The sequence below is a fragment of the Ruegeria sp. CF8 genome, from assembly GCF_056537285.1.
This window is the reverse complement of the sequence record NZ_JBQFRG010000003.1, coordinates 1-109221: the sequence shown is the minus strand read 5'-3', so window position 1 is coordinate 109221 and position 109221 is coordinate 1. Positions and strand designations below refer to the sequence as shown.

Genomic DNA, 109221 nt, shown 5'->3' with positions numbered 1-109221 from the left:
GCCCGGCGGGTTCGATTTTCGCCGTCACGCCTGGTTCCAAAGCTTGGGTGCTGTGGGGTACACCCGCGTTCCTGTTCTGACCATCGCACCTGCCTCGGACGGGATTGAAGGCGTTCGGATAACCGCCATCCGCATGGCCATTTCAGAGCGCGTGAAAGAGATACTTCCCGGCGAAATCGGTGGCTTTGCTGCCGCCGTGACGACAGGTGATCGTAGTGGAATGGGGCAAGACACGCTGTCGTCGCTACGGGCATCCAATCTAGCACACTTGCTTGCCATATCGGGGCTGCATATGGGGCTGCTGACGGGCTTTGTATTTGTGGCCTGTCGGGTTGGTTTGTCTCTGTTTCCGCCGCTTGCACTGCGGTTGCCAGTTCGAAAAGTGGCTGCGGTATGTGCATTGGTTGCGGCGACTATCTATCTGATGCTCTCTGGCGGTAACGTTGCAACCGAGCGCGCGTTTGTCATGGTTACGGTCATGTTAGGCGCTGTACTGATCGACCGCCGGGCGATCTCGCTGCGCGCTGTGGCGGTTGCGGCGGTGATCGTTCTGCTCCTCAGGCCGGAATCGCTCCTGAGCCCAGGGTTCCAGATGTCATTTGCGGCCACGACTGCTTTGGTCGCGGTGTTCGGGGCGCTGCGCGAAGTCGGCCCTATGCCCGGACCAAAATGGCTTAAACCGTTGGTTGGCGTGCTCATGTCATCGGCTATCGCCGGGCTTGCGACGGCTCCGATTGGTGCAGCGCATTTCAATACCATGTCGCACTATGGCCTTTTGGCGAATCTGCTTTCTGTTCCGGTCATGGGTTTGTTTGTCGTCCCAGCGGCTGTGGTTGCCGCGCTATTGGCGCCTCTGGGGCTTGAGGCGATACCCCTGACGGTGATGGGGTGGGCGTTGCAGTGGATTTTGACAGTATCGCATTGGGTTTCGCAGATGGATGGCGCACAAGGCTTTGTGGTCAGCCCGCCGTGGTACGTCCTGCCTCTCATTGCCTTGGGTGCCTTGTGGATTGCCTTGTGGCAGGGACACGCGCGGTGGGTCGGGATGGGCCCGCTTGCGGCTGCCTTTTTGCTTTGGACTGCGGGACAGCGTCCCGACGCCCTGATTGCTGAAACCGGAGGGTTGGTGGGCGTGATGACCGAACAAGGCCGCGCGCTTAGCAAAAGCAAAGGCAGCGGGTTTGTTGCAACCGTTTGGCTTGAGAATGACGGGGATGGTGTCGATCAGTCACAGGCTGCGCTCAGGTGGCCCGAGGCGGACACGATCCAGCGCTACCTGTTGAAAGATCAGGAGATTATCCACCTGACTGGTAAAAGGGCTGCAAACGGGTTTGACGAATGCAAGGCAAACCAGATCATCGTCTCTGCCGTGGCTCTGGATTTGCAGGGGCCGTGCGGGGTCTTTGACCCGGATCGTTTGTATAAAACCGGAAGCCTGTCAGTTCAGGATGGAAAGCTGGTAACAAGTGCCGAGCTAACGGGGCACAGGCTGTGGTCCCCGAACGCACCCGGGGACCTTCATTTCAAACGAGATCAGTAAGTCCGGATCAAGCCCACAAGGCGGCCTTGTACCTTGACCTTTTCCTCGGGCAGGACACGCGTTTCGTAGACCGGGTTGGCTGCTTCGAGCGCGATGGCATTGCCCCGGCGGAAATAACGCTTCAACGTGGCTTCCTGATCCTCGACCAAGGCAACCACGATGTCACCGTTGTCGGCGGTCGACGTTTCCCGGATCACCACCACGTCACCGTCGTTGATGCCCGCGTCGATCATCGAATCCCCACGAACCTCCAATGCGTAATGCTCGCCCTTGCCAGAAACCATGGGGCCGGGGACGGCAACATGGTGTGAGACATGGCTGATGGCCTCAATGGGAACACCGGCTGCAATCCGACCCATGACCGGCAGTTCCAGCGCGTCGACTGACACCGGCTCAACATTCGCAGGGCGGCGGCCTTCCGGTTTGTCACCTTCGATAACCCGCGGCGTAAACCCGGCTGTGGGTTCGCCACCAAGGCTTTCGGGAAGTTTCACAATCTCAATAGCGCGCGCGCGATGGGCAAGGCGGCGGATAAACCCGCGTTCTTCCAGCGCGGTGATCAATCTGTGGATGCCGGACTTCGACCGCAGGTCGAGTGCGGCCTTCATTTCGTCGAAACTGGGCGGAACACCGTCCGCCTGCACGCGTTTGTGGATGAATTCCAGCAAATCCAATTGCTTCTTGGTCAGCATCGCTCACACCTCGTCGCTCATGCGTTTTCTTTTGTTCTACGCATGTTCACGTTTTGTGTCAACGGATTTGAGAACATCTCAGATCGGCAGGTACTGAACCGTTTCCCCGATTTCACGGGCTGGATCGTGCGGTTGTCGGACCAAAAGCGCATTTGCTTGGGCCAGAACGCTGAGAAGCGAACTGTCCTGATCGACGCAGGCCGCAATGCCCTTATCGCTTAGAATCGCGCGCATGTAATGCTCTCGCGGCCCGTTTTCCAACAAGGGTTCCGTAAGTTGCGCGGTAAGGAAAGGCGGCACCACGTAGTCCAGGCCCAGCATCCGGCGCACCATTGGTGCCAGAAACAGATAACCGCACACCATGGAGCTGACTGGGTTACCGGGTAAGCCAACCATAGCCGTTTCGCCGATACGTCCGGCCATCAGTGGTTTTCCGGGGCGCATTCGGATCTTGTAGAATGACCGTTCCATGCCCAATCCCTGCGAGACATTCGAGACAAGGTCATAATCACCAACCGAAGCGCCACCGATTGTGACGATAAGATCGGCGCCATGTGCCAGGCCAAATGCAGTTTCAAGCGAGGAAACGGTGTCGCGCGCAATAGGCAGAACGCGCACCTTTGCTCCCAATCCCTCAAGCAGAGCCTGCAAGCCGAATGTGTTCGAGGCGATGATCTGATCCGGGCCCGGCTTTTCCCCGGGCATCACCAGTTCGTCGCCAGTGGAGATCAGGGCAATCACCGGTTTGCGCGCAACCGTGACGCGCGGGGTGTTCATTGCGGCCATCAGGGCCACATCTTCGGGCCGGATCAAACGCGGCGCTGAAATGGATGTGCCGATTTCAAAATCAACGCCAGCAGGGCGGATATTGGTTTTAGGACCGGGTTCGTCGGTAATTGTGATCAGGTCGCCACGTCGGTCGGTGTCTTCCTGAATGACCACAAAATCAGCGCCCTCGGGCACTGGCGCACCGGTGAAAATGCGCACCGCCTGACCGGGACCAACCTGGCCGTCAAACCGATGGCCGGCCGCGGATTCGCCAACCACCTTGAACATGGCGTGCAGCTCAACTTCGGCGGCCTTGACCGCATATCCATCCATCGACGATGCCGCGAAGGGCGGTTGGTTCCGCCCTGCCACAACATCCTGCGCGAGAACACGCCCGGCGGACTGTGCCAGAGGAACCTCTTCCGGAGGTAAAACCCCCACCAGATCGAACAGCAGGGCGCGCGCCTCTTCGACCGTGATCATTTCGCCTCGTAACGCCCTGATTTACCGCCATCTTTCAGAAGAACACGGATGCCGCCAATTTCCATCGCCTTATCGACGGCCTTTGTCATGTCATAGACTGTCAAAGCCGCGGTTGAGACTGCGGTCAGGGCTTCCATCTCAACGCCGGTCTGTCCCGAGGTCTTGACCGTGGCCTCGATCTGAACGCCGGGCAGATCAGGATCAAGCGTCAGTTCAACCGCCACTTTGGTGACTGGAAGAGGGTGACACAACGGGATCAGACCAGGTGTCTTCTTTGCACCCATGATGCCCGCCAGACGGGCGATGCCCAGCACGTCACCTTTTTTTGCGCGGCCTTCTGAAATGATTTCAAAGGTTTCTGCTGCCATCTTGATATGACCGGCAGCGACAGCGACACGGTCGGTCACGTCCTTGTCCGACACATCAACCATATGTGCCTGACCTTGTGCGTCAAAATGGGTCAGCGGCATCACATCACTCCGGGAATTAGCGGGCTGGACAGAATATGACGCGTGGCGGCCTCAACATCGTCCTGACGCATCAGGCTTTCGCCGATCAGGAAGCAACGGGCACCGTAGCGGGCGATCTCCCTTAGGTCGTCGGGTGTTCCCAAGCCACTTTCACAAACGATGGTGCGATCTGCGGGCACCAGCTTGGACAGGCGTCGCGTGGTGTCCAAAGTGGTCTCGAAGGTCTTGAGATTGCGGTTGTTGATACCGATCAACGGGCTTTTCAGCTGTGCCGCGCGCTCCAGCTCCGCTTCGTCATGCACTTCGATCAGAACATCCATACCCCAATCGAAAGCGGTTTGTTCCAGTTCCGCCGCCTGATCGTCGCTGACGGAAGCCATGATGATCAAAATGCAATCTGCGCCAAGGGCTCGGGCTTCGACCACCTGATAGGGGTCATACATGAAATCCTTGCGCAACGCGGGCAGGGATGTCGCCTCGCGCGCCTGCGTCAGGTATTCCTTTGCGCCCTGAAAGCTAGGGGTGTCAGTCAGCACGGACAAACATGCTGCGCCCCCGTCTTCGTACGCCTTGGCCAGTACAGGCGGGTCGAAATCCGGGCGGATCAGACCCTTGGACGGGCTAGCTTTCTTAACCTCGGCAATCAGGCCATAACCTTGCCGCGACGCGGATCGCAAAGCGTCAGCAAAGCCACGGGTTTCCGATGCGGCCCGAGCTTCACTTTCCAGTGTTTCCAAAGACTTCTGCGCTTTGTCGGCCGCGACCTCTTCCAGTTTGTAGGCTTTGATTTTGTCCAGTACGGTCTCGGTCATTCGGCTTCCTGTGTCTTGCGTGCCAGAGCGGCGATTTTTTCTTTGGCTTTGCCACTGTCGATGCTCTCGGCGGCCATGGCGACACCTTCGCGCAGGTCGCTTGCCGCTTCGGCGACAACCAAAGCGGCAGCCGAATTCAACAGCACCGCATCGCGATAAGCCGACGGAGCACCATCCAGCAGAGCGCGGAAGGCCACTGCGTTTTCTTCGGGCGTGCCACCGATGATGTCTTCGAATGGATGCACGGGCAGACCCGCATCTTCGGGGTGCAGCTCGACCTCTTTGATCGTGTCATCTTCCAAAGCGGCGACCCAGCTGATGCCGGTGATCGTGAGTTCGTCTGTCCCGTCCGAGCCATGCACCAGCCACGCGCGGTCTGATCCAAGCAAGCCAAGAGTTTCGGCCATTGGCCGGATCAGGTCACGACTGAACGCGCCGGTCAATTGCCGTTTGACACCAGCAGGGTTCGTCAGAGGGCCAAGAATGTTAAAGATTGTGCGTGTGCCCAACTCCTGGCGCGATGGCATGACATGGGCAATGGCTGGATGATGCATCGGAGCCATCATGAAGCCGATACCAACGTTTTCCAGAGCTGCTTCAACGACTTGCGGGCCAACCATGACGTTGATTCCCATCTGACCCAACGCGTCCGCCGCACCCGATTTCGAACTGAGGTTCCGGTTGCCATGTTTGGCAACGGTGACACCGGCACCGGCAACCACAAAAGCTGTCGCGGTCGAAATGTTCAGCGTGCCTTTGCCGTCGCCGCCCGTGCCCACAATGTCCATCGCCCCGTCCGGAGCTTTAACGGCGTTGCACTTTGCACGCATCACAGCAGCAGCGGCGGCGTATTCATCGACTGTTTCACCGCGTGTGCGCATGGCCATCAAAAGACCACCGATCTGACTGGGCGTGGCTTCCCCGTCAAACAGAATGGCAAAGGCTTTTTCAGCTTCATCGCGTGTTAATGGGCGATCGGCCGCGGCTCCGATCAGCGGTTTCAGCGCGTCGCTCATGCGGGGACTTTCAGTTCTTGCAGGAAGTTCTTGAGCAGGGCGTGGCCATGCTCGGATGCGATGGATTCAGGATGGAATTGCACGCCATGGATCGGCAGTTCCTTGTGTTGCAAACCCATGATGGTGCCGTCTTCCAATTCAGCCGTAACCTCAAGGCAATCGGGCAGGGTTTCGCGTTCCACGATCAATGAATGGTACCGCGTTGCTTCAAAAGGCGATGGCAGCCCGGCAAACAGACCCTTGCCTGTGTGATTCATTGTTCCCATTTTACCATGAACAATCTCGTGGCATCGGATGACCTTACCGCCAAAAACCTGACCGATGGTCTGGTGTCCAAGGCAAACCCCTAGCAAAGGTGTTTTGGTTTCTGCGGCGGCTTCGGTCAACGCAAGGCAAATACCAGCCTGATCCGGGTCGCAGGGGCCGGGGCTCAGCAGGATACCAGCGGGGTTCATGGCCATCGCTTCCTGAACATCCAGCGCGTCATTTCGGCGAATGACCATTTCGGCACCAAGTTCGCCTAAATAATGTACCAAGTTGTAGGTAAACGAGTCGTAGTTGTCGATCAGCAGCAGCATATGGGCACTTATCTTCGCTTGGGCATTTCAGGCTGGCGATGCAGCCCCGGGCCACGGTATAATGTCCGCACATACATGCTCAGGCTTGAGCGGCAGCGTCAAGAGGACATACCGTTTCTGACGCGTCCAATTGGCCGAGCGCCACATCAGATGGCGCAGAGCTGGACGAGGCAGAGAAAAGAGGCGAAAGGCAGGAAAAATGGGCGGATTTTTCGGAGGAATGGTCGCCGGGGCGATCGTTGTTTTGATCTTGGGCGTGTTTGTGTCGCTCAAGACACCGATGGTCAATACGCCGGTTGTTGTAACCGAAGCGCCGGCTCCGGTGATTTCTGAAACACCCGAAGCACCGACTGAGGTAGCCGAAGCCGTATCTGATGCCGATGTCGTGGAGTTGGCTCCGCATGGGCTGGAAGCCGCCGATGACTCAACCGAGGATCTGGCTGACTTGTCCGGGCTTGAATCATCCTCGGACACGCAACCAGAGGTGGGCGCAGCAGCTGAGGCGGTGGACCAACCCGAGGCCGCTGTTGCGACCGAAGTTTCAGTTGTGACCGAAGCGCCTGCAGCGCCGCCAGAACCCAGCCTGGCGCCTTCGGCTCCGCAGGACGAGGCGGGGCCAGCCGTGATCGACGATACGCCGACCCCTCCTGTAGAACCCGAGACGACCGAGGTTGCTCTTCTTCAGCCGGAAGAAGATCCGTTGCCGCAAACTGAGGACACAGACGAGGAAAACCCGTTTGAAAGCAGCCCAATCGCCGTGGAAGGGGATGAGGACGTTCTGCCGCGCAAGCTGCCGCGTATCGCTGCGCTGCCGCAGATTGGCGGTGACCAGGAAGCAAGCGCAAGTTCAACGATCGGTAAACGTATCATTCCACTAACCGAACGCGATGATGAACCTGTGGCCGATGAAGCCTCGGCGGAAGAGCCAAAACCGGCGGGCAAGCCGATCGAACGCTATGCGGCCAAATTCGAAAACCCTGAAGCCAAACCGCTGATGTCCATCATCCTGATCGATGACGAGGGCGCATTTGGGGCTGAGGCGCTTCAGGATTTTCCCTATCCGATCAGTTTTGCCGTGAACCCGTCTGATCCAGATGCTGCAGAAAAGATGGCGCGGCACCGCGCGGCCGGGTTCGAAGTCATGGCTCTGGCTGATTTGCCCGAAGCTGCAACTGCGCAAGACGCTGAGGTTTCGCTGTCCGTCTGGCTTGACACTCTGCCCGAAACCGTTGGCATTCTGGAAGGGGTGGACAGCGGCATTCATGGCAATCGGAAACTGGCCGATCAGGTTGCTGAAATTGCTGCCGGAACAGGTCGTGGCCTGATCACGCAGGACAATGGGTTGAACACTGTGCAGAAGCTGGCAGCCCGCAATGGCACGCCGTCGGGTGTTGTGTTCCGCGACATCGACGGTGCACGTCAGGACCCTAAAGTCATGCGGCGTTTCCTGGATCAGGCTGCGTTCCGCGCCGGGCAGGAAGGTGCTGTGGTCATGCTGGGTCGGGTACGCCCGGAAACGATTTCAGCCCTGCTGCTTTGGGGCTTGGAAGACCGGGGTAGCCGCGTTGCCATGGCTCCGATTTCGGCGGTCATGATGAGACAGGTTCAGTAATCTGCGAAAACGAGTGTTAAAAAAGGGCGGCGATCTTATAATCTGCCGCCCTTTTTCGTTTAGCTGTTTCCGCTTCCGGTGAAACGTGCAGCATCTGCCGCAGCGCGCCGGATTGCATTGGATTTATGAACGGTTTCCATGAACTCGGCCTCGGGGTCGCTGTCGTAAACAACACCGCCACCGGCTTGAATATACAGCTTTTGATCTTTCACGATGGCAGTGCGCAGCGCGATACACATATCCATGTCGCCCCCCGCGCTGAAATAGCCTACGCCGCCGCCATAGACGCCGCGTTTTTCCGGCTCCAACTCGTCGATGATCTCCATCGCGCGCACTTTGGGCGCGCCCGAGACGGTGCCCGCAGGCATTCCGGCAAAAAACGCATCCAGCGCGTCTTTGTCTTCGGCCAGTTCACCCACCACGTTAGATACAATATGCATGACGTGGCTGTAGCGTTCGATGATGAACTCTTCGGTCGGGCGCACAGTTCCGATCTTGGAAACGCGTCCCGTATCGTTGCGGCCCAGATCCAGAAGCATCAGGTGCTCGGCCAGCTCTTTCTTGTCGGCCAGTAGGTCAAGTTCGTTTGCCTTGTCTTCTTCCGGCGTCGCGCCACGGGGGCGGGTGCCAGCAATGGGGCGAATGGTGACTTCATTGCCGAACACACGCACCAGAATTTCAGGGCTTGCACCCACGACCTGAAAGCTGCCGAAGTTGAAATAGAACATGAAAGGCGACGGGTTGGTGCGCCGCAACGATCGATAAAGGGCAAAGGGCGGCAGCGGGAAATCCTGCGCCCAACGCTGTGCGGGGACAACCTGGAAAATATCGCCAGCGCGAATGTATTCCTTGGCCTTTTCAACCGCCTCCATATAGCCGGACTTGGTAAAGTTCGACACTGGCGGTGCGATTTCACGTGCATCGCCCAGATCCCGCGTTTCGGCAGGCATGGCACGTTCCAGATCGCGGACCGCATCCATAACGCGTTCAGCAGCTTGCGCATAGGCCGCTTTGGCGGACTGACCCTCACTGGCCCAGGCCGGTGACACAACGGTCACTTCGCCTTTGACACCATCCAGCACAGCGATAACGGAAGGACGCAACATGATCGCATCGGGCAGGTCCAGAGGGTCAGGATTCACGTCCGGCAGGTATTCCACCAGCCGCACCATGTCATAGCCCAAGTACCCGAACAGCCCCGCTGCTGCCTGAGGCAGATCGTCCGGCAAGTCGATGCGGCTTTCGGCCAGCAAAGCGCGCAGGTTGTCCATGGGGTTGCCGTCCTGGGCCGAGAAGGCCTCGGAATCGAACCGTGCAGAGCGGTTGAGTTCGGACGTTTCACCGCGACACCGCCAGATCAGGTCGGGTTTCATACCGATGATCGAGTAACGACCACGAACTTCGCCGCCCGTCACGGATTCCAGCATGAACGCATCTTTTTGTGCGCCCGTCAGCTTGAGCATCAGCGACACAGGGGTGTCCAGATCAGCGGCAAGCCGTGTGTAAACCACCTGATTTTCGCCCGCTTCATAAGCGCGCGCGAAGGTGTCGAATTCGGGTGTCAGGGCCATATCGGTCTCGTTTAAAAGCTCGATTGCACGGCATTCAGCGCCTGTTGGTCTACGACCGGACGCGCGCGTGTCTGTGCATCGCGCACATAGGCGTTGAAAATATTCTGTGACAGGGCCTGATTCATCTGCGCGGACAGGGCTTCACGCAGTTGGCGAAGTTCGTCTGTGTCTGCAGGCGGAAGAACTTCATCCAAGCGCACCAGCAGTGCTGCGCCGTTTCCACCGATGACACGCAGTTCGCCGGGTTCCATCTGGAACACCTCGTTCATGAAATCTGCGGGAACGTCATCCAGAAACGCCGTGCGAGTCAGGGCATTTTCTACGCGGAAGGGCAAGCCTGTAGCTGTAAAATCGCCATCTGTCGCCAGCTGTGAAAGAACTGCATTCGCCCTGTCTTCCAAAGCCTTGTTGGTTTCGGCCTGAAGCCATGCGGCGGCCACGCGATCACGTGCGCTGTCCAGCGGCTCGGGGCGGCGCGGCAGAACCTCATTCAGGCGCAAGGCAAAGATCGACCCATCTTCGAGGAATGCGATTTCGGGGAAGTCACCTTCCTGCACCGCTTCGGCGGCGACGCGGAACCCGTCATAGGCGGCGATTTCGTCCGAACTCTCGCGGGTCCAGTCGATCTGACCCAGCTCCATTTCGGTCTCATCCGCCAGTTCTTCCAGCGTGGCTCCGCCAGCCAGCATGTCGTTGATATCTTCTGACTGCGCCTCGATCAGGCGGCGGGCGCGCTCGGCTGCAAGCTCTTCGCGCAAGGCCGGTTCGGCTTCTTCGAAAGGCACATTGTTGGCTGCCAGAGAGCCGTTAATCCGAAACAAGGCCGGGCCAAAAACCGAAGGCAGGGGGCCGACAACAGTATCAAGATCGGCTGCGAATACAGCGTCCGCAGCCTCGCCCAGATCGTCGCGGGTCACGTCGCCGAGATCGATGTCGCTGAGCTCAAGATCGCGTTCACGAACCAGTTGCTCGAACGTAGTACCGCCAACCTCAAGTTGCGCTTTTGCGTCACTTGCGGCTTGCTCATCCGGGAAGTTCAAACGCTCGACCAGACGGCGTTCCGGTTGATTGTACTCGTCTGAACGGTCTTCATAGAGTTTCCGCAGGGCGTCTTGATCCACCTCAACGCTATCGATCAGCATCGCAGGGGACAGGATCGCGTATGTCAGTTGTTTAGTGCGGGGCAGGGTGAACTGGTCGCCATTCTCATCATAATAAGTCTGGATCTGCGCGTCGGTTGGTTCGGCAATTGGGGTCTCCAATGCCTCGGTCCCGACGGTGGCCACAGTAAAGCTGCGTCGCGCGCCAATGTAATTCGTCATCGTGTCTGTCAGGGTCGCTGGCATCTCGACCCCGCCCATGATCGCGCCTTGCACGATTGTGCGTGCAGATTCCTTGCGCAGATCCGTTTCAAACTCAGAATCGGTCATGCCGATCTGTTCAAGCTGAAAGCGATAGGCTTCCCGGTCGAAACTGCCGTCGACGCCTTGAAACGCCGGGATCGCTACGATCTCTTGTTGCAGGATTTCGTCGCCAATGGAAATTCCAAGTTGCCCGACTTCGTTGTCCAGAGCCGCCAACGCGGTCAGGCGGGCAAGCGCGTTTTGATCCAGGCCCAGATCTCGCGCCTGCGACATTTGCAGCGGTTGGCCGGACTGCGCTTCGACAGCGCGGATTTCGCGCTGCAATTCGCGCACATACTCATCGACCGAGACGCTTTCATCGCCCACTTGTGCGACTGTTCGAACCGTTCCGCTGAGGTTGGTGGCACCGAAGCCTGCAAGGCCCAGCATCAGCAGGCCCATCAGAATCCAGACAAAGGTTTTCGAAAGACTTTTAGCGCCTGCGGCCATGATGCCCTCTTGTTATTGCGGCAGCGTTCTGCCCTGTCGGTTGCGGCCCTGAATACGACGCACACAGCCGAGGGGCAAGCTTAGAAGGACAGGCCCTGTAACCGGTCGAACAATTGACCCAATCCCGCACGGTCGAGATTGGCAAAAGCCACGCGCACTTGCCGTTTTCCGGCAGGGTCATGATCGGGCATGAACATCGTACCCGGCAACAGCAGCACGCCTGCCTCTGCCACCAGACGGCGGGCCAGTTCATCCGAAGCAATATCGAATGGATGTTCCAGATAAGCAAAATAGGCGCCAAGCCCCAAAAGACGCCATCCTTGCGCTTCAAGTGCTGGCATTCCGTCCTTGATTGCGGCCCTGCGGTCCAGAATCTCGTCCCGTTCACCTGCCAGCCACTGTGACAGGTTCTGCATCCCCCAAAGGGCCGCGAACTGGCCAATCTGACCAGGGCAAATGGCAACGGTGTCGAGGAATTTCTCGACTTCTGCCAAAAGGGTGCGGCTTGTGGCAATGGCTCCAACCCGATGGCCTGTTAGGCGGTAGGCTTTAGAAAAGGAATAGAGATGCACCAAGGTCTTGTCCCACGCTGGCTGCTGGAACAAGTCGTGTGGTGGACCGCTGCGGCTATCAAAATCGCGATACGTCTCGTCGACGATCAGGCGTAATCCGGTGTCACGCGCCAGTTCATAGAAAGCTCGGACCAGATCGGCCGGGTATTCAACACCGCCGGGATTGTTAGGCGTGACCAGAGCGATAGCGCGCGTTTTTTCGGTGAGCAGTGCGCGCGCCTGTTCTGGGTCCGGCAGCAGGTCATCACTGGTTGGGAGGTCCACAGCCTTTACCCCAGCCATGTCCAACCACATTTTATGATTGAAATACCACGGCGTTGGTAGAATCACCTCATCTGCCTCATCGGTGATCGCCGAGATCACCGCAGAAAAGGCCTGATTGCAGCCCGAAGTGATCGCGGTCTGAGCCGGATCAACCTGTGCTGCGTAGTGCCCGCTGATCTGAGCCGCCAATTCGGCGCGCAGGTCGTCGTTCCCCAAGACCGGCCCATATAAATGCGCGCTGTCTTCCTGCACGGCAAAATCGGCCATGGCCTGACGCAAAGCAAGCGGAGGTGGGTCGACAGGTGCCGCCTGACTGACATTGATCAGTGGGCGGTCAACTGGGAAGGTGACACCTTCAATCCAACGTCGCGCCTCCATCACCGGAGGAGGGAAAGTGGCGCTGGTGCGGGTCTGGGTCATGGCGTACCGGTTTCTATGCGAGGCTCTGCCTCGCGCTCCGAGGTATTTTTTTTAACAGAAGAAGGGATCAGTCGGTGCCGCGATATGGCTCGACATATTGAAGTGCCATATCCCACGGAAAGAAGATCCACGTGTCCTGGCTGACCTCGGTGATAAAGGTGTCCACCATCGGACGGCCCTTGGGTTTGGCATAGACGGTCGCAAAATGTGCATTGGGGTACATTTTGCGGACCAACTCCAGCGTTTTGCCGCTGTCTACCAGGTCATCGATGATCAGAACGCCGGTGCCATCGCCCATCAGATCTGCGTCGGGGGCTTTCAGAACTTCGGCTTCGCCTTGTTCCTGATGGTGGTACGACCGCACGCTGATCGTGTCGACCGTGCGGATGTCCAGCTCTCGGCTCACAATCATCGCAGGGGCCATGCCGCCGCGCGTAATGGCTACAACGGCGCGCCAGGCACCATCGTCTGGACCTTGTCCATCAAGACGCCAGGCCAACGCGCGCGAATCGCGATGGATTTGATCCCAACTGATGTGAAAGCCTTTTTCGTGGGGCAGGCGGTCTTTGGCGCTCATGATCTTAGCCCTTTTCCACGTCGGGTGCGTCAACCGCTTTCATGCCGACGATATGATAGCCCGCGTCCACATGCATGTTTTCACCAGTCACGCCGCTGGACAAATCCGACAGGAGGTAAAGCGCAGATTTGCCAACGTCGTCGATGGTCACGTTGCGGCGCAGGGGCGAGTTATATTCGTTCCACTTCATGATATAGCGGAAATCGCCGATGCCGCTGGCAGCCAGAGTCTTGATTGGACCGGCAGAGATCGAGTTGACGCGGATGCCGTCCTTGCCCAGATCCTCGGCCAGATATTTGACCGACGCCTCAAGCGCGGCTTTGGCCACGCCCATTACATTATAGTGGGGCATGACTTGTTCAGCGCCGTAATAGGTTAGGGTGATAGCACTGCCGCCTTCGCCCATCATCTTTTCGGCGCGCTGCATAACAGCGGTGAACGAATAAACCGACACATCCATTGTCAGTTTGAAATTCGCCCGGCTGGTATCGACATAGCGGCCGCGCAGTTCGTTCTTGTCGGAAAAGCCGATGGCATGAACGATGAAGTCCAGTTTACCCCATTTTTCTTCCAGCGCAGTGAACAGCGCATCTATGGATGCCTCGTCGCTCACGTCACAAGGCAGGACAATTTCGCTTCCCAATTGTGCTGCAAGCGGGTCAACCCGCTTTTTCAAAGCATCGCCCTGGTAGCTAAAGGCAAGCTCGGCCCCGGCGTTGGACAAGGCGCGGGCGATTCCCCATGCGATTGATTTGTCATTGGCCAGTCCCATGATGAGGCCGCGTTTGCCGGCCATCAACTGATTTGACATGTGTGGTTCTCCGCCTGTCTTCGCGATGTGTTGAGTTGGTTTATGCCATTGGTAGCGCTGCATCAAGGCCGTGCGCTCTTGCCCGCAGCGGGTTCTCGCCTTAGGTTCGTCGTTAACACTTTCCAGGGGATGGAAATGACCGAGCGTGATGGCATCTTTGCTGGCTCCGATCCGTTTGAAATCGCGGGTCGGTGGTTAAGCGAGGCTGAAAAGACAGAATTGAATGATCCAAATGCGATTGCGCTGGCAACCGTCGACTCAGATGGAATGCCGAACGCGCGCATGGTGCTGCTGAAGGAGATCGAAGCAGATTCGTTTGTGTTCTATACGAACTACGAAAGTGCAAAAGCGGCCGAACTGGATGCAGTCGGAAAAGCCGCGTTTGTCATGCATTGGAAATCTTTGAGGCGACAGTTGCGTGTTCGTGGTACAATCACCCGCGAAAACGGACCTCAGGCGGACGAATATTACGCATCGAGGTCGCTGAAGAGCCGTTTGGGGGCCTGGGCGTCGAAGCAATCTCAACCCCTTTCAAGCCGTGCAGCCTTGATGGCTGAGGTGGCCAAGGTGACTGCTAAGCTGGGGCCGAATCCGCCGCGTCCACCGTTTTGGGGCGGTTATAGATTGACGCCAACTGAAATTGAATTTTGGGCCGATGGGGCGTTCCGCCTACATGATAGGTTCAGATGGAAACGCAATGAGCCGGGAATGACATGGCATGTGGAAAGGTTGAATCCATGACGTTCACGTGTCGTGAAATGCAACAGGCAGAAAATAAACGATTTTTTCAGCTTGAATTTGTCTGCCATTCCCATAAACAACAAACCCTTAACGAACGGCTAAAACTCGCGATGGGAATACCGTGCCAGAAGATCTGAACAACATGTACCGCGTTCGTGGACACGTGAAATGGTTCGACCCTGCTAAGGGGTACGGATTTGTTGTGTCTGACGATGGCGGCCCGGATATCCTGTTGCACGTGAACGTCTTGCGTAACTTTGGGCAGAGCTCTGTCGCAGATGGCGCAGGGATCGAAATCATGACGCACCGCACGGATCGGGGCGTTCAGGCGGTCGAAGTGGTCGCGATTGATCCTCCGGCGCGGACCGACTCGATGATGCTGGCCGATTTCGCCGAGTTAGATCCTGTGACGATCGCCGAGGCACCGTTGGAAGCCGCACGTGTGAAGTGGTTCGACAAGGGCAAGGGTTTTGGTTTTGCCAACGTCTTTGGCCGTGGCGAAGATGTTTTTCTTCATATCGAAGTGCTGCGCCGATCCGGTCTTGCTGATCTGCAACCGGGCGAAGCGCTGGCCATGCGTGTGATCGACGGAAAACGGGGCCGGATGGCGGCTCAGGTGCTGGCCTGGGAAGCCGCACTGGACGGCTGACTTTTTCATGAAACGGATTCTGACGCTTCTGCCCCTGTTCCTTATGCTTTGGACAGGTGGGGCGTTTGCTGCGTGCAGCGCTGACCGTGTCACTTTGCGAAATGACAAGTCTACGGTGCGATTTGATGTTGAACTTGCCATAACACCTCAGGAACGCTCCCAAGGGTTGATGTTTCGCGAAACGCTCCCGAATCGATCCGGCATGTTGTTTGTGTTTGACCCACCTCAACGCGTCGCGTTCTGGATGAAGAACACCTTGATTCCGCTGGACATGATTTTTCTGGATCGCACCGGTTTGGTGACGCGCGTGCATGAGGGGGCGATTCCCGGCGATCTGACCCCGATCGAAGGCGGAGATTCCGTTTTTGCAGTGCTTGAAATCAATGCCGGATTGTCGGCGCGCTATTCGATTACGCCGGGCACACAGATGCGGCACGAAATTTTTTCGTCAGGTCCTGCAATTTGGCCCTGTTAGGGCTTTTCAAATCAGATTGGCATCGTTAGGAAGGCGCACGGTCCGGGGCGTGGCGCAGTCTGGTAGCGCACCTGTTTTGGGTACAGGGGGTCGTAGGTTCGAATCCTGCCGCCCCGACCACTTCCATCAGTTTATGAGGGCGAACCGCCCATTGCTTGGAAAAGCCGGCTGATCGACTGATCCAGCTCGGCGCTGTCCAATGGCACTTCGACCACGGATCCGGTTTTCTGCGGGACTTTGAAGAACACGTTCGCATCTACCCGGTATCCGCTGGTGTTCTTGCTTGATGTCAGGCGCATCACGCTTTGCGGCAGGTCTTGTGGATTTCCGTCATAGTTCAGAATCAGAAAGGCGGATGCCTCTGGGGGCAGGATTTCGCGACATTCAAATGTCTGGCCGCCGGTTTTTTCAAAAGATTCTCCCGGGCCGGAGCAACTGGTTTCAAAACTATCAAACAGTCTTTGCGGATAGGTTTCGAACTGCGCGCTGCGTGACGCATCGGGCACATCTTGTGGTGCGCAGGCCACGATACAGGCCAATATCGGGATAAAGGTGAGCAGCTTCATAGCTTTGTACCTTTTCACATTTAAACGAACGGGCCGCGATCAAACTCGAACGCCTCAGAACAGATGCAGATGATTCCCAATCAGCCTAGTCGGTGTCGCATCGGTTGATCAAACGCAGATAACTATGCTGGTAAAAACGGGAAATCGATTTGAGATTCCAAACCATCAGCGGAAATTTGCCGTGGATGATCCTGTGGGGGAATCGGACATTGTTGGTTGCCCATGTTCAAAGGGCGGCAGGTCAACAAAAAAGATTTCAAAAAAGGCTGAAAAAGGGCGTTGACCTTCTATGGCAACATACGCCAGATTGTATGAGCCGAAGGGATTGCCACAATATCTGGTGTTTAAGCCGGAAGGGGCAGCAGGCGAGGGTCGGAAAGCACATCTAATTAAAGTGCGCCGTTTTTGCGGTTTTCCGCTGTCTTTGACAGTGAAGGATACCTTTGTCCTGAGTTCTCTGGGCGTTGCGGGCGGCACCCTGCAACACAAGATTTGGTGCCGGAACTGAACATTGGGCGGAATTTAACCAGGGCTGCGGACATGAAGATTGAAAGAAAATTCACCAAACCAGATCAGGATGCCTACTCGGACCTGGATTTTGTTTCCGCGACGTCTGAAATCCGCAATCCCGACGGCACGATTGTCTTCCGTCTTGACGATATCGAAGTACCTGCAAGCTGGTCGCAGGTGGCAAGCGATGTGATCGCACAGAAGTATTTTCGCAAAGCCGGTGTCCCAAGCAAACTGAAGAAGGTCAAGGAAAAGGGTGTCCCTGAGTTCCTGTGGCGCTCTGTCCCCGCAGAAGGCGCTGAGTTCGATGGGGAAACGTCATCCAAGCAAGTCTTTGACCGTCTGGCGGGCGCGTGGGCCTATTGGGGCTGGAAAGGTGGGTACTTCTCGGATGAAGAAGATGCGCGCGCCTATTTTGATGAGATGCGTTACATGCTGGCGACTCAGCGCGCCGCGCCGAACTCTCCGCAGTGGTTCAACACAGGGCTGCACTGGGCCTATGGAATCGACGGTCCGGCGCAGGGTCACCACTATGTCGATTACAAGACCGGCAAGCTGACCAAATCGAAATCTGCGTACGAGCATCCGCAGCCGCACGCGTGCTTCATTCAGTCTGTCGATGATGATCTGGTGAACGAAGGCGGCATCATGGATCTGTGGGTGCGCGAGGCGCGCCTGTTCAAATACGGCTCAGGTACCGGGACCAATTTCAGCCACCTGCGTGCCGAAGGCGAAGCGCTGTCCGGTGGTGGCAAGTCCTCGGGCTTGATGGGCTTTCTCAAGATTGGCGACCGCGCGGCTGGCGCGATCAAATCAGGCGGGACAACCCGTCGAGCAGCGAAGATGGTGATCGTCGATGCGGATCACCCGGATATCGAACAGTTCATCGAATGGAAGGTGATCGAAGAGCAGAAAGTGGCCTCGATCGTTGCCGGATCGAAAATGCACGAAAAGATGCTGAACGGCATTTTCGAAGCGATCCGGTCGTGGGACGGCACCGCCGATGACGCTTATGATCCAAACGCGAACGATGCGCTAAAAAAGGCGGTTCGCGAAGCGAAAAAGGTCGCGATTCCCGAGACTTACATCAAACGTGTTTTGGATTACGCCAAGCAGGGTCACGACAGCATCGAATTCCCCACCTATGATACGGACTGGGATTCGGAAGCCTACAGCTCGGTCTCGGGTCAGAACTCGAACAATTCAATCCGCGTGACGAATGCATTCCTGACCGCCGTTGAGAAAGACGCCGATTGGGAACTGATCAACCGCACCGATGGCAAGGTGGCCCGCACTGTCAAGGCGCGCGATCTGTGGGAAAAAGTTGGCCACGCCGCATGGGCTTGTGCTGATCCGGGTATCCAGTTTCACGATACCGTCAACGAGTGGCACACATGCCCCAATGATGGTGAGATTCGCGGCTCGAACCCGTGCTCGGAATACATGTTCCTCGACGACACCGCGTGCAACCTGGCGTCGATGAACCTGCTGACCTTCTTGAAAGACGGTGAGTTTCAGGCGGCAGACTATATGCATGCCTCGCGCCTGTGGACTCTGACGCTGGAAATCTCAGTGACCATGGCGCAGTTCCCGTCGAAGGAAATCGCGCAACTGTCCTATGACTTCCGCACTTTGGGTCTGGGTTATGCCAATATCGGCGGTCTGCTGATGAACATGGGCTACAGCTATGACTCGGATGAGGGCCGGGCCATCTGTGGCGCGCTGACCGCGATTATGACCGGCGTGGCCTATGCGACTTCGGCTGAGATCGCCGGAGAACTGGGCGCCTTCAAAGGTTACGAGCGCAACGCTGATCACATGCTGCGCGTTATCCGCAACCACCGCCGCGCGTCGCAGGGTGTGACCGACGGGTATGAGAAACTGGCCGTGAAACCGGTGCCTCTGGACCACGGCAACTGCCCGGACAAGCGTCTGATCGATCTGGCCATGTCCGCTTGGGACGAGGCGTTGAGCCTGGGTGAAAAGAACGGCTATCGCAACGCGCAGGCCACTGTGATCGCACCAACCGGCACCATCGGTCTGGTGATGGACTGTGACACCACCGGGATCGAGCCGGACTTTGCTCTGGTCAAGTTCAAGAAGCTTGCTGGTGGCGGGTACTTCAAGATTATCAACCGCTCGGTGCCGTCGGCGCTGGAGAAGCTGGGCTATTCCTCGTCTCAGATCGAAGAAATCGTCAGCTACGCGGTTGGTCACGGCACCATCGGCAACGCGCCGGGGATCAATCACACCTCGCTGACCGGTCACGGCTTTGGCCCCAATGAACTAGCGAAAGTGGATGCTGCACTGGAAAGCGCCTTTGATATCCGGTTCGTTTTCAACCAGTGGACACTGGGCGAGGATTTCTGCACCGGCGTTCTGGGCATCCCTGCGACCAAGCTGAATGACCCGACTTTTGATCTGCTGCGCCATCTGGGCTTTACCCGCGCGGATATCGACGCAGCGAACGACCACGTCTGCGGGACGATGACACTGGAGGGCGCGCCGCATCTGAAGGAAGAGCACTATTCGATCTTCGACTGCGCCAACCCCTGCGGCAAGAAAGGCAAGCGTTTCCTTGGGGTTGATAGTCACATCACGATGATGGCGGCGGCGCAAAGCTTCATCTCGGGCGCGATCTCGAAGACGATCAACATGCCGAATGATGCAACCATTGAGGATTGCCAGAAGGCATACGAGCTCAGCTGGTCTCTGGGTGTGAAAGCCAACGCACTCTATCGTGACGGCTCGAAACTGTCGCAGCCTCTCGCCGCGGCGCTGGTCGAGGATGACGACGAGGCGGCTGAAGTGCTGGAAAGCGGTTCGACGCAGGAAAAAGCTGTCGTTCTGGCCGAGAAAGTGATCGAGAAGGTCGTGGTCAAGGAAATGATCCGCAGCCACCGCGAGAAGCTGCCGCATCGCCGCAAGGGCTATACCCAAAAGGCGATCGTGGGCGGCCATAAGGTTTACTTGCGCACCGGTGAGTTCGAAGACGGCAAGTTGGGTGAGATCTTCATCGACATGCACAAGGAAGGCGCTGGCTTCCGTGCGATGATGAATAACTTCGCCATTGCCGTGTCGGTCGGTCTGCAATACGGCGTGCCGCTGGAAGAGTTTGTCGATGCCTTCACCTTCACCAAGTTCGAACCGGCAGGGATGGTGCAGGGCAACGATTCGATCAAGAACGCAACGTCGATCCTGGATTACATCTTCCGCGAATTGGCCGTGTCCTACCTGGACCGCACCGATCTGGCGCATGTGAAACCCGAAGGCGCGACCTTTGACGATCTGGGTCGAGGCGAAGAAGAAGGTGTGTCCAACATCTCTGAGATCAGTGAAAGTGCTGCGTCCAAGTCATTGGAAGTGCTGAAACAAATCAGCTCGACCGGCTATCTGCGCAAGCGTCTGCCTCAGGACCTGGCTGTGTTCAATGCAGGTCAGGCTGAGCTGAACGGGATGGCTGAAACAGCAGCTGCATTCGAAGCCCCTGTGGCAGAAACCGCAGTGGCAACCGGCATGGACGCCCGCACCAAAGCAAAGATGCAGGGCTATGAGGGCGACCCGTGCGGTGAATGCGGAAACTACACGCTGGTCCGCAACGGCACTTGCATGAAGTGCAACACCTGCGGCGCGACAAGCGGGTGTAGCTGAGGAGTTGGAGGTCAACAAGATGAGGACTCTGCGAGAGCTTTTTGAGCGACTACCTGCAAATGGAGACGTGAGGGACGCGCTTCGAAAATTCAATTTGGCACCCAAGGTGAATGGCAAGGCGAAGTCGGTTAAAGAACTTGCGGAGAAACTTGGGTTTGCAGTGGAGCGAAGAAAACTGCCGGCTGGAATGGCTGGGCGTCTGGTGCAGGACCCGTTTTCAGACAACGGATATTGCATTGAAGTGAACGAAGGACACTCCGTAGAAAGCCAACGCTGGTCGGTGCTCCATGAGATGGGCCACTTCTTTCTTCACGCCAATCATCACGATCCCCTTGCGGATCCATTGTATTTGGACCGTTCCGGATACGCGTTTTATGTAGATACATACCAAGAGGTTGAAGCGAACGAATTTGCTGCTGTTTTGCTCTTCGGTGATGGCGCATTGATGGCGGCTATGGGTTTGTATGGAAAAGATCTAAAGAAACTGTCGAAGCACTTTGGTGTTTCGGAAAAAACAATCCGAATTGCCATGAAACAGTTCTGAGTTTAACGCCCCGGCACCCCGGGGCGTAGGGGTCGGACGCTGCCCTTGGTTACCGACCCCGACGAATACGGAGAAAGGCACCGAGACTTACCAAGTTTGCCTTTTTCCACTCGGCCGACATGCCCGTGTTGGCCGGGAACAGGGTGGGGCGGAATATTTGCTCCCTCCCACTCTTTCACGGGGCGGGTGCGCTCGCCCCATGCGCAGTCCAGGCCGCAGGCAAAAAAACACCGGGCGGTCAACGACATGAGCCTGGAAGGCGAAACTGACAGGGGGCTTCGGCCCCCTTTCTTTTTTGCATCGCACGGGTCGCATAGGCGCGGTTTTGCCGGATTTGTTGGGATCCGTCGGGCGAGACCTGCCGAAACGGGTCCGGCGAAGTTTTGCCCGGCGGCGCGTTGCGCGCCCGACTCGGCCAAACACGCAAGGATTGGCGCGAATCTCTGGTTTTCGCGCAATACGGGTGACGCATTGGGGTGTCTCGGTGTTTCTGGGGCCTGTCCGGACGAAAGATAATCAACCTATCAGGAGGCACCAAAATGAAACCGCAGTATTTGATTGGGATTTCCATCGCTGCTTTGACCTTGCCGGGGCTCGTATCGGCGCAATCGACGGCAGACGCCAATGGTGATGGCGTTCTGACGATTGAGGAAGTGCAGGTGGTTGCACCCAGCGTGGATGCTGACACCTTCTCGGCCATGGATGCAAACGGTGACGGCGCGTTGGACGCAGATGAAGTAGCCGTTGCACAGGAAGCCGGATTGCTTCCGCCAAGTGACGGATAAACGTATGGGCGGCCCGATCATCCCCGGGCCGCCTGTTTTCCTGCTATGCGGGCAGGTGGATCTTGAACTTTTCGCGCAATTCCATGTCCAGCATGGGATCGAATTTGGCCTCGGATGGCGTGGATAGAATCTCTTCTTTTCGGGCTACGGCTTTATCGATCAGATCCGGTTTGCCCAGCTCGACCCATTCTTTTGGCGAAGACCGGTCGCCGAAAACCGGATAAACATAGTCAGCTTGCATCCGGCTAAGCGTAGCTTCCGTTCCCAGATAGTGACCGGGACCACCCATGCAGACCTCGGCCATCTGGTCCAGAGCGAGAGTATCATCTGTCACCTCGATCCCGCGTACACAGCGTTGGGCCTGACCGATCAGGTCATCGCTGAGGATCAGGCTTTCAAAACAGAAGCCCAACAATGAGGCGTGCATGCCGGCTGCTTCGTACACCATATTCAGACCGGACAGACCTGCCATCACGTTGGAACACATCTGTTCCCACCCGGCCTGCATGTCGGGAAGCTTCGAATCCGATGCCCCCGCAGCTGCACCGCCGGGCAGGTTATAGAACCGGTGCATTTGCGCGCACCCAGCCGTCAGCAGGGCCTGTTCACCCGAGCCGATGGACATCGCGCCTGTCCGAAGGTCCAGGCCAAAAGGCCAAGTGCCAAAAACGGCGGGTGCTCCTGGGCTTACGGCGTTTACGTAAACTAAACCGGCAAGGCATTCGGCGGTTGCCTGCGTGATTGCTCCGGCTATGGTCGATGGCGCTGTGGCACCGGCCATCCCAGCCGAGAGCAGCAGGACAGGCATTCCGGCCTTGATACATTCTTCCATCACTTCGCAGCTTTCCGTTGCGAATTTCATTGGCGGAACCACGAAGCAGTTCGAATTCGATATAAAAGGCCGCTCGCGGTATTTATCTTCACCGCCCGCGATCATGTAGATCATTTCCATCGCGGGCGCGACATGGCTGGGTTCAGTGAACGAGGTTCCGATGTGTTTGAAAGTGCCGGAACAGCTGGCGTAGATTGTGTTCAGGTCCATTTCCAGATTGTCCGCGATGTCGCGGCAAACCATTGGTCGTTGAACAAAGTGAATGTTATCAAGTTGTTGGCAGATACGCGAAGCATCATGCAGGTCTTGCACAGTGGAATCGCGGTATTCGCGCCCGTGCACGTCGACCATAGATACGGCAGCACCCGCAGTACCGTAATGAACCTTGGTGCCGGTCAGCTCGAGATCGGTTTTCCCGTCGCGACTGTAGAGTGTGACCGAGCGGTTCGCTTTGGCGATTGTGTCTTCGACCAGCGCGCGCGGAAATCGGATGCGTCCGTCATCGCCAAGGGTACAGCCGGCGCCCACAAGGTAGTCGATGCCACTTTGCGGGGCATCCGCCAGCCCAATGGTTTCAAGCGCGGTCAGGGCGGCCTCATGAATACGTTCAATCTGCGCCTGTGTCAGAACATTCAGAACGCCGCCCTCCATTCCTGGGCGTACAGGGCGCAGATGGTCAGGCAGGGCTGAGGCTCGGGCGGCACGGCGCGCAGCGCGGCCACCGCTGCGTGAGGTGTTGCGGGATTGGTCGTTCATTTCATAATCCGGTCGTTGTGTGATGCCTTGGGGTGAGGATAGTCCCCCTTACGGTCGCCCCCGTGCGGCACGGCCACGATCCGCACCAATGGTACGGCTGATCAGGCTGATCTTCCAATCGTGATCCGTCATGTGGCCTCTCAACAACTTCACCGAGCTTTCCAAAATGCTGCGACACAATCTGTCCTATTTGCGACCTTTGTTGGAATTAGCTGTCGACAATGCCAGTAATCCGCCGGTTGAAACAGGATTGGTTAGATTTTCTCCCGTTTGGGAAGAATTCTGTTATACTGCATTCACTTACTCTTGAGCGTTACGACCCAGGAATTGAATTTTGGCGGAGCGGATCACAGATTAGAATTAGTTTGCGTCTTTAGGATCGAAACAAGAGCGACATAGCTTTGAACCCGTGTGCAAAACCTCTTTCTGTCCTGTTTGCTGCGACCCTCATCGCAAGCGCAAGCCCTGTATCGGCCGAGGACTGGACAGGTGGGTATGTTGGTCTCAGCTTCGGATATGCAGATGCAGACGGGTCCGGGGGCGCCAGCGGTGATGACACCGTTTTTGGGGCGCATGTCGGTTATGATCAGGACTTTGGTAACTTCGTGCTGGGGGGCGAGCTGGAATACAACCGCCTTTCTTTGGACTTGGGGTCAACTCAGGGTAGCCTGGACAGCATGACCCGTCTGAAGCTGCGTGGTGGATACGATTTCGGCAGCGCCCTTGGGTATGTGGTCTTTGGCGCGGCACGAGCCGAAACCTCGGTCGACAACGACACAGCAGCTGTTTACGGTATTGGCGTTGCCTATCCGATTGGTGAGAATTTTGTCATCAGCGGCGAGGCGCTGCGGCAAAACTTCGACGATGTCACTCGTTCCAACGGCAGTCTGGATTCCAACGTTTTCAACCTGCGCACTACATTCCGCTTTTGAAGATTATTCTGCGGCGTGACGCTTTGCGAGTTGTTCGGCGTAGGAACATAGCGTTCTTAAGGCATTTGCAAAACGATCATCATCGACCGTCATGGCCACCCGAATGTGCCCAGCGGCAGCCGACCCAAAGCTCTCGCCCGGCATGACGGCAATGGCGTGAGTGTCGAGTAGAGCGTTGGCAAACTCGTTCCCGGACATGCCGGTCTTGCGCACGTCAAGCATTAGATACATCGCACCCTGTGCTGGCACCAGTCCAACTGTATCCTGCCTTTGAAGTATCTTCATCGCCATTGACCGCCGTCGGCGAAACGGGGCGGCGATCTTCTCCTCCAGCTCTGGCCCTGCGGTCAGCGCAAAACTGGACGCATCCTGAATAAAGCCCGGCACACCATAAGTCGTGTGGGTAGCCAGATTGATCAAATGAGCGATGACCTCTTCGGGGCCGACGATCCAGCCACAACGCGATCCTGTCATGGCATGAGATTTGGACATAGACCCGACAACCAGCGTCCTTTCTTCCATACCGTGCAGCGAACGTGGCGAAAGGTGCTCACCTTCCCAGACTTGCGTGTCATACACCTCATCCGAGATCAGCCACAGGTCGCGCCTCTTGCAAACCTCTGCGACCGCTTCAAGTGACTGGCGGGAATAGACAACTCCGGTCGGATTGTTGGGTGTATTGATCAAAAGCGAAACGGCACCGTTAGCGGCAGAATCAATCTGTTCGACGCAGGGTTGAAAAGCGTCTTCCGCCGCGGTCTGTATTGCGCGGGCAACCGCTCCGACCCCACGAATCGTGCCGGGGTAAGTGGCATAGTAGGGATCGATGAACAGGCCCACATCGCCCGGATCACACACAGCCATATGGGCCGCAAACAAGGCTGATTGCCCACCGGGTGTGATCAAAACATTGTTTCGCGTTGTGGGCACGCCCGTATGCGTTTGCACACGTGCGGCGACCGTATCCCGCAAAAGATCCGTGCCGGGAACCATGGCATAGCCGGTGTGTCCTTCACGGGCAGACAGATCCATCGCATGCAGGATCGATGGATCGGTCCGAATGTCATGTTCACCAATCGTCAACTCGGTGACGGCATGACCTTCGCTCAGCATCCTTCGCGCGCGGTAAAACACGTCCCAGCCGTCGCTGCCACCGCCGGTGATCTGCGTGATGCGTTTTGACAGATTCATTAAACCGCTCCCGGATTTCCTTTCGCTGAATGGGGCAGAGCGGCACGCCTTTGTCAATCAGCTTCGCGGCGGCAAGGTCGCCTGAAGCTTTTTCGTCAGGGATGCGCGGACGATGTCATACGAAACGGTCAGGCGATGCCGTAGTTCATCGGTCTCAGCATCAAACGGAAGGCGGACCCAACTGCGGTGGAAGTATGGGGCTTTTACGCCGACACCCGCGTCAATGACCATCTGAGCCGTTTCCACGTCCGGAGTTTTGACGGACACCCCGTCATTCGCGGTGCCAATGCAGGCGAACATCTTGCCACCGACTTTCCATGCATCATGGCCGCCGCCCCATGGGTCAGAAAGCTCGGCCCCCGGGAACTCTTGGCAAATGGAGTTGATGTAGTCGCGGTCCATATCGGGGACTGTGCCCGAGGGGGTGCACAAACTCAATGCTTGGCTTGGACTTGATCCCGTGGTAACCGGTAGGCATGAACCCGGTGACCTGCATCATTATCTGCTGCATTACCTGCTGATTTATCAAGCGGGCCGGTTTCTTTCGTTTTCATCCCTGAGACAAGTTGCTAAGCCCGCGCCAACGCGCAAGCACATGCTGTTTCTGAGGAGCACGACCGATGACGACGATCAAGCTGCACAACACACGGACGCGGACGAAGGAAGACTTCGCTCCGATCGACCCTGAAAATGTGCGGATGTATGTCTGTGGTCCGACGGTCTATGACCGCGCCCATCTGGGTAACGCCCGCCCGGTGGTGGTGTTTGACGTGCTCTATCGTCTGCTGCGCCACGTTTATGGCACGGATCACGTGACCTATGTGCGCAACTTCACCGACGTCGATGACAAGATCAACGCCACCGCACTGAAGCGTAAAAAGGCGGGCGCGGAAGGCACGTTAGAGCAGTTGGTGCAAGAACGATCTGACGAAACCATCGGCTGGTATCTGCACGACATGGGCGCGTTGGGAACTCTTGAACCCAACGAGATGCCGCGGGCGACTCAATACATCGACCAGATGATTGCAATGATCGAGGATCTGATCGCTAAGGGCCATGCCTATGCCGCTGAAGGTCACGCCTTGTTTGCTGTCGACAGTTGGAAAGAGGGCTATGGCAAGCTGTCGGGTCGTTCGGTCGATGATATGATCGCAGGCGCGCGGGTCGAGGTGGCGCCCTACAAGAAGAACCCGATGGATTTCGTGTTGTGGAAACCGTCAACCGACGAACTGCCGGGCTGGGACAGCCCGTGGGGGCGGGGGCGTCCGGGCTGGCATATCGAATGCTCGGCCATGGCTTACGAATTGCTGGGCGAGAGCTTTGACATTCACGGGGGCGGCAACGACCTGATGTTCCCGCACCACGAAAACGAGATCGCCCAAAGCTGCTGCGCGCACCCGGAAGGTGAGTTCGCGCGGTATTGGCTGCACAACGAGATGTTGCAGGTCGAAGGTAAAAAAATGTCCAAATCGTTGGGCAATTTCTTCACCGTGCATGATCTGTTGGAGCAAGGCGTGCCGGGCGAGGTGATCCGGTTTGTGTTCCTGCAAACCCATTACCGCAAGCCGATGGACTGGACCGAGAAAAAGGCGCGTGAGGCCGAGGCGACGCTGCGCAAATGGCGGGCGCTGACAGCGGGCGTTGAGCCCGCCGCCAGCGCGGCACCTGAGGTGGTCGCTGCGCTGAGCGATGATCTGAACACAGCAGGTGCCATGACCGAGCTGTACCGGCTTGCCTCGGAAGGCGACGCAGCGGGTCTGTTGGCCGGCGCGCAATTGCTGGGGCTGTTGCTGCCAGAGATGGGTGCATGGGCGGATACAGCATCTGTTGACCTGACTGCACATGCAGACCGTTTGGCGAATGCACGGGCGTCTGCAATGCAGACCAAGGATTTCTCGGAAGTTGACCGCCTCAAGGCCGCCTATGTTTCCGCGGGGCTTGAAGTGCGTATGAGCAAGGAAGGGGTGGAGCTGGTGCCCGGTGCCGGGTTCGATGCCTCCAAACTGGAGGAGGTTTGATGACCAAAGAACGCCTCTATCTCTACGACACCACCCTGCGCGATGGGCAGCAAACGCAAGGGGTGCAGTTTTCGACCGCTGAGAAAGTGCAGATCGCGCAGGCGTTGGATGCACTGGGTGTGGATTACATCGAAGGCGGCTGGCCCGGTGCGAACCCCACCGACAGCGCGTTTTTCGAGGCTGCGCCAAAGACCTCGGCCCGTCTGACGGCGTTTGGCATGACCAAGCGGGCAGGACGCTCGGCCGAGAATGACGATGTGCTTGCGGCCGTGATGAATGCGGGTACGCCAGCCGTCTGTCTGGTGGGCAAGTCACACGATTATCACGTGACCCATGCGCTGGGAATCTCGCTTGAGGACAATGTCGAGAACGTCCGCGCCTCGGTCGCACATATCGTGGCGCAGGGGCGCGAAGCGCTGTTTGATGCCGAGCATTTCTTTGATGGCTACAAGGACAATCCTGATTATGCGGTCGCGGTCTGCCGCGCCGCGCTGGACGCGGGCGCGCGTTGGGTGGTGCTGTGCGACACCAATGGTGGTGCTTTGCCGTCCGAAGTCGGACGGATTGTGTCAGAAGTGATCTCGGCAGGGCTGCCCGGTGATCGGTTGGGTATTCACACCCATAACGACACCGAGAACGCAGTGGCTTGTTCCCTTGCTGCGGTCGAGGCAGGGGCGCGACAGATTCAGGGTACTCTGAACGGTTTGGGAGAGCGTTGTGGCAATGCCAACCTGACGGCTTTGATTCCGACGCTGCTGCTGAAGGAACCCTATGCTTCTCAGTTTGAAACCGGAGTTAGTCTGGATGCATTGGCGGGGTTGACCCGCATCAGCCGGATGTTGGATGACGTTCTGAACCGGGTTCCCAGCAAGCAGGCGGCCTATGTGGGGGCCTCGGCATTCGCGCATAAGGCGGGGCTACATGCGAGTGCGATCCTCAAGGACCCATCAACCTATGAGCATGTTGAGCCTGCAAGTGTCGGCAATACACGCATCATTCCGATGTCGAACCAGGCCGGGCAGTCAAACCTGCGCAAACGTCTGACCGAAGCCGGGCTGAGTGTTGAGGCGGGTGATCCCGCGCTCGGTCGGATCCTTGAACGGATCAAAACGCGCGAGGCGGATGGGTACTCCTATGACACCGCACAAGCCAGTTTCGAACTGTTGGCGCGAGACGAGCTGGGACAACTTCCCGAGTTCTTTGAAGTCAAGCGCTACAAGGTCACAGTTGAACGACGGAAGAACAAGTACAACAAGATGGTCAGTCTGTCCGAGGCCGTTGTTGTTGTAAAAGTGGATGGTGAAAAGAAACTGTCCGTCAGTGAATCCATGGATGATTCTGGCAGCGACCGGGGACCGGTGAACGCTCTGTCCAAAGCCTTGGCCAAGGATTTGGGGCGGTATTCGCAAGTCCTGTCAGATATGCGGTTGGTCGACTTCAAGGTGCGGATCACACAAGGCGGGACCGAAGCGGTTACGCGCGTCATCATCGACAGCGAAGACGGGCAGGGTCGGCGCTGGTCCACTGTGGGCGTCAGCGCAAACATAGTCGACGCATCGTTCGAAGCTTTGCTGGATGCGATCCAGTGGAAACTAGTGCGTGATTGCGACCCGCAGAAGGCAGCGGCTGAGTGAGCGTGGTCTTTGACGACGACGTCAAAGCCTGTGCCGCGCTGGTACAACGGGCTGATCCTGGCCGATTCCGTGCCGCAATGGCGGCCCCGGTGGCAGTGCGCGCTGTTCTGTTCCCGATTTATGCGATGAATGTCGAAGTGGCGCGCGCGCCCTGGGTCACACAGGAACCGATGATAGCCGAGATGCGGCTGCAATGGTGGCGCGATGCCCTACAGGAAATTGCCGAAGGTGGCATCGTGCGGCATCATGAAGTGGTAACACCTTTGTCTCGTGTGCTGTCGCCGCATCTGGCTGGCGTCTTGGATGAATACGTCGCCGTAAGGCGTTGGGATATTTATCGGGATCCGTTTGAGGATCAGGAACACTTTGATACCTATATCAACCAAAGTTCAGGTTCTTTGTTTGTGGCTTCCGCTCAGGCGCTAGGAATGGCGGATGAGGATGTTTTGCGCGACTATGGGTATGCGGTCGGTGTTGCAAACTGGCTTCGCGCGATCCCCGAGTTGGAACACAGGGGGCGAATACCGTTGTTGGATGGCACGCCGGATGGAGTGCGTGCCCTTGCGAAATCTGCGCTGGAGCGTTTGAACAAGGCCAGAGCAAACCGGGCTGCGATTTCTGCCGAAGCTCGTCCTGCGCTTTCTGCCGGGTGGCTGGCGGACTGGGTGTTGAAACAGGCCGTTGCGCAGCCTGAGCGTGTTGCTTCTGGTGCATTGACCCCAGGCGAAATGCGGCAACGCCTGTCGCTGATGTGGAAGGTCAGCAGCGGGCGCTGGTGATCAGGCCCGTTCCGGGTCGGCAGGACGCAGGACCAGCCACAACAACGCGCCGCCCGCCAGCGTGAGAAGTGGTACCATGGCCAGATTCACGGCCGTCCAGCCTTCGATCGCAGAGCCGCCCGAGCAGTTCATCAAACCGCCTGAGGCCATCGACGCCAATGTGACACCGCCGAACACCAGCAGGTCGTTCAGGCCCTGCATCCGTCCACGCTCTTGCGGGTCATGCGAGTCAGCCAGCATCGTCGTTGCGCCTATGAAGCCAAAGTTCCACCCAATACCCAGCAGAACAAGCGCGAGGAAGAAGTTCCCAAGTTCAACCCCTTGCAAGGCAACAACCCCGGCGCTTGCCAAAATGGCAAGGCCCAGCGCCACGATCTTCTCAACCCCGAAACGGGCGATCAGGTGACCGGTAAAGAAACTAGGGATGTACATGGCCAACACGTGGCTTGTGACGATATCCGCTGCGTCGTTGGCCGAGAATCCACACCCAACGACGGCCAGCGGGGTCGAGGTCATCACAAGGTTCATCAGGGCGTAAGAGACCATCGCACAGATGATCGCCACGGCGATACGCGGCGTTTTCAGTAACTCAAGCCGTGAACGTCCTGTGGGTTCGTTTTCTGTGGGTTTCGGCGGTGTTGGGATGTCGAGAAAGAAGAACAGGGCAGAGCCCAGAACGTTGATGCCAATCACAGCCAGATAGGTACCCAAAAACGGGATGACATAGGCTTCGGATGTGAATTTCACAATCTGAGGGCCGATGATCGCCGCAGCCAATCCGCCCGCCATGACATATGAAATAGCCTTGGGGCGATAGGCGTCCGACGCTGTGTCCGCAGCGGCGAAGCGATAGAACCCGTGCGCGCTCATGTAGATGCCAGTCAGCAGACTGCCGACAAGAAAGACGGGGAAAGACCCCAGGAACAGGCCATATGCCCCAACAAGCCCGCCCAAGGCGCCCGCAGTTGCCCCCACAAGGAACCCCACGCGCCGGCCCCAGCGCTGCATGATCGCAGAGATTGGCGTTGCCGCCAGCATCGACCCCAGAACAATCAGGGAAATGGGCAATGTCGCGAGGCACGGGTTCGAGGCCAGCGACTGGCCTGCCAGCCCGCCGACAATGAACATCATGGGCATTTGTGCACCTAGAACGGCCTGCGCAGCCACCAAAACGGCCACGTTGCGCTTGGCCTGACGGTCATCTGGAAGGGTCGAGGTCATTGTCATGGGCGAATGGTTATCGGCTAAGCCTTTGCTGCACAAGCGGCTTGCATCTGCGGCACATGCGCCTAACGTGCCCATGAGCGCCGAGCAAGGAGGTCGCATGTCCGTAGGTCGCATTATCGAAACCAACGATTGCGTGGCCGAAGGGGCCGAATGGTTGGCCCAAGCCTGCCCGCGTATGGCTTTTGCAATCGAACAGACCGGTCCTTTGCCCCTGCGTCGCCGCCCAGATGGTTTTGCGCAATTGCTGAGCGCAATTGTCAGCCAGCAGGTCAGCGTGGCTTCGGCGCGTGCGATCTGGAAACGGTTGCAGGACGCGAAACTGACTGGTCCGCGCAAGATCATTTGGGCCACGGATGAGGATTTGCGCGCTGTGGGCTTGAGCCGCCAAAAGATCCGCTATGCACGGGCGTTGGCTGAGGCGCGAATAGATTACAAGGCGTTGCGGGATGCTTCGGACGCTGAAATTGTTGAGACGCTGACGCAAGTGTCCGGCATCGGCGTCTGGACGGCCGAGATCTATGCGATGTTTTCCCTGGGCCGCGCCGACGTGATCGCACCCGGCGATCTGGCGCTGCAAGAGGCCGCGCGTGTCCTCTATGACCTGCCCAAACGTCCGACAGACAAAGAACTGCGCAAAATGGCCGAGGCCTGGTCGCCCTGGCGGTCGGTTGCAGCGCGGGTTCTGTGGGCCTATTACCGGGTTGATAAACAAAGAGAAGGGATCAGATGACACGGGTTTTGAATGCGCTGAGGAAAGAGCCTGTTTCGGGCGACACGCGATCAGTCGTGGTGTTCGTGCACGGCTATGGCGCAAATGGCGCTGACCTTTTGGGGTTGGCCGATCCGCTGGGCGAGCATCTGCCTGATACGCTGTTTGTGGCCCCCGATGCACCCGAGCAAGTTCCAGGTATGCCAAATGGGTTTCAGTGGTTCCCAATCCCGTGGATTGACGGCTCGTCCGAAGAAGAGGCGCGCCGTGGTATGGAAATGGCGGTCGAAGACTTCAACGCCTTTCTGGATGCCCTGATGGTGGACGAAGATGTGCTGCCCGAGCAGGTTGTGCTGTTTGGTTTCAGCCAGGGCACGATGATGAGCCTACACGTTGCACCGCGTCGCGAAGACCCGGTTGCGGGCATCGTCGCCTTTTCTGGCCGGTTGCTGGAACCTGATCTTTTGCCCGACGAAACTGTCAGCCGGATGCCGATCCTGCTGGTGCATGGCGATGCGGACGATGTCGTGCCGCCACAATCGCTGCCCGAGGCCGCCGAAGCCTTACAGGCTGCCGATTTCAAAGAGGTGTACGCGCATGTCATGAAGGGTACCGGCCATGGCATTGCTCCGGACGGGCTAAGTGTCGCGCTGGCCTTCATGCGCGACAAGCTGAGTCTTTAGGCGTGATTGCGGTCCGGCCGATGATGCCTGAGGATGTGGCCGCGTCGTGCCGCATCCTCAATCAGATCATCGAAATCGGAGGAACAACCGCGTTCGAAGTTCCATTTTCGGAGCCGTTGTTCGCGCAAAGCTATCTGAAGGGCGCAGATAAAATCTGCTGCAATGTCGCGTTGGATGATCAGGGCGAAGTTGCGGGCTTTCAATGGTTGGGTACCCATGACGCGCTGCCCGGGGATTGTGCCGATATCGCAACATTTACTCGACGCACACCCGCACTTCGCGGGGCCGGGCGGGCGCTGTTCCGGGAAACGGTCAAAGTGGCGGGTTCGCTGGGATTTCGAACAATAAACGCGACAATTCGGGCAGATAATGTTCCGGGTTTAAGCTATTATGAAAAAATGGGTTTCCGGGACTACTCTGTCGCTTATGGTGTACCGTTGCGCGACGGAACGCCGGTGAACAGAATTTCAAAACGGTTTGAACTGGGCTAGTCCCACAAATGGCCTTCGGCAAACTCGACCGAGTTTCCAGCCGGGTCGCGCACGTACAATGACCGTGCACCGCCGGGCCAGTCAAATTCAGCGTCCACGGGGATGTTCCAGTCCAGAAGGTGTTTGCGCATCACCGCAATTTCATCGCGTGACAATACAAGACACACATGGCCGGGGCCGCGCGCACCATGAGGTGGGACAGGCATATCAGGGTTTAGAGGCGGCTGTTCTGTTTGGTCGGGGTTAAAGATCAGCAGGACCGACCCGCCAATGCGAAAGAAAACATGGCGATTGTCGACACGCTGAATCCGCTCAAGATTCAGAATCTCGCCGTAAAACTGTTCCGCAGCATCCAGATCGTCTGCGTAAAGCGCAGCCTCCAGAATGGCAGAAGGGGCAGGTATGTCTGGCGTGAGTTTCATGCCCCAAGTGTAACAGAACAGGGCAGGTATTGTCACCGGCGCGGGCGACGGTCTCGTTTGCGCTGAGGCGCGGCATTCAGCGTCGGCATCGGCAGGCTGTCCCATTGACCGGGCTCTAAATCATCCAGGGTCCAGTCTCCGACGCGATAGCGGATCAGGCGCAGGGTCGGCAGACCTACCGCGGCTGTCATCCGCCGCACCTGCCGGTTCTTGCCCTCGCGGATGGTCAGTTCCAGCCAACTGTCGGGAACGGTCTTGCGTTCGCGGATCGGCGGGGTACGAGGCCAGAGCCCCTCGGGCTCATCCATCTGCCGCGCCTTTGCAGGGCGCGTCAGGCCATCCTTCAGCTCAACCCCGTTGCGCAGCGCTTTCAAGGCTGCCTCATCAGGGTTGCCTTCGACCTGAACCCAATAGGTCTTTGCCATCTTGTGCTTTGGATCAGATATCTGGGCTTGCAGTTTTCCGTGATCCGTCAGCAGCATCAAACCTTCGCTGTCACGGTCCAGACGACCGGCGGGGTAGACACCCGGCAGGTCGATAAAATCAGACAGTGTGTTACGCGGACTTTCGACATTGGCGCGGTCGGTGAACTGCGGCAGCACGTCATACGGTTTGTTGAAGCGAATGAACCAGGACATGACCCGCGCATAGCCCGAAGGACGCACCCGACGCAAGCTGTGGATAAGTGTCACGTACCTGTCACAGATTCGGCTTACCCAGTCTGCGACATATTGTGGAAACTCAGGGCTTGTCAGAGTTTTAACACGATATATAGTTATCTTAAGGCCGGGGCGGGTGCTCCCCGCTCTGGTGTCACAAACGGGCAGCTGAGAGCGAGGAGCGATTCTGTGATGGACGGAGATTTCAGGACCGAATTTGTAAGAGAGCCGGGTATGCTCAAACAACACCCGGCCTTGGTTTTGAACGCCGATTACCGCCCCTTGTCCTATTACCCGCTTTCATTGTGGCCCTGGCAAGAGGCGATCAAAGCTGCGTGGCTGGATCGGGTCGACATCGTGGCTGAATATGACGAGGTCGTCCGAAGCCCGAGCACCGAGATTCGAATACCCTCGGTCGTTGTTTTGAAAGACTATGTAAAACCCAGAAAGCGCGTGGCCTTCACGCGCTTTAATTTATTTCTGAGGGATGAATTCCGCTGCCAGTACTGCGGCAGCCGCGATAACCTGACTTTTGACCACGTGGTGCCGCGCGCTGCAGGCGGCGTGACCAGCTGGCAGAACGTGGTGGCGGCATGTAGCCCGTGCAATCTGCGCAAAGGGTCCAAGTCGCTGCGTCAGGCGGGGATGACATTACGCAAACCGCCACGTCAGCCTGACGCCGAGGCGCTGCGCAACATCGGGCGGAAGTTTCCGCCGAACCACCTGCACGAAAGCTGGATCGACTTTCTGTATTGGGATGCAGAACTGGACGAGTTTTAAGCGCGCGCCTGCCAGGCCGCGATCCAGATCAGCATCAGCACTGCCGAGGCGATGGCGTTCCAGCCTGCCATCGAGATGCCGAACATCTCCCACGGGATATCGTCACAGCGCACCAGTGGCGCATTCATGATCTGATCGAACAGGTCATCGGTGCTCAGTCCGCTGATATCGCCCGACGTACATGTGCTGGGGCCTTCCCACCAGCCTTGCTCAACACCGGCATGAAAGGCCCCGATGGCACCCGTTGTTGCAGCAGCTGCTGCGCCCAGCAGCGGCAGGATGCTAAATCTTGGCAAAGCCAGTGCCACCGCACCAATCGCAAAAGCCACAGCGTGTGGATAGCGCTGCCAGATGCACATCTTGCAGGGGGCAAGCCCGCCCAGGTGCTGAAAGCCAAACGCAGCCAACAACAGAGCTGCTGAGCCAATCGTGGCCAGAGCCACAAGTCCGGATTGTCTTGTCATAGATATTTAACCGCCACGAACCCGCCAAACAGAAGGATGATGAACAGCGTGAACATAAGGCCCAGACGCTTTTCGATAAAGTCCCGGATCGGCTCGCCGAAGCCCCAAAGAAGACCGGCAACCAGAAAGAACCGCATGGCGCGCGCCAGAATCGACGTGGCGATGAACGTGCCCAGCGGCATTCCGGTCCAGCCGGACATGATGGTGATGACTTTGTAGGGGAAGGGCGTCACACCTGCGGCCAGCACAGCCCAGAACCCGAAATCGTTGAAACGCGTATTGAATTCTTCCATCGCGTGCGCCTTGCCCATCGACTCCAGAATGGGCTGACCGATGCTTTCATAGAAAAACGCACCGATCGCATAGCCTAACAATCCGCCCAGAACCGAGGCCACCAGCGCAACTGTTGCGATTAGCCAAGCGCGCGACGGGCGGGCCAGAATCATCGGGATCATCAGGACGTCAGGGGGAATCGGAAAGAACGAGCTTTCGATGAAAGCGACGATGGCCAAGGCCCACAGGGCATGAGGGTGTTCGGCCAGACGAATGGTCCAGTCATAAAGCGATCGTAACATATACAGTACTCAAATCCCGTTTGCGGCCCCAAGAAGCCAAACCATGCACCTGACGGACCGTCAACCGCCCAGAAAGAAACAAATGGAATATGGGGTGTTTTTTGCCTCTGGACCTTCCCGCGCTTGGGCGCTAATCCAGTGTTCGTGGCCCAAGTGGCGGAATGGTAGACGCAGGGGATTCAAAATCCCCCGCCTTCACGGGCGTGAGAGTTCGAGTCTCTCCTTGGGCACCACATTTTCCGTAGATCAGGTATTTGTGTTTCGCGATCAGGTGGTTGCGTCGCTTTGTTGTCATAGCTTTTGTTGCCGCAGCCTTGAGACGCGCGATTATTCTGCCTTGCGAATACTTGGATACAAAAACGAAACGGCGACGATCTGGCGTGGTTTTCTACAACGCCTGAAAACTGAGCGGTCCAAGAAAACGAGGCAGGGGAAATGGGAAACAATTACGGCGCTGCGCTTCAATTGTTCATCGCAAGTTTTTTACTTCATGGCCAAAGGCGAAGCCGGGCATATGCCTCAAACCTTGCGCTGATACCATTTCAAAACAAACACCCGAATGGCTGACGCAAGGCCAGTTTCAGGATCGCGCTCAACATCAATTTCTGCGGCCAAAACATTGATCGGAAGTCTTTTTTCAGCCGCTATGTCGCGGAAAGCTCGCCAGAATTCATCTTCAAGCGACACGGATGTTCGGTGCCCCTTGAGAGTCAGAGAGCGTTTGATTGGGCGGCCGCTCATTCGTCTAACTCGCGCTTGTCGAGGTCACGCTTCAGCTTGTCCTGTTCAAACTTGGCGATTTCTTTCTCGGCCTTGGTGCGGCCGAATGCGACAGCATTCTGATCCGCGCGGGCTTTCTTTTCAGCCCGCGCTTTTTCCTTACGATACCGGTTCAGGTTGACCGGCTTGCCCATCAGTCTTTCGGACCGATCATCTGTTCCGGGCGAACAACGGCGTCAAAGGTCGCTTCGTCCACAAAGCCCAGCGCGATGGCCTCTTCCTTGAGGGTCGTGCCATTCTTATGCGCCGTCTTGGCAACCGTTGTGGCGTTGTCGTAGCCGATAGTCGGCGCCAGCGCTGTGACGAGCATCAGTGATTCCTTCATCAGCTTGTCGATACGAGGCTCGTTGGCCTTGATGCCCATCAGCATCCGTTCGGTAAAGCTGTCAGAGGCATCGCCCAGCAATTGGATCGATTGCAGCAAGTTGTAGGACATCATCGGGTTGTAAACGTTCAGCTCGAAATGACCCTGGCTGCCTGCGAAAGTCATCGCGGCATTGTTGCCCATCACGTGGGCGGCGACCTGGGTCAACGCTTCGGCCTGTGTCGGGTTCACCTTGCCCGGCATGATCGACGAACCGGGCTCGTTCTCGGGCAGAATCAGTTCGCCCAGACCCGACCGCGGGCCGGAGCCCAGAAAACGGATATCATTGGCGATTTTGTAGCAGCTTCCTGCAATCGTCGCCAAAGCGCCTGACAGGAAGACCATCGCGTCATGGGCGGCAAGCGCCTCGAACTTGTTCGGCGCAGTGACGAAGGGCAGGCCGGTGATATCGGCCATATGACCTGCGACAGCCTCGCCCCAGCCGTGTTGGGTGTTAAGCCCTGTACCAACTGCGGTACCGCCTTGCGCCAGCTCGTAAATCCCAGGCATGGCTGCATGAACACGGGCAATACCCTGGCGAATCTGATGGGCGTAACCGCTGAATTCCTGTCCCAGCGTCAGAGGCGTTGCGTCCTGCGTGTGCGTCCGACCGATCTTGATGATGTCTTTGAATTCCTCGGCCTTCTGTTCCAGCCCCGAGGCAAGCTTCTCGAGCCCCGGAAGCAGCACGTCACGCACGCTGGTCGCAGTGGCCACATGCATGGCGGTAGGGAAGGTGTCGTTCGAAGACTGACCCATGTTACAGTGGTCGTTCGGATGCACCGGGTCTTTTGAGCCAATCACACCACCCAGAATTTCGATGGCGCGGTTTGCGATGACCTCGTTCGAGTTCATGTTCGACTGCGTGCCCGAGCCGGTCTGCCAGACAACCAGTGGGAAGTTGTCATCAAACTTGCCCTCGATCACTTCACCAGCGGCTTGAATGATCGCGTCGGCAATTTTTGCATCCAGTTTGCCGGTGGCCTTGTTCTGCATTGCGCAGGCTTTTTTGATCACGCCCAGCGCGCGTACGATAGCGACGGGCTGTTTTTCCCAACCGATGGGGAAGTTCATGATCGAGCGCTGCGTTTGCGCGCCCCAATATTTGTCGGCAGGAACCTCAAGCGGGCCAAAGCTGTCGGATTCGGTGCGGGTCTGAGACATATGTCACTCCGTCTGGTATGCAGTTGTATGCCGTTTAGCCGCAGCAAAGCCGTGACGCAATCGGCCAGTTGCGCGCACCATAGCCAGAGGTATCGCAAAGGTATAGGTCGCGGGGTGCGTCACTTTACTTGAGATAGCCGGGGAAAGTGCCATTGTGCGTGGGCCTCTGTGAGCTACAATAAGAAGGTGAACGCCGTGGAGGACAAAATGCCAGATTTCCATCGTCTTGCGCTTGCAAAAGCCGTCGCGATCTTTGCCATTTGCGCATTGTGGCTGTCCGTTTTCAGCGATTCTGCGCGGGCTCAGGACATTGCACCGTTTGTTGGGGACTATATCGGGTCTGCTAACGTTGTGGATGCTGATGGCACCTCAACCCCTCGGGACATGAGCGTTTCCATTATTGAAACCAAAAGTGGGTTCAATGTCAGTTGGCGGACGACGACCTACAAGTTGGACGGGCGCGTTAAGGAACAGAAGTTTTCTATCGACTTTGTGCCGTCGGGCCGCGGGGATTTGTTTTCGGCGGCTATGAAGCGCAATGTTTTTGGCCACGAAGTGCCGTTAGACCCGATGAAAGGGGAACCGTTTGTCTGGGGTCGAATCGTCGGAGATACGCTGACCGTGTTTTCTTTGTTCATCGATCAGGATGGCGGATACGAACTACAGCAATTTGATCGCACGCTTGCAGAAGGCGGGCTGAACCTGTCCTTTTCGCGTTTTATAGACGGTGTGAAATCCCGGTCAGTCGAAACATTTCTGCAAAAGAAATAACCCCGCGCGCGGCGGGGTTGACCTGGTTACTTTCGGAAGCTGTCGAGTGAGACGACGTCTGCATCGTGATGTGGCTCTTCCTCTTCGACTTCTATCGACTCTTCCATGATGTGGTCGTCGTCGACCTCACCCTCGGGGCTTTCAAAGCGCAGGCCAAATTCAACTGACGGATCCACGAAAGTTTTGATCGCGGCATAGGGAATGTACAGCGGTTCAGGCGCGTCACCGAAATTCAAGGTAATTGCAAAACCAGATTCGCCGACTTCAAGGTTTTCGAACCAGTGCTGCATGACGATTGTCATTTCTTCCGGATACCGTTCACGCAACCAGTCAGCGATGTCTACACCGTCCTCGCGCGTGTCGAAGGTAATAAAGAAATGATGCGCGCCGGGTAGACCGGATTCGGAAACATCCGTCAGCACTTTCTTGATGAGTCCGCGCATGGCGGAGTGCATCAGGTTGCCGTAATCGATGCCTTGCGACATGTGTGATCCTCAAAAGTGGTTATGCCCAGCATAGGGCTTTTGTTCGGAAACGAAAGGGCAGGTATGGCCGGATTGATCATATAGTGTGTGCAGCCAGCCCAGCGAAGGACATCAGGGCCAGCGCTGTGCCCATCCCCAAATTCAGCCGAAAAATCAAGGCTCCAGCCAAAATTGTCAAACCCAATGCTGTGAAATCCATTTGGGAAAGCGATGGCATAGGTATTGCCAGTGGGCCCCAGGATATGTCCGGGACTGATTCGAATAGAACGTTCAGGGCGAACCACACGGAAAGGTTGAGAATCACTCCGACGACAGCAGCGGTGATGCTATGAAGGGCCGCAGACAGGCGCGGGCGCGCGGCCAACCGGTCAAGGTATGGCGCGGCGAGAAAGATCCAAAGAAAGCACGGCACAAAAGTTGCCCAAAGAGCGACTGCACCGGCCGCCAGAGCTAGGCCGAAACCTCCGCTCAACTCTCCTGCAAGCATTGCGACAAATTGAGTGACCAGTATCAAGGGGCCGGGTGTGGTCTCTGCAAGGCCCAACCCGTCGATCATCTGGTCAGTGCTGATCCAGTGATACTGATCCACAACCGTCTGGGTCATATAGGCGAGTACAGCATAAGCACCACCAAATGTGACGACGGCCAGCCGGGCGAAAAACCAGCCCAAATCGCTCAACAGTTGATGCCCGCTCAAGGTCAAAGCTGCCAAGGGGGTAAGCCAAAGTGGTAACCACACCGCAACGGTTCGGAGGGAAGGTTTCAGGTGCGACGGCTGGTTAGGCTCATACGGTTCCGTCGGGCCTTGGAAAGTCGCGTACCCCCACAATGCGGCCGCGAAGATGATCAGCGGGAAGGGGAGGTTCAGCAGGAAAATGCTAAGGAATGAGAGTGCGGCAACGACGTAGTGGTCTTTGTCCGTCAAAGCCTTGCGCGAAAGGTTGCGCAGCGCTTGCAAGACAATCACGATGACGGTTGCCTTGACGCCGATGAAGGCCGATTGCACCAATGGAAGGTCTCCAAACGCGGTGTAGAGCGCGACCAAAACAGCAATGACTATTGCGCCAGGCAAGACAAACAAGCTGCCTGCGATCAGACCCCCGGAAACCCCACGCAAACGCCATCCGGCGTAAGTTGCCAATTGCATGGCTTCAGGCCCCGGAAGCAACATGCACAGTGACAGGGCACGCAGGTAGGTTTGTTCATCCAGCCATGGTCTGCGCTCGACCAGTTCCTGATGCATCAGTGAAATCTGTGCCGCGGGTCCGCCAAAGGACAGCAACCCGATTCTGCCAAAGACGCGAATAAGCTCTTGGACCGAGGGCGTCACAGTATTGTTCATGCTGAAAGGCCCAAAAGCTTTGACTGGTTCCTGAATTTGGAAGCGTCGAAGGCAGCCAAAAGCACTAAGACCTGCTGTGCAATGTCGGGTGGCCAAGTCACAACACTTTATCCTGCAAGTTCCGAAAGATGCGAAACTTGCGGTACCGCCTTGGGGTGTTCGCACTTGGACCCCTTAGCGCTTGCTAACGTGCAAGCGCAATTGGGGTCAAGATTGCTTTGGGTTCAGGCCCAGTCCAGACGTTGACCTGTCATGCACACGGGCAGAGTGTCGGATGGAAACTGGCCTAACTCTTCAAAGAACGAGATGAAATCAAAGTGATTATAGGCCTCAACCATCTTGTCGCCTTTGAACCGCGCCATCACCTGTCCCGTGACCTCCAAGGGCGCGCCATTATCGGCGCGGAAGGTGCGAACATTCAAAATGGCTGACACCCAATCGCCGTTTTCGATGATCTTTGGAAGCTCGACCTTGATGTCGCCCAGGATATGGCGGAACGCGGTGACCAGGTCGCGGAAATCATCGGCACCAACCTGCATTTCGGGAATCAACCCTTCGGCCATTGTTTCAGGCGCAAAATATTGATCGATTGCCTCGGTATTTCCATTTTCCCAAACTTCGGAATACCACGCCCTGAGTATCTCTGAATTTGTCATCCCAGTTCTCCTGTCCAAGTCAGCGCACGATGACAGGCAGGAATGAACAAACTCTGAATGTGCCCTGAAAAAGGGAATAACGTCAGACATGTCAGGGATTAATGCAGGTTTCTGTTGCCAGGTACCTGCGAACCCCGCCTTACGCGGCTAGGCGCAAGGGCTTAGATTTCGGTCTTGTTACTGCTTACGCAGCAACTGCAACCGGAGCACGATTGTCGTTTGCAATTGTACTAGTTTCGCCGATAACGGTGGCAGACAGCCGAGACAAAGCTAACCCCTTTAGACGTTCGTCGATCCTGTTTCGGCCCCAAAATCCCCAAACGAAGGATGGTTGGTGGAGCCGCCGGGTACCGCCCCCGGGTCCGATCCGCTTATTACGAGCGCGTTTATGTCCATAGTCCCGAAGGACAATTCATATATAGGTGAGGTGTTGGGTAGATGCAAACTCAGATTACATCTCAATCAACTCAATGGTCCCAGTTGGTTAGGTCGTTTTGTTAAAGTTTGCTGCAATCAGCCAAACGGCCAGAACCAGTTCGATTCCCCCAAAGATCATCGCCTTGGCGAACGGAGGATTGTCCAGCACGACCGATACAAATCGGCCTAACGCTGCCCCGGAATAGACGACGCCCAGCATGACATAGGCCATTGGATTGTTCAGCCAGATAACGGCGATTCCGGTGACGACAAACAGTCCCCCGACCGAGGCGCGCATCTCAGACAAGCCCATCGTGCTGTTGGTCGGGGCCAGATCAAGGGCCGAGGCAGTGTGGGCCGGGGCCAGAAACCCAAATGCGCCGAACCCGATGGTCAACAACGCAGCAATCACGTTCAGAGTTGTGACCATTCCGGCCCCCTTATGGTTCAGGCCGCGTAGGCGGCGTCAAAGAAATCACGTTCCAGTTCGACTGCGCGATGGAACAATCGCGTGACCTCGGCCTGTTCAGCCGCATCCAGCGTCGGCCAAACCTTATCCAGCTGTCCACGCAGATATTCGACCACGCTTTCAAACCCTTCGCCCGCATGTAGCGTGATCCATTCGGCAAACCAGAAGGGCAGGTCGTCTTTGGGCGGGTTTTCCGGGTTGGCCCAGCTCAGATAGACCCATTCGGCCACAACCAGCACGGCCAGCATGTTCTGATAACGGCCCGAGGCCACGGCCTCGGCCATCAGGTCCTGAAACGCCCGTGTGGCGGGGGCGGGTTCTGTGCTGGGTTTTGTGCCCAAAGCCTCCATCGCGCGCAGGAAATAGGTGTTCTCGGGGCCTGTGATCACCGCGAGAAACTGCGCGGCTGGTACGCTGTCTGCGAGGGTCGGAGCGTGCGCGATGGCACTGGCAAGCAAGCGCACAAATCCGTCCACGAACTGATAATCCTGCTGAAGGTACCAGCGCATTTTGTCCTCGGGCAGGGTGCCGTCGGACAACTCACGCGTAAAGGCGTGGGAGATGGCGGCTTGCCAGTCATCACTTCTGCCCAGACGCAGCATTTCGGTCGGGCGGGTATGGTCCTGCATTCGGAAACTCCGTTTTTTGTCTTGCCGCAGACAAAGCGCGTTTCAAATCAAAGTACAAGATCAACCCAGCGCGGACCAAAGACCAAGGCCGCCAACCAATATCAGGCTAAGTGCCCAGATCAGCTCAAGATTGAACCAACTGCGCGACAGAACCTGCAGGCCCAGCCAGCGATAGACAGCAAAGGCCAGCAGACCTCCGCCCAGAACCATGGCGGCTGTGTGCAGCGCGGCGACGCCCAGAACCAGCAGGGTGTTTGTTGTCATGATCTGGGAAATCGCTTGATGGCCGGCGTCCAGTTCATCCACGGCACACAGCCCCAGATAGATCGGAACCAGCATCAGGGCAGCGCCGTGGGCCAGGGCCACGAGCAAGGACCAAAGAGCCAGTTTACTAGGAGGAATCCGTGACAGAAAACGGGGGTGACGCCGGGTGATTGCGATGAACAGCCCCATCGCGATGACAGTCAGCGCGGCACCAATTCGGATTTCCTTTTGATAGTCGACCAGAACGGCCATCAGGGCGAAAGGCAGCAAGACCCCAAGCATGGCCACAAAATGCCCGCCTGCCAAAGCTGCCAGTGCTTGCCAAAGCGCGGATTGGCGCTGCTCCATCAAAGCGGAAGAGACTGCCAGCGGCCAGCCCATGCCAGGGTTCAGGCCGTGATAGGCGCCGCTGAGAACAACGGCCAGCCAGAGGCCAGCCGTTGATGTCATCAAAACGTCCAACTCAGACCGAGGGGTAGCAGAAGCTGTCGGTTGAACAGTCTCCGCCCTCTAACCGGATCTGGTGGCTGCGGTAGCCGTCGGGGAACGAGACCCAGAAATTCGGATCCAACGTCAGGCCACCGTTCTCTCCAACATCAGCCTTGACCATCGCAGCACCGCCTTCGCCGGGATAGAACTGATCGTCCCAAGTGGAATAAAGCGAATTTGTCCAATAGACGCGTTTGCCGTCCCGACTGATCTCGACCATTTGCGGGCCGTACCCAAAGCTCTGGCCATTTGGATGCTTGGTTTTCTTAACGATCCCCCCGATTTCAACCATACCCGCCAGCTTGGGGTTCATTGGGTCGGACACATCGTATTGGTGCATCTCACCGGTGCCCCAGCACGAGACGTAGAGGTACTTGTCATCAAGGCTCAGGTCGATGTCAGTGACCAGCGGCGGCACCGCCGAAAACCCTTTGAGCAGATCTGGCAGATCATCCGGATCAGCAGGTTGCGGATCGATGGTGATGGTTTTCTTGGCTTCGAATGTGCCGTCATCATTGCGCCACCAGGTGAAGATCGCACCTTGCAGGTTGGTGGTATCTACAACAACCCCACAGAACCCGTACTGCTTGACCGGGTCATGGGCCGGGCGGATTTCCAGTGCCATCTGGTGGTTTTCACCCAGATCGATGGTCTGGATATTGGTCCGATTGCGCAGGTTCCAGAAATGAATGCGATGACCATACTTGTTCGAAAGCAGATCTTCGGCCACCAGCCCGTTTTCGAATTGCGGGGGCAGACCCCATTCAGAACTGACCATGTAATCGCGCGGCAGGTTCCACCAGAAATCATAATGCTTGTCCTGCACGCCGCGTTCGATTTCATAGCGACCGATGATCTCAAAGCTTTCACAATCCATGATGAAAATGCCCGGAGGACCGTCAGTACCATCCGTACCGCCACCACCAAGCGTGCTGACATAGATTCCTTCGGGCCCGCAATGGATCGTGTGTGGGCGGGAATATCCCGTTTTTGCAAAGACTTCTTCGGGTTCGATGATCTTGTGAATCTTCGCCTCAAGTGGGTTTTTGACGTCGATAACGTAAATTCGGCTGGATCGAATTCCGGGGATGATCAGATAGCGCCGCTCCAGAAAGGCATGGCCGGTCAGCGGTGACAGGGCGGACGAACAGGCATTCCATCCGAAATGGTGAAACTCATCGCCTTTCTCAGGCATGATCACCTGATGAACTATTTTTCCGAAATCGTCGGATGTTGGATCAACATTCACAACCGCCAGCCCGTCTGGTTGCGAAAAATCCGGGCTTAGCATCAAGGTGAAAGCAAGCGTTTCGGTGGGCCCCTCCATCGCGAGCTTGGCGGATGGGTAAAAGGTTGGGTCCGGTCTAGTGTTCATAACGTCCTCCCGTAAGTCATTGATCTTCAATTCGTATTGAGAGTTCCGGTCTTGACGCCGGATGACATTCTGCCTGCTCGTCTTCCTTTCTTTGCCTGAGCGCGTGTTGGGCGCTTAAGCTGGTTTGCGTTTACGCTCGGCCACGTCCTGCGCCAATTGGCGGGTGTAGTGTTCCAGATCATTCAGCGCGGCGTCCACGGTTTCGGCGTCCTGCGCTTCAAGCGCGTCAACTATTCTGCTGTGCAACGCTATGATTTCCTCACGAGATCGCGCGGTGAACGTGATCATGTTCATCAGAGGTTGCATTGCCTCGACCGCCCCCGCCAATTGATATGACAGGACCGGGTTTCCAGCCCCATCCACCAAAGCGCGGTGGAAGGTCACATCAGATGCACAAAATGCTTCGTCTGTCAGACCCGGTTGAGATTGACGAAATATCTCGGCCCGCATGGTGGCCAATTGATCTGCTGTCCGTCGCTGCGCGGACAAAGGCGCACAGGCCCTCTCCAAAGCATAGCGTGCCTCGCAAGCGGTATCAAAGCTGACGGCATTCATCGACAGCAGCAGGGTCGAGGTCGTGACCTGTTGGGAATAGGCGTCCTCAAAACTCAGCCGGTTCACAAATGCGCCGCCCGATGCGCCGCGCTGTGTGCGGATCAGGGATTGCGCCGCCAACCGCTTTAACGCTTCACGCACAGTAGGGCGCGAGACCTGGAATTGATCGGACAGCTCGGCCTCAGATGGCAAGCGGGCATCCACGATCAACTCCCCTGATACAATCGCATCCCGAATGGCTTGAGCGATCTGAGCGGACAGGTCAGCGGGTTTCCGGGGCGCGACTTTCATCTTCAGAAGGACCTTGGGTAAATTTTTATTTGTCTGACATTTAAAAGTCTGACATTTGAAAAGCAAGGGAGTTGAGTCGGGAGGCCGAAGTGAGTCGCACGTGGCTGCGCAGCGGAATGTGGCTGGGCTTTTATGTTCTGATCCTGTGGGCGTGGTGGGTCATGTTCTCGATGAGCCGGGACATGGACCTTGATCTGATCGGTCGCCCCGGACCCATGGGGCAGGCCATGGCGGCCATGGATCCGCGCATGGACATGTATATGCCCATGGCCGAGTTCGGCCCGCTGTTTTCAATGTGGGCGATCATGATGGCGGCGATGATGCTGCCGACGCTTGTACCAACCCTGCGCTGCTATGATGACCTGATCCACAGTGCAAATGGCAGCCGTGCGGGTTGGTTGGGTGTTCTGGCGGGGTATTCGATCGTGTGGGTTGGATTTGCGGCTCTGATCACTGGGATTCAACTGGTTTTGCTGTTTGGCGGTGTGGTCGATATGCTGGGTATCGCCAAGTCCGGCTGGGTTGCAGGCGGATTGATGATCGCAGTGGGCGCCTTTCAGTTCACACGTGCGAAAGAGGTCTGCCACGGCGTTTGCCATGCCCCGATGAACTATTTTCTGGGCCATTGGAAAACCGGTTTCGCAGGCGGTGTTCGCATGGGTTTGGGTCTTGGCGCGTTTTGCGTCGGCTGCTGCTGGGGGTTTATGGCGCTTGGATTTGTGGGCGGGGTCATGAGCTTGTTGTGGATGGGGCTGGCGACACTGTTCATGGTTTTGGAGAAACTCCCCCAAATCGGGCACGCGATAACGCGGCCCATGGGGTTTGCATTGATTGCGGGTGGTCTGGTTCTGCTCGTCTATCCAATTAGCTACGGAGGTTAAGCCAATGGCAAAAAACAGAAAACCAGAAGCCGACCGGCTACCTATCAGCCAACGGATCGACAGCCGGATGCCCAACCCGAAAAGGCGGCAGATGTCGCCCACTGATTGGGAGCTGAAGGGCGAGTTGTTCATGAATTGCTCCTGCACAGTTTTTTGCCCTTGTGTCGTTTCTCTGGGCAAGCATCCGCCGACAAATGGGTACTGCCAAACCTGGTTTGGTATCGACATTGAAAGTGGACATTTTGAAGGTGAACCGCTTGATGGACTCACTGCCGCTCTGTTGGTCGATATTCCTGGTCGAATGGCTGAAGGTGGATGGAAAGTTGCGGTCTATGTCGATGAAAGCGCAACACAAAAAGCCTATGATGGCATGCTTAAAATCTTTAGTGGCGCTGCCGGAGGTACCACAGGCGTATTCCACTACCTTGTATCTGAAATTATCGGCGCCGAACGCGAACGTGTTGTTATCGAAAAGGATGGGCCTCGCCGAAAGATTACAGTCGGTCGCAAGATCCAGGGTGAAATTGAGTTGATACCAGGCGCTTCACCCGGAGAACCAGTTAAAGTAACAAATTCGAAATACTGGATGGGACCGGAAGTCTGGGTCGCAAAAGGTCTGCGCTCGAAGGTACGAGACTACGGAAGAGTCTGGGACTTTGACGGTAACTCTGCCGATATTACACCGATCAACTGGCATGGACCCAAGTAATGATCACCGGTGCATATGCGCGTGAGATGGCGCAATACAATCATTGGCAAAACAAGCAGTTGGCGGAGTTTCTGCAAGCATTGACTCATGAGGAACTGGTCCTAGAACGCGGAGCGTTTTTCGGTTCGATCCTGGGAACAGCCAACCACTTGCTCTGGGGGGACTGGATCTGGATGTCTCGCTTTGAAAAGGCAGATGGACCGGAAAGCAACATTCATCGAACGGGCGGTGGTATTCATGAAAGTGTGTATCTGTGCCCCGACCTGTCCGCATGGCTGCCCCTGCGAGAAAAGATTGACGCGCGCATCATCCGTTGGGCTGACAGCTTGGGGGACGAACCTCTGACGGGTCCGTTCACGTGGTATTCAGCCGCGAAAGAGGCTGACATTACTTTGCCTTATGCGCGCTGCGTCATCCACATGTTCAATCATCAAACCCACCACCGGGGACAAGTGCACAAGATGCTGACTGAGGCGGGATCTGAAGCGCCGGTCAGTGATCTTGTCTTCATGCCGCAGGAGGATTGAATGCCGCAAATTTCTCCTTCTCGCCGTCTGAGGCGCACGCCATTCTCGGATGGGGTCGAAGCTGCTGGGGTTAAAGGATATACGGTATATAACCGTATGTTATTGCCTACTGTTTTCGAAAGCGTTGAAGCAGACTACCGGCATTTGAAAACCCATGTACAGGTGTGGGATGTGGCTTGTGAACGGCAGGTCGAATTGCGCGGGCCGGACGCTGCTCGGCTGATGCAGATGCTCACCCCGCGCGATTTGCGTGGGATGTTGCCGGGACAGTGTTTCTATGTGCCGATCGTAGATGAGACCGGTGGAATGCTGAATGATCCGGTGGCCGTGAAACTGTCTGAAGATCGTTGGTGGATTTCGATTGCTGACAGTGACCTGTTGCTATGGGTCAAAGGGATCGCCGTCGGATACCGTTTGGATGTGTTGGTTGACGAACCGGATGTATCTCCGCTTGCGGTTCAAGGCCCCAAGGCAGACGATCTTATGGCGCGCGTGTTTGGCGACCGCGTGCGGGACATCCGGTTCTTCAGGTTCGATATGTTCGAGTTTGAGGGGCGCGATCTGGCGATTGCGCGTTCGGGCTATTCAAAACAGGGCGGGTTTGAAATCTATGTTGAGGGTAGCGAGATCGGAATGCCCCTTTGGAACGCTTTGTTTGCGGCAGGCGAAGACCTGCAGGTGCGCGCTGGCTGTCCGAACCTGATCGAGCGGATCGAGGGCGGTTTGTTGTCTTATGGCAATGACATGACTGACGATAACACGCCGCACGAATGCGGGCTGGGCAAGTTCTGCAACACGAACACCGCAATCGGTTGCATTGGGCGCGACGCGTTGCTGCGCGTGGCTAAAGAGGGACCCATTCAACAAATTCGACCCATCGCGATTGCGGGTAAACCTGTTCCCGGTTGTGATCGACCCTGGGGGCTTTACGCGGACGGAAAGTGGGTCGGGCAGGTAACCTCGGCCGCCTGGTCCCCGGATTTCAAGACCAATGTGGCTATTGGAATGGTGCGGTTGAGCCATTGGGATGCGGGAACGGAACTGGATATTGAGGTACCTGACGGGATGCGTCGCGCAACTGTGCAATCGCATTTCTGGATTTAACACGAGGGTTGGGGGCGCTGCGCCCCCGTCGCTGCGCGACTCCCCCGAGGTATTTTAGGCCAGGTGAAGGACTGGTCTGGTCACGGAAACACGAAAGGATTTGAGAATGTTCAATGCGTTGGTGATGGACAAGGACGAAGAAAGCGGCTTGGCGAGTGCATCGGTCAAGCAGCTTTCAGTGGATGATCTTCCGCATGGTGAAGTGACCGTGGCGGTGGAGTATTCAACCGTGAACTATAAGGACGGTCTGTGCCTGTCGCCCAAGGGGGGCGGGCTGGTGCGGGCGTATCCCCATGTGCCGGGAATCGATTACGCCGGCACGGTCGAAGCGTCGTCAGATGAACGCTACAAACCCGGTGACAAGGTCGTTCTGACCGGTTGGCGCGTGGGTGAGGCGCATTGGGGCGGCTATTCCCAGAAAGCCAACGCGCGGGCGGACTGGCTGGTGCCGCTACCTGACGGGTTGGATGCGCGGCAGGCCATGGCTGTGGGCACCGCTGGTTTTACGGCCATGCTTGCGGTGATGGCGTTGGAAGATCATGGGCTGACCCCGGATCGGGGGCCGGTTTTGGTGACGGGCGCTGCAGGTGGCGTTGGATCGGTGGCCACAGCCATTCTGGGCCAGCTGGGTTATGAGGTGGCTGCTGTGACCGGGCGCCCCGAAACCGGTGACTATTTGAAATCGCTTGGCGCGACAACGATTGTGCCCCGCGAAGAGTTGAATGAGACCACCAAGCGCCCGTTGGAAAGTGAAACCTGGGCTGGCTGTGTAGACGCGGTGGGCGGAGATATGTTGGCGCGTGTTCTGGGGCAGATGAAGTATGGCTGTTCAGTTGCTGCCGTTGGTTTGGCCGGCGGCGCGGCCCTGCCAGCGACTGTGATTCCATTCCTGTTGCGCGGCGTGAACCTGTTGGGCATCGACAGCGTGATGCAGCCTTACGACAACCGACTGCGCGCGTGGCAGCGGATCGCGACCGATCTGCCGATGGACAAGCTGGAGGCGATGGTTCAACCAGCCGCTTTGTCGGATCTGCCGCAGCTTGGCGCGGATATTCTGAAGGGTCAGGTCAAAGGCCGCGTTGTTGTTGATGTGAACGCCTGAAGCTGACGCGTACTGTATCCTCGGGCGGGTGTGCCTGGCCGGGGACCGGAGCGGAGTTGGTACAAAATGGTCGCAACACCTCTGGCCATTGATACAATTCCCGACCATGATTGCTATACATCCCAATTGCGATGGCGTAAGACCCATCCAAAGAGTACCTGAAAACGGGGAGTGAGCAGCATGTCTGACGACTTCGAACTGGACACCGATGATCTCAAGCGCCGCATGGATGGCGCCATGGCCAATCTGAAAACTGAATTTGCCTCGTTACGTACGGGCCGGGCTTCGGCGTCTATGCTTGAGCCTGTTATGGTTGACGCCTATGGCTCCCTGACTCCGATCAACCAGGTGGGGACGGTGAACGTGCCCGAGCCGCGGATGGTGACTGTAAATGTCTGGGATAAGTCACTGGTTGGTAAGGTGGAAAAGGCCATTCGTGAAAGCGGACTTGGCATCAATCCTCAATTGAATGGCACCATCATCATGTTGCCGATACCGGAACTCAACGAAGAACGTCGGCGTGAGCTTGGCAAGGTCGCCGGACAATATGCGGAAAGTGCTCGGGTTTCGATCCGCAATGTGCGCCGCGACGGTATGGACCAGATCAAGAAGGCCAAGGCCGATGGGATGTCGGAAGATGACCAGAAACTTTGGGAAAGCGAAGTTCAGGATTTGACCGATGAAATGATCAAGGCCGTCGACACTGCGCTTGAGACCAAGCAATCTGAAATCATGCAGGTCTGAGCTGGTCTGATGCCCAAAGATCCCCAAACCGATCCGGTTTCCGGCCCGCGCCACGTGGCTATCATCATGGATGGCAACGGTCGCTGGGCACAGGCGCGCGGCCGTCCCAGACTGTTTGGTCACCATGCAGGGGCACGGCGTGTCCGTGAGGTTGTAGAGGCTTGTCCGGGGTTGGGGATCAAGTATCTCACAGTGTTTGCGTTTTCGACCGAGAATTGGAAGCGTACGCAGGTTGAGGTCGCCGGGCTGATGAGCTTGTTCCGTCGTTACATCATCAAGGAAACCCGGACACTTGCTGACAACGGAATTCGCGTTCGGTTCATTGGTGATCGGGTTCGCCTGGATTCAAAACTGACCGAGTTGATGGATTCTCTGGAACAGGAAACGAAGGATAACGACCTCGTTCATTTGACCGTGGCATTGAATTACGGTGGCCGGGACGAGGTGGCCCGCGCCACAAAACGGTTAGCGCGTGATGTTGCCGAAGGCCGTTTAAAGCCCGAAGAGGTGGATGAAGAAACGCTACCTAAGTATCTGGATACGCGGGTTCTTCCGGACCCCGACCTTGTTATTCGCACCAGTGGCGAAGCACGGATATCCAACTTTCTTTTGTGGCAATCGGCGTATTCGGAATACGAATTCATTGATACGCTTTGGCCGGATTTCACAGCTGCCGAATTGGAAACCTTGTGTCGCAACTTCGGCTCCAGAGAACGCCGGTTTGGAGCGGTGCTGGCATGAGCGAAGGCCGATGGTCTGACCTGACAGCACGGGTTCTTTCTGCTGCGGTTCTGGTCTTGATTGGCGCGGTCGAGGTGTGGCTGGGCGGTATCTGGTTTGAAACTTTCATCGCGGTGGCCTGCGGTCTGATGACCTGGGAACTGGTTCGGATGATTGAGCCGAACAAACAGAGCACGGGTATTCAGTTGGGTATCCTGACAAGCGTTGCGGTTTTGCTCAGTTACCACGTACCACCGCTGTACACATTGCCAGTTGTTGTCGCGCCTGCATTGGTGGGTATGGGGCAGGTGAGCCAGTCAAAAATTCTGTACGGGCTTTTTGCAGTTTGGATCGTTGGTGCTGGGTTGGGTTTTATTTCGATCCGCGAAAACTTTGGCTTTGGCTGGATGGTGTGGCTAATCGCAGTGGTCGTGGCCACAGATGTCGCCGGATATTTTGTTGGCAAAACAATTGGTGGTCCGAAGTTCTGGCCCAAGGTCAGCCCGAAGAAAACGTGGTCGGGAACGGCAGGTGGATGGGCTGCGGCGGCCTGTGTCGGAATCGCCTTTGCGACCCATGCAGGATTTGGATTCGCTTTTGTCGTTGTTTCGGTATTGGCTTCAATGGCAAGTCAAATCGGTGATATTATCGAAAGCGCGGTCAAACGTAAGTTTGGTGTCAAAGACAGTTCAAATCTGATCCCGGGCCACGGTGGTTTTCTGGATCGCTTCGACGGCATGATGGGTGCTGCGTTGTTTGTTCTGATCGCAGGGCTGTTTTACGCGCCAGGTGGGATGTAATGCGCAAAGTAACTGTTCTGGGGGCCACAGGATCGATTGGGCAAAATACGATTGATCTGATCGCCCGCGCGCCAGACGACTACGACGTCGTGGCTCTGACCGGTGGTGCGAATATCCAGCAATTGGCCGACGATGCGCGCCGCCTTGGGGCCGATCTGGCTGTGACAGCGCATGACGATAAGTTTGACGACCTGCGCAGTGCACTTGCAGGTAGCAGCGTGGAAGTGGCGGCTGGATCGCGTGCCATTGCCGAGGCTGCAGCACGCCCAGCGGACTGGGTTATGTCAGCCATTGTCGGTTCAGCGGGCCTTGCGCCGGGGATTGAAGCGCTCAAACAAGGGGCGACGCTGGCGCTTGCCAACAAAGAGACGCTGGTCTGTGCCGGAGCTCTGGTGTTGGAAACCGCCAAGGCTAACGGCGCACGGTTGCTGCCCGTCGACAGTGAGCATTCGGCCGTGTTTCAGGCCCTGGTCGGTGAAGACATCGACGCTGTCGAGCGCGTGATCATTACGGCAAGCGGAGGTGCCTTTCGGGACTGGCCGCTGGAAGACCTGGCCAATGCAACGGTTGAACAGGCGTCCAGCCACCCGAATTGGGACATGGGTCAACGCATTACAATCGACAGTGCGTCTATGTTCAACAAGGCGTTGGAAGTCATAGAAACTAAAGAATACTTTTCGGTCTCTCCAACCCAGATCGAAGTTGTGGTGCACCCGGAATCCATCGTGCACGCGATGGTTGGATACCGGGATGGGGCGGTGATTGCCCATTTGGGCGCACCGGACATGCGTCACGCCATTGGTTATGCCTTGCATTGGCCTCAGCGCCGCAACCTTCCTGTGGAACGGCTTGACCTTACGAAACTGGGCCAACTGAACTTCAAGTCGCCGGACCTGACACGCTATCCCGCATTGAAACTGGCTTGGGATGTCATGGATCGCGGTGGTTTGGCGGGCTCGGTATTCAATGCGGCAAAGGAACGGGCGCTGGATCATTTCATTGCACGCCATATCTCATTTACGGATATGGCAGATGCTGTGGCCGCTGTTCTGGACCGTTTTGACACAGCAGACGGCCTTATTGATGCCCCGATGACCCTTGATAACGTGCAGCAAACGGACCATTTGGCACGTCAATGGGTCGATGACACCGTGGTCGAACGAGCAGGATAAAACTTTGGACGTACTTTCGCTGATCCCTCAATTTGGCAATCTTCTTTGGACGATTGTAGCGTTTGTCATCGCCTTGTCGGTCATCGTGGCCGTGCATGAATACGGCCACTATATCGTGGGTCGCTGGTCGGGCATCCATGCTGAGGTATTCTCGATCGGGTTCGGCCCGGTCCTGTGGAGCCGCGTCGACAAGCGGGGCACCCGGTGGCAGATCGCGCTCTTGCCCTTTGGGGGGTACGTGAAATTCCTGGGCGACGCTAATGCCGCGTCGGGCAAGGATGAAGAGGCGATGGACGAAATCGCCACCCAAAGCCCGGAAGAGCTGCGTCGCACTATGCACGGGGCCCCGTTGTGGGCGCGGGCTGCAACGGTAGCGGCAGGTCCAGTTTTTAACTTCGCAATGTCCATTCTGGTCTTTGGAATGATCTTTTGGTCTCAGGGTGTGTCGCGTGAGCCTTTGACTGTGGCCTCGTTGCAGCCTTTGCCAGGGACGGTACAGGAACTGCGGGAAGGCGATGTGATCACCGCAATCGCTGGAATACCGACGCCGGACTACGACGAAGAGGGGGCCTGGCAGGATTTCATCGATGCGTTGCCGGTGCAACCGGTTCTGGATTACACCGTGATCCGCGATGGCGAGACACTGGACGTTCAAGCGCCTTGGATGTTCCCACCGTTGATCCGTCAGGTTGCCCCGCGCAGTGCGGCTATGGACATTCAGTTAGAGCAAGGTGATGTGATCACCGCCGTGAACGGCGAACCGATCTTTGCCTTCGATCAACTGAAGGATTTTGTCGAAAGTTCGGACGGTCGCGTCCTGCTGTTGAATGTATGGCGGGATGGATCTGATCTTGAATTCGCGCTTGCCCCACGCCGAACAGATGAACCGAAGCCGGAAGGAGGGTTTGTCACACATTGGCGGATCGGGATCATCGGCGGCATGATGTTGGAACCTGCCACTGAGCCCGCCGGTTTCGTGGATTCACTGCGTGGTGGCGTGATACAAACCGGCCGTATCATCGAAGGGTCTCTGTCCGGCATGTGGCACATGATTACGGGTGCGATCAGCACCTGCAACATTTCCGGGCCAATCGGGATTGCTGAAACCTCGGGTGCGATGGCCAGCCAGGGGGCGCAGAACTTCATCTTCTTTATCGCGGTTCTGTCGACGGCTGTCGGATTGTTGAACCTATTTCCGATCCCGGCCTTGGATGGCGGTCATCTGGTGTTTTACGCCTATGAAGCGGTCGCCGGAAAGCCACCCAGTGACGGAGCGCTGAGGATTCTCATGGGGTTGGGGATCACAATTATCCTGACGCTTATGCTGTTCTCGGTCAGCAACGACCTGTTCTGCTGAATGTGGCGATTGGTGCAAGTTTAGGCCGCATTCCTGCCTCAATTCATGGCTATACTTTTTGCGTCGAAAGGGTATTGCCATGACCAAAGCGCTCAAAAAATCGTACCAGGGGTTCAGCTTTCTTTTCATGCTGAACCGTGACGTATTGTTGAGCTTTGCTATGACAGCGCTGGCGTTGACTGGCGCAATGTATCTGGCCGGGGTTTATCTGGCCGGATTCTGATTCTCACCGAAATGCAGAAAGCTTACTGTGCGGCGTCGCGCTGCAATGCTTCTATTTCGCCTTTTGACAAGCTCATTCAATCTCGTTACTCAGCATTAAAGTCTTAAAATTCTGGGTAGAGCACAAAATGACTGACAGGCGAGGCGCGGGCACATCCTGCGGGGGGCAAATGCCGACAAACAATATTTTGTGGCAGGCGCTAACGGTTCTTTTCCTTTTTGTTGCAGCGTGTTTGGTGGCATTTCCGAATGCTGCACAGGCGCAGAACTTCACGATCAATTCGTTTCAGGTTGAAGGCAATCGCCGGATTGAAACGGGTACGATCATCGCCCGAACCGGAATCGAACCTGGACAAACGGTCACAGCCGGACAGATCAATGATGCCTATCAGCGTTTGCTTGACAGTGGTGTATTTGAAACAGTCGAACTGACGCCTCGCGGCACGACTCTGGTGATCGAAGTTCAGGAATACCCCACGATCAATCAAATCAGCATCGAAGGAAATGCACGCGTCAAAGACGATGTTTTGTTGGATGTCATCCAGTCTGAACCGCGCCGGGTCTTTACCCCTCAGGTGGCGGAAGCAGACGCGGACTTGATAGCCGAAGTATACTCGGCGCAAGGCCGGGTCGCGGCAACTGTCATCCCCCGTATTATTCGCCGTAGTGACAACCGGGTCGATCTGGTTTTCGAAGTTGCTGAAGGTACGACAATCGAAGTTGAACGTGTCAGCTTCGTGGGTAACCGCGCGTTCTCGGACCGCCGCTTGCGCCGGGTGCTCGAGACCAAGCAGGCAACTTTCCTGCGGACCTTTTTCCGCGACGATACCTTCATCGGCGACCGTATCGAATTCGACAAACAGGTTATTCGCGATTTCTACCTGTCGCGTGGATATATCGATTTCCGCGTCAACAGTGCCAACGTGGAATTTACCCGTGAACGGGACGCCTTCTTCCTGGTGATGAATGTCACCGAAGGGCAAAAGTTTTCATTCGGTAAAATCACAACCGTCAGTGAAATACCCGGTGTGGACGCAGCGCTGTATCAGGACGCGCTGAAAATCAAACCGGGGGTGACCTACACGCCGACGCTTGTTGAAAACTCGATTGCGCGGCAGGAACGGTTGGGAATCAAGCAAGGCGTGGATTTCCTGCGGGTGGAACCACGCGTCACGCGCAATGATCGTGACCTGACACTGGATGTGGAGTTTGTACTGACAAAAGGTCCACGCATCTTTGTCGAGCGGATCGATATCGAAGGCAACACCACCACGCTGGACCGTGTAATTCGACGTCAGTTCGACACCGTCGAAGGCGACCCCTTCAATCCTCGTGAAATTCGACAGGCAGCCGAGCGGATCAACGCTCTGGGCTTCTTTGCTGTTGCTGATGTCGAACCCCGTGAAGGCTCGTCGCCCAGCCAGGTGATCCTTGACGTGGATGTTGAGGAGCAACCAACAGGTTCACTGAGCCTGGGCGGTAGCTACTCGGTCACAGACGGTTTCGGGATTGCAATCGGCCTGAACGAATCCAACTTTTTGGGACGTGGCCAAAACCTGGGCCTGACTATCTCGACCGCGCAGGACTCCGAGCAGTACTCGCTAAGCTTTACTGAACCCTACCTTTTGGGGCGGAAACTGCGCTTTGATCTGGGGCTGGGTCTTGCAGCGACGAACTCAGGCTTCGCGAGCTATGACACAAGTTCTCTGTTCTTCAATCCGCAGCTAACTTACGCCATCGGTGAGTTGTCGTCGCTGCGCTTGCGCTATGGTTGGGATCGCAGCGAGATGACCCAGCAGGACAACCAAGTTAACGGTGCCGTCATTTCGTCCGAAATTGCGCAAGGTAAGCGTACGTCCAGCACGTTGGGTTTGTCTTACGTGTATGACAGCCGACGCGGCGGTCTGGATCCCAACTCTGGCGTTTTGTTCGAGGTTGGTGTTGATGCAGCGGGTCTTGGCGGAGACAACAAGTTCTTCAAGACCACAGCACGTGGTATCGCGCAAACGCGCGTTTGGAACGAAGAAGTTGTGCTGCGGGCGACGATGGAACTGGGTGCACTGCATTGGAGAGGCAACGATTTCAGCCGTACTATCGACCGTTTTGTGCTGGGCCCGAACACCTTCCGGGGTTTTGAGCCCGCCGGTATTGGTCCACGTGACCTGTCGAACGGTCAGGACGATGCCATTGGGGGCAACTATTACTGGGTTGCCCGGTTCGAAACCGACTTCCCGCTTGGCTTGCCCGAGGAACTGGGTCTGCGCGGTGGTTTGTTCTATGATGTTGGGAATCTCTACAACATCGACAATGTGAACACCGCAGGCGCAAATATCGTGGGTGCAGACGGATCGATCCGCCACGTGATCGGCGTATCGGTTTTGTGGGAAACCCCGTTTGGGCCATTGCAGTTCAACTTCTCCCAACCCCTCAAGAAAGAATCCTTCGACAAGGAGCAGAACTTTGACCTGACCATTCAGGCCCGGTTCTGACCCCGGATGTTGAAAATGTTCATGACGATAGCGCGGGGCCCATTGCGGGCCCTGTGCGTTTTTTCGGCCTTTATGATGCCGCTTGCATTGGACGCGCAACAACTTGGCGTGCCGCAGGCCAGCGTCGTGACGCTTTCCAGTGAAAAGCTATTTTCTGACTCGGCTTTCGGACAGCGCGTTCTTCGCGAGATCGAAGCTGAAGGCGCATTGCTGGCAGAAGAAAACGAACGGATTGTGGCCGAGCTGAGCCAGGAAGAAAAAGAACTGACGGAACAGCGGGCGAACTTACCCGCGCAGGAGTTTCGCCCGTTGGCCGAGGCCTTTGACGCCAAGGTTCAGTCTCATCGAGAAGGCCAGCGCGCCAAGCTGGACGCTCTGGCGCGGCGCAGCGAGGAAGCACAACAGACTTTTTTTGAGATTGTTCGCCCAATTCTTGTTGATCTGCTGCGCGAGTTTGGCGCCAGTGTGATGATCGAGAGGTCGAATGTCGTCGTAAGCACGTCAGACATCACCGAGGCTGCAATCGCTCGTATCGACGCCGCAATTGGTGATGGCAGCGCGTTACAAGAAGGCAACGGCGAATAGGGTTGCTTGCTCTTGGATTGCTGTGTTGCTAACCACGCGGAAAAGAAACATCCAAAACGGGATATCTGATCAATGACTACGGAAACCAAAAGCGCCGACATTCAGCTGATCCAAAGGATCTTGCCGCATCGCTATCCGTTTTTGCTGGTCGACAAGGTTGTGGATATCTCGGGCTATCAGTCGGCGCGTGGCATTAAGAACGTGACGATGAATGAGCCGCATTTCCAAGGGCATTTCCCTGGTACGCCGATCATGCCGGGCGTGACAATCGTAGAAGCTATGGCTCAAACAGCAGGTGTGATGCTTGGCGTTGGCATGGACGTCATCGATACCGAGCTGCTGATCTATTTCATGAGCATCGACAAGTGCAAATTCCGTCGCAAGGTTGTCCCCGGCGATGTTCTGGAAATGCATGTTGAAACCGTCCGCGGCAAAAAAGGCGGCAAGCTGTTCAAGTTCAGCGGCCGGGCCACCGTAGAAGGTGAAGTGGCGGCCGAGGCCGAATTTTCGGCCTATGTTGATTGGGACATGGAAAAAACAACATGAGCGGAATCCATCCCAGCGCAATTATCGAAGAGGGCGCTCAGATCGGGCAGGACTGCTCAATCGGTCCATTCTGCTATGTTGGTGCGCAGGTCAAACTGGCGGATCGGGTTGAGCTGAAATCCCATGTGGTCGTGACCGGTGACACATCGATTGGCGAAGACACTGTGATCTTCAATTTTTCGGTGATCGGTGAAATCCCACAGGACCTGAAGTTTGGTGGCGAAAACACCAGTCTCGAAATTGGTAAACGCAACCGTATTCGAGAGCATGTAACAATCAATACCGGTACCGACGGTGGTGGCGGTGTGACGCGGATTGGCGACGATTGTCTGTTTATGGCGGGCGTTCATGTCGCTCACGACGTACAGATCGGCAACCGTGTGATCATGGTTAACCACGCTGGTGCGGCCGGTCACTGCATCGTAGAAGACGATGTGATTGTCGGTGGCATCTCGGGCCTGCATCAATGGGTGCGCGTTGGACGTGGGGCGATCATCGGAGCGCTTACCATGGTGCCCAAGGACGTTATTCCCTATGGCCTTGTACAGGCGTCGCGGGGTGAGTTGGAAGGTCTGAACCTTGTGGGTCTGAAACGCAAAGGCGTCTCGCGCGAGGATATCTCGGCGTTGCGCGCTGCGTTCAAGGAAATGTCCGAAGGTGATGGAACCTTCATGGACCGCGCCAAACGGATCGGCGAAGGCAATGAAAGCGATTACGTGCAGCGGATTGTCGATTTCGTCACCGGACACAGTGATCGCTCATTCCTGACACCGGGGAAGTGAGCTTATGCTGGCGCTGATTGCAGGTACCGGAGCATTGCCAACCGAAGTTGTGGCTCAGCTGACCGACCGACCCTTGATCTGCGCAATGGAAGGGTTCCTGCCTGACGATCTGACCGCGGATATTGTGTTCCCGCTGGAACAGCTGGGCAGCTTTATTGCCGATCTTAAGGCGCGGGGCGTGACGCAGATTTGTCTGGCCGGTGCTGTTCAGCGCCCACCCGTCGACCTAAACCGCATAGACGCGGCGACCCTGCCATTGGTCCCCGTCATCCAAAAGGCGATCATGTCCGGGGATGACGGCGCGTTGCGTGCGGTCATTGGGATTCTTGAAGATGCCGGGCTGCAAATGCGTGCCGCGCACGAAATAGCGCCCGGATTGCTTCCCCCTCTGGGGTGCCTGACGGACACGCAGCCCTCCGAGGCCGACATGGCCGATGCGGACCGTGCAGCAGGTATTCTGCGTGCCATGGGGGCTGCAGATACGGGGCAGGCATGTGCGGTTTCAAAAGGGCAGGCGCTGGCGATCGAGGGTATTTTTGGCACCGCCTGGATGCTGCAATCCCTGACGCAGCGCCCGGATGCGGGTGGAGGCATTTTGTTCAAAGGCCCGAAACCCGGTCAGGACCGGCGCGCCGATTTACCAGCCATCGGACCCGATACCGTCACTGACGCGGTCGCGGCCGGGTTGTCCGGGATCGTGTTGGAAAAAGGCGGCGTGCTTGTTCTGCGGCAAGAGCAGGTCATTGCTGAATGTAACCGCCTGGGTCTGTTCCTTTTCATCCGCGAGCGGGCAGCCTGATGCGCGTCTTTCTGGTCGCCGGAGAACCTTCGGGCGACCGGCTGGGCGGCGCGTTGATGGAAGGCTTGAAGACTCTGATCCCAGATGTCGAGTTTGACGGGGTCGGCGGACCGCTGATGGAAGCGCAGGGACTGACAAGCCAGTTCCCTATGTCTGAACTGTCGGTCATGGGGCTTGTCGAAGTTCTGCCGAAGTTCTTTCACCTCAAGCGCAGGATCTCCGAGACGGCACAGGCTGTGCTGGACACGAAACCGGATGTGGTGATCACCATCGACAGTCCGGATTTCAGCCTGCGTGTGGCCAAGATCGTAAAGGCCGCAAGCAACACCCGCACGGTTCACTATGTCGCTCCAAGTGTCTGGGCCTGGCGGCCGGGACGGGCCGACAAGATGGCCAAGGTCATTGACCATGTGCTGGCCCTGCTTCCTTTTGAGCCGCCGTATATGGAACGGGCAGGGATGGAGTGCGACTTTGTCGGCCATCCTGTGGCCAGTGAACCGGTTGCCACACCGGACGAGATCGCCGCATTTCGGCGTCGTTTTGATCTGGGCGATGCGCCGATCCTTCTGGCTTTGCCCGGATCACGTCGGGGAGAGATCGAACGGCTTGCGGAGTCCTTTGGCGGCGCATTGCGGCTGTTTGCCAAGGACCATCCGGACTACCGCGTGGTGATCCCGACCGTTGGCGCGACAACCGACCTCGTGAAAGACTTGGTCACGGACTGGCCCGGAGATCCGGTTGTGCTGGACCCACGCCACGAAGGTACGGATCAAGCGCTTACCGACAAGCGTTCCGCGTTTGGCGCGGCGAGTTTGGCGCTTGCGGCGTCGGGAACCGTGTCACTGGAACTTGCAGCGCAGAATACGCCGATGGTCATTGCCTACAAGCTCAACTGGCTGACACAGAAGATGGCCGAACGGATGGTCAAACTGGATACTGTAACGCTGGTCAATCTGGTGTCAGATACGCGAGCGGTACCGGAATGCCTTCTGGATGATTGTCAGCCCGAAAAGATCGCCGACGCCTTGCGAAATGTGGTCAATGCCCCGGATACGCAACAAACCGCAATGAGCCTAACCATGGAAAGATTGGGTCGAGGTGGCGAAGCCCCCGGTCTTCGGGCAGCACGGGCCGTATTGGACAGAATGCAGGTCGATCATGCTTGATCATGCGTTGTTTGCGGTGTCTGCCGGGATCGCGATGGTATCCACCAATCTCGACAATTTGGCCGTCTTGCTGGGCCTGATTTTGGTTATGGAACAGCGTCGCGCCATTTTGGGTTTTGCGGTCGCACAGACACTTGTTCTGACTCTGGCTTTGACCGTGGCGTTGGGGTTGAACCAAAGCGGTGTGCCCTTCTGGATTGGGTATCTGGGCATCGTACCATTGGCTTTTGGATTGCGCGGTATTTGGAAGAAATTTCGGGAAGAGGACGTGGAAGAGGCAGAACCGAAAGGTGCCGTAACCTCGGTCGTCACACTCTTCCTGAGCCTCTCGATCGACAGTTTCGCGGTCATGACCCCGCTGCTGGCGGACTCGGCGCCCACTTATCGCATTGCTGCGCTGGTAGGCGCAGTAGCGGCCGCCGCCGGTCTGGTCGCTGTCGCGACATGGGGGGCGCCGCGCGCCAAAAGTCTGGGTCCTCGTGTCGCGCGCCTGGATCGGATCGCCCCTTACATCATGGTCTGCGTCGGGCTTTACATTCTCTTCAATTCGCCCACAGATGTTGTGTAGCGGGTTCAAGACGCGCCCGTGTCGCGCATAAGTGATCTCAGCCCGGTTGTTGCAGCGGCGTGGGCCTGAGATATCTTGATCGAAAAAGGAGCCTCGCCATGACCCGCATTCCCCCGTTGTCGGATCACGAGATGACGGAAGAAGCACGCGCGTCCCATGAAGCTTTGGGTGCGTATGGCCCGTTCGACAACTGGGCCCGCGTGGCCGCTTATTGCCCGCCTGTTCTGGAACATGTTACTGGAATGCTGACCACGTTGCGCGAACAGCAGAACCTGCCACGTCGCGCACTGGAATTGGCGATGGTAACAGTGTCAAAGCTCAATGCTTGCGACTATTGCGTTTCCCATCATACGCCGCTGCTAACAGTTGCGGGCCTTAGCCTGGAAGGGGCCGCGCGCCTGCCGGATGTCGAGGATCACCCTGAACTGGATGCCTGTGACAAGGCCGTGGTGCGCTATGCCGAAGCCGTGACAACGCGATCTGGTCGGATGCGGGACGCCGAAGTATCTGAATTGCGGGAATGGTTCACGGACGCTCAGATCGTTGAACTGACCTGGCGTATCGCGTTGTGCGGAGCGTTCAACCGGTTCAACGATGCGCTTCAGATTCAAATTGAGGCCGAAGTCGAGCCGGTTTCACCCTAGTAGCCGCGCCAGATCCAGCCGCCTCCAAAAATGCGGCTGCCTTCACTTGCATAAAACACACAAGCCTGACCCGGTGAAATACCTTCCTCGGGCGTCAGCAGTTCAACTTCTGCCGTTGTGTCGGACAGCGGGCGGATGATGGCTTCACGCGGCGGGCGGGTCGAACGAACTTTGACCTTCAGGTGCCATTCATCGCGCGAGGTGAAGGGCTCGTCGCCCAGCCAGTTGATCTCGCGCACCGGTACAACACGGGTGGCCAGCATCTCTTTGGGGCCGACAACAACCTGCTTCTTGTCAACGTCCAGTTTGACGACGTAAAGCGGTTCGCTCAGACCACCAATGCCAAGGCCGCGCCGTTGCCCGATAGTGTAATGGATCACACCGTCGTGCTGCGCTAGAACGCGGCCATCGGCGTGTACGATTTCGCCGGGTTCCGCCGCACCGGGGCGCAGCTTTTCGATCACGCTTGCGTAGTTACCATTGGGCACGAAACAGATGTCCTGGCTGTCGGGCTTGTCGGCCACGGACAACCCGTATTGCGCCGCCATTTCACGCGTTGCGTCCTTGGACGGCAGATGGCCCAGAGGAAAACGCAGGAAATCCAGCTGTTCAGGCGTAGTCGAAAACAGGAAATAAGACTGATCGCGGTTCGCATCCTCAGCGCTGTGCAGTTCTGGCCCGTTGGGGCCCATCTTGCGCTGGATATAGTGACCGGTGGCCATGCAGTCGGCCTCAAGATCCTTGGCAGTTTCCAGCAGATCCTTGAATTTCACCCGCTCATTGCAACGAATGCAGGGCACAGGGGTTGCGCCGGCCAGATAGCTATCAGCAAATTCGTCGATCACGGCGTCTTTAAAGATGTTCTCATAATCCAAGACGTAATGCGGAAAGCCACGCTCCTCGGCCACACGCCGCGCGTCGTGGATATCGATCCCAGCGCAACAAGCGCCTTTTTTAGCCAACGCCGCGCCGTGGTCGTAAAGCTGTAGTGTCACGCCCACGACGTCATAGCCCTGATCCGCCAGATAGGCCGCCACAACCGAGCTGTCGACGCCACCGGACATCGCGACAACCACACGCGTTTCCGAGGGAGGTTTAGCAAAACCAAGCGAGTTCAGCGGGGTCTCGGTATCGAGGGCCATGATCAGTTCCGTTTCGGGTTAAGGAAGACCGCCGGAATATAAGAAAATTCTACACATTCTCAAGGGGCGGTTTCATGCGGTCTTAAGTAGCCTGATGTCAGTAAAGGAGCAGGAAGAAAAGGGTTGAAAGATGTTTTTGCACAAAGTTGAGGGCCCACGGTCCGTGACACTGCCCGATGGGTCCGTTTTGACGCGCGCTGATCTGCCGCCTGCAAATACACGCCGCTGGGTGGCCTCACGCAAGATTTTGGTCGTACGTGGCGTGCTTTACGGCCTGATCAGCTTGTCTGATGCCAAGAAAAAATACGGGATCAGTGATGAGGAGTTCAATGGCTGGGTGTCTCTTGTCGCCGAACATGGTGTCGAGGCGTTGAAGGCCACTTCTTTAAAAAAATATCGACAACCTATGGGAGAGTGTGAATAAATGATTCAACGGTAACGTCAGATTAACCATTCTTGTTCAGGTATATTTTAATTGAAATTGTTGACCGAATTGGAGCAGTGAAAAATGCGCGTACTTCTTGTCGAGGACGATCCAACCACGTCGAAAAGCATCGAACTGATGCTGACGCACGCAAACCTGAACGTTTATGCTACGGATCTTGGCGAAGAAGGTATCGATCTGGCAAAGCTGTACGATTACGATCTGATCCTGCTGGACCTGAACCTGCCGGACATGAACGGGCATGAGGTGTTGCGCCAATTGCGCATTGCCCGGGTTGAAACCCCGATCCTGATCCTTTCCGGCGCCGATGACACCGAAAGTAAGATCAAAGGCTTTGGTTTTGGTGCAGATGATTACCTGACTAAACCCTTCCACCGGGAAGAACTGGTGGCGCGTATTCACGCCATTATCCGCCGGTCGAAAGGGCATTCGCAATCTATAATTCATACCGGTCGGGTTGCGGTAAACCTGGATGCCAAAACCGTGGAAGTGGATGGAAAAACTGTTCACCTGACCGGCAAAGAATACCAAATGCTCGAACTGCTCAGCTTGCGTAAGGGCACGACCCTCACCAAAGAGATGTTCCTGAACCACCTCTATGGCGGCATGGATGAACCTGAGCTGAAGATCATTGATGTGTTTATTTGCAAACTTCGCAAAAAGCTCAGCAATGCGACAGGCGGCGAGAATTATATCGAAACCGTCTGGGGGCGTGGATATGTGCTGCGCGACCCGCAAAGCAACAGTTTGGAAGAAACACGGATGGCTGTCGGCCTCTGATTTGAACCACCTGTGCTGTCGGCGGTCCGGGGCAGCACATTGCACTCACGGCTCAGCACGTCTGGACCTGGCCATGACCTCGCCCTATCACTGAGGTCCAAGAACGCGTGACAGGGCGAGGCCATGAGCAACACAATCTCCATTTCTGATCTGACCGAAGACCAAGCACGCGCCGAACTGGCGCGTCTGGCGGATGTGTTGTTGCGGGCGAACACGCTCTATCACGGTGCAGATGCACCTGAGATTTCGGATGCCGAATACGATGCACTGAAACGCCGTAATTCAGAAATTGAGGCACGATTCCCTCACCTTAAACGTGATGACAGCCCGTCGGAGCAGGTGGGTTCCAAGGCGGCAGACGGGTTTTCGAAAGTCACGCATGCTGTCCGAATGATGTCGCTGGGTAACGCCTTCGATGACGACGACGTGGCTGATTTCGACAGATCCATTCGCAAGTATCTTGGTCTGAGCGCGCAGGAGCCCCTGTCGTTCACGGCTGAACCAAAGATTGACGGTCTGTCGCTGTCCTTGCGCTATGAAAAAGGGCTGCTTGTGCAGGCGGCCACACGAGGGGACGGTGAGGTCGGCGAGAACGTGACCGCAAATGCACGCACCGTCTCGGATATTCCTCAGCAGTTGGACCACGCGCCCGAAGTTCTTGAGGTCCGCGGTGAGGTCTATATGTCTCATGCCGATTTTGAGGCACTGAATGCCCGACAAGCGGAGCGGGGCGGAAAACCATTTGCCAACCCGCGTAACGCAGCGGCCGGATCTTTGCGTCAATTGGATGCGGAAATCACGCGATCCCGTCCCCTGAAGTTCTTTGCTTATGCCTGGGGTGAAGTGTCTGAGCCACTGGCGGGCACGCAAATGGAAGCGATTGATCGGCTCAGGTCGCTTGGTTTCTCAACAAATGATCTGACCCGCCTGTGCAAGACGACTCAAGAGATGTTGGAGCATTATCGGGATATTGAAGCGCAACGCTCTACCTTGGGCTACGACATTGATGGGGTCGTCTATAAGGTCAACGATCTGTCCCTTCAGGCGCGCCTGGGGTTCCGCTCGACCACGCCGCGATGGGCGATCGCGCATAAGTTCCCGGCTGAACTGGCATGGACGAGGTTGGAGGCCATCGACATTCAGGTCGGTCGCACAGGTGCACTCAGCCCTGTGGCTCGGTTGCATCCGGTGACTGTGGGCGGGGTCGTGGTATCCAACGCCACACTGCATAACGAAGATTATATCGCTGGGCGTGATGCCAAGGGCGGTACGATCCGCGACGGCAAAGACATTCGTGTCGGCGATTGGGTGCAGGTCTATCGTGCGGGTGACGTGATCCCGAAAGTGGCAGACGTTGATCTGTCGAAACGCCCGTCCGACGCGCAACCTTACGCTTTTCCGACCCTCTGCCCAGAGTGTCAAAGCCCGGCAATCCGTGAGGAGGGCGACGCAGTGCGTCGCTGTACTGGCGGCTTAATTTGCCCGGCGCAGGCTGTTGAAAAGTTGAAACATTTTGTCTCGCGCAAGGCGTTTGATATCGAAGGCCTGGGTGCAAAGCAGATCGAGATGTTCTACGATGATCCGGTGCTGCCGATCAATACTCCTGCGGATATCTTCACGCTGGAGAAACGCGACCAGGGTAATCTCGCGCGATTGAAAAATCGGGATGGATGGGGTGAGACTTCGGCCGGTAACCTGTTTGCCGCGATTGACGAAAAGCGAACCATTCCGTTTGCGCGCCTGCTGTTTGCTTTGGGCATTCGCCATGTGGGCGAGGTCGGCGCACGTGATCTGGCGTTGTATTACCGCGAGTGGGATGCCATGGCACAAGCGCTGGATGCCGCGCGCCCGGCGGCTTTGGCGCAGCGGCAAGCTGATGAGGCAGAAGATGCTGAACGGGCCGCAGCGCTGGCCGAAGGTCGTCGCGCCCGCGTTAAGGAAATGCGTGATGCAGCGATTGCCGCAGCCCGCGTACCAGCAGAGGCCAATGCCGCATGGTCCGATCTGATCGGTATCGATGGGATCGGAGCAACGCTTGGGCTGTCTCTGTCAGATGCATTTGCAAATGCGGAAGAGCGGCGCGCATTTGATACACTGCGGCAGGAACTGACCGTTATCGCACCCGATGCACCTGCGTCCGACAGCCTTGTCGCAGGCAAAACGGTTGTTTTCACAGGAACGCTGGAAAAGATGACACGCGCCGAAGCCAAGGCCCGGGCCGAGGCTTTGGGCGCAAAAGTGTCTGGCTCTGTCAGCAAGAAAACCGACATTCTGGTTGCCGGCCCCGGTGCCGGGTCGAAGGCAAAGAAGGCGGCAGAACTTGGGATCGAAACATTGGATGAGGATGGCTGGCTGCAGCTGATCGAAGACGCATGAGCGGACGGCCTGAACAGCTTTTCCCGCTTTTTGCGGGTTTGGAAACGCTTGAGGGTGTTGGCCCCAAAACCGCGCAGGTTATGGCGCAGACCGGCGTAGAAAGCCCGCGCGATGTTTTGTTTGGATTGCCATATGCTGTGGTTGATCGGCGCAGGCGCGATACGATTCAGGGTGCTGACCTGCCTACTACTTTGACTGTTGAGGTGACTGTTGGCGCTCATCGTCCGTCGCGCAACAAGGGCGGAGCTTATCGCATTCATGTCGAAGACAGTCAGGCCGATTTCCAGCTGGTCTTCTTTCATGCGCGTGGAGACTATCTGAGAAAGCTGCTTCCGCAGGGATCGCGCCGGGTGATTTCAGGCAAGTTGGAATTGTTCGACGGCATGGCCCAAATGGTGCATCCGGACCATATGTTGCCGGTCGAACAGGCCGGAGAGATTCCAGAATTCGAACCTGTCTACCATCTGACACAAGGGCTGACTCAGAAAACGGCGTTCAAGGCCAGTCGCAGCGCGTTGGCCCGGGCGCCTGAGCTTGAGGAATGGATCGACCCTGCGCAGGTGGCCCAGCAAAACTGGCCGGACTGGGCTTCGGCCATTCACGCCGGGCATAACCCTCAGGGGGCGGATGACGTCGCCCCGTTTGCGCCCGCGCGACAGCGTTTGGCGTATGACGAATTATTTGCACATCAGTTGACCTTGGCATTGGCTCGTCAACGAGAGCGCAAATCCCGAGGTATCGTCAGTGTCGCGACCGGAAGATTGCAGTCCAAGGTGCTGGCCAGCCTTCCGTATCGCCCGACCGGTGCTCAGAGCCGGGCGATTGATGAAATTGCGGATGATATGGCATCTGAATCCCGAATGAACCGTTTGCTTCAGGGCGACGTTGGTGCAGGTAAGACACTGGTGGCCTTCATGGCACTGCTGATCGCCGTTGAAGCTGGCGGGCAGGGTGTGATGATGGCCCCGACCGAGATTCTCGCGCGTCAACATCTGGAAGGGTTGCGCCCATTGGCCGAAGAGGCCGGGGTGGTTTTGGAACTGCTCACCGGACGTGACAAGGGGGCCGAGCGTCGTGCCAAGCTTGAGGCGCTGAAACAGGGTAATATTCAGATTCTGGTCGGTACTCATGCCGTGTTTCAAAATGACGTGGAATTCAAGGCTCTGCGCTTGGCTATCGTCGACGAACAGCACCGGTTTGGCGTTCGGCAACGGATGGAACTGTCGGAAAAAGGGCAGGGTGCGGATGTTCTGGTGATGACGGCGACACCGATCCCGCGCAGCTTGGCGTTGGCGCAATACGGGGACATGGACGTCTCGGTGCTGGACGAAAAGCCGCCCGGGCGAAAACCGATCAAAACGGCGATTGTCAGCACGCAGCGCATGGACGAGGTTGTGTCGCATCTGCGCCGCGCGATCGAAGAGGGGCGGCAGTGTTACTGGGTTTGCCCGTTGGTGGACGAATCCGAGGTTTCGGACCTGACGGCTGCCGAGGATCGGTTCAAACGGCTGCGCGCTATTCTGGGGGAAGGCATGGTGGGGCTGGTTCATGGTCAGATGCCACCCACCGATAAAGACGCTGCCATGAGTGCCTTTCAGAACGGTGATACCAACGTTCTGGTTGCGACAACTGTGATCGAGGTTGGGGTCAATGTCCCCAACGCCACGATCATGGTGATTGAACGGGCCGAGATTTTTGGGCTTGCACAGTTACACCAATTGCGTGGGCGCGTGGGTCGTGGTGACGCGGACTCGACCTGCCTGCTAATGTACCAACCGCCGCTCAGCGAAGGTGGGCGCAAACGGCTGGAGGTCTTGCGCGAAACCGAGGATGGATTCCGCATTTCTGAAACCGATCTTGAGATGCGCGGGGCCGGGGATCTGATCGGAACCGCGCAGTCCGGCCTTCCTAAGTTCCGCATCGCTGATCTTGAACGACAGGCCGGGTTGATGGCTGTCGCCCAGTCAGATGCGCGGGCTTTGCTGAATGCGGACCCGAAACTGACGTCGGAACGGGGCCGTGCCGCGCGCGTTCTTTTGTGGCTGATGAAACAGGATCAGGCAATCCGTTTGATTTCAGTAGGTTAGGCGTGACGTTCCAAAAAGTTCACAAATGTTCTCAAAAAGTTCTTTACCGACTCGGGTAAATATGAGAACAAAAGGTCAACAAAGGATTAAAGCTCTGACCGGAGGTGACCCTATGCTGACCCAGATCAAGACCGCTTTCAGCCGCGCGCAATCGACCATCCTGCAGGATGCGGTTGGCGTGATGTCTCTGGTCGTGATTCTGATGGTCGCACTACACCTGCCTGTTGGTTTTTAAGACTTTCTGCCTGCGATCTCGTGCCGAAAAATCCGCGCTGTCATCCCCATTTCAGTCAAGGGTGACCTGCCTGTCCCAAACCCCTTGAGGGGCCATGCCTCGGCCCCGCGCGGTGAACCGGACCCCACGCGAGACACGCAATGCCTGCCGCCGCCCTTTCGCCCGGAAGGTGCGGCGGTTTTTTTATAGCTGACCGGTTTTGAAAATCTCAAGCAACGCAGAGAGAACAGAGTTGACCGCAACCGAGGCCAGGATCATCCCCATGATACGGCTGATGATCGCCGCGCCTGAATGGCCAATCCAACGGATGATCGGCTCTGCCAGAAGCATCAGTACGAACGCAACCAAAAGAACCGAAAGCATCACCAAAGCTGTGATCCCCTGATCGGCAGCGCTGTAGCGGTGATTGTCGGTCAGGATGACAATAGCCAGCATCGCGCCGGGTGAGGCTAAGGATGGCACCGCCAACGGGAAAATTGCCGGGTTTTGCTTGTGGTACTTGTCTTCCAGATCTTCCTCTGCCTGACGTTGTTCAATGTCCTGCTTGCTTTCACCAAAGATCATAGTCAGGGCGAACAGGAACAGGATGATGCCGCCCGCCACCTGAAAGGAATTCAAGCCGATGTCCAATGCCTCGATCAGCAGTTGCCCAAAAACGAGGAAAAACAACAAAACCCCGGCACTGATCAACGACGCCAACAAAGCGGTCTTGCGCCGGGCTGCGGCGTTCAGCCCAGCGGTGACGGCGATAAACACGGGAATTGTTCCGATTGGGTCAATAACAACCCAAAGCGTTACAAAATGCTCAAGCAGATTGTCCAAACCCTTCCCTCCTAAAACCTGGCCAGAGGGGTAACGGGTTTACCCTAGTTTGCCAAGATCATGCGCAATGCGCCTGTTCGGCCTGTGCCAGCGCTTCGGCGGTGGCGTCCAGCGCCAACAGGATCGACGCATGCCGGTTTTTGTAGTCACGTGCGGGCATCAGAACTTCCAGCCCATCGAACGGTGCATCCGGGGCAGGGCCGTCTTTTTTCAACATGGTCGCCAGTTGATCGCGCGCGGCTTCAACCTGAGCACGCGTTGCACCAATGATGGCGCCCCCGACAACTGCTGCCGATGCCTGACCCAAGGCACAGGCTTTTACGTCCTGGCCAAAGGCGCTGACCCGACCATCGTCAACTTTAACGTCCACAGTCACTGTCGAACCGCACAGCGGCGAGCGTTTCTTTACGGTCGCATCCGGGTTGTCCAGCCGGTCAAGATGCGGAATATCCGCAGCCAGCGCCAAAATGCGCCCGGAATACAGCTTTATCAGGTCGTTCTCGCTGCTCATGGCTTTCCCTCGTCGTGTGTTCCTCATACATAGTGGCCAGCCCACCGGATGCAAAAGGTTTTTGATATGACTGATCCCGTCGTGTTCGATCCATCGACGCTGAAATATAACGAAGCGGGCCTGATCCCGGCAATTGCGCAGGATGACACGTCAGGCGAAGTCCTGATGATGGCCTGGATGAATGCTCAGGCCGTTGAAAAGACGCTGGAAACGGGCAGGGTGACCTATTGGTCGCGCTCTCGTCAGTCTTTCTGGATCAAGGGCGAAACCTCGGGTCACGTGCAGGAGCTGGTGGATTTTCGGATCGATTGTGATCGGGATTGCCTGTTGGTTCTGGTGCGCCAGACAGGGGCTGCCTGCCACACTAACCGCCGGACCTGTTTCTATACCGCTGTTCGTGATGGCACTGAAACTGAACTAATGGCACCGATGGAATAAGGGTGGCGGTTAAAGACCGACCATGCGTCGAATGTCTGCAGGGCTGTAGCCTTCCGCCCTGTATTTCGAAATCGCACGGGCATCGTCCCGTTTCGCCAGGCGTTTGCCGGCATCGTCGCGGATCAGATCATGGTGCAAATACACAGGCGTGGGTAAATCCAGCAATGCCTGCAATAGAACGTGGATGCGCGTGGCTTCGAACAGATCCCGCCCGCGGACCACATGGGTGATCCCTTGTGCCGTGTCGTCGAGGACAACGGAGAGGTGGTACGATGTGCCCATATCGCGGCGGGACAAAACGACGTCGCCGATAGTGTTTATCAACTCATCTGGGGTGAAAGTGATGGTGCCCGTTTCACCATCAGGCCCTGAACCAAGTTCGATAAACTGAAATCTGGACCGGTCGTGGATCGCTTGACACGCTTTGGCAATGTCCAGCCGCAATACCTCATGCCGTGGTCGAGGGTGTTGCCTTAAGTCTTTATCTTGATGAACTTTTCGACACGTTCCGGGATAGATTATCCCGTCTGGCCCATGCAATGGCGCGCCTTCCTGCGGAGCGCTGGCAGCGGCGGCAATATCTTTTCGGTTGCAAGTGCAGGGAAACAAGAAGCCCTGCGTCCAAAGACGATCCAAGGCTTGGTCATAAACCCTCCTGCGGTCCGACTGGCGCACAACCGGTTTTGGCCATGTCAGGCCTAGCCATGCCAGATCGTCATAGATCTGATCCTCCCAATGCTGCCTCGAACGAGACTGATCGATGTCTTCGATCCTCAACAGGAACTGACCACTTTCAGCTGTGGCTATGTCGCTGGCCATCAACGCGGAATAAGCGTGTCCCAGATGAAGTGGTCCGGTTGGAGAAGGCGCGAAACGCGTCAGGAAAGTCACGCTTTTTCTATTATATACACGTCAGAGTTAAGGTTAATTCCGGGTAGATGTGGCCCGTATTCACGAAATAGCAAACGTGCGGCCCCCATGTCGACCCAGTCCGTGACGCGGCAGGTGTATGTGTGATCTGCCAGCGCGTGATCATTCAAAGAAAACGCAAACAGCCCTCCTTTGGGTAAAGCATGCATCAAAACATCGATTGTCTCTGGAGGCGCAGCGCCCTGACCGATGACACCAATGGCGGTGATAATTGAATATGCACCACGCTTGAGCGGGGCTGGCTTGGTGATATCAAAGCCACTCAACGCTCTGTAAACACCTTTTGCCTTTGCTTCTTCCAGCATTTTGGGGGTGGGGTCCATGCCATCGATAAGTTCGTACCCGACTGCGCGCAATGCCTGACCTGACAATCCGGTTCCACATCCAAAGTCCAGAATCGGGGTTTCAGCGTGGGGGTGGGCAGACCACAATGCCGCCGCCACACGAGCCGGCGTGACATATCCGTGATCTTCGATTTCTTTATCGTAGGTCGCGGCCCAGTTCTTGTAGTGCGATTCTGTCTCTTGTGGGGTGTCGAGGCTGTAGGTGCTGTCTAGGAACTTATCGGTCATAAAAGCATGCTAGGCCGAGACAGCATTGTGCGTCCAGTCAGCAGTGCTCCAACCAGGATTGCCATTCGGCCTTGGCCCTATCTGTGTAAGCTTTGTACCGGTCCTTGCGACCCCGCCGTCCGCCCTTCAGGCCGTCCACAGGGCGGAACAGACCAAAATTCACATTCATCGGTTGAAAGGTCTTGGCCTCGGCCCCGCCGGTTATGTGGTGGATCAAAGCGCCCATTGCGCTGTCCTGCGGGACGTCCGGTAAGTCACGCCCCAGAATCTCAGCCGCGGCCAGACGCCCGGCCAGTAGCCCCATCGCCGCGCTTTCGACATAGCCTTCAACACCGGTGATCTGCCCGGCAAACCGGATGTTGGGTTTGGATTTCAACCTCATCTGCGCATCGAGCAATGTGGGAGAGTTGATGAACGTGTTGCGGTGAATGCCGCCTAAGCGGGCGAAACTGGCTTTTTCTAGGCCGGGGATCATGCGGAAGACGTCGGTCTGGGCACCATATTTCATCTTGGTCTGGAAACCGACGATGTTGAACAAGGTGCCTAATGCATTATCGCGGCGCAACTGCACTACGGCATGAGGTTTGACGTCCGGTGCGTGTGGGTTGGTCAGGCCAACCGGCTTCATCGGACCATGGCGCAGGGTTTCGCGCCCGCGTTCTGCCATGACCTCGATGGGCAGGCAGCCGTCAAAATAACCGGCGGTTTCCCCTTCATGGAACTCTGTTTTGTCAGCAGCCAGAAGCGCTTCGATAAACGCCTCATACTGGTCGCGGTCCATCGGGCAGTTCAGGTAAGCCGTGCGCTCTTCCTCGGTCTCGCCTTTGTCATACCGCGACTGCATCCACGCTTTCGACATGTCGATGCTGTCGGCATAAACGATGGGCGCAATGGCATCAAAGAACGCCAGCGCCTCGGCACCTGTTTCTGTGCGGATCGCTTCACCCAGCGCTGGCGATGTCAGCGGGCCGGTTGCAAAGATCCATTGGCCGTCATCGGGCAGGGCGGCCACTTCTTCATCCGTGACCGATACACGCGGATGGGCGCGGAGTTTTGCGGTGACGCTTTCGGCAAAAGGGTCACGATCCACTGCCAGCGCCCCTCCGGCGGGCAGGCGATGGGAATCGGCCGTTGTCATGATCAACCCGTTGGCCGCCCGCATTTCCCAATGCAGCAGGCCAACTGCATTCTGTTCGTCATCATCTGATCGGAACGAATTCGAGCACACCATTTCAGCCAGATTTCCGGTCTGATGCGCAAAGGTGCCAACCTTGGGGCGCATCTCGTGAATCACCACGTCAACGCCCATTTCCGCCGCTTGCCAAGCCGCTTCGGATCCGGCCATCCCGCCGCCTACAATATGCAAAACTTGTGTCATGCGCTGCCACATAGGGCAGACCACATTCAGGCGCAACTCGGGCGGTGCCAAAATAGCTAAATTTACAGGAGGGGTCTTGGGGTCGCCGCTGCGGGAATGTCAGCGCTGGTGAGAGAGACCAGCTGGAGGGACCTTCCGCCCACGGCGACCCAAAAGTGTCCTGAGGCCTTAGCCTCGACCCAGCTTTGCCACAGAGTCGCCGTTTTGAAAAGTGCTAAAATCAAAACAGTGGCAAAAAATGTGCAAAATAATTGCCTCATTGGGTCCAATTTGGGGGGCGCTTTTCGATAAAGGCGGAAATGCCTTCTTCTGTGTCCCGGTACAACATATTCTGCGCCATTACCTCTCCGGTATAGGTGTAGGCCTGATCCAGAGGCATCTGAAGCTGTTGATAAAACGCCTCTTTTCCGATTTTCACGGCGACGCCAAGCTTTGAGGCTACAAGCTCAGCCAATGCATTGGCCTCGTGTTCAAGCTGCGATTCCGGGACGACGCGGTTAATCAGCCCAAGCTCTGCGGCCCTTTCGGCCGAAATGAACACACCCGTCGTCAGCATCTCGAAAGCCTGCTTTCTGGGAATGTTACGGCTGAGCGCCACCATCGGAGTCGAGCAGAACAGTCCGATATTGACCCCGTTCACGCCAAAACGCGTACCTTCGGCTGCAACAGCCATGTCGCAGGTCGCAACCAGCTGACACCCGGCGGCGGTGGCAATGCCATGGACCTGAGCGATAACGGGTTGAGGTATCGATTGGATCGACATCATCATCCGGGCGCAGCGCGCGAACAAGTCCTGGAAATAGGCTTTGCCCCCGTCTTCAGACTGACGTCCGGCTGTCATTTGCTTCAAATCATGCCCGGCACAGAAAGCTTTCCCAGCACCTGAAAGGATTACTGCGCGGATGGATTTGTCATCGCGCAAAGCGTCAAGTTCATCCTGAAGCGCGGTCAGCATCTCTTCGCTCAGCGCGTTTAAGCGTTCGGGCGCGGTCATTGTAAGCCGTGCCACCGCGCCAGTGTCGTTACGTTCCAGAATTGCCATCTTGCCCTCCGATCCCAAGTTGGGCCAACTCTAGGTCGGGAAGAGCAGGAGGGAAAGTATGGCTTTGGCAATGAACCGGGATGAACTGTCGCAATACCTAAAAGAGGTGTTTCCCCAGGTGCATAAGGATTTCGTTGTCGAAGAATTGGCCGAAGAAAACATTACAATGCGGCTTGTGGTGCAGGATCGGCACCTGCGCCCCGGAGGTACGGTTTCAGGCCCGGCCATGTTCGGTTTGGCCGACGTCAGTGTTTATGCATTGATTTTGGCGCGAGTGGGGCGGCAATCTTTGGCGGTGACGACCAACAGTTCATTGGATTTTCTTCGCAAACCTGCAGGTGGCGCCGATCTGATTGCAACGTGCCGATTGCTCAAACTTGGTCGATCATTGGCGGTCGGCGATGTGCTGATCTTTTCCGAAGGCATGGACGAGCCAGTTGCGCGGGCCGCCATGACGTATTCCATTCCACCGGCAGGCTCGGCCGCGGCGCGGTTCGGTTAAAAAAGGCCGGGGACTGGCCCCGGCCCAGGAAGAGGTCCCAATAATTGGGACTGGGGATTATTCAGATCTGCCAGAAGTAGCGTTTCACTTCACGGTCCGCCTGCATGCGGGTGAGACCAACATCTTTCAGCAGCCTGTCATCCAGATTTCCCAAATTGACGCGACTGCGGCGGCGGCGTTCCCATTGAGTGACCGCAGCCGCAAACCGCACGGCCAGCGCGGCGATCAGCGGCAGCCGGGGGCTGGTGTTCAGCAGCATAAGGGCGGGGTTGTGCATTGTGCGTGTCATCTCAGATATCCTTTCAAATTGTATTGACACAAAGCAGTAATGTTCGGTACAAGAGATTGATACATTCAATATTGTGTCGAAAGCAAAGGAAGAATTGTAATGGATACAATTTGGCCGGAAGCGTTACCGAAAGCCAAGGGGCCAAAGTACACTCTGGTTGCCGATACAATACGGAAAGCCATTGAGAGCAAAGCGTTAGATATCGGAACAAAGCTCCCTCCGGTGCGTGAGTTGGCGTATCGATTGCAGATCACACCAGGTACGGTTGCACGCGCCTATACGATTTTGACGGATGAAGGCTTGCTACAAGCTGAGGTCGGGCGTGGTACATTCGTGGCCCCACCGAAATCGCCGATTCTGGATGATGTCTGGTCGCGCCAGCTGCATTTGGCAGAAGCGCAGAACGCCAATCACGTTAGCCTGTTCAGTCCACGATTGGCGGATATGGGGCAGGTGTCATTGATACGGGAGTGTTTGCAAAAAGTCGCGCAGTCGGATCCGGCTTTGTTTATGAACTATCCAACCCGAGATGCCTATAAACCCATGCGCCAGGCCGTTGTCGACTGGTTGTCTGATTTGCCGTTGGGTCCGCTGACGGATGACGACATCGTTTTGACTCATGGCGGTCAGAACGGATTGTGTCTTGTCTTTCAGAGCATTCTCCAAGGTCCCAAGCCGGTCGTCTTGGTCGAAGACCTGTCCTACGCGGGCTTTCGCCGCGCCGGTGAATTGATGCGGGCCGAAGTGGTCGGCATTCGCATGGACAAGTGGGGTATCGATCCCACTGCGATGGAACATGTTTTGCGGCAGACACCCGCGCAGGCGATTTGCGTTTCACCCGAGGTGCAGAACCCGACCGCACTGCACACTCCACTCGAACGGCGCAAAGAGGTTGTTGAAGTCGCGCGGAAATTTGACGTGCAGATCGTTGAAGATGATTGTTACCGCATGGGTGAGGCCAAGGAGCCCAGTTATCGTGCTTTGGCCCCGGAACGAGGCTGGCATGTGTCATCAATCTCAAAAGTGCTGACACCATCGCTACGCGTCGGGTTTGCTATTGCGCCCAAAGAGCGAAGTGTGGATCTGAGGCGCTCAGCGGAATACGGGTATTTTGGGCTGGCGCAGCCTTTGGCAGAGCTCACCCGGTTGCTTTTGTCTGATCCCCGAACGCGGCAGATCGCCAAGGATGTGCGTTCCCGAATGGGCGAGTATGTGCGCGTTACGGTGAATGCGCTGGGTGGTTTTGACCTTACGTGGGCACCAGATGTACCCTTTGTCTGGCTGAACCTGCCATCTGGCTGGCGGGCGGCGGCCTTCAGTCGGGCGGCAGAGCGAGAAGGAATACAATTGCGTTCGGCGGACGAATTCGCCCTGCGCGATGGCCGTGCACCAAATGCTGTTCGCATTGCGATGAACGGACATGTTTCATTGCAACGGTTCGAGGATGCAATGCTTCGGCTGCGTGCGTTACTGGACAATCCTCCCGAGCAAATCAGTGTTTAGATTGGGGTAAAATAATACCTATTTTATAAGATATTGTTTTGTATAAATAAAAACTGTTTTACTGCGCTTGACGTGTACGCAAGCACCCCATAGAACCCCTCCATCGAATTCGGGCCGCTCTGTCTTGGGGCGGTCTTTCACATCAAACAGGACTATCCTGCCATGAAAACCTTTTCTGCAACACCTGCAGACATCGACAAGAAATGGATCCTGATCGACGCCGAGGGCGTTGTTCTGGGCCGTCTTGCCTCGATCGTCGCCATGCGCCTGCGTGGCAAGCACAAAGCGTCGTTCACACCAAACATGGACATGGGCGACAATGTTATCGTGATCAACGCTGACAAAATCCAGATGACCGGCAAGAAGCGCGAAGAAAACTTCTACTGGCACACTGGGCACCCGGGCGGCATCAAGTCGCGCACCAAACAGCAGATTCTGGAAGGTGCACACCCCGAGCGCGTCGTGACCCAAGCGGTTAAGCGCATGCTGCCGGGCAACCGTCTGTCGCGTCAGCAAATGACCAACCTGCGTGTTTATGCCGGTGCCGAGCACCCGCACGAAGCCCAGGCCCCCGAAGCTCTGGACGTTAAGTCCATGAACAAGAAAAACACCCGGAGCTAATGACCGATGGCTGATCAGATCAATACTCTCGAAGAGCTGAGCGCCGTCGCAGGCGTTGAAACCGTGGCCGAAGAAGTCATCGTGCGTGAACCCGTACGCGACGAGCTGGGCCGCTCCTACGCCACCGGTAAGCGTAAAGACGCTGTTGCCCGCGTTTGGATCAAGCCGGGTTCCGGCAAGGTCACCGTGAACGGTAAAGACCAGGACAAGTATTTCGCGCGTCCGGTTCTGCAGCTGATCCTGCGCCAGCCGTTCCAGGTTGCTGGTGTTGAAGGCGAATTCGACGTTGTCGCAACCGTCAAAGGCGGTGGCCTGACCGGTCAGGCCGGTGCAGTCAAGCACGGCATCTCGAAAGCGCTGCAACTGTACGACCCGAACCTGCGTGGCGCACTGAAAGCCGCAGGCTTCCTGACCCGCGACAGCCGTGTTGTGGAACGTAAGAAATTCGGTAAGCGCAAAGCCCGCCGTTCGTTCCAGTTCTCGAAGCGTTAATCGCCGGGACGATCAAAAAGAAAGGGCTCGCACTTGCGAGCCCTTTTTCGTTTCATTTACAGCGTCTTATTCTTCGTAGACGAGTTTCCACGCGCCGTTTTCAACGACATTGACGAACACGGTATCCGCGCCCTGGTGATCATCCGGCCCGTAGGTGATGTGGTTGCCGACCAGATCATCTTGATAGTCCAGCGACTCCATGGCTGCGATGAAACTGTCATGGGTCAGATCCGGGCCCGCGGCTTCGAGCGCTTTGACCATCATTTCGGCCGCGGAATAGCCCAGCATCGCAAACCCTACCGGATCTTCGCCTGTGGCGGCCTTGTATTCTTCTATGAACGCGGCGGGGGCGGGCTCATCGGCGCGGGCCCACAGATCCTGCCACGAGGCGGCGGCATAAAAGCCGTCGGTCACGCCCCCGGGAACCTGTGCCACGACGGTCAGGAAACTGGCCGAAGTGCCCAGGAATTTCATATCCGTCAGGCCCATCTTCTTGGCAGTACCCACCACCGTGATGGCCTGACGAACGCCCAGCGCCATCGTGACAATGTCACAACCTTCTTCCTTGAGTTTGCTGAGCGAGCCCACGAAATCGGTCTCGTCTGGCTTATGCGTGGTCTCGGATCCAAATGTGATCCCGGCCTCTTCAGCCCCGACCTTGCTGCCTTCCAGAATTTCTTCGCCGAAATCGGTGGGCAGGTACATGCTGCAAACGGTTTGCGACCCAAATTCACCGGCAAGGTATTTCACGCCAATGCGGGCTTGATCATAGTAAGTCGAGAACGAGGTGAACTTGTTGCGCATCGGCTCTTGCAACATCTGCCGCGCGGCTGTCAGAGGGGCAACGTTGGGAATTCCCTTTGGATCCAGCAGCTTGAAGCCTGCCATGTTCATCGGCGTGCCCAGCGATTGCAGCATCGCAAACACTTTGTCCCGGTTCAGCAGTTTGTTGTAGCCCTGCATCGCACGCGGCATCTGATAGCCATTGTCTTCGACGACATAGCGAATTTGTCGCCCATGTACGCCTCCGGCTGCATTGACCCTGTCAAACACGACATTTGCGCCTTTGGTGGCCGGAACGCCCACGGCTGCGAAGATACCACTCAGATCGTTGACCGACCCGATGACGATTTCATCGTCGGTGACGCCTTGGGTTTGCGCCAAACCCATGGTCGCCGAGACGGTCAAGGCCGTGGCGACAGCCAATAGTTTGAATGACTTTCTCATTTCTCTCCTCCCGAAATTCCCTTGTCTAACTGTACATGTCTTGAATCAGATGTCCGTGTTTCTTTTCTACCAAACCCCGTTTCAGCTTCATCGTGGCGGTCAGTTCATCGTCTTCAGCGGTCAAAAGCACGTCGATCAGTCGGAAATCCTTGATCTGCTCGACCCGCGCGAATTCTGCGTTTACGGCTGCAACTTCGGCACTGATCAAATCGTGGATCTCGGGCGCGGCACAGAGTGAGGCGAAATTAGAAAACGGGATTTTGCGGTCTTGTGCAAATTTCTCGACATTTTCCTGATCGATCATGATCAGAGCCGTAAGGTACTTGCGCCTGTCGCCAATCAGGATCGCGTCAGAAATATAGTGACTGAATTTCAACTGGCTTTCGATCTCAGCCGGGGCAATGTTCTTACCGCCGGCTGTAATGATAATGTCTTTCAGACGACCCGTGATGGTGACGTAACCGTCCTGGTCGATATGTCCCATATCCCCCGTCCGCAGCCAGCCGTCTGCGGTAAATGTCTCAGCCGTCTTGGCGTTATTGCGCCAATATCCCTGAAAGATGTTCATGCCTTTCAGCTGGATTTCACTGTCTTCTGAGATGCGGACATCGCAGCCTTCGACGACTTGACCGATGGTCCCGATCCGGTTGCTTTCAATGGTATTGAGCGTGGCCAGCCCCGCAGTTTCAGTCATCCCGAAGCCTTCGACCAAAGGCACGCCGATGGCCCAGTACCAATTCAGCAGGTCCGTCGAAATCGGAGCAGCACCCGTGCCGCCCCGACGCAGTTTATCCATGCCCAGCATACGGCGCAGGTTCTTCAGAACCAGCTGGTCCCAAATCCAGAATTGGGCAGCGATACCAACGGGAACAGGTTTTCCATTGGTCACGTATTCGGCGCGACGCGCGCCCGCTTTCAAGGCCATCCCAAAGGCCGCGCGACCCAAGGGCGTGGCTTCCTGCGTTAGGATCTGCACATGCGCATAAATCTTTTCCCAAACTCGGGGCACTGCCGTGAAGGTCGATGGCGAGACCTCTTGCAGGTTTGCAAAGACGGTTTCCGGGCTTTCCGCGAAATTCACCGTGCACCGTGCCGCCAGCGGGAAATAGACCGACACGTCCCGTTCCAGAATATGGCACAGCGGCAGAAAGCAAAGCTGCTCATCACTGGCCAAAACCGGCAAGGCCCGCGCGCCGGATTCAATGGCGGCCAGGATATTCTCGTGACTCAGCATCGCGCCCTTGGGCTGTCCAGTGGTGCCTGAGGTATAGACAAGCAGCGCAGTATCCTGTGGTTTCGCCTGTGCGATTTCGGCTTCGAACCGCCCGGGATCGGCTGCCTCAGCATCTTGGCCAAGAGCGTAGAGGTCGTTGATCATCATACAGCGTGGGTGCTTGAGATCGTGCAGGCCTTCGTCTTCCAGAATGATCACTTTGATCAGGTCCGGAACTTCGGCCTCGATTTCCAGAAACTTGTCCAGATGCTCTTCATCTTCGACAATCAGGAATTTGCTGCCACTGTCATTGATCAGGTATCGCAACTGACTGGCAGAGTCGGTGGTGTAAACGCCCGAGGCTATTCCCCCGACGCCCTGAATACCCATGTCGAACCAAGCCCATTCCTTGCGGTCTTCGGACAGGATCGAGACCACATCGCCACGCTCCAGCCCCAGTTTCCGTAGTGCTAGACCGATCCATTTGGCGTGTTGCCAGTAATCGGCCCAGGAATAGGATTTCCAAATGCCCAGATCTTTTTCCCGGTGCGCGGTGCGTTCGCCCAACTCGGCGCAGCGGTGTTGAAACAGCTCGCTGACGGTGATGCAGTCGTCCACCCGCAACGGCCTTTGACCCGTCGTCGCATTAAAGCGCACGCCATTGATTGTGGTCTGCGGGGGCAGGGGGCTGGCGTCCATCCGTCTTACCTCCACGTCTTTTTTCGTTTCCAACGGCGGTTTTCCCGCGCGCCGTCTTCACGCACACCAAGATAGAAGTTTTGGATGTCCTCGGACTTCAGCAGAGCCTCGGCGCTGCCGTCCATAACGATGCGTCCAACCTCCATCACATAGCCATGATGGGCCAGATCCAGTGCCGCATGAGCGTTTTGTTCGACCAGCATCATGGTCATCTGCTGTTCTTGGTTGAGACGTCTGAGAATCTCGAAAATCTCTTGCACCAGCATTGGCGACAGGCCCAGCGAAGGTTCATCCAGCAACATGATGCGGGGACGGGCCATTAGCCCACGCCCGATGGCCAACATTTGCTGCTGACCGCCTGACAGCGTGCCAGCTTCTTGTCCGCGTCGATCTTTGAGAACCGGGAAGTAACTGAAGACCAGCTCACGATCCTGTTCGATCTGGTCTTTGTCCTTGCGGGAATAGGCACCAAGGCTGAGGTTCTCATCAACAGTCAGAAGGGGAAAAACCTCGCGCCCTTCGGGGATATGCACAATCCCGCGTTGCACGACCTTATGTGGTTCGGCCCCCTGAATGTCTTCACCATCAAAGGTGATTTGTCCCTTTTCTGGGTCCATCACGCCCGAAACGGTCTTCATCAGCGTCGTCTTTCCCGCGCCATTGGCCCCGAGGATCGAGACGATCTGCCCCTCGTGAACATCCAATGACACCCCGCGAATGGCCATGATGGGGCCATAAAAGCTTTCGACATTGCGTATTCTCAGGATCGGCTCGGTCATGAAGCCTTCCCCAGATACGCTTCGATTACGGCCGGGTGAGCCTGCACTTGTGCCGGAGAGCCCAGTGCCAGTTCAGCGCCGTCGGCCATGGCCAAAACCCGATCTGACACGCCCGAGACCAAGCCCATGTCATGTTCCACCATCAGCACGGTGATGCCCATCTGACGCCGGATGTCATCGATCCACCATCGCATGTCACTGGTTTCTTCGACCGACAGGCCCGAGGCCGGTTCGTCCAACAACAGCAGTTTGGGATCAGTTGCCAAAGCGCGCGCGACCTCAACCACCTTTCGCACGCCATAGGGCAGCCCTGCGATCATCTTGTCGCGATACGCCTGAAGATCGAGGAAATCGATGATCTCTTCAACCTTCTCGCGGTTTTCGATTTCCTGCCGTCGGGCAGACGGAAGGAACAACAGCTCAGACAGCAGATTTGTTTGTCGATGCCGATGCCGCCCAACCAGAAGGTTTTGCAGAACGGTTGCGTGTTCGAAAAGTTCGATGTTCTGAAACGTCCGCGCTACGCCATACGCTGCAACGCCCGAGGGTTTAACGCGCAGCAGATCATGACCGTCGAACCGAATCGACCCGGCGTAGGGCTCGTAGAACCGCGAGATCAGGTTGAAAACGGTCGATTTACCAGCACCGTTTGGGCCGACGATGGCAAAGACCTCGCCCTCCAGCACTTCGAACGAGAGGTTATCAACCGCAGTGAGACCACCGAACTTTAGGGTTACATTTTCAAATTCCAGCAGACTCATCTTAGACGCTCCGTCTTCAGATAAGATTTTTGCCGTTTGAACATGTCCTTGCGGTAGAAGGGGAACAGCTCGAACCATGTGCGGATCTTGAGCCAGCGGCCATAAAGCCCCATGGGTTCGAACAGGATGAAGACGATCAGGATCATGCCAAAGATGCCAAATTCCAGTCCTGGAATGGCGACTGTGTTGCCGCCGAACAATGCTCCGACATATTCCTTTGATATTGACAGGAACTGAGGCAGGAACCCGATCACGATCGCGCCCAAAAATGCTCCGTGAATTGACCCGAGACCGCCGATCACGATCATCATCAGCAATTGGATTGAGATCAGAACACTGAAGGTTTCGTTGTTGAAGGCACCGGCAAACAGCCCCATCAACGCCCCGGCCCAGCCCGTCACAGCACAGGACAAAGCGAATGAGATCATCTTGGTCCGCGCAATGTCGATGCCCATCGCCTGCGCTGATACCTCAGAGTCGCGTACAGCGATAAAGCTGCGCCCTAAAGGCGCGCGCAGCAGGTTGATATAGCCCAAAGTCACAAGGACAGCGACGGTCAGAACCAGCCAGAAGAACTGATCCGGCGTACCCCACCGGTCAACCAGATGGCCAAAGATCTCGACCCCGCCGATATACTTGCCAGCGACACCTCCGGTGATGGGTTCGGACAGGACGATTATGTCGTCCATCAGGATCGAAAGGGCCATGGTGAAGATGGCTAAGTAAATCCCATGCAGCCGCAGGGCAGGGATGGCGACCGTCACACCTACGATGCCGGTCAGTATTCCTGCCAGTGGGAAAGCGATCAGAAAAGGAACCCCTGCTTCGATCAGGGCGACGTTGGCATAGCAGCCAAAAGCCAGAAAGGCAGCGTGTCCCAGACTGACTTGCCCGGTATGCCCGGTCAGGATCATCAGGCCCAGACCGGCGATGGCCCAGATCAGAACGTTTGTCAGTTCACCCAGATAGAATGCGTCCAACCACAAGGGGGCTGCTGCAACGACGGCCAGAAGGATCAGATACAGACACAGCTGATACCGGTCTTTCCAAGGCCTGATGTCCTGCATGTAATTGGTTTTGAACACAATCCGCATGGCTCAGACCTTTTTGACCCGAACCTGGCTGAACAGCCCGTTGGGTCGGAAAATCAGCACGGCCAACAGCAGGGCATAAGGCGCGACCTGGCTGTAGCCAGCGGCGATGTATCGGCTGGCAAAAGGTTCGATCACGCCAACTATAAGCCCTCCGGCCAGAGCACCGGGCAGGCTGCCAAATCCACCGATTACAGCCGCTGCAAATGCCTTGATGCCCAGCAAGCCTGTGGTTGGATCTACCGCGCCTTTGGCTGCGAACAGGATACCGGCGATACCGGCGACAACGCCGGCCAGTGCCCAGATAAAACCCTGAACGCGTTTGACCGGAATGCCCATGTAGTAAGCTGCCAACTGGTTTTGTGACGCGCCTTGCATCGCAAGACCGAGTTTGGTGCGGCTGAAGAAGACATAAAGCGCCCCGGTCAGAAGGATCGTGACGACAATCACTGCCACATCCTCCATCCCCAGTACCAGACCGCCAAAGCGGACCTCTTTCCCTGCAAGCGGGTTTTGCAGCGTTTGAGGCTCGTGCCCCCAAATCAGCCCTGCCACAAAGCGGATCACGAACCCCAAAGCGATGGTCAGTATCACCACAGCGGTTTGGCTTTCACCGAACAATCGCCGGACAATCAGCCGATCCAGCAAATAGCCCAGAGCACCCATAATCCCCAGTGAGATCGGCAGGGCCATCCAGAAGGGCAGACCCATATACTCGGTATTTGTCAGGCCGATGGTCACAAAGGCCCCCAGCATCATGAAATCGCCTTGCGCGAAATTCACTGCTTCGGTCGCCTTGTAGATCAGAACAAAGCCAAGTGCGATCAGGCCATAGACGCAACCATTTGCCAGTCCGCTGATCAGCAGCTGTGCGTTATCCAAACTGTCCTCCCTCCAACGACCAACCGATGCCGTCAGCCTCACGCAGAGCCTCAGGGTGCGTACGGTTCTTCTACTATGGCGTGATTATCACCTTTCCGTCACTCTTTTTCAGCGCATCGGCCAGATTTGGCACCAAATTTCTGAGCGTAAGGTGTTCAGAAACATCCGTTTTCCAGCGCCCGTCCGCGAAACGCGCCTGAACCTCGGCCACCACTCGCATCTGATCCGCCGGTGGCGTCGACATCATCCATTGTGTCAGCCAGAAGCCTTCGATCCGCTTGCCCATAAAGATCAATTGACCGGTCTGGGTCAGGGTCGGCGCTTCGGTTGAAAGCTTGCCATAGGTGATCCAGCGCGCACGGTTTGGCATGGCGCAGAACAATTGTTCCGACAGTTGGTCAGTTACGGCGTCAAGAAAGATGCGCGGCTTCATGGACGCGATCAGTCCGGCGAATTGCTCAACGACATCTGAATCTGTCGTCACCAGGACTTCGGCAGCGCCGAGTTTCTTCAATGCCTCAACAGTCTCAGCGCGCCGCACGAGCGCAATGGGTTTCAGCCCGAGATCGCGGCCAAGGCTGCACATGAGCTTTCCGAGCTGGCTGGTTGCAGCGGACACGACAAACGCGTCGCCGTCGGCCTTGGCCATGTCCACCATCGCCATCGCGGTCAGCGGATTGACGATTTGCGCGGCCCCGTCGTCGTCTGAAATATCCGGCCTCAGGGGGATACACATCTGCATCTGCGTGACGACATATTCAGCCCACGCACCGGACCCGGCAGCGACAAATGCAACGCGCTGACCTTGAAGGGCTTCGGCACCTTTGCCGGTGGCTAAAACATCACCGCAACCTTCGAAACCGGCAGGGGATCCCTTTACACGAGGTTGGCCATACTCACCTTTAATGAAATGCAGGTCGGATGGATTGACCGATGCAGTGCGCAGTTTGATCAGAACCTGACCCGGACCGGGTTGTGGTACAGGCACTTCCGCGGGTTCAAGCCATTCGGCAGCATCCGTAATCACCGGCCCGCTGGAAGTGCCGGAATATCCGTCATGTTTCAAAATGGTGGCAAACATGGTGTGCGGCAAATCTGTCATTTGGTCATCCTTGATTAAATTGGAGTGACACGCGCCGTATCGAAACAAAATGCTCAAGAAAGCATGGCGCGGGTAGGGAGTCAGAATCAGCCAATCAAAAGCCGCTTAAGGCGTCAATTCAATGCCGAAATAACGTGGGGGCACCCAGAATGCGCCCAAGGGGGGGGCTTACCCATAAGGGCAGCCCCAAGTATTTTATTGTTGGGTCAAAAGGTTGGTCAGTTCCTGGATTTTCTGAGCGATCGTTTCCGGCGATTCTTTGATGTCGTTTACGATCTGAATTGCTTGTTCTTTCAAGTCCGCAGCCAATGTGCTTTCTTCCAGAGACGTCATGATGCCGTCATAGTCGAAATTTGCAGGGTTCAGCTTGCCTTCCTGGATCCAGGAGTTCAGCAGCTCTTGCCCCTGACCAGCCAAAGCAGCGACCTGATCGCCTGCCTGCTGTGCGGCGTCTGATGCTTGATCGGCGACGGAAGATGCCGCCTCGGACGCCTGTTCAGTCAATGATGAAGCCGCTTCCGAGGCCTGTTCTGTGGCGGCGTCAACTGCGTCGGATGCGGCGTCTTGTGCCGCGGTGGCTGCATCGGCCAACGCGTCACCGGCGTCTTCGGCCGCTGACTGCAAACGTTCTGCCGGAGTTGTTTCCGGTTGGTTCAGGTAATAATATCCGCCAACGCCGATTGCGGCGAGAGCCAGTATCAAAATTAAAGTACGCGACATGTGAATCTCCTTTGGAATTTGCGTCGCAGGGATGATCCAAAACTAGCGCAATGACAAAGGGGAAATCTTGTGAAGTCTCGGCAAAACAGAGGTTTGAGCCGGGCTGTGCTGATCGGGCGTATTGCACCCGGCAAAATCACGCTGCTTTCGGGACATACCCTTCTGGACTGCGCAGTGATCCGCCATTGATGTCGCGCGCTAACGCAAATACTCGCTGTGCCCGGTTTGTATAGCCAATTGGGATAGTGGCGGAGAGACAGGGATTCGAACCCTGGGTGGGCTTGCACCCACAACGGTTTTCGAGACCGCCCCGTTCGACCACTCCGGCACCTCTCCGCGGGGGTCTGTGAGGGGGGGATTTAGTGAGGAACGGGCAGGGGTGCAAGCAGAAAATTCCAGAATTGGTCAAAGCCGGGTTTTTCCATTGCCAGCGGACGGAAAACACCTACTCTGAATACTATGACACAGCCCGCACACCGCTCTGTTTTTCTGTTTTTGGCACCACTATTGGCGTTTGTTCTGACTGCCGCGCCTTTGTTGGCGTCTAACCGCGACCGGATCGAGGCTTTTTTGATTACAACCGGATTTGATGTTGCGCTTGAAAGCATAGCGCTGAGTTCTCGGTCCGCGCCGCAGATGCTGGGCATCGACCCTGACGGGTTCGGATCGGACTGGGCACGTCTGACGGATGAGGTATTTGACGTCGAGGCCATGCACCAAACGGCTGTTTCCATTCTTGAGGAAACGCTGAGCGATGAGGCATTGGCACATGCAGTTGAGTTCTATGCGTCCGATCTGGGACAGCGTTTGGTCGAAGTTGAAAATGCGTCTCATATGAACGCAGACAATGAAGCCAAGCAATTTGAAGGCCAGCAGATCATCTCGGACCTGATCAAAGAAGGGTCGCAAAGGGTCGAAAGCTTCAAGCGAATGGGTGCGGCCATCGATTCGACCGACACAGCACTTCGAGCATGGCAGGAGATACAATTTCGCTTCCTGCTGGCGGCCAGCGCATCCGGCGTCATCGAGTTGCAAATGGATGCAGAAACCTTGCGAGAGCTTTTGAGAAGAAACGAGCCCGCGATGCGTCAATCCCTTCAATTGTCCAGCCTTGCCGGCGCAGCTTACACGTACAAGGATTTCTCGGACGAAGATGTGAACGCCTATGTCGAGGCACTGGAACAGCCCTTGATGCAGGAAGTTTACGAACTTCTGAATGTCATACAATTCGAAATCATGGCCAGACGGTTCGAGGTTCTTGCCTCCAGGATGGCTGAATTACATCCCGCGCAGGATATTTGATGCAGCGGTTCGTTCAGGTTCTGATCTTTGCCCTTTTGGGGGCTCCCGCGCTGGCGAATGAAAAGATAGACCGCTTGGCTCAGGCCATGCACCTGCCTGACGTGATGGAGATTCTGGTGCAGGAAGGGCAAGAGCACCGGAAAAACCTTGATGAAACCATGCTGAGCAACACCGGTGGGGCGCTTTTCGAAGCACAGGTCAATGACATCTACGATCCAGCGTGGATGCAGGATCACCTGACTGATGCGTTCGAGACCGGCATGTCGGATGCGCAGCTTGATCAGGCCATCGTGTTTTTCGAGAGTGATCTGGGTCAAACGATCATAACACTTGAAAACTCGGCTCGTCAGGCGATGTCGGATCCGACGATCGAAGATATGGCGCGCGACGCGTTTGAAGAATCCGCACGCACGAGCACACGGTTTGCTTTGGTTGAGGAATATATCGAAGCGAACAATCTGGTTGAAAAGAACGTTCAGGGGTCTTTGACGTCAGATTATAACTTTTTTCGAGGCCTGGATGTGGATTCAAGAACAGACACTCAGGACTTGCTGGCAGAACTTTTGTCGCAGAAGGACAGCAGAACAGCGGACACCGAAGCGTGGCTCTATGCCTTTTTGTTGCTGGCCTATCGCCCGTTGGACGAAGCACAAATGCGAGAAAATATCGCTTTTTCCAGAACGGATACCGGACAAGCGTTGAACGATGCGTTGTTTGACGGGTTTGATCGTATGTTCAACGATATTTCCTATCAGTTGGGACAAGCGGTTGCCCGTGCCCTCAGGGCGTCTGACCTTTGAGGCTGCTTTGGTGTTGACTTTCTTCTGCAATCTATGGATAAGCGCGCATCCCGGCCGGTAATCCGCGCCGGGTCTCGTTATTATTTGACCCTGAAGATACGTCGAAAGGGTCTGTCACACAGCCCGAAAAGGGCGCGCTGTTCGAGGTGGCTTAAGCCAGTAACGCCCGGAAGGGGACCACAGAACGCGGGTATGAAAAGGAAAGACGCATGTTTGCGGTCCTCAAGACTGGCGGCAAGCAGTACAAGGTTCAGGCGGGCGATATCCTCCGCGTTGAAAAACTGGCTGCCGATGCAGGTGAAAAAGTTCAATTCAACGATGTTCTGATGCTGGGCGGCGACGCTCCGGTTGTTGGTGCACCTTTCGTTGAAGGCGCAGGCGTACAGGCCGAAGTGATCGAACAGATCAAAGGTGACAAGGTCATCAAGTTCGTCAAACGCCGTCGTAAGCACAGCTCGAAGCGTACCGTTGGCCACCGTCAAAAGCTGACTCTGGTCAAGATCACCGACATCCTTTCGTCGGGCGCTGACAAGTCGGGCATCAAAGCTGCAACCGGATCGGCTCCGGCTGGCGAAGCGGCACCTGCTGCAAAGCCTGCCAAGAAAGCTGAAGCCAAAGCAGAGGCACCCGCCGCTGCTGCTGCCGCTGACGATCTGACCAAGCTGAACGGTGTCGGCCCTGCCGCTGCCAAAAAGCTGGTTGAGGCCGGTATCGAGAGCTTTGCCGCTCTGGCCGCCTTGTCGGACGAGCAGATTGCTGCTATCGACACCATCAAAGTGAAACCCGAATGGGTTGAGCAAGCCAAAGAGCTGGCTCAGGGCTAAGGAGAGAGAGAATGGCACATAAAAAAGCTGGCGGTTCCTCCCGTAACGGTCGCGACTCAGCTGGTCGCCGCCTTGGCGTGAAACTGTATGGTGGCCAGGCAGCCATCGCAGGCAACATCATCGTACGTCAGCGCGGCACCAAGTTCTGGCCGGGCGAAGGCGTAGGCATGGGCAAAGATCACACCATCTTTGCAACCACCGATGGCGCCGTAAAGTTCCACAAGGGACTCAAAAACCGCACCTTCATTTCGGTCCTGCCAGTGGCGGAGGCCGCAGAGTAAGCCGAGACCCAGAAGGTTAATAAAAAATTCATGGGGGACCGGCAGAAAATGCCGGTCCCTTTTTCGTTTTAGGCCCAGTCCAATGACAGACGTGATCAAAACCCAGCGCCTTACCCTGTGCCGCCCTCAGATGGGCGACGCACCGGCTGTGGCGCGGGCAATGAATGATCTTGCTGTGTCGCGTTGGCTGACCCGCGCGCCGTACCCCTATACCCGTAAAGATGCGAGGGAATTCATCGGGCGGAATCGAGGGAAACGGGGGAACGCATTCCTTATTTTCCGCAGCTCCGAATTTGTAGGCTGTATCGGCACGGCACGAGAGCTGGGCTACTGGATCGGTCGTGAACATTGGGGTCAGGGCATCGTAACCGAGTCCGCGAAGGCTATAATCACCCACCATTTCGCAAATGGTCACGCGCGTTTGAAAAGCGGTTATTTTGTTGGAAACCAAGCGTCACATCGCGTTCTCAGCAAGTTGGGGTTCAGCGCAGGATCGCTGGAACGGGCAAGCTGCCGAGCGACCGGTAAACGGCATTCCGTGCGCAGAATGTATCTGACCCGCAAGCGTTGGGAGGCGACGCAATGACCGTCGCAACCACCAGCTTCCTGATCTTTGCCGCCTCGCAGGTCGGCACGCCGGGACCGGCCAATATGGTCCTGCTGGGAACAGGTGCGCGCTATGGCTTCCGGGCGGCCCTGCCGTTTGTTGTAGGTGTCGTTCTGGGCAAACAGTTGATTATCTGGCCTGTGGGCTTTGGTCTGATGCAGATGGCCGAACAAGCGCCATTTGTGTTTTCTGCGCTGAAATACGCCTCTGCTGGTTATGTGTGCTGGTTGGCCTGGAAGATCGCCAACCTTCGCTTGTCGCGTGACGGGGTAGGTGGTTCGGTGCCGGGTTTCTGGGCCGGACTGATCGTGCATCCGCTGAACCCCAAAGCCTGGGCCATGATCATTGCCGGGTTTACCGGTTTCGTCGCGGCTGGCACGTCCAGTTTGGACGCTACGTTCACGATCGCTCTTTGTTTGTTCATCTGCCAGGTTGTTTTGCACCCGATCTGGACCTTCGCAGGCGATAGAATTGCCCATGCGGTTGAAGGTCGCCCTGCGGAAAAATATCTAATGTGGACGTTGGCCGGGCTTACGGTTGCGTCCGTCCTTTTTGTGTTGTTCGGAGGAGGAACACACCAATGAAACTTGAAGCAATAATAAATCAGCCGGTCATAGAAACCGAGCGGTTCGATCTGCGCCCATTGCGTCGGTCGGATATGGGACTGATCGAGCATTACGCGGGGGACGAGCGCGTGGCGCGCATGACCACAAGCATCGCGCACCCGCTGGCGCCCGGCTCGACCGAGGCTTTTGTCACCCGTTCGATGGCAGAAGACCGGGACGAAGATGTTTGGGTGATGGATGCAATCAAGGACGGTGGCCCGGAACTAATTGGTCTGATCACACTGAAACGACTGGATCGGAATCAGTCCGAGGTCGGATATTGGGTTGCACCGATTTATTGGAACACAGGTATTGCGTCTTTGGCCGTTGAAGCATTGGTCAATGCCAACCCGCTAAAGAACGCGACCATGTTTGCCAGTGTGTTTCAGGACAACCCCGCCTCGGCGCGGGTGCTGACCCATTGCGGGTTCCAGTATCTGGGGGATGCGGAAAGCTATTCGGTGGCGCGCGATGCGAATGTGCCCACCTGGACTTACAGTAAAAAACTCTGACTTGTGGCCGATGGGGCCTTTGCAGTAGGGGACAGACCATGAAATTTCTCGATCTTGCAAAGGTCTACATCCGGTCCGGGGCCGGAGGTAGCGGCTGCGTCAGCTTCCGACGCGAAAAGTACATTGAATATGGCGGACCCGATGGCGGGGACGGCGGCAAAGGCGGGTCTGTCTGGGCCGAAGTTGTGGACGGGCTGAATACCCTGATCGACTTTCGCTATCAGCAGCATTTCTTTGCCAAGAACGGTCAACCGGGCCGGGGCCAACAGCGTACCGGTAAGGACGGCGACGATATCGTTCTGCGCGTGCCTGTAGGTACTGAAATTCTGGATGAAGACGAAGAAACCGTCATCTGCGATCTGACTGAGGTTGGACAGCGCGTGCTGCTGGCCAAGGGCGGCAATGGCGGGTTTGGAAACTTGCACTTCAAATCTGCGACCAATCAGGCACCGCGCCGGGCCAATCCCGGGCAGGCGGGGATCGACCGGACCATCTGGCTGCGGCTTAAGCTGATCGCGGATGTGGGGCTACTGGGAATGCCCAATGCGGGTAAGTCGACCTTTCTGGCGGCCACATCGAACGCGCGCCCAAAGATTGCGGATTATCCCTTCACCACGTTGCACCCCAATCTGGGCGTCGTGGGAGTCGACAACGTTGAATTCGTAGTTGCCGACATTCCCGGCCTGATCGAAGGCGCACATGAAGGGCGCGGTATCGGGGACCGGTTCCTTGGCCACGTTGAACGCTGTGCCGTGCTTTTGCATCTGGTTGATGGCACCTCTGAGTCAGTTGCCGAAGATTACCGGACAATTATTCACGAGCTTGAAGCCTATGGCGGTGAACTTGCTGAAAAACCTCGGATCACCGTTCTGAACAAGGTCGACGCGCTGGATGACGAAGAGCGGGAATTGACCAAAGCTGAACTGGAGGAAGCCGTGGGCGGCCCCGTCATGACCATGTCGGGTGTGGCCCATCTGGGTGTGACCGAGGTTCTGCGCGCGTTGCGGGCGCAGATCGACGACAATCGCGTGCGCCATAAACCCGCTGAGGAGGCTCAGCCTTGGCAGCCCTGACCTCTGCCCGCCGTCTGGTGGTGAAAATCGGATCCGCCTTGCTGGTGAATCGCGACACCGGTTTGCTTCGGTCGGACTGGTTGACCTCGTTGGCGCAGGACGTCGCCTGGCTTAAGGGGCAGGGGACAGATGTTATTTTGGTCTCTTCCGGGTCAATCGCGTTGGGCCGCGGTGTATTACGGTTGCCGACGGCGGCTTTGCCTTTGGAAAAATCACAAGCCGCCGCTGCAGTGGGACAGATCCGTCTGGCGCGGGCCTATGAAGAGGCTTTGACTCCGCACCAGATAACCACGGCACAGGTACTGGTGACGCTGGAAGACAGTGAGGACCGCCGCCGTTATTTGAACTCACGGGCCACTCTGGAAACTTTGTTGGGTCTTGGGGTTGTTCCGATTGTGAACGAAAATGACACGGTTGCCACGGACGAGATCCGATATGGCGACAATGATCGTCTGGCCGCGCAGATTGCTGTAACGGTCGGGGCCGATCAACTGATCCTGCTGTCCGATGTGGATGGGTTCTATTCCGGTAATCCGAACGAGGACACCACAGCCACCCGGTTCGAAACCATTGATCGGATCACACCCGAGATCGAGGCCATGGCGGGTGATGCAGGTTCGGGCCTGTCCAAAGGTGGGATGAAGACAAAACTGCTGGCTGCCAAGATGGCCACGGCTGGTGGCTGCGCGATGGCAATTACTGAAGGGTCGGTGTTGAACCCGCTGAAATCGCTGGAAAACGGCGCGAACTCAACCTGGTTTACGGCCACGCTGGACCCGCACGCCGCCCGCAAACGCTGGATATCTGCGATGAAACCACGCGGAGAGATCACCGTGGATGACGGGGCCGCCAATGCTCTGGCCAATGGCAAAAGCTTGCTGCCTGCGGGTATAGTCGAAGTGACTGGGGACTTTGGGCGCGGCGATCCTGTCGCCGTTCTTGACGCCAAAGCACGGCGTCTGGCTCAGGGCATCAGCCGATACACCGCGCAAGAGGCGGACGCGATCAAAGGGCGCAAATCTTCTGAAATTGAGGCAACGCTGGGCTACCCTGGCCGCGCAGCCTTGATCCATCGGGATGATCTGGCCCTGTAAGCACTGTAAAAGACGACCAGAAAGGCACGCGACATGAAAGATTTCGACAGCATTCCCGCTCTGATGGCCGATCTTGGGAAACGCGCCAAAGAGGCCTCGCGTGATCTGGCGTTTGCAAGCGCTGAGCGCAAACACGCTGCATTGATTGCCGCTGCGGATGCGGTTTGGGCCAATCGTGAAAAAATCATCGAAGCGAACCAAAAAGACCTGGAATTTGGCCGTGACAAGGGCCTGAGCCCGGCGATGATGGATCGGCTGATGCTGGATGAGCCTCGCATTCAGGGCATGGTCGATGGGCTGCGCACTGTGGCCGATCAGGCAGACCCGGTGGGTGAGGTTCTGGCCGAATGGGAGCGCCCCACTGGATTGAAGATTCAGCGGGTCCGTACGCCTTTGGGCGTCATTGGCGTGATTTATGAGAGCCGGCCTAACGTGACCGCTGATGCCGGTGCACTGTGCCTGAAGTCCGGCAATGCCGTCATCTTGCGGGGTGGGTCCGAGAGCTTTCACTCCTCAGCTGCAATCCATGAATGCCTAGTCGAAGGTTTGAAAGCGGCCAACCTGCCTGAGGATGCAATTCAATTGGTGCCCACTCGGGATCGCGCAGCGGTGCAGGAGTTATTGACCCTAACCGACTATGTCGATGTCATCGTTCCGCGTGGTGGCAAGGGGCTGGTGGGTCTGGTGCAGCGCGAGGCACGTGTGCCGGTCTTTGCTCATCTGGAAGGAATTGTTCATATCTACATCGACAAAGCTGCTGATCCGCAAAAGACGCTCGATGTCGTGCTTAACGCAAAGACCCGCCGCACAGGTATCTGCGGGGCCGCCGAATGTTTGCTTATTCATCAGGATGTCGTTGAAACACTGGGGCGCAGTGTGATCGAGGCTCTGCTGGCCGCAGGTGTTGAGGTTCACGCCGCAGGTGCTTTGGCAGTCGAAGGTGCACAGGCCGCGACGTCAGAGGATTGGGGAAAGGAATTCCTTGATAGCGTCATCGCAGCGAAACCCGTTGAGGATATTGACGCGGCGATCGCGCATATCCAGCAATTTGGGTCTAACCACACCGATTGCATCATGACCGAAGACGATGCGGCGGCGGCCCGATTCTTTGAACGTCTCGACAGTGCTATCCTGATGCACAATGCCTCCACCCAGTTTGCAGATGGCGGTGAGTTCGGTATGGGCGCGGAAATCGGGATCGCCACGGGCAAGATGCACGCGCGCGGCCCCGTGGGTGCGGCGCAACTGACCAGTTTCAAGTATCTGGTCCGTGGGGACGGAACAACCCGAGCTTAGAACCTGAGCGAAACGCGCGTTGCGGTGGTTTCTACCGCGACGCGCCGTCCAATCGCCTTGGCTGTTTCCGGCAACAAGGCAAACTGTACCTGCGCGGGTGTCAGTTTGTTCGGAAAACGTCCTGTGACCACGTGTTTCCACAAGTCGCTGTCCACGTTCAGCTTGTCTGCCGAGCCGGTCACAATCCAGTTCGTGCTCTGACTTGTGATGTCGACGGTGCCCCCCAATGGCATCGCACTTTCGCAGCACATCAATGCCAAAAAGGCCAGTTTGACCTGATTGCGCGGAACAGGCTCGGTCAGGTACCAGTTGACCCGTACACGCCCAGCACGTTCGACGTCATTCAGCAGTTCGGTGATTTCGGCCCGCCCAAGTGGTTGGTCGCTGGCTGACCCGAACGCCACCCGGAAAAAGCGAATACGCGCTCCCGCACTGCCAACACTGCCCGAGATCAGCTCCATCTCGGGACCTTGAACAGCGCCAACCATATCCAACAGCTCAAGCCCGTTGGTGATGGCCCCGATTGGGCTGATCAGATCATGGCAGATCCGAGAGCCGATCAACTCGGCCAGGTTGACGTCCGAAGCGCCCATGCGTACCTCCTGCTGTATCTGCCACCGGATCCAGGAGTCCCGCATGACAGACATGAATGCCATTCTTGCACCGGGCATGTTTGTCCGCCACCCGGATTTTCCCGAATGGGGCGTTGGACAGGTTCAATCCAACATCGCAGGCAAGATCACCGTAAACTTTCGCGAGCAGGGGAAAGTGGTAATCGACGGAACGCGCATCGCCCTGATGCCGGTCTTTGATCCGTGAAACTGGTTTAGGAAAAGTTAACAACTCTGACCAAACCGCCAGTTGTTGCCTTCGATTGGCCAACTGCGGTATCAGCGGCGAAAAGAAAAACGGACGCATCTATTATGCCGGATACAGGCCCATCCTTTACCGTCAAGCTGGCCGAAACCGAGGCAGAGCTGCAGGCTGCGCAACGTCTGCGTTATGACGTCTTTGTGCGTGAACTCGGTGGTGGTGGCGACTTGGTGGATCACGAGGCGGGGTTAGAGAAAGACCGGTTTGATCCCTATTTTGATCACATGTTGGCCTATGACGACGGCACGGGTGAAATAATTGGCGTTTACAGGATGTTACCGGGTGAACGTGCAGCGGAAGTGGGCCAATTCTATTCCGAAGATGAATACGATCTGACCGTGTTGAAGAACAGCGGCCGCAAGCTGTTAGAGCTTGGTCGGTCCTGTGTGCATCCCAATTATCGCGGCGGCACCGCCATGTATCATCTTTGGAACGGGCTGGCAGCTTATGTCACTGAACGTGAGATCGAGGTGCTGTTCGGGGTCGCAAGCTTTCACGGCACGGATGTCAGTGCATTGGCGCAACCTTTGTCGATGTTGCATCACAACCATCTGGCGCCGGAAGATCTACGGGTGCGGGCGCAGCCTGAAGTGTTTCAATCCATGGATCTGGTCGCAAAGGCCGCGCTGGATCGGCGTTCGGCCATGGTTCAGGTGCCCGCATTGATCAAAGCCTACCTTCGGCTCGGTGGTTTCGTGGGCGAAGGCGCGTTTATCGATCATAAGTTCAACACCACCGATGTGTGCCTGATCCTCGACACTGCGCGTATGAACGACCGACAGCGCCGTATCTACAGCGGGGCCTGACATCTGTGAACGATCCGCTTTGGAACAGTGAGGATGAGCCCGATCCGATTGATCTTGGATTGATTGGATGGCTGCTGGTCATCCTTCGAGGGCTGCCCCTGGCCCTGCTGGTCTTTGGTGGCTTGATCGTGCTTTTGGCCGTGCGAATGGTTGAGTACCCGTTATGCGGGGTTCGCAGGCCCGTTACGCCGTTCATCACGCAATTTGTGTGCAGGAATGCATTTCGCGTTCTTGGTATGGGGTTCCGCACCTCTGGCGTGTTGATGAAAGAGCAGGGGGCCGTGGTGGCGAACCACACCTCTTGGCTGGACGTTTTCGCCTTGAACGCGCGTAAAAGGGTCTATTTTGTCTCGAAGGCCGAGGTTGCAAAATGGCCAGGAATCGGATGGTTGGCGCGTGCTACCGGCACCGTGTTCATTCAACGGGATCGTGCAAAAGCCAAAGAACAGACCAAAGTATTCGAGACACGTCTGAAAGCAGGTCACAAGCTGTTGTTCTTTCCCGAGGGAACGTCGACCGACGGTTTGCGTGTTTTACCTTTTAAAACAACGCTTTTCGCCGCGTTCTTTGCAGATGAGCTGCGCGATTTTATGTACATCCAGCCTGTCTCGGTCGTCTTTCACGCGCCCAAAGGGCAGCCCAAACGGTTCTACGGCTGGTGGGGCGATATGGAGTTCGGCCCGCATCTTCTCAAGACGCTCGGCGCGCGCAGACAGGGATCGGTTGAGCTGATTTATCACGCTCCGGCAAAGGTCAGTGACTTTGAAAACCGCAAGACACTTGCGGCTTATTGCGAAGAGGCGGTCAGGCACGCCCATGCATTGGCTTTGCTTGAAAAATAAGGGCGATTGGCCCTTGCACTGCATCAAAACCTGCCGTATACGCGCGCCATTCAAACCCGCAGGCGGGGTTTGGGCTTTTTGAGGGAGACATCCTCATCAAGACCGCCGGTTGGAGCATCCGCTTCTTTCACCCCCGCCCAGGCGTAAACCGGAAAAGGAAAATAGCATGGCTCTTCCCGAGTTCACCATGCGTCAGCTGCTGGAAGCTGGCGTTCACTTTGGTCACCAGACACAGCGTTGGAATCCCCGCATGGGCCCGTTCATCTACGGCTCGCGCAATGGCATCCACATCATGGACCTGACCCAGACCGTTCCGATGCTGGATCAGGCTCTGCAGGCTGTTCGTGACACCGTTGCCAAAGGTGGCCGTGTTCTGTTCGTAGGCACCAAGCGTCAGGCCGCTGGCCCGATCGCTGAAGCGGCTGAAAAGTCGGCTCAGTACTACATGAACCACCGCTGGCTGGGCGGCACGCTGACCAACTGGAAAACCGTTTCCCAGTCGATCAACCGTCTGAACCAGATCGACGAAGCCATGGAATCGGGCGCCGAAGGCCTGACCAAGAAAGAACGTCTGGGCATGGAACGTGACCAGGCCAAGCTGCAAGCTTCGTTGGGCGGTATCCGTGAGATGGGCGGCGTTCCTGACCTGCTGTTCGTCATCGACGTCAAAAAAGAAGCACTGGCCATCGCCGAAGCCAACAAGCTGGGTATCCCGGTTGTGGCTGTTGTCGACACCAACTGCTCGCCCGATGGTGTTGACTACATCATCCCCGGCAACGACGACGCAGCGCGCGCAATCTCGCTGTATTGCGACCTGGCCGCACGTGCCGCTCTGGACGGTATGACCGCTCAGATGGGTGCTGCAGGCGTTGATCTGGGTGCCTTCGAAGAAGCACCGGTTGAAGAAGCCGTTGCTGAAGAAGCGCCTGCCGAAGCAGAAACACCTGCTGAAGCGTAAGCTGCCCGTCACGTAATTGACATATGGGGCAGGGTAGACCTGCCCCAATTCCGTTTGAATTGAGGAGAGCCAAAAGATGGCAATCACAGCAGCAATGGTTAAAGAACTGCGCGACTCGACCGGCGCAGGCATGATGGACGCAAAAAAAGCGCTGACCGAAACCGGCGGCAACATGGACGAAGCCGTTGACTGGCTGCGCACCAAGGGCCTGGCCAAAGCGGCCAAGAAATCGGGCCGTACCGCAGCTGAAGGTCTGGTTGCAGTTCACGTGAACGGTGGCAACGGTGTTGCTGTCGAAGTGAACTCGGAAACCGACTTTGTTGCGAAGAACGCTGAGTTCCAGGAAATGGTTGGCAAGATCACCTACGCTGCTGAAGGCGTCGACAATGTCGAAGCTCTGCTGGCTGCTGATCTGGGTGGTAAATCCGTTGCAGACACCATCACCGACAAGATCGCCACCATTGGCGAAAACATGTCGGTCCGCCGTATGTCCAAACTGTCGGGCGACACTGTAGTGTCCTATGTCCACAATGCGGCCACCAACGGCATGGGCAAAATCGGCGTTCTGGTTGCGCTGTCAGGCGGCGACGAAGCCATCGGCAAGCAGGTTGCGATGCACATCGCAGCTGTGAACCCCGCTGCTCTGTCGGAAGCCGACATGGATCCGGCTGTTGTCGAGAAGGAAAAGCAGGTTCAGATGGACATCGCCCGTGAATCCGGCAAACCGGAGCAGGTGATCGAGAAGATGATCGAAGGCCGTATGAAGAAATTCGTGGCCGAATCGACTCTGCTGAACCAGTCGTTCGTTGTGAAACCTGACCTGACCGTTGAAGCAGCGGCAAAAGAAGCAGGCGCAACCATCACCGGCTTTATCCGTTTGGAAGTTGGTGAAGGCATCGTTGTCGAAAAAGAAGACTTCGCAGCCGAGGTTGCCAAAGCCGCTCAGGGCTAAAAAAGGTATTGGGAAAGGCTCCGCTTGGGGCCTTATCTCTGCAAAACGAAAGGGTTACGCTGTGCGTAGCCCTTTTTTTTCGCGCAAAAAAATCGCGTTGAACGTGTGCTTTTTTGTTGTCTGAGGATGAAATGGAGGGCCCCGCTTGATGGGGATGGTCGGGGCCCCCCAAAATTCCGACACAGGTACGCGGACAAATAGGCGCCCCCTCGTCAGAGTGGCTGGAGAGCTCTGAAATTGCAAAGATCCAACCGAATGTTCCCTGGCTAAAGCCACCACTCACGGAACACTCTCACTTTGCAACTTTTACGCCGGATTTGAAAAGTAGTGATTTCCTTACCTAGGGTAAACTGACGCGGGATAGCGTCAAAATCTAGCGGTCAGGCTTCCATTATGAACATCTGATTGTGTAGTGACGCCTTGAGAACGGCTTGCGCCGTTGTTTCGACTGACAACGACTCGCGCGCGAGTCGCAGGTGCTTTTCCACAGTGGCAGAGGTCAGCCCCATGAGCAGAGCGATGTCTTGCGTGGTTTTACCGTCGCCAACCCATTGCAAAGCTTCTCGCTGCCGTTTCGTCAAAGCACGGTTTGGCGGGTTGAAGGGCAAAGTGAGAATTTTCAGATGCGCGACATTGTTCATCAACAGAATGTCTTCGCCATGCTCTTGCCAGACTGCGTCGATCTCTTCCTGGCTCATCCCGTTTTGAGCCGAAAGTGAAATCGCACCTTTGGATCGCATGGAGACAGAGTTGAAACTGACCGTATAGCCAGCCACTACACCCATCGACTTGTTAAACTCGAACACTTTGCGTTCTTCGTTCGTCAAAGTTCCGCTGGAGTTCATGTCTTGAATCATTTTCCAGCTGGCAGCGCCTTCATTGTCCAATGCCCATTTCAACATGGGGGCATGAAAATAAAGGCCGCCCTTCAAGAACCCGTCCACATAAGCGCGCTTATGGTTTGTCAGAATTACAAAGTCTTCGGGGTCGCCCAAAGACGTCGCCGTTCTATAGACCGTATATCCATAGATCAGGCGATCGAATCCGTATTTACGCATTTGACGACAATGCGCATCCCACAGGTCTTCCATGGTCTTGGTGTAGCTGACGTATCGTAGGTATTCCTTTAATGTCATGCCGCGTCACCTGCTTTCAAATACGCGGCCAGAGCATCCAGAGCCAGAATGTAACTTTGCGCACCGAAGCCACAGATCTGACCCACGGCGACCGGCGCGATATACGATTTGTGCCGGAACGGTTCGCGGGCATGAATATTGGAAAGATGTACTTCGACCAACGGTAAGTCGACCGAGGCAATTGCGTCCATCAACGCAATCGATGTGTGGGTAAAGGCACCGGCGTTCAGAACAAGGCCTGATTGCACGCCACGCGCGGCATGGATTGCGTCCAACAATACGCCCTCGTGGTTGGATTGCAGATGGGTGACATCCAACCCAACAGACGCGCCATGCTGCACGCATTGTTCTTCGATCATATGCAGAGTTGTGCTGCCGTAGACCTCAGGCTGACGTGTGCCAAGCAAGTTGAGGTTTGGGCCGTTTAATACCAGTACTTTATGCATGTCTTCACAATCCCCATTAGTGGTTCATAGACATCTAAAGGCCGGGTTGTCTACCTAGCTTCACACAACAAATCTGCGCCTGCGGCTTTAGTGCAAAACGCGTCGAGAACCTATGTTTTCGTGTTTAGCTCATTCCATCGTTATGACCAGTTTTCCAAGGACAGATCGTTGTGACATCTGCTCAAGTGCTTCGGAGGCACGTGCCAGGGGAAACCGGGCGCTGATATGGGGTTTTACTTGCCCAGAGGCATGAAGGGCGAACAGATCTGAAATGTTCCGAGCGTGACCCTTGGGGTCGCGGTAAACGGACGCACCCCAAAAGACACCGACGATCTGGCATCCCTTCAACAAAGGCAGATTTAAGGGGATTTTGGGAATGCCTGCCGGAAATCCAACCACAAGATAGCGCCCGTTCCACGCCATACAGCGCAAGGATGGTTCGGCCAGAGCACCACCCACCGCGTCATAAACGACATCCACCCCGTTGGGTCCCGCGATTTTCTTGACCTCGGCAGAAAAAGCCTTTTGCGCGTCTTTGTCCAAATCGTGCGGATAGATGACGACCTCATCTGCTCCAATCTGGCGGCAAAACGCGGCCTTTTCAGCCGATGAAACGCCCGCGATCACTTTAGCACCCATGGCTTTGCCAAGTTCAATGGCAGCAGATCCAACGCCACCGGCTGCGCCTAACACCAATAGTGTTTCGCCGGTCTTTAGGTCAGCCCTGTCTTCAAGCGCGTGATAGGAGGTTCCATAGGTGAAAATGAAACAAGCAGCGTCTTCATATGGCATTGTCTCAGGTATCTTGATGGCAGTGTCCGCCCGGAGCGTCGCGTGGGTCGCAAAGCCATCATGCCCCGTCAGAGCAAGGATGCGATCGCCAACCTCAAAACCAGTCACGTTTTCGCCCAACGCCAGTACTTCGCCTGCAATTTCGCCACCTGGGGCAAAGGGGCGCGGCGGTTTAATCTGATACAGGTCGCGGATGATCAACGTATCCGGAAAGTTCACACCCGCAGCTTTAACAGCAACCAAAAGCTGGCCTTTACCGGGCTGAGGGTCGGGCAGGGTGGTAAGCTCCAGTGTTTCGGGCCCGCCCGGTGCGACGCTGAGTAATGCTTGCATACAACCTCTGTTCTGCCTGTAACGTGTCATTGGGAAGTTTTGGTGCCGCTTTAAAGTTTGTCAACGTGAACGACGGCCGCCTGCCGTAACGGTAACAGGTGGAACAGGGCAAGCTCTGACAGGCATCAACGAGAGTGAGGAGCACCAGAATGACGCCAAACACCCTATTTTCGCTTGAGGGCAAAACCGCACTTGTCACAGGTGGCGCAACAGGCATCGGGCGAATGGCGGCCGAGGCGCTTGTGCGAGCAGGCGCGCGCGTTTTGATTGCCTCGCGCAAAGGGGACGCCTGTGCTGAGGTTGCAGCGGAGCTGAACGCACTGGATGCGCCAGGGCATGCCGAGGGCTTTACCGGTGACATAGGCAGCGAGGCAGGTATAGCCAGCCTTGTATCTGACATTCAGAAGCGAACAGAAACTCTTGATATTCTTATGAATAACTCGGGCGTGTCGTGGGGCGCGCCACTGGGGCAGTTTCCTTACGACGCCTGGGACAAAGTGATGTCTGTCAACGTGACGGGGATATTCGAGCTGACCCAAAGGCTTTTGCCTATGCTCATGCAGTCGGGAACCGCTGACGATCCCGCCCGTGTTGTCAATGTGGGGTCTGTAATGGGTGAAGTGCCCATGGGGGACGGGGCCTATAGCTATTCGGCGTCTAAAGCTGCGGTTCTGCATCTCACAAAGATCATGGCTAAAGAGCTTTCTCCGTACCACATTACGGTCAATGCACTGGCACCGGGGCCGTTTGTATCCCGGATGACGGCGTTTGCCACAGCGGATGAGACCACCCGGGACAAAGTTGGCAAATCAGTCCCTCTGGGCCGGGTTGGACGTGAAGAGGACATTGCAGGGTGCATGCTGTTTTTGTGCGGCCGGGGCGGCAGCTATGTGACCGGAGCCGTAATTCCGGTTTCCGGCGGGATCAATGTGGTGACTGCAGGTAATATTTTTGCAGAAGCTTTTTGATCGGAAGATAAGCCATGAGCAATGACACCAATCTCGATCTGGCTGCTGTGGATACGTATCTCAGCGCGCATCTTTCAGGATACAAAGGTCCGTTGGAAGCAACCAAATTCACGGTTGGGCAGTCCAACCCGACATTTGAGCTTCGAACGCCCGAAACCACTTATGTACTGCGGCGTAAACCCCCGGGTGTGCTGCTGAAATCTGCCCATGCCGTCGATCGCGAGTTCAGAGTGCAACGCGCGCTGTCAGGCAGTCAGGTTCCGGTGCCTGAAATGTTCCTGTTGTGCGAGGATGATACTGTAGTCGGTTCAGCGTTTTACGTGATGGAACGTTTGCACGGCAGGGTCTTTCCCGAACCAACCCTGAAAGGCGAAAGCAATGAAACGCGCACTGCTGTGTTGAATGAAATGAACCGGGTGCTTGCCGGTTTGCATATGGTCGACATCGATGCTGTCGGTCTGTCCGATTTTGGACCTGTTGGTAACTACTACGAGAGGCAGATATCGCGTTGGACCAAGCAATATCGCGCGTCCGAAACGTCTGTGATTGAAGACATGGATGCTTTGGCAACCGAACTTGAACGCTCGGTTCCCGCGGATGATGGGCAGCGCACTTTGGTGCACGGGGATTATCGCATCGACAACCTGATGTTCGCGCCGGACGGCACGGACTGCATCGGAGTGTTGGATTGGGAATTGTCAACGATTGGTCATCCGTATGCGGATCTGGCCGCCGTAATCATGCAATGGCAGCTGCCGCCGGGAAAACAGGGACGCGGTCTGGCGGGGATCGACCGCGCCAGCCTGGGTCTGCCCAGTGATCAGGCCTTTGTTGCCCAATATTGCAAGCGACGGGGTTTGCAGGGCATTGACAACTTCGGGTTCTACCTGGCTTTCAACTTCTTTCGTATGGCAGGCATTTTGCAGGGCGTTTACAAGCGCGCTTTGGATGGAAATGCCTCGGATCCGGAACGGGCCAAGGCATATGGTGCTTATGTTCCATTGTTTGCGCGGCACGGGCTAGAGGCGCTGCGCAGAACATTCAGTTGATTGTGTAGGCCTCAGGAATCAATCGCTTTGTGTTCGCTCTAACTCTACCTTTACGTTCGGCAGGCTGTTCTTGCCAAAAAACATCTCGGACCCGACGAACAGAGTAGGCACACCAAAAACGCCGCGGCGAACGTTGGCCTTAGTTTGATCTTTCAGGTCTTGTTTGACTTCGGGGCCGGTCATGGCTTCACGGATTTTGCGCACAGGCAATTCGTTTTCGTGCAGGATGTCGACAAGAACCGCCAGTTCGTCGACCTTTTGCCCATGTACCCAAATCGCATCAAATATCGCGTTTATGTACTTGGTTTCCCAGGATTTACCTTTGGCAAAATGAGCTCCGCGCATTGCGAATTTGGTGTTCATGGGGAAATGCGGACTCATGTGAAAACTCAAACCGCGTCGCCGTGCAAAGCGGTGAAGATCATGAGTCAAATAGGCTGTTTTCTGGCGGTTTTCTGAAAACGCTTGAAATGGGCTTTGGTTATGGGTCGCCTTGAAGACGATCGGTAGAAGAACAGGAACGTAATTTATCTCAACATCGTGTTGCGCGGCCAGATCTGGCAACACCTTGTGAGCCAGAAAGGCATTTGGGCTGCAAAAGTCGTAAACGAAATCGATGCTTTGCGTCATTATTATCCCTTCCTTCCGTTTAAGAGCTCTGTTCGGGTCATCACACTGCGAATCCGAGATAGCCGCAGTCTAACACTTCAATGCAGGGCAAGCTTGAGTCGTCTGAGGCGAAACCATGGATAAGTTAAATTTTCGCTGTTAACTCAGGCTTCAAACCGACACACTCAAAGAAGAAAACCGGATGAAAGAGGGTCCTATGCCTCAACAGCCAGTGATGTTTGATCAGTCGCGCCTGGATCGAATTCGGGTCTGGATGGACAGCTATGTCGAGCAACGGAAGTACGCAGGATCATCTTTTTTACTTCGCCAAAACGGGTCCGAAGCGTTCTTTCATGCAAGTGGTCTCAGGTCAGTGGAAAACGATCTGCCATTTGAGCGCGATACGTTGGTGCGCATCTATTCGATGACAAAGCCGATCACATCCGTTGCCCTGATGATGATGGTTGAACGCGGTCTGTTTCATTTGGACGCGCCACTGTCCGACTTCCTACCTGAATTCAAAGAGATGCGAGCGCTTGTTCCAGAAGCAAAATCCATAAATCAGACCGAAGATGCGCCAACGCCAACTCTGCATCAGTTGCTGACGCATACCAGCGGCTTTAGCTATCCGTTCAACCCTGGAATTCTGCCCGAAGCCATGGATGAGCAAGATCTCATGTTCAAACCAAATCAAGGACTTCTGGCAGATCGCGTGCAAGATTTGGCCGGTCTTCCGCTCGCATTTCAACCGGGTGTCCGCTGGGAATATTCGGTCGGCACCGATGTTCTGGGCCGGGTGATCGAGGTTGTCTCTGGCCAGATGCTAGCGCAGTTCTTTCAAGAGCATATTTTTGAACCGTTGGGCATGTGCGAGACTGGCTTTTTGGTGCCATCTGGGGCAGGGGACCGATTTGCATCGCTCTACACACCGCTGGCAGGGGACGCCATGGCGCTGAACTCAGCCAATCAAGGCGATGACAGCCTGCGACTGGTCGACAGTTGCGCCAGATCACCGTTCACCGAAACCACGACCTTTTCAGGCGGTGGCGGGCTGATCTCGACGCTTGATGACTACGCTAAGTTTGCAGAAATGCTGCGCAATCGCGGCTTTGGAAACGGAATGCGCCTGCTTGGGCCAAGGACCGTCGAGTTCATGATGCGCAATCATTTGCCGGGGGACATCGCCTCGATGGGGCCGAAAAGTTTTGCCGAACAACCAATGGAAGGGATGGGTTTTGGCCTTGCGGGGTCAGTTGTATTGAATCCCGGACGTGTGCGGGTGCCCGGTTCGATTGGGGATTTCAGTTGGGGCGGCATGGCTTCGACCTATTTCTGGATCGATTGGCAGAACGACCTGACGGCCGTTTTCTTCACCCAGTTGTCGCCATCCAGCTCATACCCATCCCGTGCCGAGCTAAAGGCGCTGGTTCATGCGGCCATGATTGAATGATCTCAACCGGGCTGGTACCCAAGGCGCGATTACCTAACTGTACGAGCTTGAGATGACCGAAGCGGAACGTGTCTTACTGGATCTTCTGGATATTGAACGACTGGAAGTTGATTTGTTTCGCGGCACGGGTTCGGGTGGTGAAACGCCGACTCGTATCTTTGGCGGACAGGTTATTGCACAGGCGTTGGCCGCTGCGTATCGGACAGTTGAAGACCGCTTGTGCCATTCTCTCCATGCGTATTTCATTCGTCCGGGAGATCCTGAAAAGCCCGTTATTTATCAGGTTGATAGAGCGCGAGACGGAGGTTCTTTTACGACGCGTCGCGTGGTTGCCATTCAGCACGGAAAACAAATTCTGAACATGTCTGCATCTTTCCATGTTCAGGACGAAGGCTGGGATCACCAGCATTCAATGCCATCCGTGAAGGCGCCCGAGAACTACCCGTCCCGCTCCGAGCTGCGGCAATCCTATGTTGACCGTGTGCCCGAGCGCTTGCGCGGTGAGTTACTGCGTGAACGCCCGATCGAGGTGCGCGATGTGGATCCTTTGGATCCGTTTGCTCCAAAAGTTTCTGACGACCGGAACCAGACCTGGTTTCGGATGTCTGCAGCGGCTTCAGCCCATGCGAAAACGCAGCATCTTTTGCTGGCCTATGCCTCGGACATGAACCTCATGTCTTCAGGCTTGCGTCCCCATGGCCTGAGTTGGTTTAGCGGCGAATTCAATGGCGCGAGCCTTGACCACACGCTTTGGTTCCATGCACCTGTTCAGTTTCAGAATTGGCACCTCTATGTGATGGACTCGCCTTGGACAGGGCAGGGACGCAGTTTTAATCGAGGCTCAATCTACTCTGAAGATGGTACTTTGGTGGCATCTGTCGCTCAGGAAGGGTTGATGCGCAAGGCTCATCTAAAACGCTAAGATTGGCTATTAAACTTCTGATGTAACTTAGACATTCCGGATAGCCACCTGTCATAGTCCGCAGTTTTGAGCCGCATGTAATCCAGAACTTGTTGATGCGGCAGTACAAGAAACTGTTCGGCTTGTATGGCTTTGACGCAGGCTTCGGCAACGTCAGTCGGTTCCAGCATTCCGTCGATGGACGCCACCGAGACTTCATGTCCTTCGGTCATCTTCGAACGGACCGCTTGCGGGCACAAAACCGAGACATTTAAACCCTGTGATCCGTATGTCAGCGCAAGCCATTCTGCAAATCCAACCGCAGCGTGTTTACTAACAGCGTATGGTGCCGCGCCTGGTTGGTTTAACAAACCGGCAGCTGAGGCGGTCGTCAGTATATATCCGCCGCCGCGCGCAATCATGAGGGGAACCAGATGCCGAGCTGTCCAAACATGTGACATCACGTTGATTTTCCAGATTCGGTCCCAGTCTTCATCCGCAGTTTCGATTCCACCGAGTGTCAAAACTCCGGCGTTTGCGCAGAACAAATCGATTGGGCCGACTGTGTCTTCGGCAAAGTCGATCAACGCCTTGATTTGATCCTCGCTGGAGACATCACAGGCAAACGCATGCCCATTTATCTGAGCGGCCAGAGATTGCGCGCCGTCTTGGTTTATGTCCGAACACACAACACGCGCGCCTTCATGCGCAAACCGTTCGACCAATCCACGACCAATGCCATGCGCGGCGCCTGTTACAACAACTGTTTTGTCTTTAAGGTTCATTTACATTCCTAAGCGCCTAGAAGCAGTACAGAAACAGTGAACGTGTGGCTAACGTTAGACAAGCTACTTCTAAAAACTAACCATAATACAAATTACACGATATATTGATCTTACCTGGGCACATTCTAAACTGCGTTGCGACAATTCCCCTATCTTGCTGAAAAGCAAGGAGAACGGAAAATGGCACACACGGAATTAGATCTGCACG

Annotated in this window: 119 protein-coding genes, 3 tRNA genes and 1 other RNA gene (1 of these 123 only partly in view); 68 read left to right on the top strand and 55 right to left on the bottom strand. The window is 56.4% G+C overall.

From position 1 onward, the window contains the following. Window positions 1-1540 carry the 3' portion of a ComEC/Rec2 family competence protein gene (locus tag ACR0EV_RS08415; RefSeq protein ID WP_480799681.1) on the top strand. It extends 509 nt beyond the left edge of the window, so only the last 1540 of its 2049 coding nucleotides appear in the window; its start codon lies off the left edge, out of view; its stop codon occupies window positions 1538-1540. Here ACR0EV_RS08415 and lexA read toward each other — a convergent pair. The 6 genes from lexA to ACR0EV_RS08385 form a co-directional block, all read right to left on the bottom strand. Further along, on the bottom strand, window positions 1534-2232 hold the full coding sequence (gene lexA, locus ACR0EV_RS08410) for a transcriptional repressor LexA (RefSeq protein WP_171173811.1): 699 nt from the start codon (window positions 2230-2232) through the stop codon (window positions 1534-1536). The genes ACR0EV_RS08415 and lexA overlap by 7 nt on opposite strands. A gap of 78 nt (window positions 2233-2310) precedes the next feature. Then, window positions 2311-3483 carry a molybdopterin molybdotransferase MoeA gene (locus ACR0EV_RS08405; RefSeq protein WP_480799680.1) on the bottom strand — a complete coding sequence of 391 codons (1173 nt, stop codon included), beginning with the start codon at window positions 3481-3483 and terminating at the stop codon, window positions 2311-2313. Continuing rightward, entirely contained in the window at window positions 3480-3953 is a 474-nt protein-coding gene (gene moaC / locus ACR0EV_RS08400; protein ID WP_480799679.1) for a cyclic pyranopterin monophosphate synthase MoaC, read from the bottom strand. The genes ACR0EV_RS08405 and moaC overlap by 4 nt, the downstream gene beginning before the upstream one ends. Beyond that, complete coding sequence (gene trpC / locus ACR0EV_RS08395; protein WP_480799678.1) at window positions 3953-4765, bottom strand: indole-3-glycerol phosphate synthase TrpC; 813 nt, start codon at window positions 4763-4765, stop codon at window positions 3953-3955. Before trpC ends, moaC begins: the two co-directional genes overlap by 1 nt. After that, the gene (trpD, locus tag ACR0EV_RS08390; RefSeq protein ID WP_480799677.1) at window positions 4762-5781 is read right to left on the bottom strand and encodes an anthranilate phosphoribosyltransferase; all 1020 of its coding nucleotides are present in this window, start codon (window positions 5779-5781) and stop codon (window positions 4762-4764) included. The genes trpC and trpD overlap by 4 nt, the downstream gene beginning before the upstream one ends. Beyond that, window positions 5778-6359: an anthranilate synthase component II gene (locus tag ACR0EV_RS08385; RefSeq protein ID WP_480799676.1), complete on the bottom strand. Its 582-nt coding sequence runs from the start codon at window positions 6357-6359 to the stop codon at window positions 5778-5780. Before ACR0EV_RS08385 ends, trpD begins: the two co-directional genes overlap by 4 nt. Window positions 6360-6558: 199 nt before the next feature. On the opposite strand from ACR0EV_RS08385, the gene ACR0EV_RS08380 reads away from it, so the two are divergent. Then, window positions 6559-7971: a divergent polysaccharide deacetylase family protein gene (locus tag ACR0EV_RS08380; protein ID WP_480799675.1), complete on the top strand. Its 1413-nt coding sequence runs from the start codon at window positions 6559-6561 to the stop codon at window positions 7969-7971. Between the two features lie 59 nt (window positions 7972-8030). Here the strand turns inward: ACR0EV_RS08380 and trpE are convergent, their stop codons facing one another. The 5 genes from trpE to fabI form a co-directional block, all read right to left on the bottom strand. After that, entirely contained in the window at window positions 8031-9542 is a 1512-nt protein-coding gene (gene trpE, locus ACR0EV_RS08375; protein WP_480799674.1) for an anthranilate synthase component I, read from the bottom strand. An 11-nt stretch (window positions 9543-9553) separates the two neighbouring features. Continuing rightward, entirely contained in the window at window positions 9554-11395 is a 1842-nt protein-coding gene (locus tag ACR0EV_RS08370; protein WP_480799673.1) for a peptidylprolyl isomerase, read from the bottom strand. Window positions 11396-11475: 80 nt separating this feature from the next. Next, window positions 11476-12651, bottom strand: a complete 1176-nt coding sequence (locus ACR0EV_RS08365; RefSeq protein WP_480799672.1) for an aminotransferase — start codon at window positions 12649-12651, stop codon at window positions 11476-11478. A 67-nt stretch (window positions 12652-12718) separates the two neighbouring features. Next, complete coding sequence (gene gpt / locus ACR0EV_RS08360; protein ID WP_171668292.1) at window positions 12719-13228, bottom strand: xanthine phosphoribosyltransferase; 510 nt, start codon at window positions 13226-13228, stop codon at window positions 12719-12721. A 4-nt stretch (window positions 13229-13232) separates the two neighbouring features. Further along, window positions 13233-14039, bottom strand: a complete 807-nt coding sequence (gene fabI / locus ACR0EV_RS08355) for an enoyl-ACP reductase FabI (RefSeq protein ID WP_480799671.1) — start codon at window positions 14037-14039, stop codon at window positions 13233-13235. A gap of 135 nt (window positions 14040-14174) precedes the next feature. Between fabI and pdxH the strand changes: the two genes are divergently transcribed. The 4 genes from pdxH to ACR0EV_RS08335 all read left to right on the top strand — a co-directional run bounded on the left by pdxH (window position 14175) and on the right by ACR0EV_RS08335 (window position 16024). After that, on the top strand, window positions 14175-14780 hold the full coding sequence (gene pdxH / locus ACR0EV_RS08350) for a pyridoxamine 5'-phosphate oxidase (protein WP_480800003.1): 606 nt from the start codon (window positions 14175-14177) through the stop codon (window positions 14778-14780). Window positions 14781-14922: 142 nt separating this feature from the next. Next, complete coding sequence (locus ACR0EV_RS08345; RefSeq protein ID WP_174825370.1) at window positions 14923-15429, top strand: cold-shock protein; 507 nt, start codon at window positions 14923-14925, stop codon at window positions 15427-15429. 7 nt (window positions 15430-15436) lie between these two features. Beyond that, window positions 15437-15904, top strand: coding sequence for a DUF192 domain-containing protein (locus ACR0EV_RS08340; RefSeq protein ID WP_480799670.1), 468 nt, complete (start codon window positions 15437-15439; stop codon window positions 15902-15904). A 43-nt stretch (window positions 15905-15947) separates the two neighbouring features. Then, window positions 15948-16024: transfer RNA gene (locus tag ACR0EV_RS08335), tRNA-Pro, on the top strand. Window positions 16025-16035: 11 nt separating this feature from the next. Here the strand turns inward: ACR0EV_RS08335 and ACR0EV_RS08330 are convergent. Next, the gene (locus ACR0EV_RS08330) at window positions 16036-16470 is read right to left on the bottom strand and encodes a hypothetical protein (RefSeq protein ID WP_480799669.1); all 435 of its coding nucleotides are present in this window, start codon (window positions 16468-16470) and stop codon (window positions 16036-16038) included. Between the two features lie 540 nt (window positions 16471-17010). Here ACR0EV_RS08330 and ACR0EV_RS08325 point away from each other — a divergent pair. The 3 genes from ACR0EV_RS08325 (at window position 17011) to ACR0EV_RS08315 (ending at window position 21960) form a co-directional block, all read left to right on the top strand. Next, a complete protein-coding gene (locus ACR0EV_RS08325) occupies window positions 17011-20631 on the top strand; it encodes a vitamin B12-dependent ribonucleotide reductase (protein ID WP_480799668.1) in 3621 nt (1206 codons plus the stop codon). Window positions 20632-20650: 19 nt separating this feature from the next. Then, the gene (locus tag ACR0EV_RS08320; RefSeq protein ID WP_480799667.1) at window positions 20651-21175 is read left to right on the top strand and encodes an ImmA/IrrE family metallo-endopeptidase; all 525 of its coding nucleotides are present in this window, start codon (window positions 20651-20653) and stop codon (window positions 21173-21175) included. A 539-nt stretch (window positions 21176-21714) separates the two neighbouring features. Then, window positions 21715-21960, top strand: coding sequence for an EF-hand domain-containing protein (locus tag ACR0EV_RS08315; RefSeq protein WP_171090220.1), 246 nt, complete (start codon window positions 21715-21717; stop codon window positions 21958-21960). A 43-nt stretch (window positions 21961-22003) separates the two neighbouring features. Here the strand turns inward: ACR0EV_RS08315 and ACR0EV_RS08310 are convergent, their stop codons facing one another. Next, complete coding sequence (locus tag ACR0EV_RS08310) at window positions 22004-23548, bottom strand: trimethylamine methyltransferase family protein (protein ID WP_480799666.1); 1545 nt, start codon at window positions 23546-23548, stop codon at window positions 22004-22006. 401 nt (window positions 23549-23949) lie between these two features. On the opposite strand from ACR0EV_RS08310, the gene ACR0EV_RS08305 reads away from it, so the two are divergent. Next, window positions 23950-24480, top strand: a complete 531-nt coding sequence (locus ACR0EV_RS08305; RefSeq protein ID WP_480799665.1) for an outer membrane protein — start codon at window positions 23950-23952, stop codon at window positions 24478-24480. 3 nt (window positions 24481-24483) lie between these two features. On the opposite strand, the gene ACR0EV_RS08300 is transcribed toward ACR0EV_RS08305, so the two are convergent. Then, complete coding sequence (locus tag ACR0EV_RS08300; protein ID WP_480799664.1) at window positions 24484-25671, bottom strand: pyridoxal phosphate-dependent aminotransferase; 1188 nt, start codon at window positions 25669-25671, stop codon at window positions 24484-24486. A 57-nt stretch (window positions 25672-25728) separates the two neighbouring features. After that, window positions 25729-26073 carry an MmcQ/YjbR family DNA-binding protein gene (locus ACR0EV_RS08295; RefSeq protein WP_480799663.1) on the bottom strand — a complete coding sequence of 115 codons (345 nt, stop codon included), beginning with the start codon at window positions 26071-26073 and terminating at the stop codon, window positions 25729-25731. Window positions 26074-26291: 218 nt separating this feature from the next. Here ACR0EV_RS08295 and cysS point away from each other — a divergent pair, with 218 nt between their 5' ends. Genes cysS through ACR0EV_RS08280 form a run of 3 tightly spaced genes read left to right on the top strand, consistent with a single transcriptional unit; the run spans window position 26292 to window position 30102 of the window. After that, a complete protein-coding gene (cysS, locus tag ACR0EV_RS08290; protein ID WP_480799662.1) occupies window positions 26292-27689 on the top strand; it encodes a cysteine--tRNA ligase in 1398 nt (465 codons plus the stop codon). Next, entirely contained in the window at window positions 27689-29323 is a 1635-nt protein-coding gene (gene cimA, locus ACR0EV_RS08285) for a citramalate synthase (RefSeq protein ID WP_480799661.1), read from the top strand. Before cysS ends, cimA begins: the two co-directional genes overlap by 1 nt. Window positions 29324-29325: 2 nt before the next feature. Further along, entirely contained in the window at window positions 29326-30102 is a 777-nt protein-coding gene (locus tag ACR0EV_RS08280; protein ID WP_480800002.1) for a squalene/phytoene synthase family protein, read from the top strand. Here ACR0EV_RS08280 and ACR0EV_RS08275 read toward each other — a convergent pair whose 3' ends face one another. Beyond that, window positions 30103-31329: an MFS transporter gene (locus ACR0EV_RS08275; protein ID WP_480799660.1), complete on the bottom strand. Its 1227-nt coding sequence runs from the start codon at window positions 31327-31329 to the stop codon at window positions 30103-30105. Window positions 31330-31426: 97 nt separating this feature from the next. On the opposite strand from ACR0EV_RS08275, the gene ACR0EV_RS08270 reads away from it, so the two are divergent. From ACR0EV_RS08270 to ACR0EV_RS08260, 3 genes are read left to right on the top strand one after another with little or no spacing between them, the layout of a single operon-like run. Further along, window positions 31427-32059, top strand: a complete 633-nt coding sequence (locus ACR0EV_RS08270; protein ID WP_480800001.1) for a DNA-3-methyladenine glycosylase family protein — start codon at window positions 31427-31429, stop codon at window positions 32057-32059. Next, complete coding sequence (locus ACR0EV_RS08265; protein ID WP_480799659.1) at window positions 32056-32721, top strand: alpha/beta hydrolase; 666 nt, start codon at window positions 32056-32058, stop codon at window positions 32719-32721. Before ACR0EV_RS08270 ends, ACR0EV_RS08265 begins: the two co-directional genes overlap by 4 nt. A 2-nt stretch (window positions 32722-32723) precedes the next feature. After that, window positions 32724-33212, top strand: a complete 489-nt coding sequence (locus tag ACR0EV_RS08260) for an N-acetyltransferase family protein (protein WP_480799658.1) — start codon at window positions 32724-32726, stop codon at window positions 33210-33212. Here ACR0EV_RS08260 and ACR0EV_RS08255 read toward each other — a convergent pair. Together ACR0EV_RS08255 and ACR0EV_RS08250 are read right to left on the bottom strand one after the other, a co-directional pair. Next, the gene (locus ACR0EV_RS08255; RefSeq protein ID WP_480799657.1) at window positions 33209-33634 is read right to left on the bottom strand and encodes a VOC family protein; all 426 of its coding nucleotides are present in this window, start codon (window positions 33632-33634) and stop codon (window positions 33209-33211) included. The two genes, ACR0EV_RS08260 and ACR0EV_RS08255, sit on opposite strands and share 4 nt — an antisense overlap. A 32-nt stretch (window positions 33635-33666) precedes the next feature. Next, complete coding sequence (locus tag ACR0EV_RS08250) at window positions 33667-34272, bottom strand: rRNA large subunit pseudouridine synthase E (protein WP_480800000.1); 606 nt, start codon at window positions 34270-34272, stop codon at window positions 33667-33669. Between the two features lie 213 nt (window positions 34273-34485). Here ACR0EV_RS08250 and ACR0EV_RS08245 point away from each other — a divergent pair, with 213 nt between their 5' ends. Next, window positions 34486-35073: an HNH endonuclease gene (locus ACR0EV_RS08245; RefSeq protein ID WP_171090203.1), complete on the top strand. Its 588-nt coding sequence runs from the start codon at window positions 34486-34488 to the stop codon at window positions 35071-35073. On the opposite strand, the gene ACR0EV_RS08240 is transcribed toward ACR0EV_RS08245, so the two are convergent. Then, window positions 35070-35537, bottom strand: a complete 468-nt coding sequence (locus ACR0EV_RS08240; RefSeq protein WP_480799656.1) for a disulfide bond formation protein B — start codon at window positions 35535-35537, stop codon at window positions 35070-35072. The genes ACR0EV_RS08245 and ACR0EV_RS08240 overlap by 4 nt on opposite strands. Continuing rightward, the gene (locus ACR0EV_RS08235; protein ID WP_480799655.1) at window positions 35534-36112 is read right to left on the bottom strand and encodes a YqaA family protein; all 579 of its coding nucleotides are present in this window, start codon (window positions 36110-36112) and stop codon (window positions 35534-35536) included. The genes ACR0EV_RS08240 and ACR0EV_RS08235 overlap by 4 nt, the downstream gene beginning before the upstream one ends. Window positions 36113-36259: 147 nt before the next feature. Between ACR0EV_RS08235 and ACR0EV_RS08230 the strand changes: the two genes are divergently transcribed. Both ACR0EV_RS08230 and ACR0EV_RS08225 read left to right on the top strand, forming a co-directional pair. After that, window positions 36260-36345, top strand: a tRNA-Leu gene (locus ACR0EV_RS08230). Beyond that, entirely contained in the window at window positions 36336-36647 is a 312-nt protein-coding gene (locus tag ACR0EV_RS08225; RefSeq protein WP_480799654.1) for a hypothetical protein, read from the top strand. The genes ACR0EV_RS08230 and ACR0EV_RS08225 overlap by 10 nt, the downstream gene beginning before the upstream one ends. Here the strand turns inward: ACR0EV_RS08225 and ACR0EV_RS08220 are convergent. From ACR0EV_RS08220 to fumC, 3 genes are read right to left on the bottom strand one after another with little or no spacing between them, the layout of a single operon-like run. Continuing rightward, entirely contained in the window at window positions 36632-36853 is a 222-nt protein-coding gene (locus tag ACR0EV_RS08220; protein ID WP_480799653.1) for a ribbon-helix-helix domain-containing protein, read from the bottom strand. The genes ACR0EV_RS08225 and ACR0EV_RS08220 overlap by 16 nt on opposite strands. Continuing rightward, window positions 36850-37026 carry a DUF4169 family protein gene (locus ACR0EV_RS08215; RefSeq protein ID WP_171090194.1) on the bottom strand — a complete coding sequence of 59 codons (177 nt, stop codon included), beginning with the start codon at window positions 37024-37026 and terminating at the stop codon, window positions 36850-36852. Before ACR0EV_RS08215 ends, ACR0EV_RS08220 begins: the two co-directional genes overlap by 4 nt. Then, window positions 37026-38420, bottom strand: a complete 1395-nt coding sequence (fumC, locus tag ACR0EV_RS08210; protein WP_171090193.1) for a class II fumarate hydratase — start codon at window positions 38418-38420, stop codon at window positions 37026-37028. The genes ACR0EV_RS08215 and fumC overlap by 1 nt, the downstream gene beginning before the upstream one ends. Window positions 38421-38627: 207 nt before the next feature. Here fumC and ACR0EV_RS08205 point away from each other — a divergent pair, with 207 nt between their 5' ends. Continuing rightward, on the top strand, window positions 38628-39191 hold the full coding sequence (locus tag ACR0EV_RS08205; protein WP_480799652.1) for a hypothetical protein: 564 nt from the start codon (window positions 38628-38630) through the stop codon (window positions 39189-39191). Between the two features lie 26 nt (window positions 39192-39217). Here ACR0EV_RS08205 and ACR0EV_RS08200 read toward each other — a convergent pair whose 3' ends face one another. The 9 genes from ACR0EV_RS08200 to ACR0EV_RS08160 all read right to left on the bottom strand — a co-directional run bounded on the left by ACR0EV_RS08200 (window position 39218) and on the right by ACR0EV_RS08160 (window position 46163). Next, window positions 39218-39676 (bottom strand): SspB family protein, encoded by a 459-nt coding sequence (locus ACR0EV_RS08200; protein WP_480799651.1) that lies wholly within the window; start codon window positions 39674-39676, stop codon window positions 39218-39220. A gap of 76 nt (window positions 39677-39752) precedes the next feature. Continuing rightward, complete coding sequence (gene chrA / locus ACR0EV_RS08195; RefSeq protein WP_480799650.1) at window positions 39753-41018, bottom strand: chromate efflux transporter; 1266 nt, start codon at window positions 41016-41018, stop codon at window positions 39753-39755. A gap of 224 nt (window positions 41019-41242) precedes the next feature. After that, window positions 41243-41674 (bottom strand): ester cyclase, encoded by a 432-nt coding sequence (locus tag ACR0EV_RS08190; RefSeq protein ID WP_171183320.1) that lies wholly within the window; start codon window positions 41672-41674, stop codon window positions 41243-41245. Window positions 41675-41774: 100 nt separating this feature from the next. Then, window positions 41775-42122: a transfer-messenger RNA gene (gene ssrA, locus ACR0EV_RS08185) on the bottom strand. Between the two features lie 36 nt (window positions 42123-42158). Next, window positions 42159-42521 (bottom strand): DUF4345 family protein, encoded by a 363-nt coding sequence (locus ACR0EV_RS08180; protein WP_480799649.1) that lies wholly within the window; start codon window positions 42519-42521, stop codon window positions 42159-42161. Window positions 42522-42538: 17 nt separating this feature from the next. Continuing rightward, window positions 42539-43189: a TenA family protein gene (locus tag ACR0EV_RS08175; RefSeq protein WP_480799648.1), complete on the bottom strand. Its 651-nt coding sequence runs from the start codon at window positions 43187-43189 to the stop codon at window positions 42539-42541. Between the two features lie 60 nt (window positions 43190-43249). Then, window positions 43250-43903, bottom strand: a complete 654-nt coding sequence (locus ACR0EV_RS08170) for a hypothetical protein (RefSeq protein ID WP_480799647.1) — start codon at window positions 43901-43903, stop codon at window positions 43250-43252. Between the two features lie 13 nt (window positions 43904-43916). Further along, window positions 43917-45317: a selenium-binding protein SBP56-related protein gene (locus ACR0EV_RS08165; protein WP_480799646.1), complete on the bottom strand. Its 1401-nt coding sequence runs from the start codon at window positions 45315-45317 to the stop codon at window positions 43917-43919. A gap of 114 nt (window positions 45318-45431) precedes the next feature. Then, complete coding sequence (locus ACR0EV_RS08160) at window positions 45432-46163, bottom strand: FadR/GntR family transcriptional regulator (protein ID WP_480799645.1); 732 nt, start codon at window positions 46161-46163, stop codon at window positions 45432-45434. A 116-nt stretch (window positions 46164-46279) separates the two neighbouring features. On the opposite strand from ACR0EV_RS08160, the gene ACR0EV_RS08155 reads away from it, so the two are divergent. The 19 genes from ACR0EV_RS08155 to ACR0EV_RS08065 all read left to right on the top strand — a co-directional run bounded on the left by ACR0EV_RS08155 (window position 46280) and on the right by ACR0EV_RS08065 (window position 63080). Continuing rightward, the gene (locus ACR0EV_RS08155; protein ID WP_480799999.1) at window positions 46280-47044 is read left to right on the top strand and encodes a DUF2182 domain-containing protein; all 765 of its coding nucleotides are present in this window, start codon (window positions 46280-46282) and stop codon (window positions 47042-47044) included. Between the two features lie 4 nt (window positions 47045-47048). Beyond that, on the top strand, window positions 47049-47753 hold the full coding sequence (locus ACR0EV_RS08150; protein WP_480799644.1) for a DUF1326 domain-containing protein: 705 nt from the start codon (window positions 47049-47051) through the stop codon (window positions 47751-47753). Continuing rightward, window positions 47753-48280, top strand: coding sequence for a DinB family protein (locus ACR0EV_RS08145; RefSeq protein WP_480799643.1), 528 nt, complete (start codon window positions 47753-47755; stop codon window positions 48278-48280). The genes ACR0EV_RS08150 and ACR0EV_RS08145 overlap by 1 nt, the downstream gene beginning before the upstream one ends. Continuing rightward, on the top strand, window positions 48281-49384 hold the full coding sequence (locus ACR0EV_RS08140; protein WP_480799642.1) for a dimethylsulfoniopropionate demethylase: 1104 nt from the start codon (window positions 48281-48283) through the stop codon (window positions 49382-49384). A 106-nt stretch (window positions 49385-49490) separates the two neighbouring features. Then, entirely contained in the window at window positions 49491-50486 is a 996-nt protein-coding gene (gene acuI, locus ACR0EV_RS08135) for an acryloyl-CoA reductase (RefSeq protein WP_480799641.1), read from the top strand. A 180-nt stretch (window positions 50487-50666) separates the two neighbouring features. Next, entirely contained in the window at window positions 50667-51230 is a 564-nt protein-coding gene (frr, locus tag ACR0EV_RS08130) for a ribosome recycling factor (protein ID WP_480799640.1), read from the top strand. 9 nt (window positions 51231-51239) lie between these two features. Continuing rightward, a complete protein-coding gene (locus ACR0EV_RS08125) occupies window positions 51240-51971 on the top strand; it encodes an isoprenyl transferase (protein ID WP_480799639.1) in 732 nt (243 codons plus the stop codon). Then, entirely contained in the window at window positions 51968-52750 is a 783-nt protein-coding gene (locus ACR0EV_RS08120; RefSeq protein ID WP_480799638.1) for a phosphatidate cytidylyltransferase, read from the top strand. Before ACR0EV_RS08125 ends, ACR0EV_RS08120 begins: the two co-directional genes overlap by 4 nt. Next, window positions 52750-53922, top strand: a complete 1173-nt coding sequence (gene dxr, locus ACR0EV_RS08115; protein WP_480799637.1) for a 1-deoxy-D-xylulose-5-phosphate reductoisomerase — start codon at window positions 52750-52752, stop codon at window positions 53920-53922. The genes ACR0EV_RS08120 and dxr overlap by 1 nt, the downstream gene beginning before the upstream one ends. 4 nt (window positions 53923-53926) lie before the next feature. Continuing rightward, window positions 53927-55279: an RIP metalloprotease RseP gene (rseP, locus tag ACR0EV_RS08110; RefSeq protein WP_480799636.1), complete on the top strand. Its 1353-nt coding sequence runs from the start codon at window positions 53927-53929 to the stop codon at window positions 55277-55279. Window positions 55280-55358: 79 nt separating this feature from the next. Continuing rightward, complete coding sequence (locus tag ACR0EV_RS08105; protein ID WP_171090153.1) at window positions 55359-55502, top strand: hypothetical protein; 144 nt, start codon at window positions 55359-55361, stop codon at window positions 55500-55502. Window positions 55503-55629: 127 nt separating this feature from the next. Beyond that, window positions 55630-57990 (top strand): outer membrane protein assembly factor BamA, encoded by a 2361-nt coding sequence (bamA, locus tag ACR0EV_RS08100; RefSeq protein WP_480799635.1) that lies wholly within the window; start codon window positions 55630-55632, stop codon window positions 57988-57990. A 15-nt stretch (window positions 57991-58005) separates the two neighbouring features. Then, window positions 58006-58575, top strand: a complete 570-nt coding sequence (locus ACR0EV_RS08095; protein ID WP_480799634.1) for an OmpH/Skp family outer membrane protein — start codon at window positions 58006-58008, stop codon at window positions 58573-58575. A gap of 72 nt (window positions 58576-58647) precedes the next feature. Beyond that, window positions 58648-59121: a 3-hydroxyacyl-ACP dehydratase FabZ gene (fabZ, locus tag ACR0EV_RS08090; RefSeq protein WP_050602398.1), complete on the top strand. Its 474-nt coding sequence runs from the start codon at window positions 58648-58650 to the stop codon at window positions 59119-59121. Then, window positions 59118-59903, top strand: a complete 786-nt coding sequence (lpxA, locus tag ACR0EV_RS08085; RefSeq protein ID WP_480799633.1) for an acyl-ACP--UDP-N-acetylglucosamine O-acyltransferase — start codon at window positions 59118-59120, stop codon at window positions 59901-59903. Before fabZ ends, lpxA begins: the two co-directional genes overlap by 4 nt. Before the next feature lie 4 nt (window positions 59904-59907). Then, complete coding sequence (locus ACR0EV_RS08080) at window positions 59908-60702, top strand: LpxI family protein (protein ID WP_480799632.1); 795 nt, start codon at window positions 59908-59910, stop codon at window positions 60700-60702. Then, window positions 60702-61868: a lipid-A-disaccharide synthase gene (gene lpxB / locus ACR0EV_RS08075; RefSeq protein WP_480799631.1), complete on the top strand. Its 1167-nt coding sequence runs from the start codon at window positions 60702-60704 to the stop codon at window positions 61866-61868. The genes ACR0EV_RS08080 and lpxB overlap by 1 nt, the downstream gene beginning before the upstream one ends. Further along, window positions 61861-62436, top strand: coding sequence for a hypothetical protein (locus ACR0EV_RS08070; RefSeq protein WP_480799630.1), 576 nt, complete (start codon window positions 61861-61863; stop codon window positions 62434-62436). Before lpxB ends, ACR0EV_RS08070 begins: the two co-directional genes overlap by 8 nt. Before the next feature lie 98 nt (window positions 62437-62534). Continuing rightward, window positions 62535-63080: a carboxymuconolactone decarboxylase family protein gene (locus ACR0EV_RS08065; RefSeq protein ID WP_480799629.1), complete on the top strand. Its 546-nt coding sequence runs from the start codon at window positions 62535-62537 to the stop codon at window positions 63078-63080. Here the strand turns inward: ACR0EV_RS08065 and mnmA are convergent. After that, entirely contained in the window at window positions 63077-64222 is a 1146-nt protein-coding gene (gene mnmA, locus ACR0EV_RS08060) for a tRNA 2-thiouridine(34) synthase MnmA (protein ID WP_171668267.1), read from the bottom strand. The genes ACR0EV_RS08065 and mnmA overlap by 4 nt on opposite strands. Before the next feature lie 130 nt (window positions 64223-64352). Here mnmA and sciP point away from each other — a divergent pair, with 130 nt between their 5' ends. The 5 genes from sciP (at window position 64353) to ACR0EV_RS08035 (ending at window position 70145) form a co-directional block, all read left to right on the top strand. Then, window positions 64353-64646 (top strand): CtrA inhibitor SciP, encoded by a 294-nt coding sequence (gene sciP, locus ACR0EV_RS08055; RefSeq protein WP_480799628.1) that lies wholly within the window; start codon window positions 64353-64355, stop codon window positions 64644-64646. 84 nt (window positions 64647-64730) lie between these two features. Beyond that, window positions 64731-65447 carry a response regulator transcription factor CtrA gene (gene ctrA / locus ACR0EV_RS08050; protein WP_171183282.1) on the top strand — a complete coding sequence of 239 codons (717 nt, stop codon included), beginning with the start codon at window positions 64731-64733 and terminating at the stop codon, window positions 65445-65447. 123 nt (window positions 65448-65570) lie between these two features. Beyond that, window positions 65571-67823 carry an NAD-dependent DNA ligase LigA gene (gene ligA, locus ACR0EV_RS08045; RefSeq protein WP_480799627.1) on the top strand — a complete coding sequence of 751 codons (2253 nt, stop codon included), beginning with the start codon at window positions 65571-65573 and terminating at the stop codon, window positions 67821-67823. After that, entirely contained in the window at window positions 67820-69910 is a 2091-nt protein-coding gene (gene recG / locus ACR0EV_RS08040) for an ATP-dependent DNA helicase RecG (protein WP_480799626.1), read from the top strand. The genes ligA and recG overlap by 4 nt, the downstream gene beginning before the upstream one ends. Window positions 69911-70022: 112 nt before the next feature. Next, window positions 70023-70145 carry a hypothetical protein gene (locus ACR0EV_RS08035; RefSeq protein WP_256367922.1) on the top strand — a complete coding sequence of 41 codons (123 nt, stop codon included), beginning with the start codon at window positions 70023-70025 and terminating at the stop codon, window positions 70143-70145. Between the two features lie 183 nt (window positions 70146-70328). Here the strand turns inward: ACR0EV_RS08035 and ACR0EV_RS08030 are convergent, their stop codons facing one another. Further along, entirely contained in the window at window positions 70329-70967 is a 639-nt protein-coding gene (locus ACR0EV_RS08030) for a MarC family protein (protein WP_480799625.1), read from the bottom strand. Between the two features lie 58 nt (window positions 70968-71025). Then, the gene (locus ACR0EV_RS08025; RefSeq protein WP_480799624.1) at window positions 71026-71478 is read right to left on the bottom strand and encodes an iron-sulfur cluster assembly scaffold protein; all 453 of its coding nucleotides are present in this window, start codon (window positions 71476-71478) and stop codon (window positions 71026-71028) included. Window positions 71479-71526: 48 nt separating this feature from the next. Here ACR0EV_RS08025 and hisI point away from each other — a divergent pair, with 48 nt between their 5' ends. Continuing rightward, window positions 71527-71916 carry a phosphoribosyl-AMP cyclohydrolase gene (gene hisI / locus ACR0EV_RS08020; RefSeq protein WP_480799623.1) on the top strand — a complete coding sequence of 130 codons (390 nt, stop codon included), beginning with the start codon at window positions 71527-71529 and terminating at the stop codon, window positions 71914-71916. A 9-nt stretch (window positions 71917-71925) separates the two neighbouring features. Here hisI and gluQRS read toward each other — a convergent pair whose 3' ends face one another. The 4 genes from gluQRS to ACR0EV_RS08000 all read right to left on the bottom strand — a co-directional run bounded on the left by gluQRS (window position 71926) and on the right by ACR0EV_RS08000 (window position 75838). Beyond that, window positions 71926-72807, bottom strand: coding sequence for a tRNA glutamyl-Q(34) synthetase GluQRS (gene gluQRS, locus ACR0EV_RS08015; protein WP_480799622.1), 882 nt, complete (start codon window positions 72805-72807; stop codon window positions 71926-71928). Next, a complete protein-coding gene (locus tag ACR0EV_RS08010) occupies window positions 72804-73418 on the bottom strand; it encodes a class I SAM-dependent DNA methyltransferase (RefSeq protein ID WP_480799621.1) in 615 nt (204 codons plus the stop codon). The genes gluQRS and ACR0EV_RS08010 overlap by 4 nt, the downstream gene beginning before the upstream one ends. Window positions 73419-73455: 37 nt before the next feature. After that, window positions 73456-74796 carry a methylenetetrahydrofolate--tRNA-(uracil(54)-C(5))-methyltransferase (FADH(2)-oxidizing) TrmFO gene (gene trmFO / locus ACR0EV_RS08005; RefSeq protein WP_480799620.1) on the bottom strand — a complete coding sequence of 447 codons (1341 nt, stop codon included), beginning with the start codon at window positions 74794-74796 and terminating at the stop codon, window positions 73456-73458. A 256-nt stretch (window positions 74797-75052) separates the two neighbouring features. Next, complete coding sequence (locus ACR0EV_RS08000) at window positions 75053-75838, bottom strand: enoyl-CoA hydratase (protein WP_480799619.1); 786 nt, start codon at window positions 75836-75838, stop codon at window positions 75053-75055. Window positions 75839-75896: 58 nt separating this feature from the next. Between ACR0EV_RS08000 and ACR0EV_RS07995 the strand changes: the two genes are divergently transcribed. Further along, window positions 75897-76340: a PaaI family thioesterase gene (locus ACR0EV_RS07995; RefSeq protein ID WP_480799618.1), complete on the top strand. Its 444-nt coding sequence runs from the start codon at window positions 75897-75899 to the stop codon at window positions 76338-76340. 61 nt (window positions 76341-76401) lie between these two features. Here the strand turns inward: ACR0EV_RS07995 and ACR0EV_RS07990 are convergent, their stop codons facing one another. After that, complete coding sequence (locus tag ACR0EV_RS07990) at window positions 76402-76629, bottom strand: DUF1127 domain-containing protein (RefSeq protein WP_480799617.1); 228 nt, start codon at window positions 76627-76629, stop codon at window positions 76402-76404. Between the two features lie 99 nt (window positions 76630-76728). Here ACR0EV_RS07990 and ACR0EV_RS07985 point away from each other — a divergent pair, with 99 nt between their 5' ends. From ACR0EV_RS07985 to rpsI, 3 genes are all read left to right on the top strand, one after another. Beyond that, window positions 76729-78132 carry an aminotransferase-like domain-containing protein gene (locus ACR0EV_RS07985; RefSeq protein ID WP_480799616.1) on the top strand — a complete coding sequence of 468 codons (1404 nt, stop codon included), beginning with the start codon at window positions 76729-76731 and terminating at the stop codon, window positions 78130-78132. Window positions 78133-78294: 162 nt separating this feature from the next. After that, window positions 78295-78753, top strand: coding sequence for a 50S ribosomal protein L13 (rplM, locus tag ACR0EV_RS07980; protein WP_480799615.1), 459 nt, complete (start codon window positions 78295-78297; stop codon window positions 78751-78753). A gap of 6 nt (window positions 78754-78759) precedes the next feature. Next, on the top strand, window positions 78760-79245 hold the full coding sequence (gene rpsI, locus ACR0EV_RS07975) for a 30S ribosomal protein S9 (RefSeq protein WP_171090107.1): 486 nt from the start codon (window positions 78760-78762) through the stop codon (window positions 79243-79245). Between the two features lie 66 nt (window positions 79246-79311). Here the strand turns inward: rpsI and ACR0EV_RS07970 are convergent, their stop codons facing one another. The 9 genes from ACR0EV_RS07970 to ACR0EV_RS07930 form a co-directional block, all read right to left on the bottom strand. Then, a complete protein-coding gene (locus ACR0EV_RS07970; protein ID WP_480799614.1) occupies window positions 79312-80472 on the bottom strand; it encodes an ABC transporter substrate-binding protein in 1161 nt (386 codons plus the stop codon). Between the two features lie 25 nt (window positions 80473-80497). After that, the gene (locus ACR0EV_RS07965) at window positions 80498-82384 is read right to left on the bottom strand and encodes an AMP-dependent synthetase/ligase (RefSeq protein WP_480799613.1); all 1887 of its coding nucleotides are present in this window, start codon (window positions 82382-82384) and stop codon (window positions 80498-80500) included. Window positions 82385-82389: 5 nt separating this feature from the next. Then, window positions 82390-83163 (bottom strand): ABC transporter ATP-binding protein, encoded by a 774-nt coding sequence (locus tag ACR0EV_RS07960; RefSeq protein WP_480799612.1) that lies wholly within the window; start codon window positions 83161-83163, stop codon window positions 82390-82392. Further along, window positions 83160-83924 (bottom strand): ABC transporter ATP-binding protein, encoded by a 765-nt coding sequence (locus ACR0EV_RS07955; protein WP_480799611.1) that lies wholly within the window; start codon window positions 83922-83924, stop codon window positions 83160-83162. Before ACR0EV_RS07955 ends, ACR0EV_RS07960 begins: the two co-directional genes overlap by 4 nt. After that, window positions 83921-85018, bottom strand: a complete 1098-nt coding sequence (locus ACR0EV_RS07950; RefSeq protein WP_480799610.1) for a branched-chain amino acid ABC transporter permease — start codon at window positions 85016-85018, stop codon at window positions 83921-83923. The genes ACR0EV_RS07955 and ACR0EV_RS07950 overlap by 4 nt, the downstream gene beginning before the upstream one ends. A 3-nt stretch (window positions 85019-85021) precedes the next feature. After that, window positions 85022-85897 (bottom strand): branched-chain amino acid ABC transporter permease, encoded by an 876-nt coding sequence (locus ACR0EV_RS07945; protein ID WP_480799609.1) that lies wholly within the window; start codon window positions 85895-85897, stop codon window positions 85022-85024. A gap of 73 nt (window positions 85898-85970) precedes the next feature. Further along, on the bottom strand, window positions 85971-86999 hold the full coding sequence (locus ACR0EV_RS07940; protein WP_480799608.1) for an alcohol dehydrogenase catalytic domain-containing protein: 1029 nt from the start codon (window positions 86997-86999) through the stop codon (window positions 85971-85973). Between the two features lie 195 nt (window positions 87000-87194). Next, window positions 87195-87719 (bottom strand): hypothetical protein, encoded by a 525-nt coding sequence (locus ACR0EV_RS07935; RefSeq protein WP_480799607.1) that lies wholly within the window; start codon window positions 87717-87719, stop codon window positions 87195-87197. Between the two features lie 246 nt (window positions 87720-87965). Then, window positions 87966-88055, bottom strand: a tRNA-Ser gene (locus ACR0EV_RS07930). A 123-nt stretch (window positions 88056-88178) separates the two neighbouring features. Here ACR0EV_RS07930 and ACR0EV_RS07925 point away from each other — a divergent pair. The 10 genes from ACR0EV_RS07925 to ACR0EV_RS07880 all read left to right on the top strand — a co-directional run bounded on the left by ACR0EV_RS07925 (window position 88179) and on the right by ACR0EV_RS07880 (window position 96113). Beyond that, window positions 88179-89021 (top strand): DUF2059 domain-containing protein, encoded by an 843-nt coding sequence (locus ACR0EV_RS07925; protein WP_480799606.1) that lies wholly within the window; start codon window positions 88179-88181, stop codon window positions 89019-89021. Beyond that, on the top strand, window positions 89021-89821 hold the full coding sequence (locus tag ACR0EV_RS07920) for a DUF2059 domain-containing protein (RefSeq protein ID WP_480799605.1): 801 nt from the start codon (window positions 89021-89023) through the stop codon (window positions 89819-89821). The genes ACR0EV_RS07925 and ACR0EV_RS07920 overlap by 1 nt, the downstream gene beginning before the upstream one ends. A gap of 209 nt (window positions 89822-90030) precedes the next feature. Further along, the gene (locus ACR0EV_RS07915; RefSeq protein WP_171183244.1) at window positions 90031-90645 is read left to right on the top strand and encodes a 50S ribosomal protein L21; all 615 of its coding nucleotides are present in this window, start codon (window positions 90031-90033) and stop codon (window positions 90643-90645) included. A gap of 11 nt (window positions 90646-90656) precedes the next feature. Beyond that, window positions 90657-90926 carry a 50S ribosomal protein L27 gene (gene rpmA / locus ACR0EV_RS07910; protein WP_039535512.1) on the top strand — a complete coding sequence of 90 codons (270 nt, stop codon included), beginning with the start codon at window positions 90657-90659 and terminating at the stop codon, window positions 90924-90926. An 82-nt stretch (window positions 90927-91008) separates the two neighbouring features. Then, on the top strand, window positions 91009-91512 hold the full coding sequence (locus tag ACR0EV_RS07905; protein WP_480799604.1) for a GNAT family N-acetyltransferase: 504 nt from the start codon (window positions 91009-91011) through the stop codon (window positions 91510-91512). After that, complete coding sequence (locus ACR0EV_RS07900; RefSeq protein ID WP_480799603.1) at window positions 91509-92117, top strand: LysE family translocator; 609 nt, start codon at window positions 91509-91511, stop codon at window positions 92115-92117. The genes ACR0EV_RS07905 and ACR0EV_RS07900 overlap by 4 nt, the downstream gene beginning before the upstream one ends. Beyond that, window positions 92114-92650: a GNAT family N-acetyltransferase gene (locus ACR0EV_RS07895; RefSeq protein ID WP_475194949.1), complete on the top strand. Its 537-nt coding sequence runs from the start codon at window positions 92114-92116 to the stop codon at window positions 92648-92650. The genes ACR0EV_RS07900 and ACR0EV_RS07895 overlap by 4 nt, the downstream gene beginning before the upstream one ends. 38 nt (window positions 92651-92688) lie before the next feature. Next, window positions 92689-93723, top strand: coding sequence for a GTPase ObgE (gene obgE, locus ACR0EV_RS07890; RefSeq protein ID WP_171090079.1), 1035 nt, complete (start codon window positions 92689-92691; stop codon window positions 93721-93723). Then, window positions 93711-94817, top strand: a complete 1107-nt coding sequence (gene proB / locus ACR0EV_RS07885; protein ID WP_480799602.1) for a glutamate 5-kinase — start codon at window positions 93711-93713, stop codon at window positions 94815-94817. The genes obgE and proB overlap by 13 nt, the downstream gene beginning before the upstream one ends. A gap of 33 nt (window positions 94818-94850) precedes the next feature. Next, on the top strand, window positions 94851-96113 hold the full coding sequence (locus tag ACR0EV_RS07880; protein WP_480799601.1) for a glutamate-5-semialdehyde dehydrogenase: 1263 nt from the start codon (window positions 94851-94853) through the stop codon (window positions 96111-96113). Here the strand turns inward: ACR0EV_RS07880 and ACR0EV_RS07875 are convergent. Beyond that, entirely contained in the window at window positions 96110-96706 is a 597-nt protein-coding gene (locus ACR0EV_RS07875) for a histidine phosphotransferase family protein (protein WP_480799600.1), read from the bottom strand. The genes ACR0EV_RS07880 and ACR0EV_RS07875 overlap by 4 nt on opposite strands. 43 nt (window positions 96707-96749) lie before the next feature. Here ACR0EV_RS07875 and ACR0EV_RS07870 point away from each other — a divergent pair, with 43 nt between their 5' ends. The 5 genes from ACR0EV_RS07870 to tsf all read left to right on the top strand — a co-directional run bounded on the left by ACR0EV_RS07870 (window position 96750) and on the right by tsf (window position 100544). Then, window positions 96750-96932 carry a DUF3553 domain-containing protein gene (locus ACR0EV_RS07870; RefSeq protein WP_050602459.1) on the top strand — a complete coding sequence of 61 codons (183 nt, stop codon included), beginning with the start codon at window positions 96750-96752 and terminating at the stop codon, window positions 96930-96932. 104 nt (window positions 96933-97036) lie between these two features. Beyond that, complete coding sequence (gene olsB, locus ACR0EV_RS07865; protein ID WP_480799599.1) at window positions 97037-97792, top strand: L-ornithine N(alpha)-acyltransferase; 756 nt, start codon at window positions 97037-97039, stop codon at window positions 97790-97792. A 5-nt stretch (window positions 97793-97797) separates the two neighbouring features. Continuing rightward, window positions 97798-98634, top strand: a complete 837-nt coding sequence (gene olsA, locus ACR0EV_RS07860; RefSeq protein ID WP_480799598.1) for a lyso-ornithine lipid O-acyltransferase — start codon at window positions 97798-97800, stop codon at window positions 98632-98634. Window positions 98635-98800: 166 nt separating this feature from the next. After that, window positions 98801-99592, top strand: coding sequence for a 30S ribosomal protein S2 (gene rpsB, locus ACR0EV_RS07855; RefSeq protein WP_480799597.1), 792 nt, complete (start codon window positions 98801-98803; stop codon window positions 99590-99592). A 76-nt stretch (window positions 99593-99668) separates the two neighbouring features. Beyond that, window positions 99669-100544: a translation elongation factor Ts gene (gene tsf, locus ACR0EV_RS07850; protein WP_480799596.1), complete on the top strand. Its 876-nt coding sequence runs from the start codon at window positions 99669-99671 to the stop codon at window positions 100542-100544. Between the two features lie 380 nt (window positions 100545-100924). Here the strand turns inward: tsf and ACR0EV_RS07845 are convergent, their stop codons facing one another. From ACR0EV_RS07845 to ACR0EV_RS07835, 3 genes are all read right to left on the bottom strand, one after another. Beyond that, on the bottom strand, window positions 100925-101680 hold the full coding sequence (locus ACR0EV_RS07845; RefSeq protein WP_480799595.1) for an autoinducer binding domain-containing protein: 756 nt from the start codon (window positions 101678-101680) through the stop codon (window positions 100925-100927). Continuing rightward, entirely contained in the window at window positions 101677-102126 is a 450-nt protein-coding gene (gene aroQ / locus ACR0EV_RS07840; protein ID WP_480799594.1) for a type II 3-dehydroquinate dehydratase, read from the bottom strand. The genes ACR0EV_RS07845 and aroQ overlap by 4 nt, the downstream gene beginning before the upstream one ends. Before the next feature lie 129 nt (window positions 102127-102255). After that, window positions 102256-103251, bottom strand: coding sequence for an NADPH:quinone oxidoreductase family protein (locus ACR0EV_RS07835; RefSeq protein WP_480799593.1), 996 nt, complete (start codon window positions 103249-103251; stop codon window positions 102256-102258). Between the two features lie 149 nt (window positions 103252-103400). Between ACR0EV_RS07835 and ACR0EV_RS07830 the strand changes: the two genes are divergently transcribed. Beyond that, entirely contained in the window at window positions 103401-104219 is an 819-nt protein-coding gene (locus tag ACR0EV_RS07830; protein WP_480799592.1) for an SDR family oxidoreductase, read from the top strand. A 14-nt stretch (window positions 104220-104233) separates the two neighbouring features. Continuing rightward, the gene (locus ACR0EV_RS07825) at window positions 104234-105268 is read left to right on the top strand and encodes a phosphotransferase family protein (protein WP_480799591.1); all 1035 of its coding nucleotides are present in this window, start codon (window positions 104234-104236) and stop codon (window positions 105266-105268) included. An 18-nt stretch (window positions 105269-105286) separates the two neighbouring features. Here ACR0EV_RS07825 and ACR0EV_RS07820 read toward each other — a convergent pair whose 3' ends face one another. Further along, on the bottom strand, window positions 105287-105898 hold the full coding sequence (locus tag ACR0EV_RS07820; protein ID WP_480799590.1) for a DsbA family protein: 612 nt from the start codon (window positions 105896-105898) through the stop codon (window positions 105287-105289). Window positions 105899-106094: 196 nt separating this feature from the next. Here ACR0EV_RS07820 and ACR0EV_RS07815 point away from each other — a divergent pair, with 196 nt between their 5' ends. Both ACR0EV_RS07815 and ACR0EV_RS07810 read left to right on the top strand, forming a co-directional pair. Next, window positions 106095-107327, top strand: coding sequence for a serine hydrolase domain-containing protein (locus tag ACR0EV_RS07815; protein ID WP_480799589.1), 1233 nt, complete (start codon window positions 106095-106097; stop codon window positions 107325-107327). 52 nt (window positions 107328-107379) lie between these two features. Beyond that, entirely contained in the window at window positions 107380-108249 is an 870-nt protein-coding gene (locus ACR0EV_RS07810) for an acyl-CoA thioesterase (protein ID WP_480799588.1), read from the top strand. Here the strand turns inward: ACR0EV_RS07810 and ACR0EV_RS07805 are convergent. Next, on the bottom strand, window positions 108246-109013 hold the full coding sequence (locus ACR0EV_RS07805) for an SDR family oxidoreductase (RefSeq protein ID WP_480799587.1): 768 nt from the start codon (window positions 109011-109013) through the stop codon (window positions 108246-108248). The two genes, ACR0EV_RS07810 and ACR0EV_RS07805, sit on opposite strands and share 4 nt — an antisense overlap. Between the last annotated feature and the right edge of the window lie 208 nt (window positions 109014-109221).

What these genes read in the sequence shown, in the direction of transcription:
- lexA (WP_171173811.1), bottom strand. Translation starts at nt 2,232, where the DNA reads ATGCTGACCAAGAAGCAATTGGATTTGCTGGAATTCATCCACAAACGC.
- ACR0EV_RS08405 (WP_480799680.1), bottom strand. Translation starts at nt 3,483, where the DNA reads ATGATCACGGTCGAAGAGGCGCGCGCCCTGCTGTTCGATCTGGTGGGG.
- moaC (WP_480799679.1), bottom strand. Translation starts at nt 3,953, where the DNA reads ATGCCGCTGACCCATTTTGACGCACAAGGTCAGGCACATATGGTTGAT.
- trpC (WP_480799678.1), bottom strand. Translation starts at nt 4,765, where the DNA reads ATGACCGAGACCGTACTGGACAAAATCAAAGCCTACAAACTGGAAGAG.
- trpD (WP_480799677.1), bottom strand. Translation starts at nt 5,781, where the DNA reads ATGAGCGACGCGCTGAAACCGCTGATCGGAGCCGCGGCCGATCGCCCA.
- ACR0EV_RS08385 (WP_480799676.1), bottom strand. Translation starts at nt 6,359, where the DNA reads ATGCTGCTGCTGATCGACAACTACGACTCGTTTACCTACAACTTGGTA.
- ACR0EV_RS08380 (WP_480799675.1), top strand. Translation starts at nt 6,559, where the DNA reads ATGGGCGGATTTTTCGGAGGAATGGTCGCCGGGGCGATCGTTGTTTTG.
- trpE (WP_480799674.1), bottom strand. Translation starts at nt 9,542, where the DNA reads ATGGCCCTGACACCCGAATTCGACACCTTCGCGCGCGCTTATGAAGCG.
- ACR0EV_RS08370 (WP_480799673.1), bottom strand. Translation starts at nt 11,395, where the DNA reads ATGGCCGCAGGCGCTAAAAGTCTTTCGAAAACCTTTGTCTGGATTCTG.
- ACR0EV_RS08365 (WP_480799672.1), bottom strand. Translation starts at nt 12,651, where the DNA reads ATGACCCAGACCCGCACCAGCGCCACTTTCCCTCCTCCGGTGATGGAG.
- gpt (WP_171668292.1), bottom strand. Translation starts at nt 13,228, where the DNA reads ATGAGCGCCAAAGACCGCCTGCCCCACGAAAAAGGCTTTCACATCAGT.
- fabI (WP_480799671.1), bottom strand. Translation starts at nt 14,039, where the DNA reads ATGTCAAATCAGTTGATGGCCGGCAAACGCGGCCTCATCATGGGACTG.
- pdxH (WP_480800003.1), top strand. Translation starts at nt 14,175, where the DNA reads ATGACCGAGCGTGATGGCATCTTTGCTGGCTCCGATCCGTTTGAAATC.
- ACR0EV_RS08345 (WP_174825370.1), top strand. Translation starts at nt 14,923, where the DNA reads ATGTACCGCGTTCGTGGACACGTGAAATGGTTCGACCCTGCTAAGGGG.
- ACR0EV_RS08340 (WP_480799670.1), top strand. Translation starts at nt 15,437, where the DNA reads ATGAAACGGATTCTGACGCTTCTGCCCCTGTTCCTTATGCTTTGGACA.
- ACR0EV_RS08330 (WP_480799669.1), bottom strand. Translation starts at nt 16,470, where the DNA reads ATGAAGCTGCTCACCTTTATCCCGATATTGGCCTGTATCGTGGCCTGC.
- ACR0EV_RS08325 (WP_480799668.1), top strand. Translation starts at nt 17,011, where the DNA reads ATGAAGATTGAAAGAAAATTCACCAAACCAGATCAGGATGCCTACTCG.
- ACR0EV_RS08320 (WP_480799667.1), top strand. Translation starts at nt 20,651, where the DNA reads ATGAGGACTCTGCGAGAGCTTTTTGAGCGACTACCTGCAAATGGAGAC.
- ACR0EV_RS08315 (WP_171090220.1), top strand. Translation starts at nt 21,715, where the DNA reads ATGAAACCGCAGTATTTGATTGGGATTTCCATCGCTGCTTTGACCTTG.
- ACR0EV_RS08310 (WP_480799666.1), bottom strand. Translation starts at nt 23,548, where the DNA reads ATGAACGACCAATCCCGCAACACCTCACGCAGCGGTGGCCGCGCTGCG.
- ACR0EV_RS08300 (WP_480799664.1), bottom strand. Translation starts at nt 25,671, where the DNA reads ATGAATCTGTCAAAACGCATCACGCAGATCACCGGCGGTGGCAGCGAC.
- ACR0EV_RS08295 (WP_480799663.1), bottom strand. Translation starts at nt 26,073, where the DNA reads ATGGACCGCGACTACATCAACTCCATTTGCCAAGAGTTCCCGGGGGCC.
- cysS (WP_480799662.1), top strand. Translation starts at nt 26,292, where the DNA reads ATGACGACGATCAAGCTGCACAACACACGGACGCGGACGAAGGAAGAC.
- cimA (WP_480799661.1), top strand. Translation starts at nt 27,689, where the DNA reads ATGACCAAAGAACGCCTCTATCTCTACGACACCACCCTGCGCGATGGG.
- ACR0EV_RS08275 (WP_480799660.1), bottom strand. Translation starts at nt 31,329, where the DNA reads ATGACAATGACCTCGACCCTTCCAGATGACCGTCAGGCCAAGCGCAAC.
- ACR0EV_RS08270 (WP_480800001.1), top strand. Translation starts at nt 31,427, where the DNA reads ATGTCCGTAGGTCGCATTATCGAAACCAACGATTGCGTGGCCGAAGGG.
- ACR0EV_RS08265 (WP_480799659.1), top strand. Translation starts at nt 32,056, where the DNA reads ATGACACGGGTTTTGAATGCGCTGAGGAAAGAGCCTGTTTCGGGCGAC.
- ACR0EV_RS08255 (WP_480799657.1), bottom strand. Translation starts at nt 33,634, where the DNA reads ATGAAACTCACGCCAGACATACCTGCCCCTTCTGCCATTCTGGAGGCT.
- ACR0EV_RS08250 (WP_480800000.1), bottom strand. Translation starts at nt 34,272, where the DNA reads ATGTCCTGGTTCATTCGCTTCAACAAACCGTATGACGTGCTGCCGCAG.
- ACR0EV_RS08245 (WP_171090203.1), top strand. Translation starts at nt 34,486, where the DNA reads ATGGACGGAGATTTCAGGACCGAATTTGTAAGAGAGCCGGGTATGCTC.
- ACR0EV_RS08240 (WP_480799656.1), bottom strand. Translation starts at nt 35,537, where the DNA reads ATGACAAGACAATCCGGACTTGTGGCTCTGGCCACGATTGGCTCAGCA.
- ACR0EV_RS08235 (WP_480799655.1), bottom strand. Translation starts at nt 36,112, where the DNA reads ATGTTACGATCGCTTTATGACTGGACCATTCGTCTGGCCGAACACCCT.
- ACR0EV_RS08220 (WP_480799653.1), bottom strand. Translation starts at nt 36,853, where the DNA reads ATGAGCGGCCGCCCAATCAAACGCTCTCTGACTCTCAAGGGGCACCGA.
- ACR0EV_RS08215 (WP_171090194.1), bottom strand. Translation starts at nt 37,026, where the DNA reads ATGGGCAAGCCGGTCAACCTGAACCGGTATCGTAAGGAAAAAGCGCGG.
- fumC (WP_171090193.1), bottom strand. Translation starts at nt 38,420, where the DNA reads ATGTCTCAGACCCGCACCGAATCCGACAGCTTTGGCCCGCTTGAGGTT.
- ACR0EV_RS08205 (WP_480799652.1), top strand. Translation starts at nt 38,628, where the DNA reads ATGCCAGATTTCCATCGTCTTGCGCTTGCAAAAGCCGTCGCGATCTTT.
- ACR0EV_RS08200 (WP_480799651.1), bottom strand. Translation starts at nt 39,676, where the DNA reads ATGTCGCAAGGCATCGATTACGGCAACCTGATGCACTCCGCCATGCGC.
- chrA (WP_480799650.1), bottom strand. Translation starts at nt 41,018, where the DNA reads ATGAACAATACTGTGACGCCCTCGGTCCAAGAGCTTATTCGCGTCTTT.
- ACR0EV_RS08190 (WP_171183320.1), bottom strand. Translation starts at nt 41,674, where the DNA reads ATGACAAATTCAGAGATACTCAGGGCGTGGTATTCCGAAGTTTGGGAA.
- ACR0EV_RS08180 (WP_480799649.1), bottom strand. Translation starts at nt 42,521, where the DNA reads ATGGTCACAACTCTGAACGTGATTGCTGCGTTGTTGACCATCGGGTTC.
- ACR0EV_RS08175 (WP_480799648.1), bottom strand. Translation starts at nt 43,189, where the DNA reads ATGCAGGACCATACCCGCCCGACCGAAATGCTGCGTCTGGGCAGAAGT.
- ACR0EV_RS08170 (WP_480799647.1), bottom strand. Translation starts at nt 43,903, where the DNA reads ATGACATCAACGGCTGGCCTCTGGCTGGCCGTTGTTCTCAGCGGCGCC.
- ACR0EV_RS08165 (WP_480799646.1), bottom strand. Translation starts at nt 45,317, where the DNA reads ATGAACACTAGACCGGACCCAACCTTTTACCCATCCGCCAAGCTCGCG.
- ACR0EV_RS08160 (WP_480799645.1), bottom strand. Translation starts at nt 46,163, where the DNA reads ATGAAAGTCGCGCCCCGGAAACCCGCTGACCTGTCCGCTCAGATCGCT.
- ACR0EV_RS08155 (WP_480799999.1), top strand. Translation starts at nt 46,280, where the DNA reads ATGTGGCTGGGCTTTTATGTTCTGATCCTGTGGGCGTGGTGGGTCATG.
- ACR0EV_RS08150 (WP_480799644.1), top strand. Translation starts at nt 47,049, where the DNA reads ATGGCAAAAAACAGAAAACCAGAAGCCGACCGGCTACCTATCAGCCAA.
- ACR0EV_RS08145 (WP_480799643.1), top strand. Translation starts at nt 47,753, where the DNA reads ATGATCACCGGTGCATATGCGCGTGAGATGGCGCAATACAATCATTGG.
- ACR0EV_RS08140 (WP_480799642.1), top strand. Translation starts at nt 48,281, where the DNA reads ATGCCGCAAATTTCTCCTTCTCGCCGTCTGAGGCGCACGCCATTCTCG.
- acuI (WP_480799641.1), top strand. Translation starts at nt 49,491, where the DNA reads ATGTTCAATGCGTTGGTGATGGACAAGGACGAAGAAAGCGGCTTGGCG.
- frr (WP_480799640.1), top strand. Translation starts at nt 50,667, where the DNA reads ATGTCTGACGACTTCGAACTGGACACCGATGATCTCAAGCGCCGCATG.
- ACR0EV_RS08125 (WP_480799639.1), top strand. Translation starts at nt 51,240, where the DNA reads ATGCCCAAAGATCCCCAAACCGATCCGGTTTCCGGCCCGCGCCACGTG.
- ACR0EV_RS08120 (WP_480799638.1), top strand. Translation starts at nt 51,968, where the DNA reads ATGAGCGAAGGCCGATGGTCTGACCTGACAGCACGGGTTCTTTCTGCT.
- dxr (WP_480799637.1), top strand. Translation starts at nt 52,750, where the DNA reads ATGCGCAAAGTAACTGTTCTGGGGGCCACAGGATCGATTGGGCAAAAT.
- ACR0EV_RS08105 (WP_171090153.1), top strand. Translation starts at nt 55,359, where the DNA reads ATGACCAAAGCGCTCAAAAAATCGTACCAGGGGTTCAGCTTTCTTTTC.
- bamA (WP_480799635.1), top strand. Translation starts at nt 55,630, where the DNA reads ATGACTGACAGGCGAGGCGCGGGCACATCCTGCGGGGGGCAAATGCCG.
- ACR0EV_RS08095 (WP_480799634.1), top strand. Translation starts at nt 58,006, where the DNA reads ATGTTCATGACGATAGCGCGGGGCCCATTGCGGGCCCTGTGCGTTTTT.
- fabZ (WP_050602398.1), top strand. Translation starts at nt 58,648, where the DNA reads ATGACTACGGAAACCAAAAGCGCCGACATTCAGCTGATCCAAAGGATC.
- lpxA (WP_480799633.1), top strand. Translation starts at nt 59,118, where the DNA reads ATGAGCGGAATCCATCCCAGCGCAATTATCGAAGAGGGCGCTCAGATC.
- ACR0EV_RS08080 (WP_480799632.1), top strand. Translation starts at nt 59,908, where the DNA reads ATGCTGGCGCTGATTGCAGGTACCGGAGCATTGCCAACCGAAGTTGTG.
- lpxB (WP_480799631.1), top strand. Translation starts at nt 60,702, where the DNA reads ATGCGCGTCTTTCTGGTCGCCGGAGAACCTTCGGGCGACCGGCTGGGC.
- ACR0EV_RS08070 (WP_480799630.1), top strand. Translation starts at nt 61,861, where the DNA reads ATGCTTGATCATGCGTTGTTTGCGGTGTCTGCCGGGATCGCGATGGTA.
- ACR0EV_RS08065 (WP_480799629.1), top strand. Translation starts at nt 62,535, where the DNA reads ATGACCCGCATTCCCCCGTTGTCGGATCACGAGATGACGGAAGAAGCA.
- mnmA (WP_171668267.1), bottom strand. Translation starts at nt 64,222, where the DNA reads ATGGCCCTCGATACCGAGACCCCGCTGAACTCGCTTGGTTTTGCTAAA.
- sciP (WP_480799628.1), top strand. Translation starts at nt 64,353, where the DNA reads ATGTTTTTGCACAAAGTTGAGGGCCCACGGTCCGTGACACTGCCCGAT.
- ctrA (WP_171183282.1), top strand. Translation starts at nt 64,731, where the DNA reads ATGCGCGTACTTCTTGTCGAGGACGATCCAACCACGTCGAAAAGCATC.
- ligA (WP_480799627.1), top strand. Translation starts at nt 65,571, where the DNA reads ATGAGCAACACAATCTCCATTTCTGATCTGACCGAAGACCAAGCACGC.
- recG (WP_480799626.1), top strand. Translation starts at nt 67,820, where the DNA reads ATGAGCGGACGGCCTGAACAGCTTTTCCCGCTTTTTGCGGGTTTGGAA.
- ACR0EV_RS08035 (WP_256367922.1), top strand. Translation starts at nt 70,023, where the DNA reads ATGCTGACCCAGATCAAGACCGCTTTCAGCCGCGCGCAATCGACCATC.
- ACR0EV_RS08025 (WP_480799624.1), bottom strand. Translation starts at nt 71,478, where the DNA reads ATGAGCAGCGAGAACGACCTGATAAAGCTGTATTCCGGGCGCATTTTG.
- hisI (WP_480799623.1), top strand. Translation starts at nt 71,527, where the DNA reads ATGCAAAAGGTTTTTGATATGACTGATCCCGTCGTGTTCGATCCATCG.
- ACR0EV_RS08010 (WP_480799621.1), bottom strand. Translation starts at nt 73,418, where the DNA reads ATGACCGATAAGTTCCTAGACAGCACCTACAGCCTCGACACCCCACAA.
- trmFO (WP_480799620.1), bottom strand. Translation starts at nt 74,796, where the DNA reads ATGACACAAGTTTTGCATATTGTAGGCGGCGGGATGGCCGGATCCGAA.
- ACR0EV_RS08000 (WP_480799619.1), bottom strand. Translation starts at nt 75,838, where the DNA reads ATGGCAATTCTGGAACGTAACGACACTGGCGCGGTGGCACGGCTTACA.
- ACR0EV_RS07995 (WP_480799618.1), top strand. Translation starts at nt 75,897, where the DNA reads ATGGCTTTGGCAATGAACCGGGATGAACTGTCGCAATACCTAAAAGAG.
- ACR0EV_RS07990 (WP_480799617.1), bottom strand. Translation starts at nt 76,629, where the DNA reads ATGACACGCACAATGCACAACCCCGCCCTTATGCTGCTGAACACCAGC.
- ACR0EV_RS07985 (WP_480799616.1), top strand. Translation starts at nt 76,729, where the DNA reads ATGGATACAATTTGGCCGGAAGCGTTACCGAAAGCCAAGGGGCCAAAG.
- rplM (WP_480799615.1), top strand. Translation starts at nt 78,295, where the DNA reads ATGAAAACCTTTTCTGCAACACCTGCAGACATCGACAAGAAATGGATC.
- rpsI (WP_171090107.1), top strand. Translation starts at nt 78,760, where the DNA reads ATGGCTGATCAGATCAATACTCTCGAAGAGCTGAGCGCCGTCGCAGGC.
- ACR0EV_RS07970 (WP_480799614.1), bottom strand. Translation starts at nt 80,472, where the DNA reads ATGAGAAAGTCATTCAAACTATTGGCTGTCGCCACGGCCTTGACCGTC.
- ACR0EV_RS07965 (WP_480799613.1), bottom strand. Translation starts at nt 82,384, where the DNA reads ATGGACGCCAGCCCCCTGCCCCCGCAGACCACAATCAATGGCGTGCGC.
- ACR0EV_RS07960 (WP_480799612.1), bottom strand. Translation starts at nt 83,163, where the DNA reads ATGACCGAGCCGATCCTGAGAATACGCAATGTCGAAAGCTTTTATGGC.
- ACR0EV_RS07955 (WP_480799611.1), bottom strand. Translation starts at nt 83,924, where the DNA reads ATGAGTCTGCTGGAATTTGAAAATGTAACCCTAAAGTTCGGTGGTCTC.
- ACR0EV_RS07950 (WP_480799610.1), bottom strand. Translation starts at nt 85,018, where the DNA reads ATGCGGATTGTGTTCAAAACCAATTACATGCAGGACATCAGGCCTTGG.
- ACR0EV_RS07940 (WP_480799608.1), bottom strand. Translation starts at nt 86,999, where the DNA reads ATGACAGATTTGCCGCACACCATGTTTGCCACCATTTTGAAACATGAC.
- ACR0EV_RS07935 (WP_480799607.1), bottom strand. Translation starts at nt 87,719, where the DNA reads ATGTCGCGTACTTTAATTTTGATACTGGCTCTCGCCGCAATCGGCGTT.
- ACR0EV_RS07925 (WP_480799606.1), top strand. Translation starts at nt 88,179, where the DNA reads ATGACACAGCCCGCACACCGCTCTGTTTTTCTGTTTTTGGCACCACTA.
- ACR0EV_RS07920 (WP_480799605.1), top strand. Translation starts at nt 89,021, where the DNA reads ATGCAGCGGTTCGTTCAGGTTCTGATCTTTGCCCTTTTGGGGGCTCCC.
- ACR0EV_RS07915 (WP_171183244.1), top strand. Translation starts at nt 90,031, where the DNA reads ATGTTTGCGGTCCTCAAGACTGGCGGCAAGCAGTACAAGGTTCAGGCG.
- rpmA (WP_039535512.1), top strand. Translation starts at nt 90,657, where the DNA reads ATGGCACATAAAAAAGCTGGCGGTTCCTCCCGTAACGGTCGCGACTCA.
- ACR0EV_RS07905 (WP_480799604.1), top strand. Translation starts at nt 91,009, where the DNA reads ATGACAGACGTGATCAAAACCCAGCGCCTTACCCTGTGCCGCCCTCAG.
- ACR0EV_RS07900 (WP_480799603.1), top strand. Translation starts at nt 91,509, where the DNA reads ATGACCGTCGCAACCACCAGCTTCCTGATCTTTGCCGCCTCGCAGGTC.
- ACR0EV_RS07895 (WP_475194949.1), top strand. Translation starts at nt 92,114, where the DNA reads ATGAAACTTGAAGCAATAATAAATCAGCCGGTCATAGAAACCGAGCGG.
- obgE (WP_171090079.1), top strand. Translation starts at nt 92,689, where the DNA reads ATGAAATTTCTCGATCTTGCAAAGGTCTACATCCGGTCCGGGGCCGGA.
- ACR0EV_RS07880 (WP_480799601.1), top strand. Translation starts at nt 94,851, where the DNA reads ATGAAAGATTTCGACAGCATTCCCGCTCTGATGGCCGATCTTGGGAAA.
- ACR0EV_RS07875 (WP_480799600.1), bottom strand. Translation starts at nt 96,706, where the DNA reads ATGGGCGCTTCGGACGTCAACCTGGCCGAGTTGATCGGCTCTCGGATC.
- ACR0EV_RS07870 (WP_050602459.1), top strand. Translation starts at nt 96,750, where the DNA reads ATGACAGACATGAATGCCATTCTTGCACCGGGCATGTTTGTCCGCCAC.
- olsB (WP_480799599.1), top strand. Translation starts at nt 97,037, where the DNA reads ATGCCGGATACAGGCCCATCCTTTACCGTCAAGCTGGCCGAAACCGAG.
- rpsB (WP_480799597.1), top strand. Translation starts at nt 98,801, where the DNA reads ATGGCTCTTCCCGAGTTCACCATGCGTCAGCTGCTGGAAGCTGGCGTT.
- tsf (WP_480799596.1), top strand. Translation starts at nt 99,669, where the DNA reads ATGGCAATCACAGCAGCAATGGTTAAAGAACTGCGCGACTCGACCGGC.
- ACR0EV_RS07845 (WP_480799595.1), bottom strand. Translation starts at nt 101,680, where the DNA reads ATGACATTAAAGGAATACCTACGATACGTCAGCTACACCAAGACCATG.
- aroQ (WP_480799594.1), bottom strand. Translation starts at nt 102,126, where the DNA reads ATGCATAAAGTACTGGTATTAAACGGCCCAAACCTCAACTTGCTTGGC.
- ACR0EV_RS07835 (WP_480799593.1), bottom strand. Translation starts at nt 103,251, where the DNA reads ATGCAAGCATTACTCAGCGTCGCACCGGGCGGGCCCGAAACACTGGAG.
- ACR0EV_RS07830 (WP_480799592.1), top strand. Translation starts at nt 103,401, where the DNA reads ATGACGCCAAACACCCTATTTTCGCTTGAGGGCAAAACCGCACTTGTC.
- ACR0EV_RS07825 (WP_480799591.1), top strand. Translation starts at nt 104,234, where the DNA reads ATGAGCAATGACACCAATCTCGATCTGGCTGCTGTGGATACGTATCTC.
- ACR0EV_RS07820 (WP_480799590.1), bottom strand. Translation starts at nt 105,898, where the DNA reads ATGACGCAAAGCATCGATTTCGTTTACGACTTTTGCAGCCCAAATGCC.
- ACR0EV_RS07815 (WP_480799589.1), top strand. Translation starts at nt 106,095, where the DNA reads ATGCCTCAACAGCCAGTGATGTTTGATCAGTCGCGCCTGGATCGAATT.
- ACR0EV_RS07810 (WP_480799588.1), top strand. Translation starts at nt 107,380, where the DNA reads ATGACCGAAGCGGAACGTGTCTTACTGGATCTTCTGGATATTGAACGA.
- ACR0EV_RS07805 (WP_480799587.1), bottom strand. Translation starts at nt 109,013, where the DNA reads ATGAACCTTAAAGACAAAACAGTTGTTGTAACAGGCGCCGCGCATGGC.